Genomic DNA, 115,343 nt, shown 5'->3' with positions numbered 1-115,343 from the left:
GCGTGCAGTACCCCACCATTTTTCTCGCGGATAGTATATTCATTTAAGGCGCAGTTACTGTCGATATGAAGCTGCCCTTTCCACCCAGGAGATATTAAGCTCGATAGTTTGGTAAAAATATCCTTAATTTCTTCTGGAGCCAAATGGAGCTCATCGTGATGTGACATTTTATAAATACATTCTCTGGCCTCTTCCTGATGGGTAGAACAGAAAAATTCTTTAACTCCGGCCCATAAATTCGTCTCAGGAAGATTTGTATTGTGCTGGGTATTAATCATCCTTTCGGTATTTACATTAGCGGTATTAAAACTATTTTCAATATTGAGAGACATATAACCACCTTGATCACATAAACGACTCATTAAACTCATTAAACTCATTAAACTCATTAAACTCATAACGAAGCGAGCCAGTAATCAGGTTAACACCCTATCATTTTTTCTTGGCTGTACTGTGAATAACTTACTTTATTACAGCTCACCGAAGCTACCTAGGATAACGCCATTTTAGCCTTTCGCCGCTATTTGCATCTGACATTCCAACATGGCGCACTCAATCGCCTTAGCCAGTTTTTGTAAGCCTTGATCGACTTTATCGCTATAAGGCAGTCCGTAATTTAATCGCAAACAATTTCGATATTTCCCCGACGCAGAGAACATTGAGCCAATGACAAACTGCACTTTGGCTTCGCTGAGTTCGAGGCTTAAACGCACGGAGTCAAAATGTTCAGGGAGCTCAATCCACATCATGAATCCCCCCTGCGGGCGGCTAACGCATATGCCACAGGGAAAGTACTCTCTCACTCGACAGGTAAATTTCTCGAGATTCTGCTGATAATATTTGCGCATGCGGCGCAGATGAGTTTGATACCCCCCGGACTTGATAAACTCCGCAATGGCTAACTGCGGATGGGAAGCTGATGCGCCGGTTCCGGTGTATTTCATGTAGACCACGCGATCAAAATAGCGCCCTGGTGCAATCCAACCAACGCGAAGCCCCGGAGCAACCGTTTTAGAGAAGGAGCTGCACAGCAATACGCGGCCATCGGTATCCAGTGATTTAATGGTGATCGGGCGAGGATACTCAAAGGCTAAATCGCCATACACATCGTCTTCAATAATGGCGATATCGTAGCATTGCGCCAGCGACAATAATTCCCGCTTGCGTTGCTCAGGCATGATAAATCCCAGCGGATTATTGCAGTTAGGCACCAACATCACTGCTTTAATCGGCCACTGCTCAAGCGCCAATTTTAAGGCTTCAACGCTAATACCGGTGCTTGAGTCCGTCGGAATTTCGATCACTTTTATTTTGGAACCACGCAGCTTTTGCATGATCCCATGAAACGCAGGTGATTCCACCGCCACGATATCGCCCTCCTGACACGCCGCGCGTATTGCCACGATCAGCGCCTCATGACAACCATGGGTGATGATGATATCAGCAGGGTTTAAATGACACCCCGAATCAATGGCCAAGCGCGCAACCTGTTCCCGCAGGGCCTGAGAACCGTACACCGGATCGTAATTCAAGACGCGGCTGTCTTGCGCCTGCATAAGTCGAGTCATCGCTTTCCATAACGGAGCCATTGTGGGCTGGCACATATCCGGCGAACCGCTGCCGAAAGGAATGGCATCGTTATCGGGTTCTTCATTAAGGCGATCGAGAACACATCCCCACTGCGTTATTTCAACCGGACGTTGGGCGGGTCGGCTGATCGCCGGCGCGGGCGGCGTGTGTTTGCGGAGGGTAACATAATATCCCGACCGTGGCTGCGGCGTGATGAGCTGTCTATCTTCAAGCAAATGATATGCCTGTTGCACGGTGCTGATGCTGACGGCATGTTCCTCACTCAGCGTGCGAACCGAGGGCAAGCGCTCTCCGCTTTGATACAGCCCAGCTTCAATTCGATGTGCTAATAAATCGGCGAGATGCTGATAGCGCGTCATGGTTGCCCTTCTCTATCATTGCTTAAGATCGTTATTCGCTAAAATTTCAGGCGAAAACCAGTACAGTTGGCCACGATTTTGACCATTCAGATCGCATAATGCGCAATCTGTATGTTAAATAAAAGTTATTTTTGTATCTGTGATGTGTGCTGGCTTCGCGCAATGATATTGGTATCGAAACCGCGAGGAGTAGCATGATGGGATATGACGAAAACCAAGCCAAAAAACCGTTTTTACAGTCGCCGTTTTATCTGTTTTTCATGGGGCTGTACCAACATTGGCAAACGTGGCGTATGCGGAGAAAAGCGTATAACGATTTACATCGTATGAGTGCGCAGCAGCTGAAAGATATTGGCCTATCCTGCGCGGATATTGACCATATAACCCGCCAGAGAAAATAGTTATCAAAAAAGCCTCTCCGGTGGGTGGAGAGGCTCTTATCAAGGTTCTATGGAACGCAGCCCAATTTAGCGCAAATAGCTAGCGACGAGCTTTAGTTTTAGGCGCGGTCGCTGACTTGCGCGGCAACGTTTTCAGCAATTCGTCAGGCGTTACCGATGCCACGACGCTGCCAGCCAGCGGCATTTTCAGAATGTGGTTTTTGATTTTTCCAATCACGTGCATTTCGCACGGTTTGCAATCGAACTTCAGCGTTAGCACTTCATCCTGATGCACCAGCTGCATCGGTGACGCTCGCCCTTTCACACCCTGCACGCCTTTGGCCTGTTTAGGGCATAGGTTGAAGGCAAAGCGCAGGCAGTGCTTGGTGATCATCACCGGAACATCGCCTTTCTCTTCGTGCGCCTCGTAGGCCGCATCAATCAACTGCACGCCATAGCGCTGATAGAACTCACGCGCTTTATGGTTATATACGTTAGCTAAAAACGTCAGGTGTGTTTCGGGGTAAACCGGCGCTGGCACTGAAACCGCTTTACGGCTGCCACGCTGATAGGCATGCAAACGCGCTTCGGTCAGCATGTCTATGGTGTCGCGGCGCAGCTGATTGAGTAAGCCATTAGGCACGAAATACGCCGCTGGCAGGTTAATCTCAATGCCCTCAGAGAAATAGATACTCTGCCCTAGTTTAGCCAGACCATCGTGCAAATTATTGAAGGCTTTCTCCGGCTGTTTGGCAATCTCAAAGCAGCCTTCCAGCGTTTGGGTAACGCTAACGCCGTCTGCCGTAGTGGCCGTTAACATCAGCTGATTTTCATTTCCGCTCAGGCGTAGTTTGACGCCAATTCGACGCTCGCTTGAGGTTTTCAGCAACGCCTGCTGCCAGTTATGATCCAGATTGCGATTTAACGGATGATGCGGACGCACATTTTTCAGCGCATCCAGCATTTCGTTTGGCCATACCCGGAAGCTATTGGCGGCAATCTTTTCCACTTTACTGGCGCGGAAGCCGACAATATCACGCTTAATCAATACGTTCAGACCATCGCCATTGGTCAATGGCTCCGTTACGCTCACATCGACGTGATCTTTCCCGACCTTTAGCACTTCGCCAATAGGCAAACCCACAAATTTCGGTGAATCGAATGCGCCGATGTCCATTTGACGCTGGTTAACAAAATAGTCGGTGCTGCCGCGATGGAAGGTTTTATCAGGCGACGGGACAAAAAAGTGCTCGGTGCGCCCCATTGACTCCGGAGCCAGCTCTGGCCTTGCCGTCATAATCGCATCAAGGTGCTGGCGATAGTAAGCCGTGATGTTTTTCACATAGCTCATATCCTTATAGCGCCCTTCAATTTTGAATGAGCGCACGCCGGCATCAATTAATGCGATCAGGTTTTGGCTTTGATCGTTGTCTTTCATCGACAGAAGATGTTTTTCGTAAGCGACAACGCGGCCCTGATCGTCTTTAAGCGTATAAGGCAAGCGGCATGCCTGCGAGCAATCGCCCCGGTTCGCACTGCGGCCGGTTTGGGCATGCGAGATATAGCACTGGCCGGAATAAGCCACGCATAGCGCACCGTGAATAAAAAATTCAACCGTGGCGTCAATGTTATCGCTGATGGCTTTAATTTGATTCAGGTTGAGCTCGCGGGCTAAAACGATTTGCGAAAAGCCGACGTCAGATAAAAACTTGGCTTTTTCAACGCTACGAATATCGGTTTGAGTGCTGGCATGTAGCTCAATCGGCGGGATATCCAATTCGAGAATACCCAAATCCTGAACGATAAGGGCATCCACGCCGGCTTCATAAAGCTGATGGATCAAACGTTCCGCCGGTTTCAGTTCATCGTCATGCAGAATGGTGTTTAGCGTAACAAAAACCTTTGCCGCATACCGATGGGCAAACCCCACCAATTCAGCGATGTCGCTAAGCGAGTTGCCTGCATTATGGCGTGCGCCAAAGTCAGGGCCGCCGATATAAACAGCATCTGCGCCGTGTAGAATTGCCTCGCGAGCAATAGCAACATCGCGTGCGGGACTTAATAATTCAATTTTGTTTTTATGAGTAATTTTAGGCAAAACATCGCTTCGTAGCATGAATAAACCGTCTTAGTGAAAAGGCGAAAACGTGGCTATTGTAGTCGGGAATTCGCACATCACAAGAAATCCCCGCTCACAATGTGTGATTTATTCAGCTTAAACGCCGCGAACCGCCAACCAAACGGTATGAAAACCACATTCAGGATCTTCAACGCGGTGCTCTACCACGCTGAAATCGTGCTGATGAAGCAGGCTTATATACTCTGTTGGACTAAGGCTGGCATGAAAAAGTGGTTTTCCACAAAATTCCCCTATCGCCTCTCCGTGATCTGGCCCGCTGGTGAACATCAGTGCGGCTCTATCGGCGGCATGTGCGAGAAATACGGCAAACATCTTGCGCTGGTCAGCCTGAGACAAATGGAAAAAACTATCCCAGGCGATGATCCCGTCAAAGCGCGTACCTAAATCTAATTCGCGCATGTCGTTAACCAACCAGCGTTGCTGTGGAAAACGTGCTCGACAGCGCGCTATTTGCGCTGAAGCGCCATCGATGCCCGTGACATTGAATCCCTGCCGAATAAAGTAACCCGCAATCGGCTCTCCGGTGCCACAGCCAATATCCAGAATATGACCATTGGCCGGAAGCAAAGCGAGAAACCGTTCTAGCCAAGGAATTTCACTGCACGGCAAATCCCCCTGAGAACCATTACGCTGGGAGTCCCAGAACGCGGAATTTTGCTGGTATAACGGAATAATGTTGTCTGCAGGAGACGTCATAACGGCCCTTACCGATGATCTTTGCCCATCGCGAAGTCATGTGTTGTGAACAAAATCTTAAGCGAACACACAATCTAAAATCAAAAATTAACTAAGCATTGCTGAAATAAGGCTAAGCAACTGCTTTACATAAAGCGTTAATACTTATTACTATCCGATTACATTATTACGTTAATTATATCTTTATCGAATTAAGAGTTCGTGGTGCGGCATAAGCTTAATGCAAGAGAAATAACCAAACGTAATAAGTCATAACCCAATATCTAGCGTTATTTAAATTTTCATATATTCAATATGCGGGTTGCTATTGCCTAAATTTTGGATAAGAACCACAAGGAATAATATATGCCCGTATTAACGCCTGATGAAAATAAATACCAAACCAATTCGGCGGTATTTCCAGCCAAAATAATGGCCACTGAGCGCGAGGCGATAGAAGCCGCCAAGCTGGTAGCAAAGTTTGCCGCAGAAGAGGTTCAGCACCGCGATCAGCACCGCGTATTACCGCACGCGGCGCTCGATTTGTTCACGCATAGCGGCCTTGGTAGCATCACTGTTCCGAAGAAATTTGGTGGGCCTCAGCTCTCCTTTACCACCGTTGCCGAGGTATTTCGTCTTATTTCTGCCGTTGATCCGGCGCTTGGTCAAATACCACAAAATCACTTTGGCATTTTGCAACTATTAAGTATTACGGCCTCAGAAGAACAATTAAAACGGTTGTATGGTTCTGTCCTCGCGGGGTGGCGAATTGGCAATGGCGGCCCTGAACGTGGTACGAAAGATACTTTAGACATGCGCACGCGTCTGACCAAAACCACTGCGGGTTTAGTTTTAAACGGTGAGAAATTTTATTCTACCGGTGCATTGTTTGCTCATTGGGTGGCGATTAAAGCTATCGATGATAACCAACAACCGGTAATCACTTTTATTCCTCAACACACGGAAGGTCTGCACATCGTCGATGATTGGTCAGGTATGGGACAGCGCACTACCGCCAGCGGAACGATTAAGCTGCACAACGTGTTAGTTGCCCCAGAGAACGTGATCGCCCTCGCCCCTATTTCACAGCAGCCCAATATCCAAGGCGCCGTTTCTCAACTTATTCAGGCGGCTATCGACGCGGGTATCGCCCATGGTGCCTTAGAAGAAGCCAAATCATTTGTGCGCGAACGCTCACGCCCTTGGATTGATGCCAACGTAGAACGTAACAGCGACGACCTTTATATCATTGCCGACGTTGGCCGCTTAACTATCGAACTGAATGCCGCCAACGCCCTGTTGAAACGAGCCGCGAGTATCTTGGATCAAACGCAATCCGCGCCAATAACGGCAGAAAGCGCCGCTTTTGCCTCGATTGCGGTGGCAGAAGCCAAAGTCTTGACCACGGATATTGCCCTCGCGGCCAGTGAAAAACTGTTTGAGTGGGCGGGCAGTCGCTCGACGCTGGCCGAATTTGGTTTAGATCGTCACTGGCGTAACGCGCGCACCCATACGCTGCACGATCCGGTGCGCTGGAAGTTTCACGCCATTGGTCAGTATCGCCTCAACGGCATCTTCCCTGCCCGCCACTCTTGGATTTAATTCGACCATAGGATGATTTTGCTATGACAACACACGTGCTGCCGCAAACGCCTGCGACCAGATTAGAAACTACAGACCAAATATTGGCACTCACACAACGCTTAGCCGAGTCATTTGCCCTCGAATCGGCGCTGCGTGACCGGGAGCGACGCCTTCCAGATAGTGAACTGCATACGCTGTTCAGCAGTGGTTTAGGCGGTATTACCGTGCCCGCTCAATTCGGCGGCGCCGATGTGTCCTGTGCCACACTGGCACAGGTGGTAAGCCGTTTGGCTCAGGCCGACGGCTCTATTGGTCAAGTGCCGCAAAATCATTTTTATGCCTTGGAAGTTTTGCGTATCAATGGCACTGCGGCACAGCAGCAACGGCTCTATCAAGAAGTCTTAGACGGCGTGCATCTGGGTAATGCCTTGGCTGAGTTTGGCACACCGAATGCCCATACGCGTCGTACTCATCTGCATCGCAGCGGCGGTAAATTGCTACTTTCTGGGCGCAAATTTTATGCCACCGGCGCAATTTATGCGCAGCGTATTCCGGTTCTGGCCCTGGGAGAAGACGGCAACGAAGTGCTGATTTTCTTACCTAGAGAGACTGAAGGGCTGACCATTATTGATGACTGGTCAGGTTTCGGTCAGCGCACCACCGGCAGCGGAACGGTGTTGCTCAATAATTGTGAGGTTTATATTGAAGACGTGGTGCCTTTCCACACCGCATTTGAGCGTCCAACCACCGTTGGTCCATTTGCACAGCTGCTGCATGCCGCCATCGATCAAGGCATCGCTCGCGCAGCGTATGAAGATATGCTGGCGTTTGTGCGTGAACATGGGCGCCCGTGGATTGACTCGGGGGTGAGTGCCGCCACTGACGACCCTTTAACGCTGGAGCGCATCGGACGTATCTCCGCTCGTCTGAGCGCGGGTGATGCGCTGTTGGAAATCGCTGGTTTATCGGTTGATACCGCCCAACATAACCCAACGGCGGATAGCGTGGCGCAGGCCTCCATCGATGTTGCACAGGCGCGTGCTTATACCACTGAGGCGGCGCTGGCGGCCAGTAACCTTCTCTTTGAGCTAGGCGGGAGCCGTTCCACGCTGCGCGAATATAACCTCGATCGCCATTGGCGTAATGCGCGTACCCATACCCTGCACGATCCAGTGCGCTGGAAATACCATGCGGTTGGGAATTTCTATCTCAATGGGCAACGCCCACCGCGCCGAGGGACAATCTGATGAGCCAGCCGAAAAAACAGATCTTGATGAATGCCTTCAACATGAACTGCGTTGGGCATATTCATCACGGTATGTGGACGCATCCCGAGGATCGCTCTACTGATTTTAATAGCCTGAGCTATTGGCTCGATTTGGCGAAACTGCTCGAACGCGGTTTGTTTGACGGCCTGTTTATTGCCGATATCGTGGGCGTTTACGACGTATACCAGCAGGGTATTGGTTTAACGGCGCGGGAGTCGATACAACTGCCGGTGAATGATCCCATGCTGTTGGTGCCCGCCATGGCGAGCGTTACGCAACATTTGGGATTTGGTGTCACCGCCAATCTTAGCTACGAACAGCCCTATTTATTCGCACGCCGTATGTCCACGCTTGACCATCTGACCCAAGGACGCGCCGGATGGAATATTGTGACCGGTTATCTCGACAGCGCTGCGCGGGCGATGGGGCAAACTCAGCAGATCCCGCATGACCGCCGCTACGACATGGCTGATGAATACCTTGACGTGCTTTACCAGCTTTGGGAAGGCAGTTGGCAAGAGGATGCGTTGCTGGCCGATCGTCAAAACCGAGTCTATGCAAACAGCGATAAAATTCACTGTATTCAACATCATGGTGAATTCTTCGACGTTGAAGGTTATCACCTCACCTCGCCATCACCGCAGCGCACCCCGCTGCTTTATCAAGCGGGAAGTTCCAAACGCGGTATTCAATTCGCGGCTCGCCATGCGGAATGCACCTTTGTAAATGGCGCTACGCCGCAGGCGATGAAAGCTCAGGTCAATACGCTGCGCCATGCCGCTATTGCGGCGGGCCGTCGCGCAGATTCACTAAAAGTGTTTATGGGCGTGGGCGTTATCGTGGCTAAAACCGAGGCTGAAGCGAAAGAAAAGCATCAGGAATACCTGCGCTATGCCAGCCCTGAAGCCGGATTGGCGCATTTTTCCAGCTCAACCGGTATCGATTTGGCTTCGTTTGATTTGGATGAACCTATCGTGGCAGGAAACGTTGAGGCTATCGAGTCGGTGACCAAGGCTTTCAGCGGCTGGACTAAACGTCGCCTGCTTGAACAACATGCGCTAGGGGCGCGATATCCCGTGATTATTGGCTCGCCGTCACAGGTCGCGGATGCATTGCAGGTGTGGATTGATGAGGCCGACGTGGATGGTTTTAACCTCACGCGCATCGTTAATCCGGGCAGCTACCGCGACTTCATCGATTTAGTGGTGCCCGAGCTGCAATCACGCGGCGTCTACAAAACCAAGTATGCCGAAGGCGCGCTGCGCCACAAACTTTTTGGCCAAGGTGCGCAGCTTAATTCATTGCACCCAGCCGCGAAACGACGTTATCAACCGCAGCCTTTGCAAGCTTTTGCAGGTTAAAACAAGCAGCTTAATTTTGGTATTTACAGGGGTGGGATCATGAAGTTAGCGCACGTAAAACTCGGGACATTTGCCGTTACGCTGTTGTTGAGTGTTCAGAGCGTATTTGCCGCCGCGCAGTTCGAAGGGCCGTTAAAACTAGGCACCACGGCTGCATTCGCACCGCCGCTTGAAGTGGCCGTTGCCGAAGCCAAAAAACAGGGCTTAAACGTTGAGCTGATCGAGTTCAGTGATTGGATCGCGCCTAACGTCAGCTTAGAAAATGGTGATATCGACGTTAATCTCTTCCAGCACAAGCCTTTCTTGGAAAATGCTAATCAGCAAGGGGGTTTGCATCTCGTGCCGTACGCGCCCGCGATTATTAATAACGTTGGCCTGTATTCAAAAAAATACAGCAAGATTTCCGATCTTCCGGTGGGTGCTAAAGTCGCTATCGCTAACGATCCAATAAACGCCGGACGCGGGTTATTGCTGTTACAGAAAGCGGGATTGATTACGCTGAAACCCGGCGTGGATTATAAAGCGACTCAAGATGACATCATCAGTAATCCCAAGAAAATTCAGATTATAGAAATCGAAGCCGTGCAGCTGTCTCGTTCATTCGACGACGTGGACTTAGCTCAGGGCTATCCTAGCTATTTGCGTCAGGCCAATACCGTGGCTCCGGAAAGCGCCCTGCTGTTTGACGGCATTGACCATCCACAGTACATCATTCAATTCGTGATCCGCGATGGGCATCAGGCCGACCCGAGACTGCGCAAGTTCGTTGATATCTATCAGCATTCTCCGGTTGTGCGCGCCAAGCTGGACGCATTTTACGGCAAGCTGTATCAGCCAGGCTGGAGCGCATAACGATGATGAATCTTTCGATGCTTCGCCTATCGGCGCTTCAACTCTCGATGTTCAACACCGCGATGCTGGCAGAAAGTCTGCGTGAGCCTGCTGTGCTCGAACAGCAGGAAATTCGTGAGACCGAAAACACGCCTGAGGTTCCCTACAATCATATTGTTTTAGCGGATCTGAATAAAACCTATGCCAACGGCGTGAATGCGCTTAAAGACATTAACCTGACTATCCAGCGCGGTGAAATATTCGGCATTATCGGCCGCAGCGGAGCAGGAAAATCGTCCCTGATTCGCACGCTGAATCGCTTAGAAAATCCGTCATCGGGAACCGTAGCGGTGAACGGTGTCAATATTGGCGCATTAAATGAAGATCAGCTGGTTGCCTTTCGACGCCGTACCGGCATGATTTTCCAGCACTTCAATTTACTTTCAGCTAAGACCGTACGTGAAAATATCGAGCTGCCGCTCAAGGTCGCGGGCGTGAGCGTAGCGGCAAGAAAATTAAAGGTCGATAGCCTGCTGAAGTTGGTCGGTTTGGAAGCGCGGCATAATGCTTACCCCGCGCAGCTTTCTGGAGGCCAAAAGCAGCGCGTGGGTATCGCCCGAGCCTTAGTGCATGACCCCGAAATTTTGCTGTGCGATGAAGCCACTTCGGCGCTCGATCCTGAAACGACCCATTCCATTCTGGCCTTGCTTAAAAGCATCAACCAAACGTTAAAACTCACGATTGTACTGATTACCCACGAGATGGAAGTGATCCGTGAAATCTGCGACCGCGTGGTTGTGCTCGAACACGGTGACACGGTGAAATGATTGAGTCTGGCGATGTTTGGCAGGTTTTTGGTGAGCCGCAGCATGAAGTCACGCAAACTTTGCTTACGCCGAGGAGACAGAATCTGCCGGAGGATCTCCAAGCTCAATTGCATCCGCACCCTAAATCCGCACGTGACGCGCTGTTATTGCGGCTCAGCTACAGCGGATTTGAAGCCAGTCGCCCAAACCTAAGCGCGTTGGTGAAGGCCTTAGGCCATGATGTGCAGATTATCAGCAGCTCTCTGGATGTTATCCAACAGCGTACCGTCGGCAGCGTTTTGCTGACTGCTATCCCGCAATTTGGGGCTACGGCATTGATTAACAAAGCGCAAAAAGTGGCTACCCGCGTGGAGGCATTAGGCTATGTCTATTCAGCTTGATCGTTTATGGCAAGGATTTATCGATACGCTATTGATGGTGGGCGTTTCATCACTGTTGGCGCTGCTGATTGGCCTTCCTCTTGCTGTTATTTTGGTGGTGTGCAGCCGTAACGGACTCTATGAAGCACCGCGTATACAACAGGTGTTAGGCTGGTTTGTGAATCTATTTCGCTCCGTGCCTTTCTTAATTCTGATGGTGGCGCTAATCCCGTTCACTCGTTTGATTGTGGGAACAACCTACGGCGTGTGGGCCGCCGTGGTGCCATTGACCGTGGCCGCAACGCCCTTCTTTGCGCGTATCGCAGAAGTGAGCCTGCGGGAAGTTGATCATGGTTTAGTGGAGGCTGCACAGGCGATGGGTTGCAAACGACTGCACATCATTTGGCACGTCTTGCTGCCTGAGGCATTGCCGGGCATTGTCAGTGGTTTCACCATCACTTTGGTGACCATGATCAACGCTTCCGCCATGGCCGGTGCCATCGGCGCCGGTGGGCTGGGTGATTTAGCCTATCGTTACGGTTATCAGCGCTTTGATACGCAGGTGATGTTCACGGTGATTGTGGCGCTAGTTGCATTGGTCACCGTATTGCAGTTTAGCGGTGACAAACTGTCGAAGCGGTTAAACCATCGTTAGATGGTTTGAAATAAGAAAAGCGCGGTAATAACTTTTTTATACGAGTTATCATCGCGCTGCTTAATGACCTATTTTAAATTTGATAATCAATAACCGTAGGATCATCAAACTGCATCACCTGCGTTTTTATTTGCGCAGGGGTCAACGACGGATTGCACAGCTCGATGAGCTGCCAAACATAATCACGCTGTATCTGCCCTTTCCTTACCCCAATCCACGCCGTATTAGGTGCAAAAAGAGCGCTGGCATCAAGCGTTGTCAACGGATGATTTTCGTTCTGCTGGCACGCCTGTTCAGCAAGAATGCCAACGCCAAAACCCAGCTCGACGTAGGTTTTCACCACGTCTGAATCCTGTGCGCTCAGTACGATATCGGGCGTTAACCCCGCAGAGCTAAACGCCTGATCGATACGTGAGCGCCCGGTAATACCTTGTCGATAGGTAATTAAGGGAAATTGGCTTACATTTTCCAGCGTAATCGGCAAGTCAACCAACGGATGCGTTCGCGGAACTAACAGTGCGTGTTGCCAGTTAAACCATGGAAAAGCGGCAATGGCAGGCGACTGCGTTAAACACTCGCTGGCAATGCCAATATCCGCATCGCCGTTATGTAGCATGGTGCGAATTTCCTGCGGCGAGCCTTGATTGAGCACTAAGCGTACCTGCGGGAACCGCTGGCGAAAACTTTTTAATACCGGCGGTAGACTGTAACGCGCTTGGGTGTGCGTGGTGGCGATGACGAGAACGCCAGACGATTGCTGGGTGAAATCCTCTGCAATGCGCCGAATATTGCTGGCTTCATCCAACGTTCGTTCAACCACCGTCAGTAGCGCCTTCCCTGGTTCTGTAAGCCCTAGAATACGCTTGCCGTGGCGCACGAAAATCTCCAGCCCCAGTTCATCTTCTAACTCACGAATATGGCGACTTACTCCCGATTGGGAGGTATAGAGCATGCTAGCGACTTCGGTGAGATTGAAGTTGCAACGCGCCGACTCGCGGATGATCTTCAGTTGTTGGAAGTTCATGATTGGTCTTTAAACGAGAAAACATCCGCCAGTTTTAAAGCGTTTTGCTGAACAGGCCAAATAATCAAAAATGGCCTGATATAGCTGATTGAGCTAAGTAAGCTAAACGTGAACCAAACAGTCATGTTTCCCGTTTCTCTTTTGTTCGTTTTTGTCGCGACTTCGCAAAAAACGAAAAAAATGCTCATTAAGTGAAATTATTTAAACTTCATTTAGGCTTGGCTGCCGACATTCCACGCATGGAGACAAATTATTAACCTTTCGGTTTTTCATGTTAAGCGCAAAACCGCACCACCATTGACTTTCATCGGTGAAACCTTGGCTTCATGCAGAAAACTAAACAGTTATTTCCTTTGCTAAAATTTAACATCAAGAACAATAAACCCACACAATGACAACAAAACTATTCTTATTGAGTGACACCGTCACATAAAAAGAACTTAATTCCGGTCACATTTCTAAAATTTAGGCCAACTTAATCGTCGAATTATCGTTTGGATCAACAACAGGGTTTATTCTCTACCCTAAAAGATGTTAAAATTGACCAATATCAATATTGCTTGGGCATTACCTATGATTCCGGAAAAGCGCGTCATTCGTCGTATCCAGTCTGGCGGTTGTGCGATCCATTGTCAGGATTGCAGCATTAGTCAGCTGTGCATTCCTTTTACGCTTAATGAGCACGAGCTGGATCAGCTCGACAACATCATTGAGCGTAAAAAGCCGATTCAGAAAGGCCAGGCGTTGTTTAAAGCCGGTGACGAGCTGAAATCGCTGTATGCTATTCGCTCCGGAACCATCAAGAGCTACACCATTACCGAACAAGGTGATGAACAGATTACTGCATTCCATCTTGCGGGCGATCTGGTTGGTTTTGATGCTATCGGTACCCAACAACACCCTAGTTTTGCTCAGGCACTTGAAACCTCTATGGTGTGTGAGATCCCATTCGAAACGCTGGACGATCTCTCCGGTAAAATGCCAAGCCTGCGTCAGCAGATGATGCGTTTAATGAGCGGCGAAATTAAAGGCGATCAGGACATGATCCTGTTGCTGTCGAAGAAAAATGCCGAAGAACGTTTGGCTGCTTTCATCTATAACCTCTCTCGCCGCTTTGCCCAGCGTGGTTTTTCTCCACGTGAGTTCCGTTTGACCATGACGCGTGGCGACATTGGTAACTATCTGGGTCTGACCGTTGAAACCATCAGCCGTCTGCTAGGCCGTTTCCAGAAAAGTGAAATTTTAAGCGTTAAAGGCAAATACATCACCATTCAAGACGTAGACGCCCTTTCGCTGTTGGCAGGTAATCCTCGCTCAACCACCGAGTAATCCTCAGAACGTCAAGCCGGATCATTATTCTAAAAGCATTTTTTCTGATTAGTTGATCCGGTTCTCTTCCTTCCCCTACTTTGTTTGTCCATCATGGTTTACTCTTAACAAGTAAGGCCTATTGTATGGTTTTGTCCCTTGGACGATAAAACAGTGCCCTGCGCACATTTTTTGGGTTAGCGAGGAGGCGGTATGGCGAAGTATCAGAATCTTCTGGTGGCTATTGACCCCAATCAGGATGATCAACCGGCGTTACGTCGTGCTGTTTATCTGGTCCAACGAAACGGTGGACGCATTACCGCGTTCCTGTCTATCTATGATTTCTCCTACGAAATGACAACGCTGTTGTCGCCAAATGAGCGCACCTCTATGCGTCAGGGCGTAATCAGTCAGCGTTCGGCGTGGATCAAAGAGCAGTGCCGCTACTATTTAGAAGCCGGCGTGCCGATTGATATCAAGGTGGTTTGGCATAACCGCCCTTTTGAAGCGATTATTCAAGAAGTCATCAGCGGTAAATACGATTTGCTGCTCAAGATGGCGCATCAGCACGATCGCTTGGAATCCGTTATTTTCACCCCGACCGATTGGCATTTATTGCGTAAATGCCCTTGCCCTGTATGGATGGTCAAAGATCAGCCATGGCCACAGCACGGTACGGCGCTGGTGGCGGTGAATCTATCGAGCGAAGAGCCCTACCACGACCCGCTAAACATCAAATTAGTGAAGGAGTCGATCGAACTGGCGGAACATGTGGACCATACCTCTCTGCACCTGGTTGGAGCCTATCCGGTTACGCCAATTAATATCGCCATCGAACTGCCTGACTTTGATCCAAGTATCTATAACGATGCGATTCGCGGACAGCATCTGCTGGCGATGAAGGAGTTAAGGCAGAAGTTTGGCATGAAAGAAGAATGTACGCATGTCGAAAAAGGCTTGCCTGAAGAAGTGATTCCTGACGTTGCCGAACATCTGAACGCCGGTGTTGTGGTGCTTGGTACGCTGGGGCGAACCGGTATCTCCGCGGCATTCATCGGTAATACAGCAGAACATGTGATCGATCATCTGAAATGTGACCTGCTAGCCATTAAGCCTGATGGCTTCCAGTCGCCGGTGGAGTTAGATGACGACGATGAACATGATGATGAGTAGCTAGACGATATATAAATAGATGTAAAAAGGGCCGCAATTTGAACTGCGGCCCTTTTGTTTATCACCAGAGGGTGTTTACAGCGCGCGTAAAATGGCTTCTACGCTGGCTTTCGCATCACCAAACAGCATTTGGGTATTGTCTTTGAAGAACAATGGGTTCTGAACGCCAGCATAGCCGGTGTTCATTGAGCGTTTGAACACGATAACATTCTGCGCTTTCCACACTTCCAACACCGGCATACCGGCGATTGGGCTGCGTGGATCTTCCATTGCCGCTGGGTTTACGGTGTCGTTCGCGCCAATAACCAGAACGGTATCGGTATCTGCAAAGTCATCGTTGATTTCGTCCATTTCTAGCACGATGTCATACGGGACTTTTGCTTCTGCCAGCAATACGTTCATGTGTCCAGGCAAACGACCGGCAACCGGATGAATACCAAAGCGAACTTTCACGCCCATGGCGCGCAGCTTCGCGGTGATTTCTGCCACCGGATACTGCGCCTGAGCCACGGCCATGCCGTAGCCTGGGGTGATAATGACAGAAGAAGAACCTTTCAACTGCTCAGCCACTTCTTCAGCCGTGGTTTCACGGTACTCGCCCATTTCCTGATCTTCACCCGTTGAAGAGCCATCGGTACCAAAACCACCGGCTATAACGCTGAAGAACGAGCGGTTCATCGCCTTACACATAATGTAAGACAGAATAGCACCGGAAGAACCCACTAACGCACCGGTCACGATCAGCAAATCGTTGCTGAGCATGAAGCCCGCAGCCGCTGCGGCCCAACCGGAATAGGAGTTCAGCATAGAAACCACAACCGGCATGTCTGCACCGCCAATTGAGGCCACCAAATGCCAACCAAACGCCAGCGCAATGATGGTCATCAGCAGCACGCACATGACCTGAACGCTGGTGCTACCGGTATTAACGAACCATACCATCAGCAGGAAAGAGACAACCAGCGCAGCCAAGTTCAGCTTGTGACGGCTTGGCAACATTAGTGGCTTCGATGAAATGGTGCCACGCAGTTTACCAAATGCGACGATGGAACCGGTGAAGGTGACCGCACCGATGAAGATACCAAGGAACACTTCGGTCAGATGGATATTTTCCATCACGTGTTCCATCGAACCCGGCTGGTGTTCGATAAAGCTGTTGAAGCCAACCAGTACGGCCGCCAAACCAACGAAGCTGTGCAATACGGCAACCAGCTCTGGCATTTCGGTCATTTCGACTTTCTTCGCCAGATAGATACCAATGGCACCACCGATCACCATGGCAACGATGATCCAGCCAACGTTGCTGGAGTCGGGGCCAAAGATAGTTGCGATCAACGCAATGGCCATCCCGACCACGCCGAAGATGTTGCCCTGCTTGGACGTTTCGTGTTTAGACAGACCCGCCAGACTAAAAATAAACAGGATTGCGGCAACAATGTATGCTGCAGTAACTAATCCTCCAGACATGTGTTACCCCTTAGTTCTTGCGGAACATTTTCAGCATGCGCTGAGTCACGGTGAATCCACCAAAAATGTTAATGCTGGCAATCAGCACGGCGATAAAGGCAAAGAATGTGATCCAGCCGCCGTGGCCAATTTGCAACACCGCCCCCACCACGATAATCCCTGAAATCGCGTTGGTGACCGACATCAATGGCGTATGCAGTGCGTGACTGACATTCCACACAACGTAATAACCGACCACGCATGAAAGCGCGAAAACGGTGAAGTGCGAAAGAAACTCTTTTGGTGCGACATTCGCCAGCCACCCAAACAAGATAATGACGATGGCAAGAATGATATATTTTTTGAATGGTGAGGCCGGTTTCTCTGGCTCTTTGGCCGCCACAGGTTCAGCCGCTTTCGCTTTTGGCTGAGCAGAAACCTGAATTGGCGGTGCTGGCCATGTCACTTCACCCGTTTTGACGACGGTAACACCGCGAATAACGGTATCGTCAAAATCAACGTTAAGCGTGCCGTCTTTCTCTTTGCACAGCAGTTTTAATAGGTTTACCAGGTTGGTGGCATAAAGCTGAGAAGACTGCGTAGGTAAACGACTTGGCAGATCGGTGTAGCCAATGATTTTCACGCCGTTTGGCGTTTCGGTTACCGTATCGGCGACGGTCAGTTCGCAGTTACCGCCGGTTTGCGCCGCTAAATCGACAATCACGCTGCCCGGTTTCATCGACTCAACCATTTCTTTGGTGATCAAACGCGGAGCTGGTTTGCCCGGAATAAGCGCCGTGGTGACGATAATATCCACGTCTTTTGCCTGAGCGGCGAACAGTTCCATCTCGGCTTTGATAAACGCTGGAGACATCACTTTCGCGTAACCATCGCCGCTGCCCGCTTCTTCCTCGAAATCTAATTCAAGGAATTCGGCGCCCATGCTTTGTACCTGCTCTTTCACTTCAGGACGGGTGTCGAAGGCGCGAACGATGGCACCTAAGCTTCCTGCGGCGCCGATCGCCGCCAAACCGGCCACGCCTGCGCCGATGACCATCACTTTGGCAGGAGGAACTTTACCTGCGGCGGTGATCTGTCCGGTGAAGAAGCGTCCGAATTCGTGTGCGGCTTCAACAATGGCACGGTAACCCGCGATGTTTGCCATGGAGCTCAGGGCATCGAGGGACTGGGCGCGAGAAATACGCGGCACGGAATCCATCGCCATGACGGTAACCTGACGCTCTGCCAGTTTTTGTAGCAGATCTTGATTTTGTGCAGGCCAAATAAAGCTGATTAAAGTACTGCCCGGATTCATCAGGGCAATTTCTTCATCTTCTGGCGCATTCACTTTTAAAATGACGTCAGATTGCCAAATATCTTCATAACCAACAATTTCGGCTCCAGCCTGCTGGAATGCCGCATCATCGAAGCTCGCTAATTTGCCAGCACCGTTTTCGATCGCCACGGTAAAACCCAATTTTAGTAGCTGCTCTACCGTTTTCGGCGTGGCTGCTACACGGGCTTCATTGGCCAACCGCTCTCTGGGTATACCAATACGCATAATCTTCCCTTTTCACCTGTCAATAAGATTAGCGTCATCCTGAGTAAGCAATGACCGACAGAGCCTTACAGCTCAGTGTTTGCTATACCTTTTTTACACAGAGTAGAAACTCTCGTTACTTTAGGTATACATAGCTACCTATAACCTACTGAAAATAGAACCGATGATCCACTATTCCCATGCGTTTGCAGGCCATATTTAATAAAATTTATCGCTTTATGTTCAGGATTAGTAGAAAGATTGTGAAAGCGAGCCTTAATATCTTGATTTCACGGTCAAAAGAGTGGGTAGATATTAGCCAAACTATTAATATGGGGCCGTTTAATCATGAACTTGAATCTCTCGTTAACACAAACTTAACACTGAGTGCTATTCTGGACGCCGTGCTGATTTATTCAGCGTAATCCAACATGAAGCAAAAATGCGATTTGGTAACCATATCACTGAGTACGCATAAATTACTGAGGCATGACAACTTATTACATGTAATAATCTGCCCCATTATTTTTTACATACATTATCACTACGATAAGTTGAGCATCAGCAGAAACAACTGTTAAAAGATGAAACGGTTCTGCCTGCAATACTCGTCAATGCAAAAAGGCGTAAAGGATTTTTTATGAAGCTGAAAACCACCATTATTGCATCAGCGTTATTGTCTCTTACTGCGCTGTCTGTTCAGGCTGCACAGGAACTCACACCAGAGAAAGCCTCCGAACTGAAGCCATTTGAACGAGTAACCATCAGCGGACGCTTTAATGCGATCAACGATGCGGCAAGCGCGGTTTCTCGTCGTGCTGATAGCATGGGCGCTGATTATTTCTATATCCAAGATATCAATAACAGTAATAACGGCGGTAACTGGCGCGTAACGGCAGATGTGTATAAGAAAGATGCTGAGACCGTAAAAGAAACCACGAGCTACCGCGTATTCAACGGCGTAAAAGAACTGCCTAAGACAGAAGCTTACCTGCTGCAGCCTTATGACACCGTGACCGTAAGCGGTTTCTTCCGCAGCCAGCCAGATGTGACCGATGCCATTAGCCGTGCAGCGGCCAAGAAAGGCGCCGACTCTTACTTTATCGTTCGTCAGATTGACGCCAACAGCGGCGGCAACCAATACATCACGGCCTACATTTATAAAGCCGATGCGCCGAAGCGTCAGGTACAGAGCCCAGATGCCATCCCTGCCGATTCTGAAGCAGGTAAAGCTGCATTGGCAGCCGGTGGCGCTGCAGCTGCCAACGTAGAGATCCCAGGTGTGGCTTCATCAGGCACGCCAAGCACTGGCGTAGGTCGTTTCTTCGAAACGCAGTCCTCTACCGGTAAGCGCTATACCGTGACGTTGCCAGACGGTACGCAAATTCAGGAAGTGAATAACACCACCGCTGCTCAAATGGTTCCATTTGATTCTGTGACCTTTACTGGTCACTTCAACAGCATGACCGATGTGTCCTCTGAAGTGGCTAAGCGCGCTGCGAAGAAAGGGGCGAAGTACTACCACATTACGCGTCAGTGGCAGAACAAAAGCGGCGGTAACCTCACCATTAGTGCTGATCTGTTCAAATAATAAATCTTTCATATGTCGTTCAAAGGGCAGCCATTGGCTGCCCTTTCTTATTGGCGCAATTATTCACGCGATCGCAACGAAACGTATCTGCGAAAAACATTAGCTAACAATTGCATACTTTTTTGCATAAAACGCATATTCATCCATTGCACCCCCCCCCCTCAACTCGTACAATTTGCGCCACTTTTACGGTTTAATGTTTTGCGTATTTGAACGCATAACCGTATTTAAACTAATCATATGTTATCAAACAGTTAATTACACTGGTTTCAGGACTTCGCATTGGATAAAAAACTCGGACTTACCGCCCTAACGGCTCTGGTACTCAGCTCTATGCTGGGGGCTGGCGTTTTTAGTCTGCCGCAAAATATGGCTGCCGTAGCCAGTCCCGCAGCATTGCTGATCGGTTGGACGATTACCGGCGTTGGCATTTTGTTCCTCGCCTTCGCCATGCTGCTACTGACCAGACTTAGACCAGACTTAGACGGCGGTATTTTTACCTACGCCAAAGAAGGGTTCGGTGAGCTCATCGGTTTTTGCTCGGCGTGGGGATATTGGCTATGCGCGGTTATTGCCAACGTATCGTATCTGGTGATTGTATTTGCCGCCCTGAGTTTCTTTACTGATTCGGCGGGTCATACCGTCTTTGGCGACGGTAATACATGGCAGGCTATTGTTGGCGAGTCTATTTTGCTATGGGTGGTTCACTTCCTTATCCTGCGCGGCGTGAAAACAGCAGCGGGTATTAACCTTGCCGCCACGCTGGCTAAACTGTTGCCGTTGGGCCTGTTTGTGGTTTTAGCTGCGATGGCATTCAAGCTTGATACCTTCAAGATTGATTTTACCGGGATGAAGTTGGGCGTTCCTGTTTGGGAACAGGTAAAAGACACGATGCTCTACACGTTATGGGTATTCATCGGGGTTGAAGGCGCAGTGGTCGTTTCTGCACGCGCTAAGCATAAGAAAGATGTTGGCTTAGCCACCATGCTGGCCGTGATTTCTGCGTTGGTGGTTTACCTGCTCATTACCCTGCTTTCACTGGGTGTAATGCCTCGCGCTGAACTGGCCGAAATTCGCAATCCATCGATGGCCGGTTTGATGGTGAACATGATGGGATCAGTCGGTGAAATTATTATTGCCGCGGGGCTGATTGTATCGGTGTGCGGTGCCTATTTGAGTTGGACGATTATGGCTGCGGAAGTGCCTTTCTTGGCTTCTCAGCATGGGGCGTTCCCTAAGATTTTCGGTAAACAAAATAGCAAGGAAGCGCCGGCCTCATCACTTTGGCTGACTAATGGTGCTGTTCAAGTTACGCTGATTATCATCTGGTTGACGGGCGCGAACTATAATAACTTGCTGACTATCGCCTCAGAGATGATTTTGGTGCCTTATTTCTTAGTCGGTGCATTCCTGTTGAAAGTCGGGCGTCAGAAACAAGATAAACGAATTATGTTTGCTGCCTACGGTGCCTGTGCTTATGGTCTATGGCTGATTTATGCTTCCGGCATTGCTCACCTGCTGATGTCTGTGATGCTGTATGCCCCCGGTCTATTGGTCTTTATGTTTGCCCGCCGTGGTTTAGAGAGCAAGAAAGATCTGTGTGGAATGGAGCGCATGGGTATCTTCCTGCTATTACTTGCAACCTTCCCGGCCGCTTGGTTTATGTTTGGCTAATCGGTCTGTCGCAAAAACGCAAAAAGGTGGCTCAGGCCACCTTTTTTAATTTGGGGAAATCTCGTTATTGTTCGCTCATTTTGCCGTAATATTTTCCGCAATAACAACGTGTAAGCGCTCGTCATCTTGAGTCATGCTAACGGCATTACGACACTCGGCTTTAATCACTTTTAGCTGTTCATCTTCAAGCGCATAAGGCAGTTGGATATCGAGTTCCTGCAGCCCTTGGCTTTTCACCAGCTCAATGAGACGAACAATATTGGTTTCATCGCTAACCTGCGTAGAAAGCACCTGCATCGCGAGCTGTCGGATCTGCACATTAAGGTTTTCGATCGATTTGAATTCTGAACAGCGATTTTGGGAGCGCGTTACCATACCAAATAACGGCATCACGCCGTAGATTGCGTCGAAAAAGCTCCAGTGTTTGTCACAGGAGGCTGACAGAAACCGAGTATAATCAAAACAGAGCGTTTCTCTATCACCGACGGTCGAATGAATACCGGACATTCCCTTAGCCTCCCCTCTATAAGACAGCGACACATACGCACAAAGAATAATTTAATTTTTAAAAATGCAGACGAAATCAGTCATATTTATATGTTAACGACCAAACCATAATGGCATTTTCTGAAATAGAAAACCATATGCAAAATGAAACTTAATATAATAAATATAAATATCATCATCGTCGTTTCATTATTTTATCCTCTCATTAAAAATTTAACTTAATTGTTAATTTGATTTTACATTATTAACACTTGATATATTACCTTCATAGTACCAGTGAGCGCGCCAGTGAAACTGCGGATGTTATGGGTAACGTCGAAAGCCTTTCTCTGCGTGACATCAGGCGCTGTCTGGCTTGACTCGAGTTCAGCTTACCCACATTGAGTTTCAATTTTTATAACGTTAAGTAACTACTCGCTATATAAAATAAATTTTGCGCGCGGTGATTCCATTCAACCCAATAAAACATTTATTTTAATTCACCCAACTTATATTTAATTAGCACTATACTTTCCCGTCAGAGTATTTTTTTAAAGTGAATATCACTAGATTCAAGACATAATAAGTTTGTTCTATAAATTCGAAATCCTGATATGCAGTATTTTCTTTTTTTACAGGAGCATTAGATAGAAAAGCGAACGGCGATGGACAACGCGGGAGCCAGCAGCGGAGAGCGCGAAAAGCTATCGGCGTCTTGCGCGGTTTATAGTGGAATTTTTAACGATTAAAAACAGCGCCATGAGTTTTCCAGATACGTTTCTCTATGTGCTAACAACTGCAACAAGTGGCATAATCTGTGGCAACATTTGCATTATGCCCAAGCCAATAAACATAGGGACCGAATACATGACCAATGCCTACTCCTCCCCCGTCTTAATCACTGGAGGTGCCCGCAGAATCGGGCTGGCATTAGCGCATGCATTGTTGTCACAGGGAACGTCTGTGATTGTGGCCTATCGCAGCGAATATCCAGCGCTAGAAGGATTGCGCAACGCGGGTGCGGTGTGCATTCAAGGTGATTTCACCCAAACTGACGAAATCTATCGTTTTGCCGAACAGGTAAAAGCTCACACACCGACGCTGCGCGCGGTTATTCATAACGCCAGTGCATGGCTAGCCGAGTCACCAGAGACCGCGCCCGAGCAAACGTTAGCCGCCATGCTGCAAATTCATGTCTACACCCCCTATCTTCTTAATCAGCTGTTAGAGCCATTGCTGATTGGGCAAGGCGAAGCCGGCGCCGATATTATCCATATCACAGACTATGTGGTGGAACGCGGCAGTGCCAAGCATATCGCGTATGCAGCGAGTAAAGCGGCATTAGACAATATGACCCGCTCTTTTGCGGCTAAATTAGCGCCAGAAGTGAAAGTGAATTCGATTGCTCCTGCGCTAATCATGTTCAACTCATTGGATGATGATGAGTACCGTCAAAAAGCGCTCGACAAATCATTGATGAAAATAGCGCCGGGCGAGCATGAAATAGTGAATACCATTGAGTTTCTGTTGAACAGCAGGTTCGTGACTGGACGTACTATTAGCGTGGATGGTGGGCGTCCACTGCGTTAATTTGCAAGACTCATATAAAATCGTTTTATCACGCGAAGGCACAGAAATCGTTATGAACAACATTGTATTTGTTGAAGATGATCAAGAGGTTGGGCAACTTATTGCGGCATACCTTGGCAAGCACGACCTTGATGTCACCATCGAGCCACGCGGTGATACGGCAATGGAAACGATTACTCGCCTTAATCCTGATTTGGTTTTGCTGGATATCATGTTACCCGGTAAAGATGGTATGACGCTGTGCCGCGATTTGCGCCCTGTGTACAAAGGCCCCATCGTACTTCTCACCTCACTCGATAGCGATATGAATCACATCTTGTCGCTCGAGATGGGGGCCAATGACTATATTTTGAAAACGACGCCACCGGCTGTATTGCTGGCGCGATTACGTTTGCATTTACGCCAGCACCAGCCACAGCCGGTGGAAAGCGAAGCTGCACCGGTGAATACTCGCAACGGTATTCATTTTGGGCAGTTGCGTATTGACCCAGTAAATCGTCAGGTCACGTTGAAAGATAAGAACATTAACCTTTCGACCTCCGATTTCGACCTGCTGTGGGAACTGGCCACCCATGCAGGAACCATTATGGATCGCGACGCCCTGCTGCTCACCCTGCGTGGTGTGAGCTATGACGGCATGGATCGCAGCATCGACGTGGCGATTTCTCGCCTGCGTCGTAAACTGGATGACAACGCAATCGCCCCGTTTCGTATTAAAACCGTGCGCAATAAAGGCTATCTGTTTGCGCCGAATGCGTGGGAATAATTTTCAATGAGAAAGCTTTTTGTTCAGTTTTACCTGTTGTTGTTTGTCTGTTTTCTGGTTATGGCCATGTTGGTTGGATTGGTTTACAAAGTCACCGCCGAGCGCGCCGGACGTCAATCAATGGATGACCTGATGAAAAGCTCGCTCTATCTCATCCGCAGCGAATTACGAGAAATACCCCCGCGTGATTGGAATAAAACCATCAACAAGCTCGATTGGAATCTCTCGTTTAAATTCCATATTGAACCATTGGGTAAACGTCAGCTCCCTTCCGATTTAGAAAAAAAATTGAGAAACGGCGAAATTGTGGCTTTGGATAGCGAATATTCATTTATTCAACGTATCCCGCGTAGCCACTACGTTTTAGCCGTCGGCCCGATTCCATACCTTTTCTATCTGCATGAAATGCGCCTGCTGGATTTGGCTTTACTGCTGTTCATCGGACTGTCTTTAGCCCTGCCAGTTTTTCTCTGGATGCGCCCACATTGGCAGGATTTACTGAAATTAGAGAATGCGGCTCAGCGTTTAGGTGAAGGCCATCTCGAAGAGCGAACGCATTTTGAACCTACGTCGAGCCTGCATCGGCTGGGAGTGGCTTTCAACCAAATGGCCGACAATATCAACACGCTCATTATCAGCAAAAAGCAGCTGATAGATGGCATTGCCCATGAGCTGCGTACGCCGTTGGTTCGTCTGCGCTACCGCTTAGCGATGAGTGAAAATCTGTCTGAATCAGAACAAACCGCGTTGAATCGTGATATTGCGCAGCTCGAAGGGCTTATAGACGAACTGCTGACCTATGCTCGACTTGACCGTCCTCAGGTCGAAACCAATTTAGAAGCCATTGATCTGCCTCAGTGGTTAGCAGAACGCATCACAGACTTTCAAATGATTCATCCGGAACATGAAATTACGCTCGATATTCCTCACGTCGGCGACTTCGGCGCGGTCGATCTGCGGCTAATGGAGCGTGTATTAGATAATTTAGTCAATAATGCCCTACGCTACAGCCAGAAAAAACTGCGCATTGGACTCTGGCTGGATGGTGATGTCGCTTGTTTGCAGGTTGACGATGATGGTCCTGGGATTCCGCCAGAAGAACGCGAAAGAGTCTTTGAGCCATTTGTTCGCTTAGACCCAAGCCGCGATCGGGCAACCGGTGGCTGTGGGCTTGGACTCGCGATTGTGTACAGCATTGCTCAAGCTTACCAAGGCACTATCTCAGTAAACGGTAGCTCTCTGGGTGGTGCTTCCATGCTATTTACTTGGCCACGCCGTCAGGTTGATACCTTGCCGGTTATCAATACATCCAGCGATAACCATTTATAATTTTATTGCCTTTATAACCGCGTTTGACGGGTATAGATGGCATTTGGAGCCTACGATGACAAACGCCTATCAGCATCTTCGCGACACATTTACTCGCCTATCTCGCTTTTCACATCTTTCGGCCATTACCGGTTGGGATATGCAAACACAAATGCCTGCCGGCGGAAGTCAGGCACGAGCTGAAGCGTTAGCCGAATTAAGCGTTTTGATGCACCAAACGTTAACCGCTCCTCAGGTTGCTGACTGGATCGAGCAGGCAAAAAGTGAAGACTTAAATGCAGAACAGCAGGCGAATCTCGCAGAAATCGCACGTCGCTATCAGCAGGCTGTCATCTTGCCGGAAAAATTTGTCTCGGCGAAATCATTAGCCGGTATGCAATGTGAGCACGCATGGCGTACTCAGCGTCCTAATAACGACTGGGATGGATTCGTAAAAAACTTCGCCCCTGTCGTGGAATTAAGCCGAGAAGAGGCACAAATACGCGCTGAAAAAACCAATGTCAGCCGCTACGATGCCTTGCTCGATCTGTATGAACCCGGCATGACCAGTGCTCGACTGGATACGATCTTTTCTGACGTAAAAAGCTGGCTGCCCGATTTATTAAAAAATATCGTCGAAAAACAGAAAACAGAATCAACACGCGCCGCGCAGGGGCCCTTTGCTATTGATAAACAGCGCGCTCTGGGCTTAGAAATCATGCAGGTACTCGGTTTTGATTTTAATCACGGTCGATTAGACGTGAGCGCGCATCCATTCTGTGGCGGCGTGCCTGAGGATGTTCGTATAACTACGCGTTACACAGAAGATGATTTTCTCAGCGCGTTACTGGGCATCGTGCATGAAACCGGCCACGCCCGATATGAGCAAAACTTGCCAAAACAGTGGGCCGGTCAACCGATTGGCGAAGCTCGCTCAACGGCAATCCATGAGTCACAAAGCTTATTTTTTGAAATGCAGCTGGCGCGTAGCGAGCCTTTCCTCGCGTTTTTACGTCCTTATGTGCAAAAAACGTTCGGCGATCAACCCGCTTTTGAACAAGGTAATTTCCTGCGCATGAATCAGCGTGTTGAGGCCGGTTTTATACGTATTGATGCCGATGAAGTTAGCTACCCCGCCCATGTCATTTTACGTTATGAAATTGAGCGTGCACTGATTGAGGGCGAGATTGAGGTGCAGCATATTCCAGAACTGTGGAATGAAAAAATGCAATCTTACCTCGGCTTAAATACCCAAGGTAATTTCCGCGATGGCTGCATGCAGGATATTCATTGGACCGACGGCGCCTTTGGGTATTTCCCAACCTACACCTTAGGTGCGATGTATGCGGCACAGCTGTTCGCCTCTGCTCGAAATGCACTACCAGACCTCGACCAACAGATCTTGCGCGGCGATCTTTCTGCGCTTTCTGGTTGGTTACGCCAAAATATCTGGCAGCATGGCTCGCGCTTCGATACCGATACGTTGATTCAAAATGCCAGCGGGGAAACGCTCAACCCTAGCTTCTTCCGCCGTCATTTAGAGCAGCGCTATTTAGGCTAATCTCTCACGCCCCTCGTTTGTGAGGGGCTATTCGTTTTGCTAGGCGACCCGTGTTTTCATATTCTGCTTTATTCAATAGCTGCACTGAAGTCTCATGGTATTTAAATAACGCATACAATGTATGTTGTAACTAAATTGATGTGCAATTAAACCGGAGACTTGCTCCGGCTGGGGTTTATGCTTTAATCGCTTCGAACATCATGATATCGCTGGTAAACGAGCCATCGGGCTGTACTTCAAAGTGTTGTTTCACCTCTTCTGATGCACTTTCCTGTACCATCCGAATGGCCGTAACCAGTGGTTCAGGCGTGCGCATGCGGCTAATCCAACTGCCAAACTCGAGGTGCAAACGGTCAGACGTTACGGTTTGGATTTGTAGCCCAGCTTCGGTGAAAAATGTTAACCACTCCCCCGGCGTATAGTCACGCACGTGCGACGTATCGCGCAGTATTTCTACCGTTTGCAGATGAACATCTAAAAGAGGATGACCAGGCGAAACAACATCCATAAAGATCGCCCTTCCCCCTGGTTTTAGTACGCGCTTCACCTCGCGCAGTGCCTTACTAACGTCATACCAGTGATGCGCCGAGTAGCGGCTAATAACCACATCAAAGGATTCATTCTCGAACGGCAGCGATTCAGCAACGCCCTGCGCGGTACTCAGGTTAGTCAGCCCTTTATCACTTGCCGCCTGTTTTACCACCGCGAGCATTTTTTCGGAGAGATCGTAAGCCACAACGTCGTTAACCAGAGCCGCCACCGCAAAACTTGCATGGCCGGCCCCACAACCGAGATCGAGCACGCTAGCAAACTCGTCACCATCGAGTAAATGAGCGAGACGTTTCAAATCGTTGCCCTGAGCATGTACCGCACTGCTGAGATAAGCGTTCGCCTGTTCGGCAAATTGACGATCGACGGCATTATGGTGACTTTGCTTATTGGTCATGCACTCTCCGGCTATTCACTTGTATAGAAGATGTTTTTTTCACTATAGTTAGGCATCTAGAGCGATTCAATAGCGAGCTATTGAAATATTTTCATCCTGAGTACAAAGCGTTACATGCCGAAACCAATCACTCACAGCCTTTATAGCCGCTATCCTCTAAGATAAATCATCTATTGAATTTGAGAATAATTCAGCCGTACGCGCCATTACAATAATAGGTTTCAGCGGCCGTGAAGGGTTCGGAGATGGCATATGTTTCGACGCTATGGTTTTGAACTTCTTCTAATATCGCTGATCCTGTGCGGAATTATCACTGCATACTTCTATTTGTAGCGGGCCGTGCATGAAAAAAACTGAATTTCACATCTGCTTCGCAAATATTTCTCGCCGTAATCAATCATTTGGTTAAACTACTGGGTAAATGGATGACTGCAATTAGGTTCCGCTCTATGCGATTACTACGTACTGTTACGTTATGCGTTCCGGTTTTATATTGTGCCATTACCGCCCAGCCTGCTGTCGCTGATGATGAGGTTTTAACACCCGCGCAGCAAATTCAACTCTTTTATGGCAAAGATAACCGCGTCAAAATTACCAATGTGACCCACTCCCCTTGGGATGCTATAGGGCAAATCGAAACCGAGAGCGGGAATTTATGCACCGCCACGCTGATTACGTCACGTCTGGTTTTGACTGCGGGACATTGCTTATTAGCGCCGCCAGGAAAAGTTGATCCAGCGATTGCGCTGCGTTTCTCTTCTCACAATCAAAAATGGCGCTACGAAATTACCCAGTTGCGCACGCTGGTTGATCCTAAATTAGGTAAACGGCTTAAAGCCGACGGCGAAGGATGGATTGTTCCCTCTTCTGCTGCTCAGCAAGATTATGGTTTAGTTGAAATCGAAAGCGACCAGTTACCGGCGATTGAACCGTTACCATTATGGCAAGGCACCAGCAAACAGCTCACGGCGGCGTTGAAAACCAACAAGCGCTTAGTGACGCAGGCCGGATATCCGCAGGATCATCTGGATGATTTATATAGCCATGAGAACTGCTTGGTGACGGGCTGGGCGCAAACAGGCGTGCTGAGCCATCAGTGTGATACGCTGCCTGGCGACAGCGGTTCTCCGCTGCTGATGTCAACGGATACAGGTTGGCGACTGATAGCGATTCAAAGCTCGGCGCCTGCCGCTGAGAATCGTGATTTGGCTGACAATCGAGCAGTGGCCGTCACCGCTTTCAGTGACGGCCTAAAACGCCTGATGCAGCAAAACGCTAAGCCAGAATCTGATCGATAGCCTGCATAATGCGCTTTTCTGAAATTGGGTACGGTGTACCCAATTGCTGCGCAAAATAGCTCACCCGTAGTTCTTCAATCATCCAGCGAATCTCTTTCACTTCGGGCTCGTTGGCTCGCTGCGTCGGTAGCTTGTTGAGCATCTGCTTCCATGCCTGCTGCACCTGCTCCACTTTCAACATTTGCGCACGATCCCGATGTGGGTCAATGGCCAGTTTCTCTAAGCGTCGTTCAATCGCATGCAGATAGCGCTCTACATCAGGTAAACGCGCCGCCCCTGTCGCAGTGACAAAGCCACGATAGATGAGGTTGCCCACCTGATTTTTAATATCAGACAGCGCCAACGCCAGCGATATATCAACTCGCCCCTTCAGGCGTTTATTGATGCCGTTCGCCGTTGTCAGGATTTGCTCGACCTGCCGCGCAATAGAAACCACTTCATCGTTGAGTTCCGCACGTACCTGCTCATGAAGTTGGGTAAACCCTTCTTCACTCCATGCAGGCCCGCCATGTTTGGCAATCAACGAGTCAATTCCGCAGGCGATACAGTCATCAATCAAGTCTAAAACTTTGCCATAAGGGTTAAAGTACAGTCCTAGCTTGGCTTTATTCGGCAGTTTTTCATGCAAATACTTAATTGGAGAAGGAATATTCAGCAGTAATAAGCGGCGTGAACCCTGCCACATTGCCTGCTGTTGCTCCTGCTCGGTTTCAAAAAGACGAATAGCGACGCTGTCTTTTTCATCCACCAACGCGGGGAACGCCTTCATGGCGTAACCGCCACGCTTTTGCTCATAGCTCTGTGGAAGAGAACCAAAACTCCATACGTGCAAGCCTTGTTGCTCGAGGCCATCGTCCGCGACCTCCGACAGCGTCTGCTGTACTTGCCCTTTAAGCTCGGTTTTCAACGCCTCCAGCGATTTACCTTCCGCTAACGTTTTCTTTTTGTCATCAATAACGCGGAACGTCATACGCAGATGATCGGGAACCTGATCGAGCTGCCACTCTTCACGTGACACTGTCACACCGGTCATGCGGCGCAGTTCTCGTTCCATCGACTCTAGCAACGGCATTTCAAGCGGTGTCGCCCTGCCCAAGAAGGCTTCTGCATAGTTCGGCGCTGGCACGAAATTACGGCGGATCGGTTTTGGCAATGATTTAATCAGCGCAATAATCAGCTCACGGCGAATACCCGGAATTTGCCAATCAAAACCAGACTCTTCAATTTGGTTCAGGATCGCCAGCGGAATATGTACCGTGACCCCATCAGCGTCAGTGCCGGGCTCAAACTGATAGGAAAGGCGCAGTTTGAATGAACCTTGATGCCAAAAATTAGGATAATCAAGCGCGCTGACGCCTTGCGCACCGTCCTTAATCAGCATCGATTTTTCAAAATTAAGCAGTTCAGGCTCTTCGCGGCTGGCTTTTTTCCACCAGCTATCAAAATGACGAGCAGAAACCACATCATGGCCAATGCGTTGGTCGTAGAAACTAAACAATGTCTCGTCGTCGACTAAAATGTCGCGTCGACGTGACTTGTGTTCAAGCTCTTCAACCTCTGAGCGCAGGCGCTGATTCGCTAGGAAGAAGGCATGGCGCGTTTGCCAATCACCTTCCACCAGCGCATGACGAATGAACAGTTCACGGCTGATCTGCGGGTCGATACTGCCATAGTTCACCTTACGCGCCGCCACAATTGGCAGGCCATATAGCGTGACTTTTTCCGTTGCCATCACCGCACCTTGGGCTTTCTCCCAATGCGGTTCGCTATAGCTTTTCTTGATCAGATGCTGTGCTAACGGTTCGATCCATTCAGGATCGATACGTGCCGCGATACGCCCCCACAAACGGGAGGTTTCCACCAGCTCTGCCACCATGGTCCATTTTGGTGGTTTCTTGAATAATGCCGAGCCAGGGAAAATCGCGAATCGGGCATTACGCGCCCCGGTGAACTCCTGTTTATCCGCATCTTTTTGTCCGATGTGCGAGAGTAAACCGCTGAGCAACGAACAATGAATGCCGCGAAAATCACCCGGTACCGAGTTAATCGGTATACGCAGCTCTTTAACAACTTGCCGGAGTTGGGTGTAAATATCCTGCCATTCACGCACGCGCAGATAGTTAAGGTAGTCGGTTTTACACTGGCGACGGAATTGGTTCGCAGAGAGCTCTTTTTGTTGCTCTTTCAGGTGATCCCATAGATTCACCAGCGACATAAAATCACTCTCTTTGTCAGCAAAGCGACGATGTTTTTCATCAGAAGCCTGCTTCTTCTCACTTGGGCGCTCACGCGGATCTTGAATCGACAGCCCAGCGGTGATGATCATCACTTCTCGTACCGCGCCATGCTTCTGTGATTCCAGCACCATACGCGCTAAGCGGGGATCGATAGGCAACTGAGCCAGTTGGCGACCCATTGGCGTCAGCTGCTGGTGCCCCTGTTCTGAGGTGGTTACCGCGCCAAGCTCTTCCAGCAGACGTACGCCGTCAAGAATATTGCGTTTATCTGGCGCTTCCACAAACGGGAAGGCCGCGATATCGCCGAGTCCCAGCGACGTCATTTGCAGAATAACCGAAGCTAGGTTGGTGCGAAGAATTTCTGGATCGGTAAATTCTGGCCGTGAAAGGAAATCTTGTTCGCTGTAGAGCCGAATACAGATACCTTCAGAAACACGTCCACAGCGGCCTTTTCGCTGATTGGCCGAGGCTTGAGAAATAGGTTCAATCGGCAAGCGCTGAACCTTGGTTCTAAAACTGTATCGGCTAATACGCGCCGTTCCCGGATCGATAACATATTTTATCCCAGGAACGGTTAGCGACGTTTCCGCCACGTTGGTAGCCAGCACGATGCGTCGCCCGTGATGGCTTTGGAAGACGCGGTTTTGTTCACTGGCAGACAAGCGCGCATATAACGGCAAAATCTCGGTATGCGGCAGATTTAGCTTGGTCAGTGCATCAGCCGTATCGCGAATTTCACGTTCACCGCTCATAAAGATCAGAATGTCACCGGGGCTCTCACGTCCCAGCTCATCCACGGCATCAAAAATGGCCTGAAGCTGGTCACGGTCGACATCATCGGCATCATCAACCACCGGACGATAACGCACCTCTACCGGATAGGTTCGGCCTGAAACTTCAATAATCGGCGCGTTGTTAAAATGACGAGAGAAACGCTGGGGATCAATCGTCGCCGATGTAATGATCACTTTCAGATCGGGACGTTTAGGCAACAGCTGACGTAGATAGCCGAGAATGAAATCGATATTCAGGCTGCGTTCATGCGCCTCATCGATAATCAGCGTGTCATATTGCATCAGCATGCGGTCTTGCTGAATTTCAGCCAGCAAAATACCGTCTGTCATCAGCTTAACCAGCGTGGTATCACTCACCTGATCGTTAAAACGAACTTTATAACCAACGGCACCGCCGAGCGAGGTATCCAGCTCATGGGCGATACGATCGCCGACCGAGCGTGCAGCCAGACGACGCGGCTGGGTATGGCCAATCAGCCCTTTAATTCCGCGCCCTAATTCCAAGCAAATTTTCGGTAGCTGGGTGGTTTTCCCCGAACCGGTTTCACCCGCCACGATGACCACTTGGTGGTCGCGGATAGCCGCCAGAATGTCATCTTTTTTCTGGCTAACCGGTAAACTTTCTGGGTAAGTAATTTTAGGACAGGCAGCACGGCGCGCTTCAACGCGTTGCATGGCGTTGGCAAGATCGATAGCCAAGGTATCGGCAATCGCCTGTTGGCTTTCGGTTTTTTTGACCTTTTTGGCGCCCTGTATGCGGAGCATCAGACGCTGTTTATCGCGCAGCATCAGTTCATCAAGCTGCGAGGCGATGGCGCTTAGCGGGGATGTCACAATCAATATTCCTTGAAACGGATGGCGAACAACAGGTGAAAATGTAAAACCATCGTTATTTGTTGTTTTTAATAACGTCATTCTAATGACGGATTCTGTCTGTAATTGTACCACAGGCCTGCGTTTGTCAGCAGCCTGAGGCAAGCATTCTCTCGTCACCGCATACGTCCCCTATTTATGTGAATGTTAGCCTCGCATAAATACATTCAATAAAACTGAACAAAGGGCTCGAATTATTGCGCTATCACTGGTGGGATTTTATGAATAAAGTGTCTTCTATGCGATGGACACAACGTCCTGATATCAACAAATAGTCTGAAATAGCCTAAGAGATTAGGTCACAAGGAAATCACCATGAGCAACGTATTGGTTCTTAAATCTAGCATTCTGGCAAACTACTCTCAGTCTAACGTTCTGGCTGATTACTTTGTTGACCAATGGCGTCAGCAGCACAGCGATGACAACATTCAGGTGCGTGACCTTGCCGCAGACCCAATTCCGGTGCTGGATGGTGAATTAGTCGGTGCGCTGCGCCCTTCAGACGCGCCATTGACGCCACGTCAGCAGGATGCGTTGGAATTATCCAATACGCTGATTGAAGAGCTGCAAGCATCAGACGTCATCGTGATTGCAGCGCCAATGTATAACTTCAACATTTCCACTCAGTTGAAAAACTACTTTGACCTAGTAGCGCGTGCCGGTGTGACCTTCCGCTACACCGAAGCAGGTCCAGAAGGCTTGCTGAAAGGCAAAAAAGTGTATGTTCTGACCAGCCGTGGCGGTATCCACAAAGATACCAATACCGATTTGGTCACCCCTTACCTGCGCGTGTTCTTAGGCTTTATTGGTTTAACCGACGTTGAATTCGTGTTTGAAGAAGGGATCGCTTACGGTCCAGATATGGCAACCAAAGCGCAGCAAGATGCTAAGGCACTGATTAATCAGCTGGCCACAGCTTAAGTATTATCTGTATTGCTTATCCTCTGATGCCTGTGTCTGGATAACGTCGTAAGCAAGAAACAAAAAACGCGCTCTGTTTAAGCAGAAGCGCGTTTTTTTGTGGTTTTTTTTGTGGTTATTGTTTCTATCGCTAAAACTAGGGTTTTCTCAGCCACTGTCCGTTGATACCACGCACATATTCACCAGAAGCGGCGCGTTCCACCAGCTTTTGCCCTGCCATTTTTGCGACGTCTTCACGGCTAATATGGTTATTGTTTGCCACTTCCTGATATTTCTCGGCGCGCCCGGTATTGATTTGTTGCACCAGCGCCAACGTTTCCTTGTCTTGTTTAATAGCCACAATGTAGCCACTCAAGGTTTCACCCACGCGGCCTTGCTGTTTGGCTTGATCGAGGGTGAGCGCAAAAACGGCGCTGCTAAACAGTAAACCGGCACCCAATAGAGCGATTAACGACTTTCTCATCGGATTCTCCTTAGAACAGCCCCGATTGGGTTTTTAATAAATTCTCGACGTCTTTATCCACTTTGATATGAATTTCGTGTTCAATTTTGACGTTCATATTGATGGTAATCGGCTCTTTTGGCGCGGCTACCTCAATGCGGGGAATGCATCCCGTCAATGGTACACAGACTGCCGTTGCCAGTAGCCAAACCTTAAGGTTGCTCATGCTCACTCCTCGCAGGGGTTGAGAGGCTTTGCTCCAACCACTCCTGTAAATTATCGCCAAAACGTAAACTCCGCCAAAGCTCGAAAATATTTTCTTCATGATGATAGTTAAGCACGACCTCACGGTGTGCGCTTTGCTGAGGATTCACACCACGGATCGTCGCCGCCATGGTGAGCACCCCTAAATTACTTAAATTCACTTCGGCTCGCGAACGGCTTATCTCCATATAACGCAGCCACTCAATCGCCGCCCCCGCAGCCATGTTGTTGGCAGCCATTGCATCAGCCATATCAGGGTCGAGACGCAGCGTCAGCATAGACGCGTTGTCAATCCAGCCGTTACGAATGAGCCATTGAGAATCTTTCAGATATAACGGCAGTTCACCGTCTACCCAGCCCGACATCGCAAACTGCTTTGGTTTTAGCGCGGTAAACAGCACGCTGAGATCGATATCTTTCAGTCTCAAGACCGTTGATGCCGGTTGCGGGAGACGCAGTGCATCAAAGCCAATATGGCCTTTCAGCATATCGACACCGACGTTTGACAGCACCAACGGGGCGCGATCGCTATAGGGATAGTAGCCCTGTAGGTCAGCCGAAATATTACTCATCTCAAACAGGTTAGACAGGTGTTTAATCCGCAGGCTAATCGGCTGCTTAGCACCTAACTGCCACACATCATTTTTCAGACGATAGGCCATGATGAAATCTAAGCCACTCATCTCCCCATCTTTCAGCCACATACCGGCGTTTTTCACCACCATGTGCCCGCCCGCTTCGAAGCCCTGTTCTCGCGCTGCCGAGAATGCGGCCTGTGCATAAAAATCACCGTCACGCAGCGTGATATTCAGATCAGGCGATAGCAGCGGTTGGAATACTGCCGTAGGTTGTTTTGCCCACCAGGCTTCGCCGCGCAGTCGTTCCCCGTCCCAGCGGCCGTTTAGCTTGATGGGGCCAATACGTTCGGCGTGAAGATCGCCTTTTAATAAGAACTGATCCGGTGCAGTTCCCGCAGCAGCAAGGTTTAAAATGGCATGCGGGAGATAACCGCCGTTTTCCAACTCCACCTTATTGGTATCAAGAATAAAAGCACCGGTAAATTTCGGCTGTTTTTCATCCCTAACCCAAACGATCGGCTGGCCGATGGTTAAACGCGGTTTGACCACCGTCATCATGCCATAGTGGATTTTATCAAATCCGGTCGAAAGCTGATTAAGGCGGATAGTATCCCCTAGCCATTCACCACGGCCACCCACATCCCATTTCGCCGCCAGCGGGGGTAAATCACCGTTACCCCAATATTGCCACTGCCACTGTCCTTTATCAGGCAAGAATTGCTGCGCCTGGCCATCGAGGTGCAATTTGAAATTACCCCAGTAGCTGTCTTTTACTTTCATGATGGCCTGTAAACGACCGGTAACACCTTCCGCGTTGAGCTTAATGCCTGCCAGCGGCCAACGCGCTTCTTGCAGCGTAGTTTGATCGTCTAAACGCCCCCATGCCCGCAGTAGCGATCCACTATCTAGCGTCAGCAACGGATTTAGCACGCTGCCGGTTAGTAGACCGGGGATCGAGGCCGTTAAAGACAGGTTTTGACTGTTAACAAGACCGGTCACGCGGAATGCCATACTGCTATCGATCACGCTAAGCTTGCCTGGGCCGAGATTGACAACCACGTTACCCTTCCCGTGGTTGCCCTGCGTGAGCACGTTCATCCGCGCTTCAATCTGTGTTTGCTGGTAATTTTTATCCCAGTTGGTCAGGGTGAGATCGATACCGCCCTGCAACGGTTGCTGCGCATAAGGCCAACGCCACTGACCTTGATTAACGTGGATTTCATGGCGGCTCACCGTCCACGGCAAATCGGCCAACGGCGTTTTATCACCCTTAGCAACAATCTTCAAATTGCCTTGTTTGTTCTTCCATTCAGAAATCAACAGCAGAGGCTGGTCAACAAACGGCGTTTTGAGCTGGGCCTGCATGTTGCCGCTGCGCGGTAGTGAAGCTACATCCAGCGGTATTTGCAACTCACCATCCAACTCTATTGGCTGATCTGTTTGAGGAACCTTTAGCGATAGTTTTTTAACCGTGAGTTTTTGTGTGTCATCGAGACGTGCATCAAGGCTAAGGCGGTCGCTACGGTAGCGTACCGTCTGCCCATCGGCGTTATTGACCACGCTGATGGCTCCGGCATAGTCCTGCCATGGGCTCACGATGAGATGGTTTATCGCCACGTCAAACAGCGGTAAAGAGCGCTGAATTTTATCCAGCTCAAGCGGTGCAGAGGGAGTATCAGATGAAGGGAGCTTTTCCAAACACTGGGTATTTACGTCAAGCGTGTCTGCCAGCATTTGCCAGCGACCTTGCTGATAGCGTAAGCGTGCCGCAGACAGATCGCCCAAACGACAATCCTCCGCCAGATAGCTCAGCCCCGGCAGATGCAATGCACCGTTCGACCAATACGGACGAGCGCTAAACTCAACGCGCGTTCCGGCAGGAAGCCACTGTTTAATTACCCACGGCAGCCAATGCGCCACCGTTAACCAGAGAAACGTTAATGCCAATAATATGGCGATCAGCGCTGCAAATAACCTTTTGAGCCACTTGACCATAATTCGCCTTGCTTTTTAATAATCTGCCGCAACATATCATAATAATGGATACATCTGAACGAATCGGGCAAAATCCTAGATAAATCTAGTCGTTGTGTTGAATTTTAGTTCAGCGAAAGTGCACGTTTAGGCCATCAGCTTATTTGTCATACTAAATGTCGTTCGCTTTGTCTGTTTTGTTCATTTTTGCTATCATGATCACACTTTTCTGGTGGAGAAACCCCTATGAAGCTCGCGATTTACAGTACTAAACAGTATGACCGCAAATATCTTGAACTAGTAAATAAAGAATTCGGTTTCGAGCTGGAGTTTTTTGACTTTCTGTTAAGCCCTAAAACGGCAAAAGTGGCACAGGGCTGCGAAGCCGTGTGTATTTTTGTCAACGACGATGCGAGCCGCGAAGTGCTGACCGAACTGGCTGCGCTAGGCGTTAAAATTATCGCGCTGCGCTGCGCTGGCTTTAATAACGTTGATCTTGGCGCAGCCAAAGAGCTTGGCTTAGAGGTGGTACGCGTACCGGCCTATTCACCGGAAGCGGTCGCAGAACACGCCGTCGGGTTGATGATGAGCCTTAACCGCCGCATTCATCGCGCCTATCAACGTACCCGCGACGCCAACTTCTCGCTGGAAGGATTGATTGGCTTTAATATGCATAACCGCACCGCGGGCGTGATTGGCACCGGTAAAATCGGCGTGGCTACCATGCGTATCCTGAAAGGCTTCGGCATGAAACTGCTGGCCTATGACCCATACCCAAACCCACAGGCGTTAGAATTAGGCGCAGAGTATGTGGATTTGAAAACGCTGTATGAGAAATCTGACGTTATCACCCTGCACTGCCCGTTAACGCCAGAAAACCATCATCTTTTGGATGCGTCTGCGTTTAGCCAGATGAAAAACGGTGTGATGATCATCAACACCAGTCGCGGCGGCCTGATCGATTCAGATGCGGCGATTGAGGCGTTGAAGCAGCAGAAAATTGGTTCGCTGGGAATGGACGTTTATGAAAACGAACGCGATCTGTTCTTTGAAGATAAATCTAATGACGTGATTCAAGATGACGTATTCCGTCGCCTGTCGGCCTGTCACAACGTGTTGTTTACCGGCCATCAGGCCTTCTTGACCGAAGAGGCGCTGACCAGTATTTCTGAAACCACGCTGAATAACATTCGCACGCTGGCCAACGGTGAGCACTGTGAAAATCAGATCACCGCATAGGTTTTGATTGCCGCGCTACCAAAACAAAACCCCAGTGCAAACTGGGGTTTTCTGTTTAAGGTTGTCTATTGAAAGCTTCGCACTAACAGTGCGATAAAACCCTCGTCGAATTTAGGCGATATGCTCCACCAGCAGTGCCTGACGATAATGAGCTAAACGCTGATTAAACAGCTCTCGCTGCTTGGTCGACATGTTGCCACACACTTTGCTGGCATCCATCTCACGTCCTTGAGACTCCATTAATGCAATGCTGCTGGCTAAAAAATCCATATTATTTTCGCCAAAATTGTTTCCATCACTCGTTGAAACACGCTGTGCGGTAGTCTTTACCATCTGGCACACTCCTCTTTCTGATTATGAAAAAAGGCTAATATGCTGCGTTGACTTAGTATCCCCCACTCAGGCGCTAGAGACTGAACACTGCGTGCTTGTTTGTTAATCTAGACCGTGCGGGAGATCACATTATTGCGCTCCATGATATAAATCATGTTGCCGTGATAACCCGTCTCTTTACGTAACGTGAAACCACATTTTTCAGCTAAGCGAACCGAACGAACATTTTCTTCATCGATGATGCAACACACCGGCGTTTTTAGCACTTCATCCGCCCAAGCAAGAACGCATTTTGCAGCTTCTAACGCGTAACCTTTGCCATGAAAAGAAGGAATAAACGTCCATCCCATTTCGGGATAGCGTAGGCTAGGTTCAATTTCACGATGATTTTCAGCGAGGCCAATATTGCCGATGTATTGCTGTGTGCTCTTATCAAAAACGGCCCAGTAGCCATAATTGAAAAGTGCCCAGTTACCTGTATAGCGTAACAGACGCTGCCAAACTTGCTCGGGAGTTTGTGGCGAACCACCAATAAATTTCACAATTTCAGGATCTGACCACATGGCGCAAAGGTCGGGAAAATCCTCTAGCCGGTGGGTCCGTAAAACCAGTCGATCGGTCATTAAGACCGGCGTATCCAGCACCATAACATCCTCTGTATGTTTATCTTTCAATATCTTATTTATGGGATATTTTCTTTTTTTACTTCTGATGATTTATAAACCGAAAGAAACGTGGCAGGCAAACAAAAAACCTATCACCAAAGCGCTTTTGTGAAGTCAAAGAAAAAACTTCTTTTAGTCAGTGATGTATCACACGGGGAAACGATGAGTTAAGAGATACTTACTTTTAAATTAGTATGATTTTTCCTCCTTGGGGTATTGATATAAAACAACGAACCAAAAAAAAATTCTGCCAGAATGATTTTCTTTTTTTTTGGGTCAATGTCATGTCAGGAACAGATAAAACACCGTCAGGGATATCACGTCGACATTTTGTTAAAGCGACCTCAGCCTTGGCTGCAACGCCACTGTTTTTTAATCGTAGCGCCACCGCTTCGCAACTTAAGACCAGCCCCAACCTAGTTCTTTCAGCACCGGAAGAGCGTGTGGTTCCTACATGCAGTACTTTTGACTGCGGCGGTAAATGCGATATTCGTGCGCATGTTGCAGACGGTGTAGTAACACGTATCACCACACGTCCCGATAACGAACTGGATGAAGAAATGCCGATCATGCGAGCCTGTGTTCGCGGACGCGGTTATCGTAAATTCGTCTATCATCCTGACCGCCTGAAATACCCGATGAAGCGCGTAGGTAAACGCGGTGAAGGCAAATTCGAGCGTATCAGTTGGGATGAAGCAACAACGCTGATTGCAGACAATCTTAAACGCATCACGGAGAAGTACGGCCCATCCTCACGCTACGTGCATGTTGGCACCGCGGTCAGCGGTGGCACCTTTAGCGGCGATGCTATGGTGCGCCGCCTGTTAAACCTGACCGGTGGACACCTCCAGTATTATCATTCCGTCAGTATGGGCAACACCGCAGCCGCCACGCCTTATACTTATGGCGTCGCCGCCAGCGGCAGCAGCCTAGATACGCTCACCGACACCAAGCTGGTTATTCTCTGGGGTCATAACACCACAGAAACTATATTTGGCCACAGCAACCACTATTTTCAGCAGATGAAGCAAAACGGGACGCGATTCGTCGTGGTCGATCCTCGTTACTCGGATACCGCTTCCTCTCTTGCCGATGAGTGGATCCCGCTACGTCCGTCCACGGATAACGCGATGATGGACGCGATGATGTACGTCATCGTCACTGAAAATCTGCACGACCAAGCCTTTATTAATCGCTATACCCTTGGTTTTGATGAAAGCTCAATGCCTGAAGGCATTCCTGAGAACGAATCGTTGGTTGCGTATTTGACTGGCGCAAAAGACGGCGTTAAGAAGACCCCTGAATGGGCCGAGCGCATCACTCACGTCCCAGCGCAAACTATTCGCCAGTTGGCACGAGATTATGCGTCCACTAAACCTGCTGTTCTTATCCAAGGCTGGGGCCCACAAAGGCACAACTGCGGCGAACGCACTGCTCGAGGCTCAACGCTGCTGGCGACGCTGACCGGCAACGTCGGTGTGAAAGGCGGATGGGCGGCAGGCTACGGCGGCATCGGTAACCGGAAATTCACGACAGGCCCGGAGATGCCGGACAATCCAGTGAAAGAGAAAATCTCCGTCATGAACTGGGTTCAGGCCGCCGACGACGCTAGCAAAGTCACTCAGCAGGATGGTCTAACCGGGGCCGATAAGCTCAACAGCAATATTCGTATTTTGTTCTCACATGCCGGTAACTATCTGGCAAATCAAAACCCGGACATCAACAAAACCATTGGCGTTTTGCAGGATGAATCGAAAATTGAATTCATCGTGGCGACCGATCTGTATCTCACGCCAAGTGCAAAATACGCCGACCTGCTGCTGCCGGAAACCAGCTTTATGGAACGCTGGAACATCGGCGAAACCTGGGGAACCGGCAACTATCTGGTGCTTTCAGAAAAGCTGATCGAGCCTCTGTTCGAGGCCCGGACCGACTATAACTGGCTACGTGAAGTCGCTGCTAAGCTAGGCGTTGAGGAAAAATTCAGCCTTGGCCGCGATGAAAAGCAGTGGATTGAACAAATCTGGGAGGCGACTCGGATGTCAATGCCAGATGAAAATCTGCCGACCTTTGCGGCCCTGCAGACACAGCGTCGTCATCTATTTAAGAGTAAGCCATACGTTGCTTTTGAAGACAATATTCGTGATCCGGATAATCATCCTTTCGCAACGCCGTCGGGCAAAATTGAGATTTTCTCTAAACGTCTTTACGACATGCACCACCCGGAAATCCCTGCGCTTTCCCACTACGTTCCCGCACACGAAGGTCCTGAAGATGCGCTGGCGGAGAAATATCCTCTGCAATTGATCACCTGGAAAGGTAAAAACCGTGCTAACTCCACGCAATATGCCAACCCATGGCTGCAGGAAGTGCAGACCCAGAGACTGTGGATTAACCCGCTGGATGCTGAAAAACGTGGCATCGTCCAAGGCGACACGGTGAAGATTCACAACGATCGAGGCATCAGTCTGGTACCGGCTGAAGTCACCCCCCGCATTATGCCGGGTGTGGTCGCCATGCAGGCCGGGGCTTGGTGGCAGCCGGATGCCAACGGTATAGACCATGGAGGCTGCGCCAACGTGCTGAGTTCATCACGTATCACAGCGCTGGCAAAAGGAAATTCACATCAGACTATGCTGGTTGAGGTAGCAAAAGCATGAGCAAATTTATAGAGCTGGCTCCGGTGAGCACCAAACAACTCGGTTTCTTTATTGATTCTTCCCGCTGCTCCGGCTGCAAAGCGTGTCAGGTGGCATGCAAGGATAAAAATAATCTGGAAGTGGGTCGCCGGTTTCGTCGCGTTTATGAAGTAAAAGGCGGCGGATTCACGCCAACCGGTAACGGCGGGATGCTGAATAACGTTTACGCCTATACCCTCTCCATCTCCTGCAACCATTGCAGCGATCCGATTTGCACCAAAAACTGCCCAACTACAGCGATGCACAAGCGTCCCGGTGACGGCATCGTGCTGGTCGATACCAACAAATGCGTCGGCTGTGGCTACTGCGCCTGGTCCTGCCCTTATGGCGCACCGCAGATGAATACACAGACGGGTCAAATGTCGAAATGTGATTTCTGTGTCGATCTGCAGACAAAAGGCGAAAAGCCAATGTGTGTGGCAACCTGCCCATTAGGGGCAATCAAATTTGGGCCAATTGACGAACTTCGCGCGCAGTATGGCAATATTTGCGACGTTCAGGGGCTGCCAGACTCGTCCATTACACATCCGAATTTGGTGATCAAACCGCATCAGGGTGCAGAACAGGGAGGTAAATGATTGTGCAAGAATGGCCACTGATTTTCTTTACGTTACTGGTACAGGGTTCCGTTGGTACGACCGTACTGCTGTCGTTAATCCTGCTGTTTGCTGGTCACTCATTAGACCAAGCCCAACGCCGTCGTTTCCTGCTGGCACCGCTGATTATCGCCGTTGCGGCTGGTGGATGTGGATTGATTGCTTCCACCCTTCACCTTGGCTATCCGCTCAACGCTTTTAACGCGCTGCGTCACTTCAGCAGCTCATGGCTAAGCCGGGAAATTATTTTTGCCAGCCTCTATCTGGCAGCCGTAGGTATCGCTGCGGTGCTGGCGCTATTTCTGCGGAAAGTGTGCCTGCCACTGCTGCTGGTCGGGTCCGTGTTGGGCTTAATCGACGTTTACTGCATGGGGGCGATCTATATCCATACCACCATCGCAACGTGGACCCATTTAAACACTTGGTTCATGTTCTTCGGGGCCGTGTTGAGTATTGGCTCGGCGGTGGGTATCTGGCTGTCTACCAAGCTGAACGATAAGTTTCGTCAGCGTGTCACCGCGGCTGCACTGGCGGTTATGACCGTCAGCATCTTGGTGCGACTGCTGGAGCAGATGAGTTATTTCAGCTATCTATCTCAGGCTAAGATCAACCAGATTGTGACCTTCCCTCACCAGCCACTGGTTATCTTTGACCAACTACGCACCTTGTATTTCGCTTCGTGGGTGCTGCTGTTAGTGGGTATTGCGCTGATGGGCATGTCGATTTACGCCTGCAAACGCCGCTCTATGGTGGTGCTGGGAGGCTGTGCGGTAATTGTTGCCGAAGTCCTACTGCGCGTCGTGTTTTTCACGCTGAGCTGATGGATTTTCTTTCCCTCAAAAAAGCCCGTCCTTCCGTGGGGCGGGCTTGTTTAAGAAACCGACTTCGCCATAGCGAGTGTCAAGCCTGTCAGGATGCCTGTCCGCTTGGGGCAATCCGTCTCAATAACGGGTCGGCAGGCATTGATGCAGATAGCTGTATCGGTTGTGCGAGATGTCTTTTCGTTTGTCCTGCCTCCGCGATTGAGAATCTGGCTCCTCCACAGCGCGCTTATCGGGACAGCGCTCTGGTCGCCCCTTTAAGTCTTATTCCCCCCACAACTGAAGAACTACGACTCTGGCACAGCCAGCATCACATCCGCTCGGTAGAAATTCATCCCGATGAACACCATGGCTGGCTGGTATCCATTGCTGAACTCAACCGGCATCTGGATCTCGTTGGTGAAACGATGTGGACTCTGGCCCCGCCACCGCAAAACAACATCAATGCCGGACGCCGCCGCTGGCTGCAAATTAATCGGGTAACGGCTGGCACTAAGGCTGTCTCACCCGTTGCCGCTTCACCCACGGCAACGCTGGCTATCATCATGGACACCAACAGCTGCTACCTTTGCGGCGCATGCGCTAAAATCTGCCCACAGCAGGCAATTACGCTATCAGAACAAGAACTGACGCTCGACCCGCACCGCTGCAACGGCTGTAAAGCCTGTGAAAACGTCTGTTTTCCAAAGGCAATAGAAGTTAAACTCTCTGCCACTGCCCTCCCAAGAAATTATGCCGTTTTCAAAGCAACGTGCTCCTCATGCCAACAGACATTCGCCAGCTGGCGAGAGGATGTTGACAGATGTCATATCTGCAAGCGTCATACGTACGGTATGCGGGAAGCCTAAAATAATTTCGATTGCGGGGCACGAGACCTAACCAGTGCGAATTAGAAGTTTTTAACGGTTCAATAGTTTAGAAAACGAACTTGATGTGCGTTTTCGCAAGAATAAGTAGGCCTTTACAATGAAATTTAAAACACTATCTCTGGCATTAAGTTCAGTTTTACTTGCCGCATGTACGACTCAGGCACCACAGCCGTTGCAGCAAAGCGATCTTTTACATCGCCATTTTGTCTTACAAAGCGTAGATGGAAAAGTCATCACCGGTGCAAAAACGCGTATGGAACCCGGAATTGAGTTTGGCGAAAAAATGCATGTTTCTGGGGCGATGTGTAACCGCTTTATGGGCCAAGGTGAGCTGAACAATAATACATTGAAGGTGGCGAATTTAGCCTCAACCCGTATGGCGTGTATCGATCCCGCTCGTGCAGAGTTAGATCCCATTATTAGCGATGTATTGAGTAAAGGTGCGGATATTTCTTTAGTGAAGGGGCAACTGGTCATGAAAAATGCCAAGCATACGCTGGTGTACCAGCAGCGAGATTGGATGTAACTTCGCGAATAGGCCCTGCCGGCTGAAATCATAGCCGGCATCAGCATTTGTCGATCTCAACGATTGATAGCGAAAGCGTAAATCAAGATTAGTTGGCGGGACAGGCACCACGCATCAATGCGGATTCGCCGCAGCGTTTGCCATCCGGTAATTGGCACATGCCGACCGAACTACCATCGAGTTGACTAGAAAGAGCCAGAGTCCCCCCCGCCAACGCGCAATTTTCAGCCGCCGCATTTGACATCCCGATACGCTGATGAACGTTGGCACTGGTTGCCTGCTGCTCAGGCTCACTGCTACATCCCGACAGCAAAAGACCTATCGCAAGGGCTAAACTTAACTTTGCTATCATTTCTACTCACTCCTCTCGCCTAGTTTTATTCCAAGATTTTAATATGTCGATCAATGTTGGCTATTGCTTGGGGCTCATTTTTACACAGGTTCACCGTATGTCAGCTTAATTTATCAACTGAATCTCTACAGAAAGCTAATAGCACGAAAATATGGCCTTTAAGGCTGTTTTTCTCGTAGGCTGGTTAAGATAAAATTGCTGGCTGCATCAAGCTGGGCGTACGGTGAAATAATTATTCGTTTTTACGCTTAATCGTTCTGCAAAACAATAAAATTACAGCGAGAGGAACAAATGATTACTGATTTATTGCTACGCGTCGTATTAGCAGGATTTCTTGGCGGCCTGATTGGCATTGAACGCCAGCTGCGAGCCAAAGAGGCCGGATTGCGTACGCACGTATTGGTCGGTATTGGCAGCGCCATGTTTATGATTGTCTCTAAGTACGGTTTTAATGACATTCTGATGGAATCACATGTTGGATTAGACCCAAGTCGTATTGCGGCTCAGGTGGTCAGCGGAATGGGCTTCCTTGGCGCAGGCACCATCATGATCCAAAAACAGGTCGTGCGAGGACTAACCACTGCCGCAGGGCTGTGGGTTACCGCCGCCATCGGCTTAGTCATCGGGAGCGGCATGTATGAGATTGGCATCTACGGCACATTAATGACGTTGATTGTGCTCGAAGTTTTCCGTCAGTTGAGTAATCGCCTGATCGGTCATCATCACTCCATCATTATTCAACTGGTACCTGCCAGCGTGTCCGGCATTTTATTAGCGTTACAACAAATGCGGCTCAAACCGGGCTATTTAACCGTTAACCAGCACGATGCTGATACTGAACTGTGCGAAATGTCGCTCGATGTTACTTTGCGGCCAAAGCAGGATATCAGCGAGATTTATCAAAAACTACAGCAGGTCGATGGTGTGCATTTTATTGATATTCGCTAGCCGCCTATCTCGCCACTTCACGTTATTTCGTTCTCCAATAAGCGTTTTTTAATCACCTTATTGGAGAACGTGACAGAATGTAAATTAATATTAATCCTGCCCTCCTTTCCCCTATTTTTTGTCTTCTCGCATCCATCTCTATGCCATGAAACTGACAAGCTCGCTAATTATGTTTTGCTATCATCATGCCATGATGAGACGTGGCTCGATTGTCATTGCTGCGTCCGGTGCAATATATCTTAGAGATTTCAAGAGCAGCCTGCGCTTGCCATTTGAATGACCGACGGTATTACGTTGTGAGCAACAAAAGGTACATTTAATGATCACCACTGATGGTAATAACGCAGTGGCTTCAGTGGCTTTTCGAGCCAGTGAAGTTATTGCTATATACCCTATTACGCCAAGCTCAACCATGGCGGAACAAGCAGATTCTTGGTCAGGCGATGGACGCCGCAATATCTGGGGCGACATCCCACGCGTCGTTGAAATGCAGTCTGAAGGCGGCGCAATAGCCACCGTTCATGGGGCATTGCAAACGGGCGCTTTGGCGACATCGTTTACCTCATCGCAGGGATTGCTGCTGATGATCCCCAATCTCTACAAAGTGGCGGGACAGCTTATTCCATTCGTCCTGCACGTGGCAGCGCGAACCGTTGCAACACACGCATTATCTATCTTTGGTGACCATTCAGACGTCATGGCGGTTCGCCAAACCGGCTGTGCCATGCTGTGCGCCAATAGCGTACAGGAAGCCCAAGACTTCGCGCTGATTTCCCATATAGCAACGCTCAACAGCCGTGTGCCTTTTATTCATTTCTTTGATGGTTTCCGTACCTCTCACGAGATTAATAAAATCGTTCCGCTTTCGGACGACACCATTAAGTCATTGATGCCGCAAGACGCCATCGATGCACACCGCGCACGGGCTTTAACGCCGGATCATCCGGTGATCCGCGGAACTTCAGCTAACCCGGATACCTATTTCCAATCACGCGAAGCAACCAATCCTTATTACCAAGAAACCTATCAGCACGTCGCCAATGCCATGCAGGCATTCGGTGAGGTGACCGGTCGTCACTATCAGCCATTTGAATATTACGGTCACCCCGAAGCTGAGCGCGTCGTGATCCTGATGGGCTCCGCCATTGGCACCTGTGAAGAAGTGGTTGATACCCTTCTAGGCCGAGATGAAAAAGTCGGTGTGCTGAAAGTGCGCTTGTTCCGCCCGTTCTCTGCCGAACATCTGCTGAAAGTGCTGCCAAACACCGCAACACGCATTGCGGTATTGGATCGAACCAAAGAACCAGGCGCATTGGCTGAGCCACTCTATCTAGATGTGATGACGGCCTTGGCTGAATCATTTAGCCGCGGCGAGCGTGAGACATTGCCTCGCGTTATCGGCGGGCGCTACGGGCTCTCCTCCAAGGAGTTTGGCCCAGACTGCGCGTTAGCCGTATTTAACGAGCTGAAACTCGATAACCCACGTCCGCGCTTTACCGTTGGCATATTTGATGATGTGACCGGACTATCACTGCCGCTGAGCGACGAACTTCTACCACAACGCACGCGTTTGGAAGCGCTCTTCTATGGTTTAGGCAGCGACGGCACGGTCTCCGCCACCAAGAACAACATCAAGATCATTGGTAACAGTACCCCACTTTACGCGCAGGGCTATTTTGTTTACGACTCCAAAAAAGCCGGTGGCTTGACGGTTTCTCATCTGCGCGTGAGCGATAACCCGATCAACTCAGCCTACCTGATTAGCCAAGCTGATTTCATTGGCTGCCATCAGTGGCAGTTCATTGAAAAATATCAGATGGTTGAACGTCTGAAACCGGGCGGCGTTTTCCTAATCAATACGCCTTACAGCGCCGATGAAATTTGGCATAACCTGCCTAAAGACGTGCAAGCATTGCTGCATCAGCGTCAGGCCAAGGTATACATCATCAATGCGGCGAAAATTGCCCGTGAATGTAAACTCGGAGCCCGCATCAATACCGTTATGCAGATGGCATTTTTCCATCTCACCAACGTGTTACCGAGCGACGACGCGCTTAAACTGCTGCAAGACGCCATCACACGCAGCTACAGCAGCAAAGGGAATGAAATCGTTGAGCGTAACTGGCAGGCACTGGCGGTTTCGCGCACCGCATTAACGGCAATTCCGCTACAGCCAATCGATGACACCAGCGCAATGCGCCCACCGGTAGTCTCCGATGAAGCACCTGATTTTGTGAAAACCGTTACCGCCGCTATGCTGGCTGGCTTGGGCGATGCTTTGCCAGTATCAGCCTTCCCGCCTGATGGTACTTGGCCAACGGGCACCACTCGCTGGGAAAAACGCAACATCGCCGAAGAGATCCCGATTTGGGAAGCGCCGCTGTGTACCCAATGTAACCACTGCGTTGCAGCCTGTCCGCATTCAGCGATTCGTGCCAAAGTCGTCGCTCCTGATGAGATGGAAAATGCGCCTGACTCGCTGAATTCGCTGGACGTCAAAGCACGCGACATGCGTGGGCAAAAATACGTGTTGCAGGTCGCGCCTGAAGACTGTACCGGCTGTAATCTGTGCGTCGAAGTCTGCCCTGCGAAAGATCGCCAGAATCCTGAGATTAAAGCGATCAACATGAAGCCGCGCTTAGAGCATTTGGCCGAAGAGAAAGCGAACTTTGACTTCTTCTTAGAACTGCCAGAAATCGAACGCAGCAAAATCGAACGTATTGATATCCGTACTTCACAGCTGATTTCACCGCTGTTCGAGTACTCCGGTGCGTGTTCCGGCTGTGGTGAAACGCCTTACATTAAGCTGCTAACTCAGCTGTATGGCGATCGCCTGCTGATTGCTAACGCAACGGGCTGTTCATCGATTTATGGCGGTAATCTGCCTACCACGCCATACACCACTAACGCGGATGGCCGCGGCCCTGCATGGGCAAACTCGCTGTTTGAAGACAATGCTGAATTTGGTCTTGGCTTCCGTTTAACTATCGATCAGCATCGCCAGCGCGTTAACCGACTGTTAGACAGCTTAGCTGAGCAGTTGCCATCAGAGTTGCTCAATGAGCTACATCAGCCCGATCTGCCGATCGAAGAACGCCGTATTCAGGTTGAAAAACTGCGCGCCGAATTGCAAAAAATCGACTCCGTTGACGCTCGTCAGTTAATCACCGACGCCGATTATCTGGTTGATAAATCGGTTTGGCTTATCGGTGGTGATGGCTGGGCCTACGATATTGGCTTTGGTGGGCTCGATCATGTGTTAAGCCTGACTGAAAACATCAACGTTTTAGTGCTGGATACGCAATGCTATTCCAACACCGGCGGCCAGCAGTCCAAGGCTACGCCGTTGGGCGCGGTGACGAAGTTTGGTGAACACGGCAAACGTAAAGCACGCAAAGATTTGGGCGTCAGTATGATGATGTATGGTCATGTCTACGTAGCACAAATTTCTTTGGGTGCGCAGCTTAACCAAACGGTGAAAGCCATTCAGGAGGCTGAGGCTTATCCGGGGCCATCCCTGATCATTGCATACAGCCCTTGCGAAGAACACGGCTACGATCTCGCCTACAGCCATGAGCAAATGAAGCAGCTCACCGCCACCGGCTTCTGGCCGCTGTATCGCTTTGATCCGCGCCGCAGTGAGGAAGGCAAGCTGCCGTTAGCGTTGGACTCTCGCCCGCCGTCCATCGATCTAGCCGACACCTTGCTCAAGGAACAGCGTTTCCGCCGTTTGAATACGCAAGAGCCCGAAGTCGCTCAGCAGTTGTACCGCGATGCCGCTGCCGACCTGAAAAAACGCTTTGAGTTCTTAAGCCAAATGGCCGGTAAACCTATTTCGGATAGCGACGAATAAGCATTCGTTGGCTAATAAATACCAAAGCGATGTCATTTTGGCATCGCTTTTTTATTACCATCATGAAGATGAATTAATAAACCACAGCCGAGTTTCCTAATATTCCTATTTATTATTTCACGGCTGAAAGGTTTCAGTCTGAAATAATTAATTATCTGTTTTGATTATCAATAGCTGCACGTCACATGACATTGGTGTGTCATTTTGATAGCGCAAATAAACAAATCCCAAATCTATTGCGATTGAAAATTGATTCAGCGCATCTTCGCTAGGTTATTGCTGTTCTTTTGAGCGATACGCATAGGGTAAATGTGATACGTTGCACAATTGGCTAATTCCTTAGCCTTCAATAAGTCATTTTCCCTAATCTTTGCATGCTATGTGCATCACCGGAACAAAACTAATAATTTTAACCGGACGTGGGTGAGGTCGTTATGAATCGATTTGTTATTGCTGATGCTAAAAACTGCATCGGTTGCCGGGCCTGTGAGGTTGCCTGTGTCATGGCACATAATCACGGCGAACATGTGCTAACCCCTGCACAATTCCAACCAAGAATTCACGTGCTCAAACTTGAGCACAAACACACGGCGGTATTATGCCGTCACTGTGAAGATGCGCCTTGTGCCAACGTGTGTCCTAACCACGCGATCGAAAAGCGCGACAACAGTATTCAAGTTATTCAAGAGAAGTGCATTGGCTGTAAAACCTGCGTCGTGGCCTGTCCCTTTGGCGCCATGGAAGTGATTACCCAGCCCGCGCCCACAGAAACATTACCCGACGGCGTTATCGCTAACGCCCACAAATGTGATCTGTGCGCAGGCGTCGCCGATGCCCCCTCCTGTGTCGCCAGTTGTCCAAGCAATGCATTAAAGCTGATCGATGATGAAACGCTGAATAATCTGCGTCGCCAGCGCCAGCTACGCGCCATGATGAACGATGACTCAGGATTACTCTTTGACGGCAGCGCCAGTAAAGCACTCCAATCAGCAGCGCCTATCGTGATGCCGAATCGCTCAGCAAAACCCAGCAAAGTACCGCAGATGCTGAACACTCCTGCACGTCATGATCCGGTGAAGAAGCCGATTGCGATACGCAAGGCAACGTTCGTTGAGATCTACCCCACCTTCAGTGAAGAAGAAGCCAGCGGGCAAGCCAGTCGTTGTCTGTCATGCGGAAGTCATAGTGTATGTGAATGGACATGCCCATTGCACAACCGGATACCGCACTGGGTAAAACTGGTTAAAGAAGGCCGTATTTTGGAAGCCGTTGAGCTTTCGCATCAAACAAACTGTCTGCCAGAAGTCACTGGACGAGTTTGTCCACAGGATCGGCTGTGCGAAGGCTCTTGCACGCTGGGTAAAGAGTTCGGAGCAGTCACCGTGGGCAACATCGAACGTTTCATCTCAGACAAAGCGTTTGAAATGGGATGGACGCCCGACCTTTCATACGTAAAACCGGTGGATAAGCGTGTTGCGATTATCGGTGCAGGCCCTGCGGGTTTAGGCTGCGCGGATATTCTGGCACGCAACGGGATTAAAGCCGTCGTTTATGACCGCCATCCTGAAATCGGCGGGCTGCTGACCTTCGGCATACCTTCGTTCAAATTGGATAAATCTATTTTGGCGCACCGCCGTGAGATTTTTACGGCCATGGGAATTGAGTTCCATTTAAATACCGAGATTGGCCGCGACATTACACTCAATGAATTACTCGAGAGCTACGATGCGGTGTTTGTCGGTGCTGGCACCTACCAATCAATGAAAGCCGGTTTGGAAAATGAAGACGCAGCAGGCGTATACGATGCCCTACCTTTCTTGATTGCAAATACTAAACAGGTTATGGGATTACCTGAACTCCCAGAAGAGCCCTACATCAATATGGCAAACAAGCGCGTTGTGGTGCTGGGCGGCGGAGATACGGCAATGGACTGCGTGCGCACCTCCATTCGCCACGGGGCAGAAACGGTAACCTGCGCCTATCGCCGTGATGAAGCCAATATGCCTGGTTCGAAAAAAGAGGTTAAAAATGCCCGTGAAGAAGGCGTTGAATTTGAATTTAACGTCCAACCGCTGAGCATTGAAATCGATGATGATGGAAGCGTCACCGGTATTCGCATGCTAAGAACCGTTATGGGTGAGCCTGATGCCGCAGGACGTCGTCGACCTAAGCCGGTCCCTGGTTCCGAGTTCGTCATGCCTGCCGATGCCGTGGTGATCGCCTTTGGTTTTAATCCACATAAAATGCCTTGGCTCGAAGCAGAAAACGTAAAACTGGACCAATGGGGCCGAATTATCGCCAGCGTCGAGACCGCTATTCCTTATCAAACCAGCAATAAAAAAATATTTGCCGGCGGTGACGCGGTGCGCGGTGCTGACCTAGTTGTAACAGCCATTGCCGAAGGTCGGCATGCCGCTGACGGTATAATGACGTATCTAAACGTTCCTGTTCAGCGCCCTATTATCACGCCAGAAAATGCGGCTTAATTTTACATTTCAATACTAAATAAAAGCAGACTTCGGTCTGCTTTTTTATTGTCAAAATAAAAATAAATTGTGACCAAGAATACAAAAATAAGAAGTAAGTTATTTGCAATCAAGAATAAATTCACATTGAATTAACTAAAAATTATCTCTTAATTAATTAGCACTAAAACATTCATTAAATCAATCAAGGTAACTAATGACATTTTCATTATTACTTTCATCTATCTTATTACAAATTACACTTTCAGATAAATGGAACTTAATCGTTAGCATCTAATGGCTGTAATGATTTATTAAAACCTATGATTAAGTGTTTATTATTCACACGAAAAATAACAAGGATTTTATCATGAAAAGAAAAGTATTGGCGATGGTTATTCCCGCTCTGTTGGCAGCAGGCGCAGCTCACTCAGCAGAAGTTTATAATAAAGACGGCAATAAATTAGACTTGTACGGCAAAGTTGATGGTTTGCACTATTTCTCTGATGACTCAAGCAAAGATGGCGACCAGTCATATGTGCGTGTTGGCTTCAAGGGCGAAACTCAGATTACAGACCAACTGACCGGCTACGGCCAGTGGGAATATAACGTTCAGGCTAATAATACGGAAGGCAACGGCAGCGACGGCAACTTCACTCGTTTGGGTTTTGCTGGCCTGAAGTTCGGTGACTACGGTTCATTCGATTATGGCCGTAACTATGGCGTGCTGTACGACGTTGAAGGCTGGACCGATATGCTGCCAGAGTTCGGGGGCGACTCTTATACTCAGGCTGATAACTTCATGACGGGTCGTGCAAACGGCGTTGCAACCTATCGTAACAACGGTTTCTTCGGTTTAGCCGATGGCCTGAACGTTGCTGTACAGTACCAAGGTAAAAACGACGGTACTAACAATGACAATGAAAAACTGAGCAACAACTCGCGTGATGTTCAGCACCAAAACGGCGACGGTTACGGTTTATCAACAACCTATGATTTCGGTATGGGTATTAGCGCTGGCGCAAGCTACGCTTCTTCCGATCGTACTGACCAGCAAAGTAACTTATCCACCGCTCGCGGCGACAAAGCTGATGCATGGACTGTCGGTCTTAAATACGATGCTAACAACGTCTATTTAGCAACTATGTATGCTGAAACTAACAACATGACGCCATATGGCGATGGCGACACCAATCAGGTTGCAAACAAAACTCAAGACTTTGAAGTCACCGCACAATACCAGTTTGATTTTGGTCTGCGTCCTGAAGTTTCCTACCTGCAGTCAAAAGGTAAAGATCTGTACACCGCCAACACGCAATCAGCAGCAAACAGCATTGGCGACAAAGATCTGGTGAAATACGTATCTGTGGGTACAACGTATTACTTCAACAAAAACATGTCTACCTATGTTGATTATAAAATCAACCTGCTGGACAACGACGATAGCTTCTACAAAGACAACGGTATTTCTACCGATGACGTCGTCGCTGTTGGTTTAGTTTACCAGTTCTAACCTATTTCCTACGTTCGACTAAAAGCCACCTTCGGGTGGCTTTTTTATTTTCGCTGCGTTACCTAAACAAATACTCAATGGGTTTTAGATTTAAAAATACAATAGACTTATATATTTCATAAATGAAACGAATACATACACAAGGCTACACTTAATGGATTTTATTCATAGTCGATAAGCGCGAAAATAAACGCATCAAATACGGAAATTCTTAATACAGCAATGGATGCCTTGTAAATATATTGTAACTACGAAAATAAGGTATTATATGAAAAAGCTCATTTTATCTGTGGTATTCGCTACAGTAACAGCCAGTACCGCCTTCGCCGCAGACATGCAGATCCCATGGGCTGATAACAGCGGCGGTACAGAAAGCACGCACATTGCAGCCCAAAACCAAGATTTAAACTACCAGCATCAGAACATTACAAAAACAATGGAAGGCACCTGGGCCGATAATAGCGGAAGTATTGCTCAAGATGAGCAGTCTCTGACTAGCCATAAACCCGCCGTGGTTGCAGATCCCTCATTGATGCCACATCAAGGCTGATTTTATGCCGCAGCTTATATCCTATATTTGCTGCGGATTATCTTTTTGTACACCGTTATATCCCCCTACTAACATTCTAACTAAAAACGATTATCCTTTTTAAAACACCTCGTTCTTACATCCAAGATAAAGTTTTCATCAATGAGAATTTAAATATAACAATTGAATGAGTTCATTTGATTGTATATATTTAATGGTATATATCTAGATGAGAAAACAAAATGTACGAAGATAACCAAAAGAAGCTTTATGTTATTCTTAATCGAAACCATGAAGTCAGCACATTGATGAATGCGGCCTGCCATCTTAGTTCCGGTATCACGAATTGCACCGATGAAAATATTTTTGATGAATATCAAAATGCCAGCAGCAGATTAAAAGCTAATTTGAGCCATTATCCAGTGGTTGTCTTACAGGCTAAAAATAGCAGTCAACTCGCCACGGCAACTCAAAAGGCTAACGAAGCAGGAATTACTTATAATTTCTTCACCAGCACCATGCTTTCCCACTCCGCTGAACAGCAGATTTCAGACACGCTTAATACTGAACTTGATAAGTTAGACTTTATTGCGATTGCATTGTTTGGTGATACTGAAGCACTAAAACCTATTACCAAGAAGTTTTCAGTTTATAAATAGCATCACCAAAAAATAAAGGCCTGCAAATTAGCAGACCTTTATTTTTTAATTATCGATTACTTTTTAACGACGGCCTGTACTTCGACCTCAACATCTAATCCCATAACAAGATCACAGCTTATTGCCGATCTAGCAGGGAAACCGTGCTTGAAATAGGTAGCGTAAACTTGATTAAATTCTGCAAAATGTTTCATATCTGATAGCCAGACTGTCACTTTTACCACTGAATCTAAATCTGAGCCACATTCGCTTAATGTTTTCACGATGCTTTGCATGATATTTTCAGTTTGTTCAGCAACACTACCGTAAACCGGTTTGCCTTCTGCAGACATCGATACCTGTCCAGATAAAAACAGAAAATCCCCAGCTTGTACGGCTTTAGCGAACGGAAAAGGCAATTCACTGGCAAAGCGATGAATATTTGTCGTCATTGTTTTCACCTATAGGCAAGTTAGAAATTAAACTGTTATCGTCCCATGAAGATAAAGCACCGCTTGCCCACTGATAATAACGCGTGGCTTTCCGTTGGTGTGGGTATGCAATTGGCAACGTAACTGCCCTTTTCTTTTTCCGCCTTGCTGAGCTGTCAGTACGCTCTTACCCATTTTCCGAGCCCAAATCGGAGCCAAACACGTATGCGCAGAGCCGGTGACAGGATCTTCATTGACACCAACGTTGGGCCCAAACCAACGCGAAACAAAATCAAACTGACTTCCCTGCGCCGTAACGACTACGCCGCGCACGGGATAGTTAGCGAGCTGAGAAAAGTTTGGTTCAAGGGTTTCAATATCGTCTGGCGAATCCACCAGCACAATGTAGTCATCTGCTTTGTAAACTTCACGAATAGGCACGGATAGATTGAGTGCCTGAGCAAGCCCATCAGGAATATCAACCTGAATAGGATCCTTAGCAGGAAAATCCATTGCTAAAAAATCGCCGTCGCGGGTCACGCTCAGCACACCGCTGCGCGTTGAAAAATTCAATACACGGCTTTTTTCATCGAACTGGTTGAATAAGACCCAAGCCGTCGCTAGCGTCGCGTGGCCACAGAGATCAACCTCAACCAACGGGGTAAACCAGCGAAGCTCTATAATTTCATCTTTACGCACATAAAACGCAGTTTCAGACAAATTATTTTCAGTCGCAATCTGCTGCAACGTGTTGTCATCCAGCCATTCTTCTAGCGGACATACGGCTGCAGGATTACCCCCAAACGCACGAGCAGTGAAAGCATCTACCTGAAAGATTTCAATTTGCATTATTTTTTCCTCGATGATGTCTGAGTCTTGGCGACAGTTTGGCTCTGTCTGATTTCTTCCAGATAGTTATAAATTGTATAGCGAGTCACGCCCAGCGCCTTTGCGGCCTTCTCTACTCCACCTTTCACGATAAATATGCCGCGATCCTGCATTTGGCGAACAGCCTCAAGCTTGGCCTTCTTATTCATGACACCGTTTTTAGTGCCACTATGCTGCATTGCACCCTGAATAATTTCCGTCATCAGATATTCCATGTCGGGCGGTTCCGACACCTGATTTTCAGGCTGCATGCCAGTCGCTAAAAGCTGAGCTAAACACGCCTGAGCCGCTTCAATACCGCTAATGTCAGAATTAACACACAAACTGGCAAATGGATGTCCCTGGGCGTCACGGTAAACCACAGTTGCACTGCGCAGCTTTTTGCCAGAACGAGTCAACGTATCATAACCCCCCACCACAGAAGGCTCATCGTTTGAAACATCCTGGATCTCCTGCATCACGGCAGAAAAGCCCCTGTCATTTTGCGGCCCAGCCAAAACAGAGCTGCCAATTTGACGCCCAGAAACATGTCCATTCGCAATTGCCAGTATTGAGTTCTGAGGATTCGTCAGATCATGCAATACGACTTCGGTATTGCGCCCAACAACGCACCCCAGCATTTGCAACGCACTGCGTAATACTTTAACAACTAGTGTACGTTCACTGATGATGACAGGATCAGTGACATCAGAAATACAAGCATTGTTAACCGAAGTCTTCATAGAGGCTAATACCAGATAGCGCCGAGACGCATACAGAGAATGATGAATACAATATCAACGAAAAATCATATTTTCAACATTATGTTGAAATAAGCCCTAAGGCCACCGCTCAGGCCTTGTGGCGCGTAAGTTCGGATAAATCTAGTTCGTTGCGCTGAAAGCAGGATGAAACTCAACGTCGCCAGCAGGAACCCGTCCTTTAAATGCCAAGGCCTGAAAATATTCAGCCGGAACCCCAGGCAAGACCAATGAATCGTCGGCAACAAATCCAAAGCGGCCATAGAACGCTGGATCGCCGAGTACAACACACCCTGCGGCATCGAGGAATTTTAACTCACTCAGAATTTGCTCAACCAGCGCAGAGCCAATCCCTCTCCCCTGATAATCTGGGACAACGGAAACCGGAGCGAGACCATACCAACCTGAATCACCGCTGCTAATGATGACAGGCGAGATAGAAGCATGCCCCACAATGCGTTGAGCATCCAACGCCACCAGCGAAAGCGTGAGTGCCCCAGCATTTCTGAGTGCGTTAACAATCAAATGTTCGTTATGATCGGTATGTTCCGCGTTTAAAAATGCACTGGCAGTGACTGATTCTATGGTATCGATATCCTGCGGCGTTTCATGACGAAGCGTTATGGTCATTGGTGTGTTTCTCTGTGTGAGTTATATAAAAAACACTTAAATTATACATTTTATCTATTTTTACGTCAGTAATTGGATGTCACCAAACAACGATCGCTCTCTCCATTTTGTTATTCAGTAAGCTTATGTAGCCGAGCACTGCTCTTATTACCCCACAGTAACTAATCCATTTAACAATAATTATCGTGATAACAAATTCACCACAAGAATTAATTTATGAGTGATCAATGATTTCACCACTTAAATTAGATAACTAAATATTAATTTATTTACTACTTTCTAATCGATTGCTAAGCAATAAATCTATACACTCATTGTGTGGATATTTATAGTTAGTAATAAAACATATCCATTGCAAATGAATTCGATATTAATTAAGGACGGATTAATGAAAAAAGTTTTAGCATTATTGATCGTAGCAATCCTTGGAACCGCTTCTGCATCAGCAATTGCGTGCCCAAAAGGCGAACATCCGTATGGTGGTTCAGGTTCTCATCATAAAGGCGGGTATTGCGCGTAACATACATAAGCCCTCTTGCGGGAGGGTTTTGGAGTAGCATAATGAAAAAATTATATAAGTTTATTTCCTTACTCATGTTTTTTCCGCTTTCCTCATTTGCCAATTCAAATTTATCTATAGATGGAAATTCGCTATACAAGGGATATCAGCTATATGAGAGAGGATTCGATTATCTTAACAACGCAGATTACCAGAAGGCCTTAATGTATATGACATACGTCGCTGGTGTCGCAGGGACTTTGTCAACAATTGAAGTGATATGCAATAAAAACATCACAATAGGCCAAGAAGCAGATATTGTCGGAATTTACCTTAGAGAACATCCAAAAGAGAGGACTGATTTATCTCCTGCTCAGCTAACTATGGTGGCTCTAGTAAGCGAGATTCCATGTCCAAAAAAATAAAAAATGCAAATTTAGTATAAGAGCCTCACAGCATCCGGTGAATTTAGGATTAAATACATTTAGGGTATTTTTCCTTGCAAGGAATTAATTGCATTTTTGACACAAAATCCAACGCTGCCGCAAGGGCCTACCCCATTAAAGCCCCAAGACATCTGTCAGTACCAGCAACATCAGCGTTGGATTTTTTACATCTAACAAAAGCCTAGTAGTGAATTTTTATTGTTTTCATATTAGTTGATTGAGCATGGCATATATTGTTAAAAATTTATTTTATCTTTTATAAGCTGATAACCTTCAAATCTCAGCTTAGAGCAAAGTAAGTCTTTTCTCATACTGAGTGACATCGAGTACTTTTCACGAGCATCAGGATCCATAACAGCGCTGTTTTCATTTAAAAATCGATATCTCTCAGCTAGGTCATGGTAGGCCCCAGCAAGCCCATTGTATTTCTTTGGATCTTCATTTATCAAAAAGCTTAAAGTCTCTAAACAACGGGCTCCCGTTGTCACACCAAATTGATTTTTTACCATACCGTCATTTTTCACATCAGTGTCATTAACCATAATTGCAGCATCGTCTAGCGAAATATCTTTAGGCTCTTGTACGATACAAGCGCTGAGTGTAAACAACGTTAGCAATATAACTAAAACCCTATAAATCATATTAATATGACAACCATGCTATTGCTAGTAGCCCAATTATACATTTTTGTGTAGGCATTTTTTTGTTAATTATCCGCGATGTACCGAAAACAAATGAAGCAGTGCAGCATTTACTTAGGCAGATCGATGTTAGTTCACCGATAGTGGACATTGATTGCAGCACCCGCAGACAGAGATAGCATTCCAACACGGCGAATAACACAGCTCTGGGGTTTAAAAATGATGCTCAGACCAACCATACACAAGCAAAACCCGCACGCTTCCATTTCTGCTATCAGTGCTTTGTGGAACAAAGCAGTAAAACTCGCTGGAATTCGTCGCCGTAATCCGTACCATACAGGCCACGAAGTAGAACTGGCGATAACCGCGTAGGTTGGATGCTTCGGGCTTTGCTTATCAAGCCTGAGCCTGCCAGACCAGAAAATGACTATTGCGCGTTGGGAGCCTAGCCCTGCGAGCCTCATAACACCGGATACATATTCAATGTCAGAAGAACAAACCATCAACAAAAAAGAACAATACAATCTCAATGTATTGGACTAGAAAACCTAACACTCTGAATATCATGTATTTTCATTTTAAAACAACCAGTTATAAAACCATCCTATCTACCGTAAGCTACCTCTAACTACATACTTAATGCCCTTTTTCGTGCCCCTTTTTCTAAATATGCCCCTTTTTATGCCCCTTTTTTATTTTGATGCTCGGGCATAAAAACCCAAGATTTTTACGGACTAATCATATTTGCTATCTCGGGTTGAATCCGTACAATCCGCGCCTGACAATATCCATTTGAATCACTTAAACGCATTAGCGATCCACTGGTATTGTCACTGCGCCGGAGTCTTGCATACGCTCCGGCGCAAAACAGATTACTCTTCTGCGATTTGTTCTTGTTCCATTTCTGCTTGTATTGTTTTTATGAAAGTTTAAGTGTGTCAGCAGGTGTATCAATAAGTGAAGCTACCAATAATTTAAGTTGTTCAACTTCCCCCTCTAGCTTATAAATCCTTTTTTTATTTTCTTCATCCCTCGCTCTCAACGCCTTGATTGCGGCTAAGCCATCTAACATCATTGGTGTTGGGTCTAGACATAGGTGATCCGCAACTTGAGACACATAGTCTTTGTCGATCTTCTTAATTTGCTGTGAAATTACGCCACGGCGATAACGTTGCGATTCATCATTTTTAAACGCAAAGATTTTAAATTCCATGCGGTTAACGTTATCTAGCGCACCTTCAATACTGAGATTGCCCCGAATATCTTTCATATTTTCATCAGATACTGGGGCTACTGTCACCTTTTGCCATCCAGTCCAAACGGGAGTGGAGCCATCACCACGGCATCTAATATAGGTAGCGGCATTTGTTTTATCAGTAACTATCTGTGTGCAATATTGCCCAGTGGCAGCTGTATTTACTCCGAATGTAAGCAGGTTTCCATAACCAACATTTGGGCCATTCATTGCCCCGTGCGTTGTACCTCCAGAAATAAACGTATCAAAACTAGTTAGAGAGTGATTGTTAAAGTTCTGATTTACCATATTTTTTGGTGTTACGTTTCCAGCCAGTAGATCACCTGTCACACTCGGCAGTCTATTTAATACAGCTCCGTCATTACTACTGCGTGGTGACTGATATAAAAATGGCCGTTCATTTGCACCAATCGGTATTGCAATGGTTAATGATCCAGAGGAATCATTCTCAGCCCTCGCGCGGTTTTGAATCTGAAACCCAGTTTGACCACTAACTCCAACAATCTTAGAGTTATTGCCAAGTTCGAAACCTGCCGCTCCAGTTGTCGCTATTTCTTTCCATGCCCTCCATGTTCCATCAAGTGAGCACCTGAAAAACATACGACCGTTAGTCGAATAGGATGTTGCTATTTGGCTCTTAAACTTATCGGATGCAGTAGGATGCATTCCTAAGTTAATTAGGCCAACCGCTTGGCCGCCAATACCCCACGCAGAACTAAGGTCGTTATAGTCTGCAAGCGCCGAATACATCCCATTAGGCTCTCTAACGCTATTACCACTTGCATTTGAACCGCCAATGACTGGTGAATGAGTTGCCCCAACCCCGTAATCACCTCTAATAAGCGCTTCTTTTAAACCGAGGTATTCACGAACACCTGCCGCATCAGTTTTCGCCAACATATCTTTAGCAAACTTTGTCAGAACAGCAGTCGCAACCGAATTCTTTCCCGTCAGTGTAATAATCTGGTCGGCGGCGGTATTGAGTGCCGAAATCGCCGTGAGCAAGGCGTTTTTATCCTGTTTGCCATCCGTTGCCACGGTAGCGCGGTCGGCCTCAGATTTAGCTTTATCCGCCGAGCCAGACGCGGCCTTGGCGCTGTTACCTGCGTTGGTTTCTGATGTTTTCGCAGCACCTTGAGACGATAAAGCCTCTGTCGCACTCGCCTGTGCAGCCTTTTTGCTGCCATCGGCGTTGGTTTCAGATAACTTTGCGGCCTGCGCACTGGCTGCAGCGGCCTCAATCCCCTTTGCCGTATTGGTCTCTGAGGTTTTCGCAGCTTTCTCACTAGCGAGTGCAGCAGCGGCGCTTTTCTCGGCGTTCGTCTCTGATGTCTTGGCATTGGTTTCAGATAACTTGGCGGCCTTGGCGCTAGCATCAGCAGCGGCTTTATCTTTTTCTACCTGAGCTGCTTGCTGTGAAACCAGCTCCACCATCGCCTCAAACTGCTGGATAGCGGCGGGCGGTAGGTCCCCTTCGGTTGGCAGTCCCAGATAATAATTCAACGTGCCGGGAACCGATTCACTGTGAACGTAAATCTCGCCCACATAGTTCGGCGGATACCCTTCCACGCACAGCGTAACGCTGTATTTGCCCAGCTCCACATCCATGCTGTAGCTGCCGTTCTCTTCGGGCTGTAGGCTGCCCACGGTTTTAGTGATAACAGTGGCAGTGGTGTGCAGAGCTTTTAATTCGATGATGCAATCTGGAATGGGTTTCCCCATTGCGTCTTTAATTACACCGGAAATTTTTACGGACATGGTGCCTCCATAAGCAAAAATCCGCCGAAGCGGATTAAAGAGTTTGGTTGAGAGGGGCTTTAAACGTTGTGATACAACGTGGCGTCCAATATGGGACAGGGTAAGGGCTGATTCGAAATGTTGGGCGTCGTTCCCCCGGTGTTCAACCGGTTGTATTGATTGCGCGCCGAGCGTCCTGAGCCCACGTTGCGACCATTTATCGTGGCCCCACGAATGGGTATCGTCCATGTTCCGTTATTTATCGCATCATAGCCGTAGCGCCCGAGCGGTATCATGGGCTTATTCACTCCCGTATCCACGGTAGACGTGCCGATATTTTTGGTGGTCACTTTAGAAAAGGGAATGTGTGCGCTGGTATACACCAGCCTTCTCGATTTATTCCAAATAGCCAAGCCATATTTAGGCAGGGTTAGGTTCGCTATTTCTCCAAATGTCGTGAGATAAAGTGTGGTGGCAGCCGTTGAGGAAATCGTTTTATCGGCGTGATTCATCTCCACTACGGCTGATGGATTACTCCACCACCCAAACACCACATCCCCTGCCCCCGCCATGTCGGCAATACTAATGACAGCATTGGCACCGATAGTGCGTATGGCGCTTTCCCTGACATAGCCCAGCTTGGTGCCGTCGGTGATGGCCTGCGGCGACGTGCCGTTAAAGAACGCAATGCCATAGGCATCGGTATTTTTGGGAAACCCCGTTATCTGGTAGACGCTTATCGACAGCGGGGCTTGCTGGTAGCCGCGAATATTGAGCTTATGGTTAAAGTGAATAATCAGGTTACTGCCACTGCGGGAAAACCCCGTCACGCTGATAAAGTCCACCCCAAAGTACGGGGAAGGCGCATCCAAGGCCGCCGTAGAGACGTTGTATATCACCACGATTTCCGAGGAGGCTGGGACATCACCTAAGACATTAAACGTCATCGAGCTGGCGTTACTGTAATCCACATTAAACTCCAGCTTGGTGACAAATGACATTAGGCCACTTGCCACATTCGACAGGTCAAACATTTTCCCCGTGCTGCGATTTCTGACCTCCAATCCGTAGCCCATACATTCTCCTAATTATTAAATCACAGCGTGATATTGAGATACCCCAGCTTGACGGCAGGCTGTGATTTTTCATCGTTAATCTGAATAAGCGAGCTGTTCATTTTGAGCCCCACGTTACTGTTCGCATCGGCGCGAATAGACAGCTCCCCAGTCGGTGTCACGATAAATCGCCCGTTGATATTGAGTGATTTCATAAAGGCTTCATCCATAATGATTTGCCCGTTCTGTATCACAAACGGTAAATCTACGCTGCCATCGTTCGGGTTCATCACCGCAAAACGGTCTGCCAGAATAAGTACCTGACTAAATCCCCCCTCCGCCGTGGCCTGAATACCGCCAATCGCTTTCTTACCGTCTTTCGTGGTCTGCACCTGCATCGTCCACATCGCAGACACGTCCCCCTCAAGGTTGGACTGCGCCTTGCTGATGGTTTGCACGGCAGCTTCATTGTCCTCGACCTTCACGTTAACGTTGTCGATGCGCTGAGAAAGGGCCTCCCCCTCTTTGGCGACGGTTTGCTTGAGCTCTTGCAGCTGTGCGGTGGACTCACCGACCGAAGACTCAAGCACCTCAAGTTTCTGGTCAACTTTGGCCTCGGTATCCGCCAGCGCCTTTTCAAACTCGTCTTTGACCAGGTTATTATCGATGCCTTTCAGGAAGTCCTGCGTCATTTGGTCGGCGGTGATTTGATCTTTGAGAATATCCAGCACCCCTTCCGCATCGCTGTTGACCTGACCAATGGCCTCAACGAAGGCGGATTTCCCCACCGTATTCACGCTGCGCACATAGAAAAAGTAATCAGTGCCTAGCTGCATCAGACGGTCTTTCACCCAATAACTGGCTATACCGAGTTGCTGCGCCAACGACTCCACCCGCCGTATATCGGTGATGCGTTTTTCTGAGAACCAGAAATCAAAGCGCGTGCCTGACTGGTAGTAACTTTGACGAGGGGTCACCGTGATTTGAAAATAGCCCGGCGTCAGCTCAATAAAAGCCGGTGCCTCCGGCGCATTAATCATAAAGGTCACCGTCGACGGATCACCGCGTTGCCCCATGTTATTGAGCGCCCGCACCGTCAGCGTGTACTCGCCCAGCGGCAGGTCGGTAAAGCGATACTCCCCATCAGACGTGGTTTCGGTACCCACAACCCGGTCACCGAGATTAAGCTTCAGCTCGAAACGCACTCCGCTCACCACCCGAGGGGTATCCCAACGCGCGACGGCTTGATATTGGCTCTCGTCAGGGGTGACCTCCACCGTCAAGTGCTCTACGGCGGGCGGAATGGTGCTGTTCCCGGTGCCGGGCTTCGGATCGAATGACGCCCCGTTATCCACAATCGCTTCTTTCTCAGGAACGTGCTGCAAGGCCACCACCTCATAGGTGCCGGATGGCTTATCCTCTTTAATCGATAAACAGCGAAAATAGCGCGGACGCAGTGACGGCAGCGTGAGAGACCAGACTGAGAGTGGTTTGATACCTACGGGCAGCGTTTTCAGCACCACCACATCAGGGCTGGGCTGTGAGCGCACCTCCACCTTCACCGGCTGACCATCCCCCGCAATGAGGTTGATGACTGTTTTACCCGAGGGAAGCGTCACGGCCCGATCTAGCGTGACCTGTTGGTTTTTGGCATCAATGGATAAGATGCGACCGCCAATCATGCTGGCGGCATAGTCATTGTCTGCCACCTCAAAGATATCCCCCGGCAAGTGGCGCAACCCTTCGGCTGCCACTTTAAATCCGACCGTTTGGATTTCGTATTTCTCGGTGGTTAAAATCCACAGACCAAGGCGGTGCGCTTGCCCACGGCTGGTACAACAAAACGCATCGACCTCCAGTTGATTCAAAGACTGTTCTGCAATGGCCACATCATCGGAGACATATTCAAAATCCTCCTGCCAGCCGTTATCGGGGTTTATCCAACGCACCAACACCGCATTATGCCGCGACTTTTTAGGGCTAAAGGTGTAGGTGAAATCCCCATTGACCACGTTCGCGTTGGTATAGGTCCACACCTTATCGGCGGGTCGGTCTTGCACAAAGGTTAATCGCGTCCCATTCCATACCGGCATGCAGCGCATAATGGAGCAAAAATCATTGATAACATCATAAGCCGACCGTTTCGTGGTGATATATCCGTTGCATGTCATGCGCGGCTCTGTCCCGCCATAGCCATTGGGAACAGACGTATCGGCATACTGCGCCAAGGTATACAGCGCCCATTTATCCACATCGGACAGACCGATACGCCGCCCAAGTCCGTAGCGTGGATGGGTGAGCATATCGTACAAGCACCACGCCGGATTATCGGTATAAGCAGGCTTAAATGCGCCGTCCCAAATCCCGGTATAGGTGCGGGTTGCGGGGTCATAGTTGCTGGGCACCTGAACAATGCGCCCACGGATATGGTAGTTACGCGCGGGCAACTCACTCCCAAACTGCTCGCTGTCAAACGTTAAGCCCACCACGGCGGTATTGGGGTAACGCTGCTTCACATCGATAATTTCGGTATAGCTTGCCCACAGGGTTTTATTTTGCAGTCGGTCACTGGTGCTATCCGCCGTGGCACGCACCATACGGACGTTGAAGGGCCGTGGGGGAAGATTGTCGATAACCAACGCATTCAAATATTGCCCGCTGGTTTTGCCGCTAATCGTCACGTTACGCTCGGTCACCCACACGCCATCACGCTGAATTTGGATCTGCATGGCGACACTACTGGCAACCCGATCACCGTTATCTCGCGCCTCCACCAACGCCGCCACGCCAAATGTAAAGCGCAGGCGGTCGATATTGGTGGCCGTGATAGTCCGGGTGAGCGGTGCACCGTGCTTGATTTCGGTGTTCACCGGGACTTCAACGCCCGAGCCCTCAAACCCACTGAGCGCGGGCTGTTCATTCTCACCGGCAACCCACTGTAGGTTCATGCCATTCACGTTGCTATTCCCCTGCGCATCAACGGCGGGGGTCATTTTTAGTAATACGCTCTGCAGGCCGTTCACAGGCCCTTCAATGGGGCCTTCCCCGAGGCAGTCAATAATCGATATTTTCTGCTTACTGATGAGATTATCCGGCTGCTCATACGGTGTATGTTGACTACCACCACCTTTACCCATGGGGACTCCTTAAACAAAAAAAACCCCCATCAGGAGGTCGTAGTGATTCAAATTCAGGGATTTAAATAGAGTGATTCAAGTTCGGTTAAGACAGCTGTTGCCCCACCTTACCAAGGTCAACGTCACTTTCCCCGTCACCATCCCAAATGCTCGTGGACTGCGAAATCACCCGCGAACCGGTTAAGATTTCCCCATAGGGAACGGGAATGATGTTGCCCTGCGAAACCGCATTCTCCAGATTGGAAAAATAGCTGTTGCCGGTGCCATTATCGGTTTGGCTCGACTTGGGGGTTTTGGGCGTCGGAGTCAACATCGTCGCCACCCCGCCCAACATCATGCCAATACCGGCAGACACTAACACTGAGCTCACTCCGGTCCATGAGGTCAGTAAGCCGACCGTGGTCAGCGCTGCACCGGCGATAAACTGGAATACCCCGCCTTTTGCTGCCCCCGCAAGCTTTGGCACGATATGCACCACCGCGCCATTGGGTAAGGGGTCATTCATACGCTGGGCAAGCTCAACGGGCGCGACATCATGCTGGGCAATGCGCACCTGATACCAACCGTTTTGCAGGTGGGCTCGTAGGCCGTGTATTTGGGTTAGCAGGGCATGTAAGCCTTCGGCGGCGCTGCTTACGTGTAAGGAGATGCGGCGGCCAAATCGTTGCAAATCGCCGTGAAGGACGAAGGTTGCCAATCCCGGTGTCGCCAAATGCTGTGGGTGCGTCGTTGCCATGAGCCGTTGTACTCCTCGCGTTTGCTCAGTTGATTGGGAAGGTGGTGCAGGATGCGCTGGTCGCCCAGATAAATGGCGGCATGGTTTGCTACCGAGCAGCCGTAGCAAACCAGGATAATATCGCCGGGCTGCGCGTCTCCCTTAACCGGATAAAGCCCCGTCTCACGCATATTGTCGAGATAGAGGTTTTCACCGTGGCGCCACCAATCATCGGCGCGGGTAAAATCGGGCATCTCAATCCCCACCAGATGGTAGGCATCACGAAACAGGCTGTAGCAATCCATCACGCCATGCTCAAAATGACGCCCGAGAAGCGGCGGCACGCAGCGATAGCGGGTAATTATGCCATCGTGCACCAGCCACCAAGGGAGCGCACTGGCGACCTGTCTGGCGCGGTCTCCCTCGCTGAGATAGGGCATCCCATCGGGATGGCTGTGCACCACCGCAAGCACTTCACCGACACGTTGTGCCTGCAAATAATCATCGGTGGCAATATCAAAGGTGTCTGGCCTGGCACTGCGATTAATACACGGGACATACTGCGGCCCGTCAGCGCTGGCGATAACCAAGCCGCATGACTCGGCAGGCGCACAACGCAAACTGTGCGCCAAAATAGCGTTTTCAAGCATGAAGGACTCCGATTTAACGGCCAAGTTTGCCAATGGAGAGGAAGCCGCCAAACGAACCGATATTGTTACGCAGCTCGCACGAACGCCGACATTTACCGCATTTATCCTTGCCGGGGTTAGCGGTGGGCTGGTCGAACTCATCCGCCACGGCGGGGCCGGTATAGCCGCACTCCGCTGAGCGGTACGCCCATGAGCAAATATCCGCCAGCATGGTACGGGACGGAAACTGCGCCCCATCGGTTTCGGTGGGGATAGACAACGTAAAGGTGGCGGTTTCAGATGTCAGCTCAGAGAGTTGTTCAATCTCATAGCGTGAAATCACTTCCTCGCTTGGGTTGGCCTGCGGGTTGCCGTCGATAAAGTTCACCGCATCCAAAAAGCACAAGTACACCTGACGCCGAACGACCTTTACGCCCACCAAGCCATCGTAATCCTCAGCCATACCGGTTATGAGACCAAAGAGGTTAGAGACTTTGATGGAAGGACGGCTGGCGGGGCCTTTGCCGTTAAACTCAAATCCGTTACCGAGCACCGAATACGGAGAATAAACACGCCCTTGCCACACCACCGGCTCGCCCTTTTCGTTCAGGCCGTCGTGAAAGAAAAAGCGCTGACCGCCGAGCGCGGTTAAATCCAGCTCCCACAGGTCGAGATTCGGCCCCTGCTCAATTTCGGTGGTCTGGTTAAGCGTACCTTGGGGAATATCTTGCATAGCATCTCCTAAGCGACCACTTCATCAAACTTACAGCTCACGTCGATATAGCGGTTATTCACCACGTGAGACCATTCACGACAGACAATTTTTAACCTGACGTGACGGTGCGGCGAGCGCCAATAAAACGCCTTCACCGCGCCATGCCGCCGAAAGAAAGACTCGATGGCGGGCAATTCCCCTGGGGCAATACGAAAGGTCGGCGTGTAGCTCTCCAGCAGCGCATTGATCCCCGCTGCCCGACGCTGTTCGTAGCCGTCGCCAAAGTTAACCGTGGTCACGTTGGGCTTGGTGCTCACCCCCATGCCGGGGCGAGGCGAAAAGTGAAAGGTTTCCATTTAACCTCCAGAAAAGAAAAAACCCGCCATAAGCGGGTTCAGCGAAACAATGTAAGGGCTAAATTTTATAGCCCGCTTCCGTACAGGTTGGAAACAGTATTGAATCATCAGTGACCATGCCCTGCGCCCAGTTAATATGTCCATTGGTATCCCTTTTGACTCCCATAATGATTGGCATCTTTCCTCCGTAGCCACCATAGGAGTTTTTGGAGTTAACGTTAGCGCAATATATATCCCCACCTAGATCACTCAACCAATAATACTTGGCGCTATCAGGATCTTTTAGTTGGTCATTAATCACGTCCATAATGATTTTTTTCTCCGGCGGCGTCAGGTCACGTGCCAGCGTGGGCAGAGTAGTCCCGAGCAGTGTGCAGCACAGCACCCCGAGCATAATGCGTTTCATCGTCTTCTCCCTTCATGTCATTTTGAGACATACTGACACAAACAGCGAAAACGTGTTAAGTCCTGGCACGCACAAACTGATCGAGCTCGCCGCCGTCGCGCATCGAATCCTGCAACCGAGACTCCACCGTTCCCAGCACCCAGCGCCGTAAATCATCCGTAACCCCGACCGAATCATCGCCCTCACTGGCAGGCCCGCCCTGCTCTTTATAAACCGATATCGGGATATGCACATGCAGCTCGCGTGCGGGGCTGGGGGCGGATGTTTGTGCGGGTGCAGACGACGCCGTATTGCGTGGCGTAATACTACCCACCAAGCCGCCATCGGCATAACCTGCCCCGTAGGTCAGCTCGTTGAGAAAGCTCAACATGCCGGGCTTTTTCACCACGTCCTGTGGCACCACCCATTCGCCCCGGTGAACGACGCCCGCCACATCATGCTTGCCGCCCGGTCCCGTATAGCCCCCGTCCGCCCAGCCGAACAGATCTTGCACTCCCATCGCCGTGGAGCCTGACTTAATAGCGTTAAAGAAGGCCATTTTTGCGATCATCATCCCCAGATCCGTCAGGATAGAAGAAGCCATCGACTTAAAGTCGCCCTTGCCTTTCACCACGAAGCTGGCAAAGGCGTCGCCCATGGTACTCATGGTGTTGGTGGCGGCGTCACGCGCCAGCGCAAAGGAGTTACCGGCAGCCTCCGCCCAGTCAGACAGACCCTTTTCCATTCCGGCAAAGCCATCAGCCTCTATTGCCGCCTTCTTATCGGCACCGCTTTGGACGATGGCAATTTGCTCCTCCTCTGCTACTCGATACCTCTCCACATTAATTTTGTAAGCTAAATCAGTTTTATCAGCATATAACTTATCCAATACCTCTCTACGCTTACGAAAATCCTCCTGAATGCGTTGGGTTTCGACCATTTGATCATAGGCTGCCGCGCTCATGGTGAGCTGAGCGGCTTTATTGTCGTACTCCTGCTGCAGCTTGCGCGTGGACTCGGCCACATCGCGCATCTGCTCTTGCACCTGCAGCGCAACCTTGCGTTGTTCGTTGGCTTTCTCAAGGCTGACGTTGATCGCGAGCTGCGCGCGAAGCTGCGCCTCCGACACTAAGACGCTGCGTTGACCGGCGGTCAAGATACGCTTTTCTTTCAGCTCCGCGATTTCCTGATTAAACGCCAACAGCTTCTTTTCTGCTGCGTTTAATTCGTCTGTCTGCGTGGCCTGCTGCCGCAATACCGCTTCCTGTGAGCGCAGTTCTTGCAGGCGGCGCGTGGCCTCATCGTCTTTATAAGCACTGGCGCGAGTTTGGGTGTGCTCTTTAAACTGCTTATTGAGCCCCTTCATCGCCTGCGCGTAGTTTTGGGCGTCGATTTCACCGGCTTTAAGTTTCCGGTTGAGCTCATCGGTCAGTCTGGTGCGTTCCTTGGCAGGGTCAGCGCCTGACTTTATCAGCCCCGAGATTTCATTTTCGAGCTTGAGCCGTTGGGTGATGGCTTCTCGCTCTTTTTGCAGCTGCGCAAAACGCGCTTCGGCGGCGGCCTTGGCTTCTTCGGCGGGTTTATTGCTGACCTCCATCTTGACGCCTGCGGCAGCGGCTTGCGCCTGTGCGGTGGCAATGTGCGCCTGACCCATTACGTTAAACGCATCGGAGACCGTTTTCTTGAGGGACTTCCATGCCCCTTCAAGGCCGCTAATCTGGCTTTCTTGCTCGGTCACTTTTTGGTTAACGTCATCCATCGCCGCTTTTTGTAACAGCGCGGTGGCTTCGCTGGTTTTACCCTGACGGGTGAGCGTCACAATCTGTGAAATCAGACTACCGTTAAGCAAAATCCCCTGCTCGGTGAGCTTCTCCATCGCCTGTAACGGGTCGCCTTTGAGACTCGACAACATACCGACCAAATCGTCCGAGCTTTGACCGACCTCCTCCATACGACTGCCGAGTGCGGAGACCTGCTCAAGCATACTGCCACCGAAGCCCGCACCGACCGCCGCCGTCACCGACTTAATCGCCCCTTCGGTATTGCCCAGACTGTAGGTCAGCGACTGGATATCTTTGACGGCAATGGCGGATTGATTGCCGCTTTTTTGTAAGGCAGCGGTATAGCCTTTGGTGGCGGCCTCTGCCTTTTCATAGCTGCCATAAAGGGCTTTTGCGCTGGCTATTGCTATCATCACACCGATGCCAATTGGCCCACCCATCGCCGCCATGGCGGTTCGCATCAGTCCCGCGCTGGTTGCCGCCATCCGTTGCCCCACGGACAGCTCTTGACTCGCGGCAGCAAGGTCTCGCGTGGCGCTGGTTAACGTGCGCTTGCCGTTAGACTCGGCAACATCCGACTCCAGTACCGTTTTCGCGGCGGCGGCAATCTTTTGTTTTGCGGCAGCTTCCGCCAGATTCGCTTCGGTAATGGCGCGGGCGTTTTTAGCATGCTCCTCCTGGTAATTCACCGTCACGCCAAACTGCTTATTCACCTCCACCTGTTTGGCATAATACTCATCGAGGGAAAATGCCTGCTCACGCTGTGCCTTTGCCGCCTCGATGGTCTTTTGTGCCACGGCAAACTGGGATTGTGCCTGCTCACGGGCGGCACGCGCATTGGCAATAATGGACTGCGCCCCGTTAACCTGTGAGGTCGCCAGCGCTATCATCGCTTCACGCTGCTGGTGAATACCCTGTGTTCCCTGAGAAACGGCAGAGGTCAGCCCCGTACCCAGCGCCGGAATTAACGCGCTGGTCAGCGTGCTGCTGGCGACATTCCCGCCCGCCGCTAAATTGGACAGCGCATAGCGTAGTTGCCCAAAGCCCTTAATGTTGGTGTTAACGTTGTTATTGACGCGCCCAAAGTCCGCATCGACGCCCCGAACCCCTGCCCCCAAATCCACAAACGACTGCTTGGTTTTTCGGTTTTCGGTTTGGGCTTTTTGATTAAACTGCTGCGCACTGGTATCGGCGGTTTTCATCGCGTCAACAAATTGCGCCTTGAAGCTGGCGGCATTGAGATGCAACGCAACCGCTAATGAAGCAACATCAGCCATGGCCTATTATCCGTAAACATTCTGCAAAATCGTCCGTTTCAGCCGGGTATGCAGAAGGAGCGTGATGAGGGAGCGCCGAGGCAGACACCGCCTGCTCGGCACGCATTTTCAGGTATGCCTGCCAGTGCAGCAACATATCGGCAGGCAGTACGGCGATTTTACGTGGGTCAGACTCACCGAGGCGGTCAGCCAATGAAAAGATTGACCATAGCCACGGCGAGTCGGTTAGTTTTTTTCCGCCTCCTCAAGCGTGCCATAGCTGTGACGCTGTACCGTGGTCAGCGCTTGCATAATGTCGGCCTGAGAATGCACCTGTAAAATCGCCTCCGGCGTCGGTAAGTCCACGTTGTCTGGACGGCTGCCATCGGCATTCACTAACGCACGAATAATTAGCGCCACGCCCGCCTTGGCTAACTGCGCCGAGTTTCCGCCCTGCGCACGCTCATCATCAATTTGCGCACTGTAATCAAGCATATCTTGCGCCGACAAGCGGCGAATGTGGACGGGTTGCCCCAGTAGCATCAGGGAAATCGTTGCGTTGTTAGGTTGAAGTAACAGATTTTTGTACGTCATTATGAACTACTCTCCGGCGTTGAGGATTTCTTAGACCATTTCACGCTGTTTTGCTTCGCGTAAACTTCCACCTGCAGCACCTTCCCCTTGGGGGAGTCGACCGCCTGCATACTGTGGCCGTTCAGTGCCAGCTCTTGGGTGGCAATACGTTTGTTCGGGAACTCGATAAACAGCAGCACCGTTTGTTTGGCATCCGCCGCGTCAATAAACGCCTCCTGAATGTCATCATCTGGCGCATCAAGAAAGACAAAGGTTTTATCCTCGCCTTCGGCCATGTCCTGCATATATTTGGGCTCGGTATCGATAAGGCGCGTGACCTCGATATAGGTCCCTTTACTGCCCGTCGCACCTAGCGTAGTGATGTTTTGCAGCAGGTCAGCATTATCGATAGTTGACCCCAGTGGGCCATACAGCACGCGCGTACCGGCAGGCAGCGTGGCAAACGAGGACGGACTTTTAATCTGTTCATCAGGCATGATTTTTCTCTCTATAAAAAAGCCGCACGGCGGCGGCATCGGATTAACGATTTTCTAAGGCGTAACGTATTTCTATCGCCAAGACCTTAAGCACCTGCTGTTTGTTGTAATCCAGTGCAGGACGAATAAACGGCTTAGCCACCTGTTTGACGGTGCCGAACTCCTGCGCCAACGCTTTCATATGATGTTGCTTGCTCGGTCCCACCTTGAGGGTGACCACCGTGGCATAGCGATCGTCTTTTATCTGACTGGTGCTGCGGATTTTAATGCTGTCGCGCATGTGTTCATCATGGCTATTTTCGTCATAGCCCGCATGCTGTTTCATATCGGCCTCAACCACGGCCAACGCCGCCCGCCCCGCGTCGCGCAACACTTTGATTCCTACCTTTTGCTCCATCTCAGACAGCAGGCGATCGAAGTCCTTCCCGGAAGGGAATTGCATCGTGATATCCATGGGCTACTCCGAAAACGTGATGAGATAATCGCGGGCGCGACGGTAGAGCGTGGAGCCATCGTTAAGAGGTATCGCACTATCTTGCAGACCAGCGCGTTCGATGTATTGCACCGGATAGCCCTCCAAATTGCCGTGAACGAGACTGTGCCAGTCGCGCCAAATGGCCTTATCGAGCGCAGCCAGCTGCGAAAAATTATCGACCACATACAGGGTTATCTGAAATCGCCCTTCAACCACCCCGCTACGCACAAGCCCAGTGTTGAGTTCTGGATCGGAAATACGTTGAAAGGTGACCCCGGTCGTTGCGCTTTTAGGCAGTAGCAGCGGATACGCGATCAACCCGGTAATACGCTCTAATGCGGTTTTAATGGCCAGTTCTATCATGACGCACGTCAGCCTCCGTCTTAAGCACTAGCCGGTCAGGTGACGTTCTGTCGGTGGTGCGCACGGTAAAAATCTGACCACCCAATACCACTTGCCAATCCTGCGCCACATCCGCACGCGGTCGCAGGGTAAAATGATAAGTTTCGATAACTTGCTGTTGGTCAGCGGTGCGGATCTTGCGGTTTGACATGGCCTTCGCATTCGCCCATACGGTAGCAACATCAATGGGTTCACTCGGTAATGGTTCACCCAAAGGACCACGGTGCTGCTCCACGCGACGCAGCGTGATCCGGTGCGTCAACTCACTGGCTGACAGTGTTTTCATCTTCGATAAACTCCACGGGTAAGGGATGGCTGAACGAGTACGCAATGACAAAATTCTAAATAATGGTGGGCCGACGCAGATCATAAATCAGCATCGTGACATCGTTTGGCAGTTCGCCTCGACTTAGATCAGCCGTATCCCGTCCATCCGGATCGCGATACAAACGCCCAACTAACCTCAACGTGGCCTCTTGGGCCAAACACAATGCCTCGCCGTCAATGAGCTCCCCGTTTTTATCCACGATATCGTCTCGACTACCTTGGCAATAGCGGATAATGGCCGCACTGGCGGCACGTATTTTGCCTACTAAATCATCGTCGCTCTCATCCCCATCAATACGGCAATGCGCCTTAACCTCGTCAAGGCCCACTAATTCAATCATCGGTTATCCCTCCCATCACGGCCCCGTTTCGCGGCGAGCGTCCACCCTTTCGCGTCAATATCGCCGGGTTTATCTCGTGTATATTCATCGCAATGCCATAAAGAGCCGCCCCAAGTGACCGTATCCCCCGGGTGATAATCCTTCTCTGCACGGAATACACCACGATAAATCATGACCGGCATATCAAACGATTTTGTCTCACAACTACCACTGGCACGCTTAACCGTGAGTGTAAAACCGCGCTCTTCTGCGCGATTGATCTCCACTCCCGCCACACCATCCACGACGCACTCCCAGCCGCGCATGCCGTGAGTTTTTTCGAATGCCCGCCAGAGTCCACCAAGGTGGGTTGCATAAGTCCCGCGCGGATAGTTTTTCGCCTCATCGATAAACGGAAGAATTTCGAGCGCCAGCGCATCACGACCGTCTTCGCCATCTTTACCCGGCAGGGCAGCGGGTAGGACGGCAACGGCTTCACTCACCGCGTCGGCAACGGCCTGTTTGAGCACCAAGGGATCGTAATCTTTGCCATCTTTGGGCATCGGTAGGGTATTGAGCGCGCTGGACACCATCTCCTCAAGCAAAGGTTTAATCTCCTCCAGCGTCACGCTTTTACCCGCCTCAGGTGGAGGAAGCTGAGCTATAGCTGCGTCAATTAACCCCTGGATATCAGGAAGCTCGGGCACCGATGGCGGCGGTATGTTTGCTACAGCTTCAACAACCAACGCCTCAACCTCGGCTTTCAGCGCGTCCGACATCGGCAACAAAGCGGATGCAGGTAGAGGCTCAAGATTTTTTTGAACCTGTGAAATAATCTCCTCAATGCTCGGTGTGTCGGGTAAGGCAATCTGCGCAGCGGCGGCTTTCGCCAGTGCAGAAATATCAGGCTCAGGCGGTATATCAATATCCGCAACCGCCTTATGCAGCGTTAAGTGCACCTCCTCAACCTCTTTTTTTAGCGCAGTGAATTTACTCTCCATATCCTCACGGAATACCGAGAGCGCGGTGCTAAATTCTTCACTGATGGCTTTTAGTATAGCGATTTCACGTTCTGTCATTTTGCGATAATCCCCCTCACCATCGCCTTCACCGCCATCAGCTCTATATCAGAGATAGCCTTGGTTTCAGGCTCAATAGGCGGCGTAGGAGGCTGACTGGTTGGACTTTCAAACGGGTGGTCTGATGCATCACGGCGCGCTAGCGCCTCAAGACTAAAGTTCTGCTGCTGTAAATACAGCGAATCGCCCCCTAATACAGGTGGTAGATTCTCTTTTCTACGCGCTTCATTTGGCGTTAGGATGGTGTTCTTCACCCCCTCACCGAGGGTTTTCATTCGACGCTCGCTGTCCATTCGCAGCAGCGAACTGATATCCAGCTCAACACCTCTTTTCCCGTCAAGCTCAAAGGCGTCATCCAGAAGAACTTCTATCGATTCGATCAGGACCTGCAGGCACTGCGAGTAATACTGCTGTTCGAGGGATTCGATGTTGTCGTAGGACGGCATTTCACCCACGCCCACTTTATAAGCGGGAACATGAAACGTAGAGCACACCATTTCAGCGGAAAGTTTTTGTTGCTCTACGGTTTGTGCATCAACGGCTTTCATCATGACGGACTGATAAGATGCACCACCGGAAATCAATCCCGTTTTACCCGCATTGGCACCCGTGTAACCCGCATCCCACTCCGCTTTTATTCTACGGGCGTCGGCATCTTTAATATTGCCCGGCACCGTAATAACACCGCTGGGCTTTCCGCCATTTTTAAAGAAAAAGGCCGAACTGGTTAAGATGCTCTCGCCCTGCATCGCCGCCATGCCACAGGCATAAATCGGTGATACCCCAATTAAAGGGTGAAACAGACAGTTAAAACGGTCGTGGATGATTTCACGCGCGGGAACCGTCACCTGAGCAGGCAGCCCGCTGATATTATCGGGATTGATTTGATAGAAAACAGAACCATCATCAGCCACCAGAGGTGTCACTTTATCGGGGTCAAGAATACGCAATTCAAGAATATGCCCCCGGGAGTCCTTCACCTTCAAGACATAGGTATTGCCATGACACAGCTTGGCGTTGATCCACGCCTCCAAAAACTGAATACGGTTCTGGAATGCATTAGGTTTATTAAAAAGCTTATCTATCTTGGTATCCTGCGTGTCTTTCCATACGCCATCAGAGCCTTTTGCTTTCAGCTTTGGCGACATTTTTGAGATGTCGCTGGCGATTAACGAAATGCACGAAAAGACAGCATAGTAAGCCTTCACTGAGGCGTTACTGACCTCTACCCCCTGCTGCCAAGCGCCCGGAAATGGCTCTTTCGGCGACGAGAATAGGGTCATCCAGCCATGGGACGAGGGCGACTGTAACGCTTTCTCTTTTCGTCTAAAGGGATTCCACATCAGCCAGCCTCCGCGTTAACGTTCTTCTTTTTCTGACCACCAGGGCGTCGGGCGGAGATGTACTCAGCCTTTCCCAGTAGCACCAGCACCTTCGCGCACGGATCATCAACGTTTTTCACATCACCCGGCGCGGCGTCATGGGTGCGCTGACGGTATCTGATCTTTGCCATAAAAATGGCGGGGTGCTCCCCGCCCTCCCGATTGGTTAGCTGGTCGCGATTGAGCCGTAGTTAACGCCTGAAATGACGGCTACAGCGGCGGTACGGCGGCGTTTCCAGTTGATCCAGCGTTCGGCACGAATAGCGACGCTGTTAGTCTGGAACATGGAAACCATTTCAGTCCCTGTTGGTGTCACGCTGTCACCGGTAGGATCGCTTTCCATCTCTAGTGACGCTTCACGTGACATATCCACCGCCACGCCGCCATCATCAGCCAGATAAATATCCGGCGCATTCAGCAGGGTCAGATTAGTACCCGCATACTGAGACACAATGGCGGGTAAACCTTGGAATGTGCCACCCAACAGCGTCATCTCTGGGTACATTTTCTGACCTAGCGCATTCTTTTTCATTGAAAGCGCCAGCGCGTTTGTACTGGACATGATCCAAACCCCACCCGTTGGCTGCAGGTTTGCCGCCACAAACTGACCAAAGGCCGCCTCGGCATCTGCGTCCGGGTCGCCGGTGGAAGGAATACCGTCAATACCGTTAGTGATGGACGCCGGTGATACGTTGGCGACTTCAGCTTTAGCGGGGTTGATGAAATCAGTATCCAAGCGTGCAATGACCGCTTCAGCCAATGCGTTTCGTACCAGCGCATCTGCGGCTGGGTTGGAGAAGCGGATCAGTTCGTCAGTGAGCACCGCGATGGCGGCTACCTTAGAGAACCCGAAGGTGATCGACTCAAAATCAAATTTGGTCAGTGGCTTGGCTTTCCCTTGACCGACCCAGTTAGCCGAGCCGCCCGAGGTCTGCGCTGGGATACGGATATTGAACGGCACCTGACGTAGAGACGGAATGCTGCCCTGCCCAAAGCGACCGATGATGGTCTGCGGGCGCAAAAACTCAACGAAGTCATTGGCATATTCTTGGTATTCAACCAAGCTACCCGCCCAAGCAGGATCTGTTGTCGTCCCTGCCCCCACCGCAGCCTTCAATACATGATGAAGCTTTGAATCAAGCGGATACTGTTTCTTTGCAATTTCCAAGGCTTCTGAACGACTTCCATTAGCGGCAGCAAGTGCCTTTGCAAAGCGCGCAAATGCAATACCCTTTTCAAGCTTCGGCTCAACTTTAATAATGGCTGGCGCACGGTTATCCACAACGGAAACCTCACCTCCCGCCGCTTTAGCGACAGGCTTCGCTGTCGAAGCCATGTTATTTTCCATATCACGAAGTCGCTTTAAGTGCTCATCCACAGATTTCACTTCAGCGGAAACATTGTCGTATTGCTCGGTTTCCTCAAGGTCGAGGGTGCGACCTTCATCAGCGGCTTTGCTCATGATGTCATTGAGTGAGCCCGCCAGCGCAGCACGCTTATTTTCAAAACTCTTGATCTGCTCTGCGATATTCATACTTTTTCCTTTAATTTCGATAGTTTTTTTTGCTGTAGCGCCAGCTGATGGGTTTGGGGTGACCCTCGTTTTCCCTGTGCCTGTCGCGGCGAGAAACTGACGGTCAAACGATTTAACGGTCTGGATAGAACACTCGGCGTTGGCCGGAATGGTGACCGCCGAGACCTCAAGCAAATCCCAAGACAGGACGCGAATACCTCCCTCGTCCAAAAAGGAATACTCAATGGGACGAAAGCCAATCGATAAACCACGCACCAAGCCGGCCTTAATTGACGCCCATGCTTCTTCGAGTCGGGCGACAAGCTGAGAGGGCATATCGGGAGTGGGTTTGACGAGTTTTGCGGTTATCTGCAAGCCCTCTTTCACCCGTTTAGGTGTACAGGTGCCAATGGGCTGACGGCGATCGTGCTGCCAAAGAAACGGTGTATCACTGCGGAACGTTGCCCCTTCTGGCTCAAGAATGTCACCATCCCGATCGGGTGATGGCGTAGAGGCGATACCGGTAATAACCCTTTCATCCTCGTTTACCGATTTCACCGTCATGAGGGTACAGGCGCGATTAAGCGTCATTTAACTGCCTCCTGATATGAAAAAACCCGCCATAAGCGGGTCGTTAATCATTCTGTCTATCATATGAAAAGTACCTGATAATCTTTTACTTTCGCCTCGGGATTTAAGGCCATCAGCGATACAGCATTAAATAACGCCATGAGTGGGTCTATCTTTCCCTTGCCGCTGGCCTGCTTAGTAATCAGTATGGCGTTCCCTTTGGGCTCAACGCGCGCGTTACCCACGCACCACGCCATCATCGGTTGGCCACCGTGAATAAGCACACCCTCAGCCAATTTACGCTCTGTGGTTTTAATCGCCCCGCCGAGTCGCCACCCCTGACTGACACCGACAACGGATTCAGCGGGTATTTCCACCTCGGTAAGCGCATCAAGTATTGACCCCACGCCTGACGGGTCAATGCCCACCTTATCTAAGAGATCGGCCTCATGAATACGGCCAACATAATCGGCCAGTTGCTCAGTGTCCTGTCCCACGATATCCACAATCGTCAGATCCCCCTCTCGCTGAAAATCCAATAATCGTGAGGCTTCACTTTTGCGCCGCGTCAACACGATTTTATGCGCCCATGCGTGACACCAGCACAGCCATTCTCGGGTCTCTTTATCCCGACCCATCGCGCAAAAGCCAAGTAAGTCATCAAGGCCACCGCCATCAATGCCCACCGTAATGACTTCTGCCCGAAGGAGAATGTCCTCAAAGCTCACCTTCTGTATTTGCTGCTCCCAAAAATCGACCCCAGCCCAACGATCGCTACGCAAATTTAAGCCGATCTCAATATTGAGGTGCTTGGCTAAGAATTGTTGTAGCGTGCCATCTGTCTTGGTCTGGTTTTTACGTAGTTGGTCTTCAAGCCACTCCGCGTTCACCGATCGCCCCATATTGGGGTTGGTAATGTAGAAATTTTCAGGCAAAAGGTATTTTTTGCTCTCCACCATCACATCGGGAAACTCGTAGAGAATGCCCAGCGTTTTACGATCTGGTATTTTTCCATCACGAACATCACGCCAATACTGCAGTTTTTCTTTGAAAACCCCCGCTGGCGGCTCATCGCTTTGGGTGGTGAGGAAAATAACCCATCCCTCATCACGCGATACCTGACCACCAAGAGCTTCCATAAACATGGCTTCGGCATTTTGTCGCTTACCGAACAGCCAGAGTTCATCTACCAGAATGCGACCCGCTTTTTTACCCGAAACCGTATCGGTATCGGCGGCAACCACCTTCAGCGTGTTGCGGGTATTGCGGTGGGTGATGGTTCTAATGTGATCCTGAATTTGAAACATATCGGATAATTCATCGTCGGCGCGGATCATCCCAGCAGCGGGTTTAAAACTGTTATCGGCAACTTCTTTCGTGGGCGCCAGAATGAGATGCTCTTCATCTTCACGCCAACACAGGATCACCGCGGTCAGCATAATTCCAGCAGCGATGGTCGATTTGGTGTTCTTTTTGCTGATAAGCAGACCATATTCCCGTATGAGCTGCTTTCCCGTCTCAGCTTCATATCCGCCAAAAATAGCCCTGACGAAATCGAACACCCATTGTTCGGAGCACTCGCCAAATGTCGGTTTGCCCGGCAAATCCGAAACCCGAAGTTCTTTAAATATACCTAGCGCGTATTCAGCCTGATCGGAAAATATCGGAGGAGGAATAATCGATGCTTTTTCAACGAGACGCTTTCCCCAGTCATGGCAGGCAGTAGTCCATTCAGTCATAGGTCACACCTTGTTGTTTACAGCAAGTTTATGTGGCAGCACCCCTGCAACAGCATAATACGTATCCTTTTTTTAGCCCGCGCCTTGCTTGGACTACCCAGTGTTTTATTCACCCTCAGGCTCAATCGGTGAAAGAGGTATATGAAAATACGGCATAAGTGCCACGGCAGCTTGGAGTCGTAGTTCAATAGGCTAATATTTATCATTCATGATGCCCATTAGCACATCAATTGGATCTAAACTTTTAGTCATCGTTGATATCCCTAGTGTTTAGTGAGTTGAGGCGCTGGCAACGCTGAAAACTTATTGGCGATTGTCTTAGCCTTCTCGTTCTTGAGTTCTTTTTTACCCATCTGATCAGGTTTTCGAACCGTAAACTGCGCGAGCTTAAAGGCAGCATCGAGCGCCAGCTTGGGATCGACATCAATGTTTCTTTCCAGAATTTGCGCCATCGCCTTAATGGGATCAGGAATGCCTTCTGGTGTCATCTCAAGACGTGATGCTGAGGACTTATGGGGTGGGACTTTTGATGTAACTTTTGGTGTAACTTTTTTAGCCGTAGAAGTTACAGAATTATTGACCCGCTCTAGGTATCTTTTTACATCAATATCCTTTGCAAGTTGACACCCTTTTACTCGCGCGGTTTTCTCACTGTAGCCCGCATAAATAGCGGCTTCGGTTGACGAAAGCCCTTTTTTAATTGCGCTAGCAAACTTCTTTTTTTTGGTTGTCAACATCGCATCATTTTCAACCTCTTTTTTAGGTGTGTAACTTTTCCCATAAGGGGATTTTTTCTGTGCGTGAGAGAAGGCGAGGTGTCCAGACCGAGAGGGGATGTTGTTTGTTAATACCCCCCCACCCTATAGCCTCTAACAAGGGGGGCTAATGGCGCTGGGTGCTCACGGCACGAGGGTTGAAAATGCCCTATGAAGCCATGACCTCAGATGATTGTAAAACCTTGGGTAATCGCTTCAGGCGTCGGCAGTTTGAGCGCCATCTCATCAGGCTGACCCATTGCCGCTTCACGCGCCGACTTCCCCTCATGGCAATCAGTGCAGAGTGACCAAAGATTTGTCTCGTCATTACTGCCACCAAATTGAAGTGCGATGCGATGGTCAAGCTGGCTACCGTAGAGGTCAACCACGCGCTGACACATGCAGCAGTGACCACCATCGCGTTTATATATCCTGCGCTTCATGCCAACTCTCGCGCTCCCACTAATACGACGAGCCTCGCCTGATACAGGTTTTAGGCGGCATGTATCGATAGCCTTAAGTCGAGGCTTCAACGTTGTTAATCTTGCCATGTAGCCTCCAAGCCTTGCGCCGCTCCAAGCGAGGCATATTGTCGTGTGGAATTTCAACGGACTGGCCGTCTGCATGGTCAACGAGTGAGTAACACGGATAGACCACCGAACCGCCATGGGCATCACCTACTGCATAGTCTGCTGCCTTGCTGCTATCCCATCTTGCCAGCACGCGTGCGAGATGTTGTTGAGGGACGCTGTAGCACACACCGTGGATCAGCCTAGGGATGGTGATGAAGTCCGCTTTGGTTTTATCAGAGACAATCAGCTTAGTGGCTATCTCCATCTGATACTGTGGTGGTCTGCCAGTGCCCAGATAAAAGCTGATGAGGTTATCAGGGAAACGTACCAACCATTCACCCACCTGCTCAGTAAAACCACCGACAGGCTGCGCATCATCCTCCAACACTACCACCCGGCAAGGTTGCTCTGCGGCCCACTCAAGCGCACGGCGATGCATTTCATTTGCTCCAACACCAATCTCGTCTGTTAAAATATGATGTGCGCCAAGAGACGAATAAAGTCGTTGAGCCATTTTTCGGCGAGAGTGATGCCCAACTACCACAAACTTAATATCTGTCTGCATCATTATGGGTAAACACCTTATTACGGGCTCGTCGTGCAGCTTCAGCAGCCTCTTCAAGATCATCGTAGAAGCCTACGCAGTGCGCCTTTCCGTTATTGCTGTAGTACGCGTGCCATTTTCCAACCTGAGGATTCCATCTAACCCCGCGCTTTCCAGATGAATTCCTTGTGATAGCGGGACCCTCTCGGTTTTCGCTGTTTTGCTTTGGAGTTACGAGCCTGAGATGAGAGGGATTGACGCAAAGAGTGTTATGACACTTATGGTCAACGAGCATGCCAGGCGGAATATCACCATGTTTCAGAAACCAAGAAAGGCGGTGAGAAGACCAAAAAACACGACCTGCAGGCGTTCTCGAACCCGCTATTTTCCCGTAAATCTGAGGTTTGATATGTCTTCCGCCACCCGGTTTAATGGTTGCGCCGAGCCAAACCCAGCACTCATCGGCACCACGCTTATCAAGCTTTTCCCAGAACCTTTCTTCAATGGGTCTTTTTTTAGGCACAGGAAACCCTTCCACGAAGAGGAATAAAGAAATTTAATAGAGGTTACTTATGGCGCCAGAAAGCTACTTCTTTCCCTAGTCCATCGGTCTTAAAAACGGTATGCACGCGTGGCCCGGTAACGACACGTTCGCCAAACGACTTAGCGACAATACCGAACGCGCCCATATCAACGGATGTAGGCGGTGCTTTCTCAATACCCCAGAACCTTTGGCTTTCGATGCGGTAGTGCAGGCGAATAATGCGATGAGCATACTCCATAACATCTTTACGGCATCCACCAAGGAGGCCAGCATTAAGCAGCGTGTCAGCCTTATGCTTATCGAAGAATGAATGGTACGTCTGCCCATGGTGATTCTTCTTCATCCATGGTTCCGAATATGTCTTAGCCTCGGAACCAACGTAAATCTTACCGGGATCCATCTCATCCCATGGCTCACTTAACATCTCGACATCGGTACCGTCGGTACACCAGACAAGATGATACTCAGGGTGCGCACGGAGAAATTGATAGATGTGGAGCCAGCGAGCAAAGTATGGACTCATACGCAGAGCAGGAACCTCGAATAGGCCAGCGCCAGTTGGCGATTCTTTCAACTCGTCAGCAAGGACAATCGGCAGCGCGCCGGATATAGAATCGGCCCACGCCTGTAACAGTTGCGGATCCGCTTTCATACTGACAACACGCTGAGGGTCTGGCTGGCTCGTCAGTAACGTGGTGAGAACTAGATTCGGATTTCGAGAGTAAGATGCAAAACCGGTGTATCCGGTATCACGGCGGCCGTTATAAATGCCGACGTTGCGTTTCACCAACGCCTCACGCTCAGGCCGAGGGACTGAACGATTAACTTGCTCATGTTCATCGAGCGAATAAATCAGCTTTTCCGAGCCGACTACATCAGCAAAGGCCCATGTGGTTAATCCTGCGTTATGAATGCGCAACGCCAAATCAGGATGCTCATACATACCACGGCCATAGATAGGATCGAAACCGCCAACCTTCTCGATGGCGCAGCGATGGTAATACAGCATCACGCCGCGCTGACCGGTATAAGCAACGTGCATATTGTCGCGATACAGCTCGGCCATATCGTTCAATTTCTTCGACCCTGCCAAATCTTTAAACTGATAAGCCAGATGAGGCTCAGGTGACTCGATGTAAGGGATATGCCAGTTATCAGCTATGGGCCATGCATCATCGTCCCATAAAAATAGATGTTCACACCCGGCATCCATCAGCGCTTCAAGGCTTCGATTCTTGGATGCCACAATACCGAGGGATTTTTCGTGCCGTATAAGCTTCACACCATCAGGAACTAGGGCGGCAGGTGTTGAGCCATCATCAATAATAACCACCAGCGCACCAGGAGGTAAATACTTGTGATGTTGTTCCAATGCCCGACAAAGAACATCGGCGCGGTTATGAGTGGTGATGACTATCCCAACAAGGGCGGTATTGCATGTTGAGGGGACATACCGCACACCTTCAATCAAGACGTCCATCCGCTACCCTTTGACAAGTTATGTCGAGTAAGAAAGTCATTTACCGTATCACGCAGCTCATTAATCTGAGGTAAGGTCAGTGGCTTATCGGAATGGATGGCAATTTGAAATTCATTTGATGCATTGGGATTGTTTAAATCAATCCGCGGCTGATTTTCAGAATGCTCATTGCTGAGATTGAATATTGCATTAACGATTGGTAGCTCATTTGGAGCTGTTTCTATTTTTGTTGAAACTTGCCCCTCAAGCAGCAAACCACCCACTGCAATGCCATATCCGAAGAAACGATCACCGCGATATAATTTTGCGAGCTGATATTTCATGTGCGTTTCCTTTTAGACGTGAGCCTGTCGCACGGCAACGCCGCCGAGAGTAACCACAACACACGGCATTACCCAAGCTCACTACTGAAAGACTCTCTTCATGGTGCGCGTGCGAGGCGCAATAAAAAAGGCCGCCTGAGCGACCTTGATGGTGTTTGGAAATTTACTTAGCGCCGAGCGCTGACAAATGACGGTATAGATTCACCGAGCTGTGTGGCGTCGTGAAACTCGCCATCTAATTCAGGAATTTTAATCATCCTTCCTCCTGTTTCCACTTCATAATGGAAAGGTACAGAAACCTCTTTCCCATCTATCAGGACCAGCATGGTTTCACGAGAAGCGTTCATTAGGATACGGCGAATATAATCTTTAAATGCGCTTAGCTTTGATTCATCGCTCAGTAAGCTAACCTTCTGCCGGAAGTGCCAATCTCTACCGTTTGGCAAAATGAAGTCCCACTGTATTTCGTTCAAGCCATTTTCAATCACCTGAACGCTTTGCGTTGAGAAGAGGTTTCGATCATCTTCTCCTAAAGGGGCCATAGCGAGAACTTCATTCTCGTGAGTGAATAGCTGAGCTTTCATAACAACCTCGTCTAAGTTACTCGTCATGTTATCAGTGACAGGCGGTGACGATGCCGCTTTTCAGGAGCTACCCTATCCACTGATAATTCAATTAGGTGTGGTGGCCGGCGCTGTTCTCCGGCATTCAGTCCTTTAGGATTGCCGCAAGTTATATCTGCGTTTAATGGCCTCTTGGGAACCCCGCAGCCTGCGCATTCACCACAATTCGACATTATCACAAGCACCCAGTGAATGCCTGCTGTAATGCCCTAGAGCGGTCAGCGATAACCACTGCCCTATCTCAAGCTCAACCCCGAAAGGCTCTTGGTTTTTTATTGCGCGGAGAAAGCGCGGTGAAATGCAGATGTAAAAAGCCCCGCGAATGCGAGGCTATCAACACAAGATGAAGTCTCGTAAAAACTAATACTAAATAGAATTGCTATAAAAAGTCGCTGGCGGTTTTATCAATCCAACAATAAAACATTAATGATGAACGAGTCTTATTTTAAAATTTCGACTCCATCAATATGCCAGTATGTAGAATAATAAACCCAGTCAATACAAACAGACTTATTTAAAACATAAGACATATTCAGTATTTTAATTATATTCGCGTCAGTAGCTTCATAACTGCCAACGTTTGATCCACTTATTCTGTTCCCTTCCTTATCCACCAGGGTATATCTATAGTCACCCGCGTAGGCGCGTATTTCGGATACATACGCACCACATGCGCGATCAGTAGATCTGTCCGGACTGACAGTGCTGGCAGCAAATGAAGCCAATGGAGAAAGAGCAATACAGGCAATTAAAATTTTAGCGATTTTCATATCTGACATACCTCTGTTTACTGGATATTTAAGGGCGGGTGGAATAAAAGATTCATTTTATGATTTACCACGTAAAACCATCAGTTTTAACTTGCGGGAGTTATATTAAAAGCTTTTCGAGTTTGACAATAGAAAAGTGGCAACTTTTCTTAGGTTAACTGTCAACAAGTTTTTATCATTGATTTGTATACACAGTAATGCTACTCAATGGCCGGAATAAGTAAGGATTCAAGCCTAATCACATTATCTGAATTATCGTTACGAGACTTATCACTAAAAAAACCAAAGCAGGCACCTACCGTGGGCATGGCACGAAGAACCCACGTAAACCGGTGTATCACGCCATCTGATTGCGAGCCGAAAGCAGAGTTATTCGCATGAGTATCTCTGGCAATATAGCCAGAATTAGGATATACCTCATTTTGCCATTGATAAAAACGGGTTGCACTTTCAATATTCTCCGGGAGAATACGATTTAAAGCTAAATATTCATGAGCCTCTTCCTGAACAGTACGATTTGCAGGACTTATCCGGGCCTCAGGGTTATCCCTTGCATAAGCATCCAGGGATTCCATGCCAGGATAAAAACCTGCATCAGCACGAATACGGTAAAGATAAACCGGTTGATCTGGTGACTGCATGGATAACTGAAGTGCCCGGGCAGTACTCCAGGTGATATCTGAACTTGTGGCAATAAATGCTGAGTCGCGTTCCGAACCTTCAACCTGAATGCATGATCTACCCCCTATATGAGCAAAAACATTTTCATTATTACCCCAACTGGTAAACCCATTTACAAAAATATCGCTGGGTGGTCGGGTATCAAATCTGTATACAAATTTAGGCGGGGCGGCCATTGCAGCTGACTGAATAAGCATTACCGACGCAACAAGAGCCCCCAGCAAAAGCTTTATCGATTTGTACATTATTTCTTCCTCTAAGATGAGTGGATAAAAATCACAACTAATATTTCGTCTGTCCTCCGATTTAAGATTTCAGGGAACACACTGTGTCTTTATGTAATCCTGAAGGTATTTTATTTTTGCCTGGTCGCTGATAATTCCGCCCCGGATACCGAGAACGTTTCGTCCAGCAGCAGGAGAGAGTTCGACGGTGGCATCATGGCCCATGCGGGCGGGGCGGGCGGTTTGGGTTGCGGCGGACATTGGACACTTGCCTCTGACGAGCACCCGGCCACCAGCATCAAGCCTACGGCGTAGAGCGTCAGTTTCAGATTGCGCATCGGCTAACTCCTTTGTGTACTTGGCATCCAGAGCAGCAACGTCGCGCTGCCGGATTGTCATATCAGTGATGGTGGCATTAGCCGTCTTCAGCTCATTAACTTTGTCGTCACGCTGTTTTTTATATTCAGTTGCGTTTGAGTGATAGCAATCGGTTAGAAATGCTAGGGCGGCGATGATAATGATGAATACAGGCGTTAGGTTAATCTTGCTCATTCATCCAATCCCCAACAAGTCAGCGCACTTTCCTGATCACGCCGCTCAATTTGTCCGAAGCAATTGTTAGAACGAATACGGCAATCTTTACCGCCGTCGAATATCCAACGTTTGATTTCATCGCAAGCCCCCTTCGTATCACCAGCATTCAACTTCTTATAGAACGTTGAAGGGAAGCATTTACCGGGGCCGATGTTATACGGACAGAAAGAAGCGATACCCGCGATGGCTGGCTCTGATAATGGCACTGTCACATTATGCTTAACCCAAGCGATGGCTTTATCACGTTCTACGGCGTCATAACGTTTGCACTGGCTGTATGAAAGTTTCAACCCTCGGGTGACTGGTTTCCCTTCAATGCGCGTCAAACCACGGCATATTGTCCAAATGCCACGCCCATCTTGATACGCAATAGTTCGAACGCCCTCTTTCTCATCCAGAAACTGATCAAGGATTTTATCTGCTGTGGCCCCGGTGAGGATTAATGCTAGAACCGTAGCGCTGAGTTTGGTTTTAGTCCCCATCAATCCCGCTCCAGCATGTCTAGCTCCTCATCCAACGGAGCAGCAGCCATAACCTGGCGGCTTTGAATCCACTCACGCAATAAGCGCTCACGACGGCAGCGGAAATAAATCCCTGAGATAAGGCCCGCTAGAGTGCAAAAAATGCCTACAATAATGCCGACAACCATCCACTCATTGGGTGAGAAGTAATTAATCAGGCTGAATAGCCATGACGAAAGCCCACCGGCGAGCAAGGTGTTATCGGCAGCACGTGTGTACATTCTTTTCATCCTTCACCTCCACCAGCGAGGCGGGGTTATATAGTGGATAGCGCCCAGCCGTAACCACTCTCAGCTAGAAAGTGTTTAATGTGTGGATGGTTGTTGGCTGAGCGCTAGATATGAAAAAGGCCACCCGGAGGTAGCCTTTAGATAGTTGGGTAATATTTACAACGCGGTTATTTCTAGCCGCTTGCCGAGCACTTTTAACGCAGCCTCAATCGTATCAATTTTAGTGGTGTGTCCCAACGTAACGATACGGCTTACATCCTGCGGTCGAGTGCCTAAACGACGAGCTAGTTCTGCCTGCGTAGTGCCGGTTGCGATCATGGTATTAAGCAGCAACACCTTAGCAGCTACGCTAGCAGACACATCAACAAAGTCATCACCATCGGCGCTTGGCATAGGAACGGGGCGCTGATCTTCAAAGTAGAAATCAAACGCCGTTACCAGTGCATCTTGCGCTAATGATAGCGCCTCTTCTTTTGTTTCACCGCCCGTTAATGCCTCAGGGATGTCGGGGAATGAGATACACCACCCGGTTTCGTCATGCTCAAATTTTATTGGGTATCGCATATTTGGCTAAGTGAATCTCCGCGAGTAACCAGCCCCGAAGGGCTGGTTTGTTATTTCAGGCCAAGTTGCTTAAGAATTACTTTCCTAAGCGGCTCCGGTATTTCTTTCGCTGGATGCCTTGGCATTATCGTCTGCTTGCCGTTCAAGTAAATTTTCAAGTGGTTGGTACCGTTTGAAAACTGTGCCCCTTGTGCCGCAAGCCAACGCTGGAACTCGCGTTGTTTCACTTCCTCCTCCTGTTTGTTTAACTTGAAATCATTATAAACATTTTTGTTTATACAAGCAAGGGGAAATATACACTTTTTTGTTTATCTTATTCAGATGTAAGCGCTAATGCTTCACTTTCAGTCTGAGCATTGCCACTAACCGTAGTGGCCACGCCCATGCCTTTGGGATTGCGTCGCTTCATCGCCGCTAATAACCGGCATATGCTTGGCAGGCATAATGCTTTACCGGCACATCTTCTTCCTCGTTAACCCTAACCAGCGTGTGTGCAGTTCGACCTGCTTCTGGCTCCATCTAGTGGACTCGGGGCCGCATCATGACTGTGGCATATAGATAGAGAGCACGGGTTAACCGCGTTGGTATTTCAATTCATCACCCTCCAGATACGCAAAAACCCGCACAGCGGCGGGTTTCTTTAAGTATGGTTGCTTATGCTCACTGCCATCCGGCGCAGCTTTGCGAAGCGTACCTAATTATTGCTACTTTTTGGCTAAAATCAAGCAATTTTATTTTTCTGGTTCATTATCAGCTGCCAATGATGATGGTGCTTTCTCATTTTATCCACCAGCCCAACCAGTTCAGATGGGTTCATGCGCTGTAACTCCGTGTAGTGAATGATGATATTACCAGCTCTCTCCATTAGCTCACCAAACGAAGCAACGCTGATAATATATTCTCCATCGTCCAATCTTCTCGCTGATGTCACTCGACCATTTTTAATGCTTAACCGCCACTCACCATCCTGATCGATTGCAGATAGGTTAAATATTGATTGTGGCTGGGTCTGGATCCTGTCCCGTTCGAGCAGCTCGCCTTCTAAAGCAAGTTTGTGGACATACTCTATTGCTAGAGGAATTTGATGCGGTGTTAGTTCGTCAATATGTCCAACGTCAAAGCGCTGGTGGATTAGCGTATAGGCTTCTGGATACATTAGCCCCTTTTTGCCCACCAGCATGTTAATGGCGTCACGGAGTGGCGTGCGATCATTGGTTGTTGTCTGGGGTTTTGATTCTTGCGCTTTTACGACATTAACCAAAGCATCATATGCGCGGATAACTTTCAGGGAGAATGCGGCGCTGATCCACATAGCATAAGAATAGACCAGCTCTTTACAAACGTAGGTTCCACCTTTGCAACCACGCTTGGTCTCAATCGGGGAAAATAGCGAGATTCCGCTATTTTTTGAAAAGGGCGGATTTCCGCCTTTTGTAATTTCCGTGATTAATTCTTTGGTTTGCAGAGCCTCTAGCCAGTATTTTGGGCGATGGCGCTGCTCACTACCAGATGCTTTATGCAGATCGTTAACTGAGTAACGGCCTTCGCTATCTTGATGAATTGATATTCCAGAAATGGATATTGATGCTGTCATGATATGACCCCTGTTAATTTAGAAGTCACCACCTTTTGCTGCGAAACTCGGGGTGGTGAGATGTACGGAGTTCGCAGTACCGGTTAACAGAAAACCCGGCGAGCCTTTCGGCTCCCCCGCACACCCCACCATAATTTTGATGTGAGCGTGCTCATCGCATAAAAAAACCGCTAACGCGGCTATGCGTCTGTTAAGTCGGCGGGCTGCGAAACCCGACAGCGGATTTTGCCGCTGCATGAGAAATGTAACGCCCCTGAAATATTCCGTCAACCATAAAACCGCTCTTGGTTAAGGCTAAGCGCCTCATTCATGGGACGGTAAAGCATGTATTCCGCAGTGCTTAACCACATATCAACCCGATTGCGGCAAGTGGCATAACACCATTCTGGGTGTTGTTCTTGTACATCCTCGGCCATCGCTCGCTTACTTTTTTTATGGGTATATCGTTCATGCAGAATGTCAATTAGTGCAGGGAAATCGATTAGCGTACTAGCGACGACACGATCCATTTTGGCAGCATCTTTATCGGTGCATCCGAATAAGTTACCGCCTTTATTAGCCAGAATGTCATTGAGAAAGTTTTCTAATTCAGCCTTATCGCAGCCACTTTTTTTGAGTGATTGTAGTAATTTTGTTATCGCCGTCTTTGTTATTTTAGTCCCACCGCACAGGCGTGAGAGAACGCCGGGGGCTATTCCGCCCTTTCTCACGTAGGACCACCCTCCCCACATCCGTAGCCTTCCCTGAATCCAGATAGATTCGAGCGTACGTAATCGCGCTTCTTTAGTGTTAACCAAACCGATGCTATCTGGATAAATCATTTCAAATTTTCCTCGAGTATTTTAATGCCAAGGGCTAAGTGAACTTGAAGCAGCAAATCCAGCTCAGAGCCAAAATTTTTCTCAAACGACTTTTGCCCGGCATGAATAGCCGTACCATTGCCGCCGTGACGATGGTGTATTGGACATAAAGGGATTGCGTCGTAGTTACTGGCACGCTGGCCCATGCCACAACCTGAAAGAACGTGATGTATTTCAGCAGGTGAATTTTCATAGCCAAGATTATTACAGACAATACAACCCAAATCGGCTACGCGGGATAAGTGTAAACGCTCGGCCTTTTTCATTGCCCCACCTCCGACAAGCGCTTATCGAGTAATTCCAGTGGGTCATACGAGGGCACTACGTCACACTCACGGCCAGTGCTTTCGTAAGCCTTTGTGCCGAGAAGTTTATGAAGCAAGTCAGTAGGTAATTTGGATTGGAGGTTATTGCGCAAGCACCACATGAAAATATCAGCCTCGCTGAGCTGCCGATCATCTGGCTGGCCCATTTGCTCACTGATAGTCTTGAGCATGAAAGCAATACGATTCTGCCGGGCTATCTCTGCGAACTGGCGCGGGGTTTCTTGGATGTTGAGTTTGTTTTTGCAGGAGCGGCATACACAGACAGAGCCGTTATCGCCAACGGGGAATGGTTCGTAGAATTTCGCTTCACATCCTACCCACTGGCATTTGCCTAACCAGAGAACGTAGTGATCAAGCGATGTAGTTCCACCACAAAGACCAAATGCACGATCATTATCATATAAGCCTTGGAAGTGGGGATTTAGTGCTTCGATTTGATTAACAGCTGGTACGATGCCAGAGCTTAAGTGTTCTTGAGCCGAGTTAAGCTCAATAATGGCGTAACGCATACCATCACGGAATTTGATTTTTCTGCCTGCCTGGAACGTGACAAGCCCAAGCCGTGGCTGAGTGTTTGCGGTGAGAATTGCTATCATGCTATCACCCCGCAGGATGATAGATATGAGAAAGCACCAACCTCTATAGCGGTCAGTGCAGTAGTGCGGTGTTTCGTTGTTTGCGCCATTCTAATAGTCCAGTTTGGCGCGATAACTTAGCTGTCAGGGGTTCAGCCTGAGATGATTATTATAAATCATTTTTTGTGATCGTATAGCCTGCTCGTTGCATATATTCCAAAAAAGCTTCAGGTGAGAGGATTAGATGATCGTCAGGAACTTGAACCACAAAGACCGGAACTCCAGAAATAAAACGTATCATGATCAATCCATCAATTGGAAAGCTGCAAATCAATTCATCTAAATTCATATAGTTGTACTCGATAGATTTATAGACCCTTGCGGGAATCACATCCGTGTCACCTATGCGCGCATTGGCCACTATGAAGGTTAAGATGACTACTACCAAGGAGTTAGAGTAAACAATATGACGACTTCGACCATTTCATCGATTAACGTAGTTATTGAGGTGTGTTTGTTTAATGTTTATTTATTTTCAATGGGTTAGATTTTTAGACATAAAAAAACCCGCACAGGCGGGCATCGATTCTTGCAAGCTTTATGTGGCTCTAAATATGGAGCATCGTCCACACTTCGCCAGTTATTCACCAGTCATTCGCTGCCATATCGCCGAAACATATTGAGCTTGGTGAACAGCATCAGCTAATGCGTTATGCCGTTCGCCATCAAATGGCATATCACGCTTCGGATCAAAGCCAATCGCTCTACCCATCTTAACCACCGTACGAACATCTAGATCGTTATACCAATTCCATGGTGCCTTGATACCGGCCAGTTCGTAGCTATTACGCAAAATAACGTTATCGAAAGCAGCGCCGTTACCCCACACGCTTAGGTATTTTGGCGATTCGCAGTAGTCATACACAAAGTCACAAAGCATACCCAAGGCCAGTTTAATATCGACGTTATCCGATGAGGTGATCGCCTCCTGAGCCTCTCGGCTTTGCTCAATCCACCAAAGTATGGTGCTTGCATCAGGCTGACAACCCAACAGCATGGCACTCTCGAGCTTTATGCCAATATAAAACTGCTCGCCCAAGGCGCCAGTTTCGGGCTCGAAAAATACAGCGCCAATAGCCACAATCGGCGCTGTTGGTTTGTTACCCATTGTTTCGAGGTCAATCATTAAGTGATTCATTATTTATTCCTTAATTTTTAGAATCCTGCTCTAACTCTTTACGCTTGGACTCACTGAGCCAGCAATCAAAGCACACTATAGTTTTCGGATCAGTTATTGTGCGGCCAAGGCCAACATTCGCACCACACTTATAGCATTTGACCTCTTTCAACACGCCCATATCAGCACCCACCCTTGGCCAACTGCCGCATAGCGCCACTTACCGCCTTCTTTAGCGCCTCAACTCGACGAATCTCACTACGCAAACGGCGCAACTCAAGATTCAGGTATTCCGGCGTTGGAACGATAAGCTCCATCATGTGCGACGGGATAGCGGGCTTATTTAGCATAGAGGGCACAGTTTCTTTTGCTTTGGCGATGTCTTTTGCAGCATCACCAGCAGGAATAGTTTTTGGAATATTTTGTGGCTCGTTTTGTGGTTGCACCGCTTCACCCTCTTTGACCAGATGGTAGTAATTTTTTCCGTTGCGTTCCACCAGCGTAATACGACCAGCTTTTTTATCATTCGCCAACATAGGGCCAATCATGCGCCCTTCGATTTTAGTCCGTTGGCCCAGCTCGGCGGCAGTCATATCACCGTGCTCAGTAAGCAGTTCTCGGAGCAGGCCTACAGTCGGTTTTGTTGCACTGCTCGGCATCTTTGTTGCCTTAATTTCTGGTTTAGGTGGATTTTGATGCGCTTTTACCGTGTTTTGTTGCTGCTTAGCTGGATTCCGTTGCACCCGCTTTCCCCCTAATTCTGCATACAGGCCATTCACGCAAATCAGCTCGTTGTGCTCTACGGCATTAGAAAGAAATGCGGCCATGTCTTTTGGAGTCACCCCAAGTAACGCAGCCAGATCCCCGCAGCTTGATGCACCGTATTGCTCGATTTGTGATACTACCGTTTTCAGTGTTAATGCCATTTTTTACCTTCCCTCAGAAATATTTAATCTTGGCGCCGCACGCCGCATTTTTGTCTAAAGCCCAGTTAACCGTATCTTGATCACCTGATTCTGCTATGAGCTGAGATATGGCCGTTTGGGCGCGGTTGTAGAGTCTTTTCTCAATCAGCTCGGCTATCTTTTGCTTTTTCGCCTCTACGTTCGGAACCACAGTCAGTTTTACTGGGGATGTGTATTTTTTTACTGGCGATTTTGTTTTGCCAAATTCTCTTGCCTCAGGGATCGAGTAGCGATATCTCGTTCTGCACCCAGTTTTAATTAGACAGCCCAAGCTATTTAGAAAATCTAATTCCCTTCTCACTGATGTGTTTGACAGACCGAGCGTCTTGGCAATATCGCTAAATTTTGACTTTGGATTATTTTCCAGAAAAACAATAACTTCTCTAATTCCAGACATTTTTTAAGTCCTAAACCCTTTGGGTTTTCCTGAGTAATCTTGGTTTTGTAGGTCGATATTCACTTTCGCTGGCTCGGCGATCTTTTGCGGCTTGCCGTTGCGCCGCCATGCCCTCGCCTGGTCGAAATATCCCTCGAAGTTCTCTTGGCTGAATATCGTCTTGGGGCGCAAGTAGAAACTCATGTTGTCCTGCCCAGCCCACTCGTTGGCTATGTAATCGACCACAAGCATGAGATCGTCAGCAACGTATTCGCCCTGTAGCACGCCGGAAATAAAACCTCGCGTCGTTGCCCCATCCCGAAATTCTGAGTTGGTCACTCGGTTGAAGTGATTTAACACCCGCAAAACTGGATCAGATTCGTCGTCGTGTGGTTCGTCGGGCAGCTCGTCTGCCTGACAATAAATTTGTAAGTCTCTATCTGTGTCTAGATCTGTATAGAGAAAGGATTCGGCGACTTCGCCGTTTCCATGATTCCGCACTTCCGCCGTTTCCATTCCGCACTTTCGCCGAATGGATTCCGCATCTTCGCCGTTTCCGTTGTTATCGGATTCCGCGACTTCGCCGTTTCCATTCCGCACTTCCGCCGTTTCCAGTGCTGGCGGGAATATTTTGCTGATTAGCGCATCGCCATTAATTCTGTAGTGCTTCGTTGGAGTGCCGTTAACTTTACGAATATCGACCTGCACAATATTCGGTAAATATCTCTGCGTTATCTTCTTAATGAGTCGGCGAACCTGTTCCTCACTCAGCCCGCCTGCTTCTTCGCCTAATTCTTCGTGGCTCTTATAGAACCATCCTCCTGGTTGGGTTGCATAACCCGACCAGAAGACAAGTTGATTCAATATTGCTGCCAATGGGAAGAATTGCTGATCACCTGAGAAAAAGGCTAAGTAAGGCCTAGGGATCGTAATACTGTTCCTTTGCCCTGATAACGATTGAACGACCTCAAAAATACGACTCACGCCCTTACCTCTGTGAACTTCTTAGAAAACAATCGCAATGGCATTTGGCTTTCCGTATCTTTACCGCTACGCAGATAAACCACATAGCCACCAACCAACCTCTGAACAATTACAGTTGCGCCACGATGATCTTTAAATCGCTGGCCTTTCTTGACCTCGATATAGCCCCTTGATGGGGTTTCCCCTTTAAAGTTACGCCGCAAAGCGCACCGCAGGCGCTCTTGTAAGTTGCTCATAACCACCTCGCCGAGATAGATGTCACGGTTCTACATACCACTTGGGCATATTTGGCAATCTAGCCTGTCGGATTTCACGCTTAATACTTGGCGCCGGTGCGGCCTTGTTGTGCTTGGCGTGAAACTTTGCCTTATCCAATAGCACAGAAAAGCTCGCATTCTTATTGCTCCTCCCGTATTGAATTGCATAATCAGCCGCCGCAATAGCCGCTGACGCGGATACCTTTCCCGCCAACAATGATTCAACTATCGACTTGTGCATGTATTGCTCGCTCTGCAACATAGCTACACCTCAATGGAAAACTCGGGGCTGATTAGTAAGCGATTCATTGACCTGATATGCGCTAAGTACCGTCTCACTGAATGCATCAACGTAGGCTTTGGCTTCTGAGTTCGTGAACTCAACTGCTCGCGCTCTAAGCCGATATTCGTGTGTTGCAATCCTTAATAGCTTGGCCTTACGCTGCCAAGGCAACACTTCCAAGATGGCTGGCAGCAACTCTCGGACCTTCTGGCGCGCAGCTGGTGTGTAGCTATCAAGCCAACGGAATAATTTCTGTTGGTTAACATGGAATGCTGTCGGTGCATTCATTTGCATGAACAGCTCAGTACCGCCAAGGCCAAAATATGCACCGGCCACCAGCCCACCAACGTATTCACGATTAGTTTCAACAGCCCATGCCCGCAATGTTTCTCGGATAGATTCGTGTTTGATTTCCATAATTCAGTCCTTAGTTTTCCTTGGTGGTATTCTGGTGTTCTTCAGGGATGCCATCTGTTGGTCTGATAAAAATTGTTGGGCGTAGTTCGTGGGGAGTAACTTCATAATTGGTTGCAGCGGCAACCTCTACTGCCGTCTCAGGACCAAACTTTGATTTCCCTTTGATGACACTGCTGATTGATGATTGTGAGCAACCGACAATGTCAGCAAATTGCTGCTGAGTAATTCGATTACTTTTTAAGTACGTTTTAAGATCCATTGAACACCTCTATTTTTGTTTACCTCAAAGATATTACTTATATTCATATTTACGATCAAGATCTATATCAGTTTTTAAATATTAGTTTTATTCATAAAATGAACGTATGAGAAAAAAACGCGAAGAGATCGCATCCCCTGAAGACACTCAACGATTACGTGATGCTTGGGATGCGAAAAAGAAGGAGCTAAAACTCACTCAGGAGCTCGCCGCTGACTTGATGGGGTTTGAGACTCAGTCTAGTGTGAGCCACTACCTAAGCGGGAAGGCACCATTAAATACTGACGCTGCATTGAAGTTTGCTGCACTACTACGTGTCAAACCAGAGGATCTGCGCCCTGACTTGGCTGACTTGATGAACTATGTCAGGTCATCAGGTACGTACGATAATGGCTTTGACGGTCAAGGCTGGCGCCTTGTCACCTCTGAACAAGCTGAGCTTCTAAATCTGTTTGAGATATTACCCGAGGCAGAAAAGAAAAAGCACTTAACGCAGTTGCGAGGCCTTAATGAAATGTATAAAGAGGCCTTTGAAAACATACTAGCCGCACAAAAAAGGCAGCGATAAACTCCTTTATCCACGCATACCAATCCCCCTCCCTCAAACCCGCATTAGGCGGGTTTTTCTGCTGTTCGTTTTCCGCCCAAGCAAAAATCCAAACTATTTATCAATAAAAATCATTTAGTTAATGCGAAAATTAATTTTTAATGAATTTACACCTTGTGTTGGAATATGAATATAAATAATATTTATCACATCGACGCACAACACTGCGCGATAACTTAGCAAGGTTCTGACGGCGTGAAAGAACGCAAAAGCCAGCATCGTTTAGCCCTTGGGTTAACCAATGCTGGGTAAGGTGATAAGAGAATTAAGACGGAGATAAACAAAATGGCTGAATTACGAGGAAAGCCGCTAGTGCTACAAGTCGAAGATCAGCAAGTTAATGACCTAATTGGATTACTTATCCCTGAAGTCTTTGAAGGCCTCGATGATTTTTTCGACTGCTTTCGAGCGGTGTTCAGTGAGGTCAGCCTCATTGACTCTCCTAAGGCATCTGGAGCAGATGATATGTTCGTCGCCAGAATAATCATCCCTCTCGAAACGACGGCTGCCGCAATGCGGGCATTTAAATCTCAGATCCATAGTTAATTCCTTGCTTGGTTTGAACTCCCGCAAGGATACCACTACCGCCTGAGGTGGTTAAGACAGTACAGGCACACAACCGCATGGGTATTTAGATTTAGGGGCATTTCTGAGTATCCAGCCGGTTGTGGTAAGGAAATAAACCACAATACGCCAATACCAGTGAAGTACTTAGGCGGTATCGGATCCTTTAACCGATGCATTAGCGAAAACTGATACCGCCATTTTTTTAAATCGAAATTTATTACGGCATTTTGCCGTGGGATTTCTGCAACCAAAATTCAGGAGTTAAGAAATGAAATTAAATCCAATACAGCACCGCATGATGATTAATCGCGGGCTAGCGTACGTTGCGTTCAAATGCCAAAAAGCTGGGCATAAATGGGCTTCTGCTATGTCTGCAATGCGCTGCGCGTTCTCTGATTTAACCACGCCTCGCCTAGTTAAAGCCTCTGGACTTGAGCGTTCCGAATGCTGGTCCTCTTTCAGCATTGACGATGCCGATATGAATTTCCGCATGTATGGCGATGAAACAATTATTGATGGCGATAAGAAGCAAGCCACCAGCGTTATTAACCTCGAATTCGGATGTTCGGTAATCAACAACCATTAATTTTGTTGGCTTTGTCCAAAAGCCAATTGATATGCGTCTTGGGTTATCTAATCAACGTCGTCGGACACGTTTGCCTAGGGCGCATTTCAATTACTAAGGAGATAAAAAGCATGACCATATATTTTAATTTCTTGAGCGCTAAAAAAAGCTCTGACGCAAAAGATACCGTTATTTTAGTTGATGTTGAAACGGCTAAAGAATGCCCTTTCGCTATTTCTTTTTTAGCTAAGCAAAATGGCATCGACCTGTCTAATTATTTCAAACCAGTTACTACTGATACACCTATTGTTGATGATCTGCCGGAAGAAAATGAATTCAGTACAACATGGTGTGAAAAGTACGAACTCGCTGACGATAAAAAAACATGGCGATTGATTGCAGCGCCGGAACCAGCACCAGAAACAAATCTGACGGATCAAAATGATTCTAGTGAAGTCTTAACAATCGTTTCAGCTATGCCTCAGTTAGAATCACGCATCGCCTCTATCTTCTTACACGGCGTGGAAGAGTTGCGCCTTACCCGCGAACAAGTAAGCCAAGTGATCGCCCTGAAGATGGATACCGATAATAAATTTTTCCAAGATATTATCTTGGCGGTACACAGCGAGCCTTATGTTAAAGGCGCGAACATGACGCAGCTCGGGGCGCTGATTAACGGAATTAAAGAAGCCTTCCCACAAACGGATAAGCCAGCCGAACTGGGAATGATCTGTAATTTCGTGAAGCAATGGTGTTCATGTGCTGTTGCATGCTCTGTAGATGGTCACAGTAATGATGAAGCGCTAGCAAATATCGTTTCCATATATCGCGATAAGAAAAACACCCCGGCGCCAGCTATTAAAACTGAAAAAGCAGACTCACCATTTAAAGACGCGAGTTGCGGCATACCAACCATTTTTTATGCCATGGAATTGGATGCTGCATTATCCCTGATGGGTAAAAACCCGGCTGACGCAAAAGCTGCAGATGTTGGCGTAGCTAAAGTTTTGATAGAGAAAAATGATCCGAAGTGGCGCTCAATTGTATCGGCTTTCCGCACAATCGTGGGCATAACCGAGGTTGAACGAGAAACCCGCCACGCAATCATTCAGGAATTACTCAAAAACCTAAAAGTCATTGATGATAAAACCGCCCTGCTGGACTTCATCAAAACCCGCTTAGCCGATCATCCTCAATGCGAAGAATTAGCAGGCTATACGTCCTCAATTGAGGGGGAAAAACCGGAAGTGACCGGAGGCGAAGTGGTAAACATGGGCGGCGGGAAGTTTGACATTAGCCAAATTCTTGAAAATAGCTCACCAGCTACGAATGCTGAGGCTTTGCGGGAAAATGAAGATCTGTCAATCAACGCAACCCTATCCCCACGCGCCGAAAAGATCAAAGCAGCGCTACAAAGCGCAATCAATGGCGAGACTAATTTAGATTCAGCCGAAGGGATCGCCGCTACGCTGCAAAAATCCAATGTTACCGCCGCTTACCTGCTTGAATGGCTACCCAATGAAATTGAGCTAGCCGAGCTAGGTGGTGAGGTTGATAACGAGTCTATTGGCAGTCTCATGATGGATTTGTTCGATGTGGCACCTAAATTTATTACCGATTCATCTGAGCGCGTCCAATTCTTCACTAACCAGATCGCTGAATACAAAAAAGAATGGGAAGAACATGAAGCCGAATGCGATAGAGAGGGAAAATCAGCGAAGCCACTAAAGCCAACCGTTGAAGATCTGCAGGCCGAGATTCAAGCACTGAAAGCCCACCAGCAATTATTTAGTAATTTTGTTAGCGCGGGTGTGAAATTCCTTCTGGCTTGCAAGGGGGATAAATGATGCTTACTCCTACCCCACTGGCGCCTAGTGCGCCAGAAACTGAGTGCCACTGCTATTGGTGCGGTAAATCGAAAGAAGCCGCAGCGATGATCGGGAAGCTGATCAAAGTCGGTCAGCACCAACAATATCAAAAGTTCTGTGATGATCATTGCCACGCCGAATGGAAATTATACTGCGCGCCAAAAGTGCAAGTTTCACGCACACCAGCACGTCGCTATTCATCATGGGAGCTTCGTTAATGATGCACAGTAACAGCAAAGAGCGCGGCAACAAGTTTTATCTCGTCTGTACCCGAGAAACAGTTGGCACAAATGCTTCATTTCACTGCTTGAATGGCTGCGGATACAGTTCTGATATTGATAAGGCTCACGTGTACACACGAGAAGAAGCACAGAGAGCGTGGGAGTTGGGACGTGAAATCGATCTGCCAATCTCCGCAGATCATGTTGATGCTCTATCTGTATTTCATGTCGATTGCCAACGCGTTTCAGTGAGCACGGTCATCCAGCCAAAATGCCTCAAATACGTAGGTTTTGTTAAAGGCCGTTGGGACGGCAATGACCTTTATTGGCTCAGTAATGGATCCCTACCGACGACAGATTTCAGCAAAGCATCAACGTTTGAATCGCCGAGCGATAGTGAAGGAATTGTTTGGCTGCCGTTTGATATTGCAGATGCTGTTAAGCGTCGGACATTCAACATCAACCTGCTCGACCGCCGCCGAATGATTCAGGGCGCCGGATTAAAAACACCAGATCACATCAAAAGACAACGCAGAAAAAAAGCATCAGGCAAAGTCAGATGGAATTGCCCAACGTGCGGAAAAATTAGCTGGCAATACAACCCATACGATTTTGACGGTTGTCATGATTATTTATGCGAAGGATATCGGGAGCAGAGCAATGACTAAGTTAACAACTGAGCGTTTAGAAACTATCGCCACATGGCGTGAAACGTACGGGAATGGTGCAAATGTCATGATTCCTGCTGAAGAAGCACAGTTGATGGCTAGACAGCTTCTGGCATACGAGCAAGCAGCCAAGAATCCGGTTGCTTTCACAGAGGCTTGTGAAATATCAAATATGAACGCTACAGGCTTATATATGCGTGGGTTCCCTGATTCTAAGCAGGGTAGAAATATTCCAATCTACGCAGCACCGGTATTACCTAAACAGCCTGAATTAATTGGCATGAAAGTTTCGATTGATACTGGCTCCGATAATATTGGCCATCGCCTATTCGGTGAAATCGTCGGCACAAGCGATAGCAACGGCGTTCCGGTGTTATGCATTGAAGTTGCCGAGAATAACGCTGATGTCACCCTTGCGGATGAGGGAAAGACTGCCAAAATCGTCAAAGCAGCCGAGAAGCTTGTTCGTTGTAAAGGCCGCTATCACTCCGAACAGAATTACCGCTCCCTAGCTGCATTGTTTGGCGTGACTGTTCCTGACTTGCCGCCCTTACCTAGCGACGAGGTGTCCGTACAACCTGTAATACAGCGTGAGTTGCGTTCGTTTGTTACTGACTCAGACATTGCAGCGTTACACCGCTTTGCTGAGTGCTGTGACGACCCAGAATCAGGCGGTCACGATCTGGAAAAAGAACAGGTGCATCGGCTTGAAAAAGTTGGAGCGTTACAGCGCTCAGGTCGAATTAGCTATATCACTGATTTTGGTGATTATCTGATTTCAGCAACTGCACCTGTCAATGCCCAACCTGTAAGCGAGCCTTACAAGTTGGCTAAGTCTCCAGAAGCATGCGCTTGGATAAGTGATGGTGAAGGTCTGTGGCTTGGTGATTGCGGTTTAACTTGGACATTCTTTGATGATGGCCCAAATGAAAATGGCCTGAAATATTGTCCATCATGCGGGAAAAAAGTTTCTTTTATCGCAGCACCTGCACAGGATAGCGAATAATGGCTAAATCATCTGAGGAATTGCCAGTTATCGCAGTTTGGTTTTCGTGCGGTGCAGCAAGTGCAGTTGCTGCAAAGTTGACACTTGAAAAATACGGGAAAACTCACAAAATTCGGATTCTCAACAATCCAGTCGTAGAAGAAGATGAGGATAATCTTAGGTTTCTTAATGATGTAGAGAAATGGCTCGGTGTACAGATAGAAATAGTGAAAAACCCAATGTTCCCTGAATGCTCTGCTTTTGAGGTGTGGGAGCTAAAGCAATATATGTCTGGTACTGCTGGCGCCCCATGCACTACGCAACTCAAGAAGCTGGCGCGCAAGTACTGGGAAAAAGCAAACAAGAGTGATCACATTGTTCTTGGATTTACAGCAGATGAAGCGCATCGCGTAGATAATTTCAGACAAAATGAGCCACACAATCTATTACCGGTTCTTGTAGATGCTGGGTTAACAAAGGGTGACTGCTTCAAAATTCTGATGGAGGCTGGCATTGTACTCCCTCGCATCTACATGCTCGGTTATCCAAATGCCAACTGTATTGGATGTGTGAAGGCGACCAGTCCAACATACTGGAATCACGTAAGAAAAGTTCACCCAAAAATTTTCCAGCAGCGCGCAGAGCAATCGCGGCGAATAGGCGCTCGTCTAGTTCGCTACAAGGGTGTCCGTATGTTTCTTGATGAACTGCCAGAAGATGCAATCGGGCGACCGATGAAAAACATGGATTTCGAGTGCGGCATATTCTGCGCACCTGCACAGGAGAGCTAATAATGGCGGCCTATTACAACGAAATAGACCCATACGCTGCTCAGTGGCTAAGAAACCTTATTGCAGCTGGCCATATTGCAGCCGGTGATGTTGATGAACGCTCTATTGAGGATGTAACTCCAGATGACATACGAAACTACACACAGTGCCACTTCTTTGCTGGAATCGGAGTCTGGTCTTACGCTCTGCGCCGAGCTGGGTGGTCAGATGACAAGCCAGTATGGACAGGTTCATGCCCATGCCAACCTTTCAGCGCGGCAGGCAAAGGCGGCGGGTTTGATGACGAGCGGCACCTATGGCCACATTTCCACTATCTCATCGAACAGTGCCGCCCTCGGGTCGTGTTTGGTGAGCAAGTTGCAAGCAAAGACGGCCTTGGCTGGTTCGACCTTGTACAAGCTGACTTGGAAGGAGCGAACTACGCCGCAACAGCTGTCGATATCTGCGCTGCGGGCGTCGGTGCTCCGCATATCAGACAGCGCCTTTTCTGGGTTGCCCACTCCGAACGCGAGCAACGTCAAAAACGCGTATCAGGATCCATTGAAAGCTATAGCCAGAATGATGGCGGGCAGGCAGTCGAATCTGCAAGATTTTGCCTGCCTAGCGGGGTGGAATACTCCAACAGCAACGGATGGGAAAGGGGGGTATCAGGGAGGGAGGATTCGCAACGGGAAGCTGCCAACGGATCGGCTGGATGTGACAGCACAGTTATCCGGTTGGACAACTCCGAGTGCATCGGACGGAACCAGGGGCGGGAGGGGGATCACTCCGGCGATGACGGGCAGCAGTCTGACCCAGCAATCAAAAATGATTGGCCCCATCAGGTTAACGGCTTCTGGCAAGATGCTGACTGGCTCTTCTGCCATGATGGAAAGTGGAGGCCAGTTAAACCCGGACTTAAGCCGTTGGCTAATGGCATTACCGCAAGAGTGGGACGATTGCGCGCCTACGGAAATGCCATCTGCGCGGAAGTCGCAGAAACGTTTGTAGGGGCTTATATGGCAGCATAGGAGCAGAAATAGATGGCGTACATATTTCTAATCGTTGTCGTTAGCAGCCAAAGCATGAGCATGCAGATAGAACCAATGCAGGATATGGCTCAATGCCAAGCGGCCTTAAAAGCTATCGATATTGCTCAAACAGAAACATCCAAAACATGGACCGAAACAATACCCAGCATTAATAACGCTCGGTGTGTTGAAGTGAAATCATGATCGTTGGATCTGATTCTTGAAAATCAATTTACAGATAAGTGATTCGATATAGTTCGTGGGGTGCCTATGGCGCAGGTTGTCTTTATCGAGGAATGGATGGTAGAGGATGGTCTCAGATCTAAAACCGGTTTAGACGACCGTCAGATTGAGAAATATAGGCAAGGATGCTGGATTGAAGGGATTCACTTTAAGCGTGTATCGCCAAGTGGTGAAAAAACGAAGCGCGGGATCATTTGGTACAACTATCCAATGATAAACCAGGTTATTAGCGAGGCATAAATGGCAACATTACCCACAGGAGTAGAGATCAGAGGCAATAGCATCTGCATCTGGTTTATCTACCGCGGTAAGCGTTGCCGTGAAATTCTTAAAGGCTGGGCAAATACGGCCACAAACATCAAAAAGGCCGGAAACCTCCGGTCTATGATTGTCAGTGAAATAAATCTGGGTGAGTTCGATTACAAACACCGATTCCCTGAATCGAAAACTGCAAAAAAACTCGACTCAACGATCGTGATAAAAACCTTTGGCGAACTGGCTGACGGATGGATTAAAAGCAGAGAAGTGGAGCTTACAGCCAACACGCTAAAAAAAACGGCTTCTCAACTCAAAACGCTAAAAAAAATTATCGGTGAATCCACCCCGATCGAATCAATCACCAATAACGATATTTTAAATTATCGGTCTGAGTTACTTCATGGCGGCACTTTTTATAAAGAGTCACGAAGGACTAATAATGTTGGGCGAAGCGTGAGAACCGTAGACAACTATGTTTCATTGCTAGGCTCCCTACTCCGTTTTGCTAATCGCTCTCGATACATCACGAGCAAGCCATACGAAAATGTGAAAAAGCTGCAAAAAAGTCGAGTGAAACCCGATCCGCTTCTCAAGCAAGAATTCGAACAACTAAAAAATGCGCTAAGTGGCCAGATGAAAAATTTATGGCAGTTTGCTATCTACTCGGGGATCCGTCACGGGGAATTGGCGGCGCTTGCTTGGGAGGATATTGATCTTGAGGCTGGTACGGTTCGTATTTGCCGCAACTTGAATGTGCTAGGTATGTTTGGCCCACCAAAAACCTCTGCAGGTAATCGCACAATCACTCTTTTAAAGCCGGCTATCGAGGCATTGAAGGCACAAAGAGAATTAACAGCATTGCATCCAAAGGTTGATGTAACGTTCCATCATCGAGAATACGGTAAGACTGAAACTCAAAAATTGCATTTTGTTTTCATGCCAAGAGCGACGCTTCATGGGCAGAAGCCATGCTATTCGCTTACAACCATCGGAGCTATGTGGAACAAAGCTGTAAAACTCGCTGGAATTCGTCGCCGTAATCCGTACCATACACGCCACACTTACGCATGTTGGTTATTGTCTGCCGGTGCAAACCCATCATTTATCGCATCTCAGATGGGTCATGAAAATGCACAGATGGTTTATGAAATCTACGGTACGTGGATTGAAGATATGAATAACGAGCAGATCAACATGCTAAACGCTAAACTCGCACTATAGAATGCCATGCCCCTGTGGTGCCCCTTTTCGAATTGAGTATACAGTTAAATGCCAGAGAATCAGTCAGTTACAAAGAAAGAACAATACAATCTCAACAAGCTACAAAAACGCCTGCGCCGCAATGTGGGTGAAGCCATCGTCGATTACAACATGATCGAAGAAGGCGACCGTATTATGGTTTGCTTATCCGGTGGTAAAGACAGCTACACCATGCTGGAAATCCTGCGTAACCTGCAACAAAGCGCCCCTATCAATTTCAGCTTGATCGCTGTGAATCTTGATCAGAAACAGCCCGGTTTCCCCGAAGATATCCTGCCTGCGTATTTAGACAGCATCGGCGTGGAATATAAAATCGTAGAAGAAAATACCTATGGAATAGTGAAAGAAAAAATTCCAGAAGGTAAAACCACCTGCTCACTTTGCTCTCGCTTACGTCGAGGGATCCTATACCGCACCGCGACCGAACTGGGCGCTACCAAGATTGCGTTAGGCCATCATCGTGATGACATGCTGCAAACGCTGTTCTTAAACATGTTTTACGGCGGCAAGCTGAAAGGTATGCCACCTAAATTGATGAGCGATGACGGTAAACACATTGTTATTCGCCCGCTGGCTTACTGCCGCGAGAAAGATATTGAACGTTTCGCTGAGGCGCGTGCTTTCCCAATCATTCCTTGCAACCTGTGTGGCTCACAGCCGAACCTACAGCGTCAGGTCATCAAAGATATGCTGCGTGATTGGGATCGTCGTCACCCTGGCCGCATCGAAACCATGTTTAGCGCGATGCAGAACGTAGTACCTTCGCATCTTGCTGATATTAATCTGTTTGATTTTAAAGGTATTCAGCACGGCGGCGAAGTTGTCGACGGCGGTGATTTGGCGTTTGACCGCGAAGAACTGCCGCTAATCCCCGTTGGATTAGCCGATGATGAAGATGCACCAAACTTTGACAACGCGGTACGTTTGGACGTCGTTGAAGTGAAATAAAGACTTTTTGATAAAGTGAACGCCGCTTATGTGGCGTTTTTTTATGCTTAAAATTCAAAACCGCGCGTAATAAGAGCTAAATTAACGTTGTTTGTCTCTTTTTCTCGGGCAACTGTGTTTATATACAGTTACTCCGTGCAGGCAAAAAAAATGCCGACTAAAAGTCGGCATGTTACGAATTAAATGTGCTATGCAATAATTCAAAAAATTAGGAAGTAAGACAATATGGAGCGCAACGCCCATCGCTTGGCGTTGCATTCACCTGCGAAATGAAGTTTGCCCTACCTCTAAAGGATAAATGTTGATATGGCTCAATATCGCGGGCTGTTTTGGTCATTCATGCCGATTTCTTTGATTTGCCACAAAAATTCCGCCGAGAGTATTTACAACCATTTACTGCGTTTTAACCAGACCACAACGAAAACACACAATAAAACTAGCAAAAAGCAGAACGTGGCAAACGCAACCGGCGAAGTATTACCGGGAATACCGCCTAAGTTCACCCCAAACAACCCGGTTAAAAACGTGGTGGGGAGGAAAAGCATGGCCAGCAACGACATAGTATAGGTGCGACGGTTCATCGCATCCGCCATCAGGTTCGAAATTTCATCGGCCAAAATTGCGGTACGCGCAATGCTGCCGTCTAAATCATCCAAGCCACGGCCAAGACGATCTGAAATATCCTGCATACGACGCCGGTCGTCATCGGTCATCCACGGCAAACGTTCGCTGGCCAAGCGGGCAAAAACGTCACGCTGTGGGGCCATATAGCGACGTAGCACAATCAGCTGCTTACGGATCAGCGCGAGTTGTCCACGCTCAGGAACCTGTTGATCGAGCAGGTTGTCTTCAAGATCGATAATTTTGTCATGCAGATCTTCAATGAATTCGCTGGCATGGTCAGTTAACGCATCGGCGACCTGTACTAACAAATCACCGCTGCTCACCGGGCCGGTGCCGTTTTGCAGATCGGTCAGCACTTCGTCAATGGCATACACTTTACGATGGCGGGTCGACACCACCAGTTTGCCCGTCATATACAGGCGAATTACCACCAATTGATCGGGGCGCGAATCATTATTAAAGTTAATGCTACGCAGCGTAATCATGGTGCCATCGCCCAAGCGAGTCACCCGTGGACGCATGCTTTCACCAGCCAGACACTCGCGAACGGAGTCAGGTAACAGCACAGAGTTTGTCAGCCAGCGCTGGGTTTCTTGGCGAGCATAGTCCAAATGCAGCCAGCAAGGATGTTCGCAGGTCGCCTGCGTGAGATCCGTAACAGGAACGCTGCCGCCTTTGCCGTCGAGCTGCAAAGCATAAACAGCATCCTGAATTTTTAACTGTTCACCCGAAATGACATTAGTATCTGTCACGGCATCCTCTTTCAGTAGCAAAAAAACTATATCTAATACTAGCCTTAACGTTTTGAAATTTAAACCTTCAGAGAAATTTCGCTCAACATATCACGCAAATAAATACGCCCTTCAGTTTGGCTAAAGGGCGTAGCGATAATTATCATTCTTTAGGCAGGGTCAATCACCGCTGTCGTTAGCCGAGACGTGCAACATAGGCGATTTTGCTGATCAAAAATGTCAATCTGCCATACCTGATGGCGTCGGCCAACGTGCACTGCTTTGCACACGCCACGAACTCGACCTTCACGCACCGAGCGAATATGGTTGGCATTAATTTCAAGCCCAACTACCTGCTGCTTGCCTTCACTGCACAGATAGCCAGCCAGCGAGCCTAGCGTTTCGGCCAATACCACGGAAGCCCCGCCATGCAGCAGACCGAAAGGCTGCGTCGTACGGCGATCGACCGGCATCGTTCCTTCGAGTTCATCATCACCCATGCGGGTAATTTGGATATCAAGATGGCCGACCATACAATCCGCACCGGTTTGATTAAGCTGCTCAAGCGTTGCTGCACGTTTCCAAATCATCGAACAATCTCCAAAAGTGCCTGTAAAGGATGGCGTAATCCATTTCCCTCAATGCGTTTAACCTGGCTGCGGCAAGAATATCCCGGAGCAAGACAGCGCTGACGCGGCAAGCGTTGCAGTGCCTGATGCCACGATAGCTCATAAATGCCCAGCGAGTTAGCCAGATTCTTACTTTCATGGCCGTAAGTTCCCGCCATTCCACAGCATCCAACGCTAACATTTTCCAAAGTCGCGCCATAACGGGCAAATATTTTCTGCCACTGCTGTGTGCTGGCGGGCAAGGCCGTCGTTTCAGTGCAATGACCGAACAAATACCACGACTCACCCGTTTGTGGCGGTGTTTCCTGCGGCTGAGGCAGCGCTTTTTGCAGCCACTCATGAACCAGCTGCACGCTGAAATCTCCGCGCTGCTCACCTAAAATCTCACGATACTCATCGCGATAGCACAGCACCAAAGCAGGATCGACACCCACCATTGGCATGCCCAAGCGCGCAACGCGATTGAGGAAATCTGCCGTTTTTTGTGCGGTTTTTGCAAAACGAGTCAGGAAGCCTTTGATATGCTGCGCCTTGCCATTCGGCGAAAACGGTAGCAGAACGGGCTGAAATCCGAAGCGTTCAACCAAGCGGACAAAATCGGCCACCACTTGAGCGTCATAGTATGTAGTGAAGGGATCTTGCACGATCAACACATGGCGCTGACGATCTTGCTCACCCAGTTTTTCGAGCTGTTCCAAGTTGGTTTGATAGGCACTGTGCCCTGCTAGCGACTGCTTAAGCGTCGGCGTCGACAGCAAAGGCAAGTCCACCATGCCAACACGTTTTTCACTCATACTACGTAGCCACGGCTGGCTGAAGAAAAAGTTAAATACTTTCGGTGCCTTCGCCATCAGCGGTGTGTAGCTTTCAACACCGGCGACCAAATAATCGCGTACAGGCCGCAGATAACGCGTGTGGTACAGCTGTAAAAACTTGGCTCGAAAGCCGGGAACATCAATTTTGATCGGACATTGGGTTGAACAGGCTTTACAGGCCAAACAGCCTGACATGGCATCTTTGACCTCGTGCGAGAAATCGTATTCGCCTTTTTTGGCGTGCCAAGAATTACGCGTTTTTTCGATCATTCCGCGTACTGTAGAGCGCTCACCCAATTTTTGCTCAAGCGTTAACGGGTCTACTCCCTGCTCGGAAAGCAGCCGTAGCCATTCACGCACCAGCGTTGCTCGGCCTTTAGGGGAATGAATTCTATCGCCGGTGATTTTCATCGACGGGCACATGGGGCTACGCACATCAAAGTTAAAGCACAGGCCATTGCCGTTGCACTCCATCGCACCACGATATTCTGTTCGTACCTGAAGCGGAATGCGTCTGTCGTAGGTTCCACGCTTTTGGGCATCGACCTGCATCATTGGCTCATCGCAGTTGAGTGGAGAACAAATTTTCCCCGGATTCAGGCGGTTGTCAGGATCAAATGCGGCTTTAATACGACGCAGTTCGGTAAACAACGCGTCGCCAAAGAACTCAGGGCTGTATTGAGCACGAAAACCTTTACCATGCTCACCCCACAGCAAGCCGCCGTACTTGGCCGTGAGCTCAACGACCTTATCGGATAGCGTTTTCATCAGCATTTCTTGCTGAGGATCGCACATATCTAAGGCTGGTCGAACATGCAGAACGCCCGCATCCACGTGACCAAACATGCCATAGGTTAAATTGTGGCTATCGAGCAACGCGCGAAACTCAGCAATATAATCGGCCAGATGCTGTGGTGGCACGCAGGTGTCTTCCACGAAAGGGATCGGCTTGGCCTGCCCCTTCGCATTTCCCAGTAATCCCACCGCCTTTTTCCGCATCGCGTAGATACGCTCAATACCCGCAAGATCCTCGCAAACTTGATAGCCAATCACCCCGGCCTGCTGTGCCGCCATCAGCTCGTCCATGCGTTGGCATAATGATGCAACACGCGCATCAATCAACATGAGATCGTCACCGGCAAACTCAACGATATTGAGTCCCAGCATCTCTTTATTGGGAACATCTAAAATCATTTCGCTAACGGAGTGCCAAACAATATCTTCACGCGCCAGATTCAAAACCCGTGAATCCACGGTTTCTACCGACAGCGCTTTCGCCTCAACCATATAGGGAGCGTTACGCAGCGCAGAATCGAAGGAGTCATATTTAATATTCACCAAACGCCGCACTTTCGGGATCGGGGTAATATCGAGTTTGGCCTCGGTCACAAACGCCAAGGTTCCTTCAGAGCCTGTGATAATGCGTGTCAGGTCAAACGTTTGCATATCATCGCTAAACACGTGACGCAAATCGTAGCCCGTTAGAAAGCGGTTTAACACGGGGAATTTATCGATAATCAGCGCGCGGTTTTCTCGGCAGGAGTCCACCACTACGCGATAGATTCTTCCTCCTTGCGAGCCACTTTGTGCAAGTTTTTCCGCCAGCTCAACCGGAACGGGGGCTGTATCGAGAAGCTCACCGCCTAGCAACACGGTTCGCAGCCCCAATACATGGTCAGAGGTTTTGCCATACACCAGTGAACCCTGCCCTGAAGCATCGGTGTTTATCATTCCGCCGAGTGTGGCACGATTACTGGTAGAAAGTTCGGGGGCAAAAAAGTAGCCGAAAGGCTTTAAATATTGATTAAGCTGATCTTTGATAACCCCAGCCTCAACCCTTACCCACCCTTCTTGCGGATTAATCTCCAATATACGGTTCATGTGGCGGGACATATCCACCACAATGCTACGGTTTAGCGATTGTCCGTTCGTTCCCGTACCGCCGCCGCGCGGGGTAAACACCAGCGAACGATAGCGTTCTTCTCCTGCTACGCGAGCAATCAATGCCACATCCGGCGTGGAGCGCGGAAACAACACCGCATCGGGCAACAGTTGATAAATACTGTTATCGGTGGACATGGTTAGGCGCGCCGCATAGCTGGTGTCCATGTCGCCGGTAAAACCGTTATTTTTCAGCGTTTGCAAGAAATCTAGCACCAGCTGAACGAGTCCTGGTGCCTGCGAAATTTGTGGGATCATCCGTCTCAACCCTGTCATGGTTGCTTATCAAATAAGGCTTATCAAAGCTTGCTCACATCAAAACTGTCTGCACCTATGCGCAGTTCCTGAATCTGAAAGGCAGATCCACCCTTTTTTATTATTCATGCGCTTCGCTGAATGGCTTAAGTACGAAGCGTGAGCCTTAGAAGCTATCACAAAAAAAGCGTGGATGCCGATGTCAGTAGCAACAAAATTTACCCTTTGATAACAATGCGATTGCAACTATGCAAAACATATCACTGGCTAAGCGGGAGCTTAGTCGAACATTCGACTGAACGCCTGCGCCTTCTCACTTTGCATATAAAATCGGAATCTCAGTTTTCTTAATGTTTCTTTAAGGTTCGAAATGGATAATGCAACTCTGATTATCTCATTAGGTGCATTTTATGTCTTATTTCCCTAAAACCTCTGTGGAATTTTGTGCTCAGCTTTTTGCAGCAGTCACTACGGTGGCGTTTATCGTCCATTATTTCACCAGCAACTAAATGACAACTCAGGGAGTCTCTCGCTCATCGCATTAATCTGCAGTGAGGTATAGGCTTATTAGATTGAATATCCACGCTTAAATAACATCCACCTGCTATGCTTTCTTACATAGTGACGCTAGGGTTTTTACCCATGATGGGTCATCATAGGCATAGGGAACTCAATGTTCTATTTTAGGATGGATTTCAAATGTATAAACCGCAGCACAAATACGATCTCCCCCGCATTATGTTCGGGGTTTTGTTTGTATCGTTAATGATTGTCGCCTGCCTTTGGGTGGTACGACCATTTATTCTTGGATTTGCATGGGCCAGCATGATTGTTATCGCAACTTGGCCAGTGCTCATTAAATTGCAGAATATATTTTGGGGCAAACGCTGGATTGCAGTGTTGCTCATGACATTATTATTACTGCTACTCTTCATTATTCCTATTGCACTCGTGATAGGCAGCCTTATCGATAATAGCGGCCCTGTTCTTGAGTGGGCATCGTCCGCGAAAAACTGGTCTATTCCCGATCTGCTTTGGCTAAAAAGCATTCCTGCCGTTGGGCACAAACTGTATAACAGCTGGCATTCAATGCTAGCCGGTGGCGGCAGCATTATTATCGCCAAAATACAGCCTTACATTGGCCAAACCATCACGTGGTTTGTTGCGCAGGCCGCGCATGTCGGTTCATTCGTATTGCATTGTTCACTTATGCTGCTATTTAGCGCACTGCTCTATAGCCGCGGCGAAGATGTCGCCTTAGGTATTCGCCACTTTGCGGTTCGTCTAGGTTCAGAACGTGGCGATGCGGCGGTGGTGCTTGCAGCTCAAGCTATCCGCGCCGTTGCGCTCGGGGTGGTGGTTACCGCCCTTGTTCAATCGGTTCTCGGCGGTATTGGCTTGGCGATTAGCGGGATTGGCTACGCCACGCTGCTCACGGTGCTCATGTTCATTTGCTGCTTGGCGCAGCTTGGACCGTTGTTAGTACTGATCCCCGCCATCATCTGGCTATATTGGAGCGGTGATACCACATGGGGGACGGTGCTATTAGTCTGGAGCTGTGTGGTAGGTACGCTGGACAACTTCCTGCGTCCTGCACTTATTCGCATGGGTGCAGATTTGCCAATGATCCTCATTTTGTCTGGCGTTATCGGCGGCCTGTTGGCTTTCGGTATGATAGGACTATTTATCGGTCCGGTGGTGCTTGCCGTTTCTTATCGCTTGGTCTCTGCATGGGTACATGAAGCACCGGAGCCGGTAAAAGACGCCGAACAGGTGGCACGTGAATTAGACCAATTGTAACAACAGTTAATAGCAGA

General features: G+C 48.9%; 117 protein-coding genes and 1 pseudogene (1 of these 118 only partly in view). 46 read left to right on the top strand and 72 right to left on the bottom strand.

The features are described 5' to 3' along the window. Both AB3Y96_RS11575 and AB3Y96_RS11570 read right to left on the bottom strand, forming a co-directional pair. Positions 1-332, bottom strand: partial view of a type III secretion system effector gene (locus tag AB3Y96_RS11575; protein WP_367299253.1) — the beginning only. The gene continues 961 nt to the left of window position 1, outside the view; only the first 332 of its 1,293 coding nucleotides appear in the window; its start codon is at positions 330-332; the stop codon falls past the left edge of the window. Positions 333-506: 174 nt separating this feature from the next. After that, the gene (locus AB3Y96_RS11570; RefSeq protein ID WP_367299252.1) at positions 507-1,949 is read right to left on the bottom strand and encodes a PLP-dependent aminotransferase family protein; all 1,443 of its coding nucleotides are present in this window, start codon (positions 1,947-1,949) and stop codon (positions 507-509) included. 194 nt (positions 1,950-2,143) lie between these two features. Between AB3Y96_RS11570 and AB3Y96_RS11565 the strand changes: the two genes are divergently transcribed. Further along, positions 2,144-2,350 (top strand): DUF1127 domain-containing protein, encoded by a 207-nt coding sequence (locus AB3Y96_RS11565; protein WP_081329644.1) that lies wholly within the window; start codon positions 2,144-2,146, stop codon positions 2,348-2,350. Positions 2,351-2,429: 79 nt separating this feature from the next. Here the strand turns inward: AB3Y96_RS11565 and AB3Y96_RS11560 are convergent, their stop codons facing one another. Both AB3Y96_RS11560 and AB3Y96_RS11555 read right to left on the bottom strand, forming a co-directional pair. Further along, positions 2,430-4,445: a U32 family peptidase gene (locus tag AB3Y96_RS11560; protein ID WP_367299251.1), complete on the bottom strand. Its 2,016-nt coding sequence runs from the start codon at positions 4,443-4,445 to the stop codon at positions 2,430-2,432. 99 nt (positions 4,446-4,544) lie between these two features. Further along, the gene (locus tag AB3Y96_RS11555; protein WP_367299250.1) at positions 4,545-5,165 is read right to left on the bottom strand and encodes a class I SAM-dependent methyltransferase; all 621 of its coding nucleotides are present in this window, start codon (positions 5,163-5,165) and stop codon (positions 4,545-4,547) included. 411 nt (positions 5,166-5,576) lie between these two features. Between AB3Y96_RS11555 and AB3Y96_RS11550 the strand changes: the two genes are divergently transcribed. Genes AB3Y96_RS11550 through AB3Y96_RS11520 form a run of 7 tightly spaced genes read left to right on the top strand, consistent with a single transcriptional unit; the run spans position 5,577 to position 12,029 of the window. Then, a complete protein-coding gene (locus tag AB3Y96_RS11550; RefSeq protein WP_367300312.1) occupies positions 5,577-6,746 on the top strand; it encodes an SfnB family sulfur acquisition oxidoreductase in 1,170 nt (389 codons plus the stop codon). A 23-nt stretch (positions 6,747-6,769) separates the two neighbouring features. Further along, positions 6,770-7,975, top strand: a complete 1,206-nt coding sequence (locus AB3Y96_RS11545) for an SfnB family sulfur acquisition oxidoreductase (protein ID WP_367299249.1) — start codon at positions 6,770-6,772, stop codon at positions 7,973-7,975. Beyond that, positions 7,975-9,357: an LLM class flavin-dependent oxidoreductase gene (locus tag AB3Y96_RS11540; protein WP_367299248.1), complete on the top strand. Its 1,383-nt coding sequence runs from the start codon at positions 7,975-7,977 to the stop codon at positions 9,355-9,357. Before AB3Y96_RS11545 ends, AB3Y96_RS11540 begins: the two co-directional genes overlap by 1 nt. Positions 9,358-9,396: 39 nt before the next feature. Further along, positions 9,397-10,209, top strand: a complete 813-nt coding sequence (locus tag AB3Y96_RS11535) for a MetQ/NlpA family ABC transporter substrate-binding protein (protein ID WP_072310394.1) — start codon at positions 9,397-9,399, stop codon at positions 10,207-10,209. A gap of 2 nt (positions 10,210-10,211) precedes the next feature. Further along, a complete protein-coding gene (locus tag AB3Y96_RS11530) occupies positions 10,212-11,015 on the top strand; it encodes a methionine ABC transporter ATP-binding protein (RefSeq protein ID WP_367299247.1) in 804 nt (267 codons plus the stop codon). After that, positions 11,012-11,395, top strand: a complete 384-nt coding sequence (locus tag AB3Y96_RS11525) for an NIL domain-containing protein (protein WP_367299246.1) — start codon at positions 11,012-11,014, stop codon at positions 11,393-11,395. Before AB3Y96_RS11530 ends, AB3Y96_RS11525 begins: the two co-directional genes overlap by 4 nt. Then, positions 11,379-12,029: a methionine ABC transporter permease gene (locus tag AB3Y96_RS11520; protein ID WP_040044957.1), complete on the top strand. Its 651-nt coding sequence runs from the start codon at positions 11,379-11,381 to the stop codon at positions 12,027-12,029. Before AB3Y96_RS11525 ends, AB3Y96_RS11520 begins: the two co-directional genes overlap by 17 nt. Positions 12,030-12,102: 73 nt before the next feature. Here AB3Y96_RS11520 and cbl read toward each other — a convergent pair whose 3' ends face one another. Then, on the bottom strand, positions 12,103-13,053 hold the full coding sequence (gene cbl / locus AB3Y96_RS11515) for an HTH-type transcriptional regulator Cbl (protein WP_367299245.1): 951 nt from the start codon (positions 13,051-13,053) through the stop codon (positions 12,103-12,105). Between the two features lie 573 nt (positions 13,054-13,626). Here cbl and AB3Y96_RS11510 point away from each other — a divergent pair. Both AB3Y96_RS11510 and uspE read left to right on the top strand, forming a co-directional pair. Then, positions 13,627-14,382 carry an FNR family transcription factor gene (locus AB3Y96_RS11510; RefSeq protein ID WP_040045164.1) on the top strand — a complete coding sequence of 252 codons (756 nt, stop codon included), beginning with the start codon at positions 13,627-13,629 and terminating at the stop codon, positions 14,380-14,382. A 192-nt stretch (positions 14,383-14,574) separates the two neighbouring features. Further along, the gene (uspE, locus tag AB3Y96_RS11505) at positions 14,575-15,534 is read left to right on the top strand and encodes a universal stress protein UspE (protein WP_367299244.1); all 960 of its coding nucleotides are present in this window, start codon (positions 14,575-14,577) and stop codon (positions 15,532-15,534) included. 75 nt (positions 15,535-15,609) lie between these two features. On the opposite strand, the gene pntB is transcribed toward uspE, so the two are convergent. Continuing rightward, complete coding sequence (gene pntB, locus AB3Y96_RS11500; protein WP_025801339.1) at positions 15,610-17,001, bottom strand: Re/Si-specific NAD(P)(+) transhydrogenase subunit beta; 1,392 nt, start codon at positions 16,999-17,001, stop codon at positions 15,610-15,612. Positions 17,002-17,011: 10 nt separating this feature from the next. Further along, positions 17,012-18,541 (bottom strand): Re/Si-specific NAD(P)(+) transhydrogenase subunit alpha, encoded by a 1,530-nt coding sequence (gene pntA / locus AB3Y96_RS11495; RefSeq protein WP_367299243.1) that lies wholly within the window; start codon positions 18,539-18,541, stop codon positions 17,012-17,014. A 619-nt stretch (positions 18,542-19,160) separates the two neighbouring features. On the opposite strand from pntA, the gene ydgH reads away from it, so the two are divergent. Both ydgH and AB3Y96_RS11485 read left to right on the top strand, forming a co-directional pair. Further along, the gene (ydgH, locus tag AB3Y96_RS11490) at positions 19,161-20,111 is read left to right on the top strand and encodes a DUF1471 family protein YdgH (protein ID WP_072310388.1); all 951 of its coding nucleotides are present in this window, start codon (positions 19,161-19,163) and stop codon (positions 20,109-20,111) included. Positions 20,112-20,393: 282 nt separating this feature from the next. Next, positions 20,394-21,785, top strand: a complete 1,392-nt coding sequence (locus AB3Y96_RS11485) for an amino acid permease (protein ID WP_072310387.1) — start codon at positions 20,394-20,396, stop codon at positions 21,783-21,785. A 75-nt stretch (positions 21,786-21,860) separates the two neighbouring features. Here AB3Y96_RS11485 and AB3Y96_RS11480 read toward each other — a convergent pair whose 3' ends face one another. Continuing rightward, positions 21,861-22,292, bottom strand: a complete 432-nt coding sequence (locus AB3Y96_RS11480; RefSeq protein WP_072310386.1) for a hypothetical protein — start codon at positions 22,290-22,292, stop codon at positions 21,861-21,863. A gap of 846 nt (positions 22,293-23,138) precedes the next feature. Here AB3Y96_RS11480 and folM point away from each other — a divergent pair. Genes folM through AB3Y96_RS11460 form a run of 4 tightly spaced genes read left to right on the top strand, consistent with a single transcriptional unit; the run spans position 23,139 to position 27,496 of the window. Further along, positions 23,139-23,861 carry a dihydromonapterin reductase gene (gene folM, locus AB3Y96_RS11475; RefSeq protein WP_072310385.1) on the top strand — a complete coding sequence of 241 codons (723 nt, stop codon included), beginning with the start codon at positions 23,139-23,141 and terminating at the stop codon, positions 23,859-23,861. 52 nt (positions 23,862-23,913) lie between these two features. After that, entirely contained in the window at positions 23,914-24,627 is a 714-nt protein-coding gene (gene rstA / locus AB3Y96_RS11470) for a two-component system response regulator RstA (RefSeq protein ID WP_367299242.1), read from the top strand. A 6-nt stretch (positions 24,628-24,633) separates the two neighbouring features. Then, positions 24,634-25,956 (top strand): two-component system sensor histidine kinase RstB, encoded by a 1,323-nt coding sequence (gene rstB, locus AB3Y96_RS11465; RefSeq protein WP_072310384.1) that lies wholly within the window; start codon positions 24,634-24,636, stop codon positions 25,954-25,956. A 55-nt stretch (positions 25,957-26,011) separates the two neighbouring features. After that, positions 26,012-27,496 (top strand): carboxypeptidase M32, encoded by a 1,485-nt coding sequence (locus AB3Y96_RS11460; RefSeq protein WP_367299241.1) that lies wholly within the window; start codon positions 26,012-26,014, stop codon positions 27,494-27,496. A gap of 175 nt (positions 27,497-27,671) precedes the next feature. Here AB3Y96_RS11460 and AB3Y96_RS11455 read toward each other — a convergent pair whose 3' ends face one another. Next, on the bottom strand, positions 27,672-28,442 hold the full coding sequence (locus tag AB3Y96_RS11455; protein WP_072310382.1) for a class I SAM-dependent methyltransferase: 771 nt from the start codon (positions 28,440-28,442) through the stop codon (positions 27,672-27,674). A 425-nt stretch (positions 28,443-28,867) separates the two neighbouring features. Between AB3Y96_RS11455 and AB3Y96_RS11450 the strand changes: the two genes are divergently transcribed. Continuing rightward, on the top strand, positions 28,868-29,740 hold the full coding sequence (locus tag AB3Y96_RS11450; protein ID WP_072310381.1) for a serine protease: 873 nt from the start codon (positions 28,868-28,870) through the stop codon (positions 29,738-29,740). Here AB3Y96_RS11450 and hrpA read toward each other — a convergent pair. Then, complete coding sequence (hrpA, locus tag AB3Y96_RS11445; RefSeq protein WP_367299240.1) at positions 29,718-33,605, bottom strand: ATP-dependent RNA helicase HrpA; 3,888 nt, start codon at positions 33,603-33,605, stop codon at positions 29,718-29,720. The two genes, AB3Y96_RS11450 and hrpA, sit on opposite strands and share 23 nt — an antisense overlap. A 354-nt stretch (positions 33,606-33,959) precedes the next feature. Between hrpA and AB3Y96_RS11440 the strand changes: the two genes are divergently transcribed. Next, positions 33,960-34,565, top strand: coding sequence for an FMN-dependent NADH-azoreductase (locus AB3Y96_RS11440; RefSeq protein WP_072310379.1), 606 nt, complete (start codon positions 33,960-33,962; stop codon positions 34,563-34,565). 136 nt (positions 34,566-34,701) lie between these two features. On the opposite strand, the gene AB3Y96_RS11435 is transcribed toward AB3Y96_RS11440, so the two are convergent. Genes AB3Y96_RS11435 through AB3Y96_RS11425 form a run of 3 tightly spaced genes read right to left on the bottom strand, consistent with a single transcriptional unit; the run spans position 34,702 to position 37,844 of the window. Further along, positions 34,702-35,028, bottom strand: coding sequence for a YdbL family protein (locus AB3Y96_RS11435; protein WP_025801326.1), 327 nt, complete (start codon positions 35,026-35,028; stop codon positions 34,702-34,704). Between the two features lie 10 nt (positions 35,029-35,038). Further along, positions 35,039-35,233 (bottom strand): YnbE family lipoprotein, encoded by a 195-nt coding sequence (locus AB3Y96_RS11430; RefSeq protein WP_025801325.1) that lies wholly within the window; start codon positions 35,231-35,233, stop codon positions 35,039-35,041. After that, the gene (locus tag AB3Y96_RS11425; protein WP_367299239.1) at positions 35,220-37,844 is read right to left on the bottom strand and encodes a YdbH family protein; all 2,625 of its coding nucleotides are present in this window, start codon (positions 37,842-37,844) and stop codon (positions 35,220-35,222) included. Before AB3Y96_RS11425 ends, AB3Y96_RS11430 begins: the two co-directional genes overlap by 14 nt. A gap of 225 nt (positions 37,845-38,069) precedes the next feature. Between AB3Y96_RS11425 and AB3Y96_RS11420 the strand changes: the two genes are divergently transcribed. Beyond that, the gene (locus tag AB3Y96_RS11420; RefSeq protein ID WP_367299238.1) at positions 38,070-39,062 is read left to right on the top strand and encodes a 2-hydroxyacid dehydrogenase; all 993 of its coding nucleotides are present in this window, start codon (positions 38,070-38,072) and stop codon (positions 39,060-39,062) included. A gap of 111 nt (positions 39,063-39,173) precedes the next feature. Here AB3Y96_RS11420 and AB3Y96_RS11415 read toward each other — a convergent pair whose 3' ends face one another. Continuing rightward, complete coding sequence (locus AB3Y96_RS11415; protein ID WP_072310376.1) at positions 39,174-39,395, bottom strand: glycogen synthesis protein; 222 nt, start codon at positions 39,393-39,395, stop codon at positions 39,174-39,176. 107 nt (positions 39,396-39,502) lie between these two features. After that, the gene (locus tag AB3Y96_RS11410; protein ID WP_367299237.1) at positions 39,503-40,042 is read right to left on the bottom strand and encodes a GNAT family N-acetyltransferase; all 540 of its coding nucleotides are present in this window, start codon (positions 40,040-40,042) and stop codon (positions 39,503-39,505) included. Between the two features lie 302 nt (positions 40,043-40,344). Here AB3Y96_RS11410 and AB3Y96_RS11405 point away from each other — a divergent pair, with 302 nt between their 5' ends. From AB3Y96_RS11405 to AB3Y96_RS11385, 5 genes are all read left to right on the top strand, one after another. After that, complete coding sequence (locus tag AB3Y96_RS11405) at positions 40,345-42,720, top strand: DMSO/selenate family reductase complex A subunit (RefSeq protein WP_367299236.1); 2,376 nt, start codon at positions 40,345-40,347, stop codon at positions 42,718-42,720. Further along, positions 42,717-43,337 (top strand): DMSO/selenate family reductase complex B subunit, encoded by a 621-nt coding sequence (locus tag AB3Y96_RS11400; RefSeq protein WP_367299235.1) that lies wholly within the window; start codon positions 42,717-42,719, stop codon positions 43,335-43,337. The genes AB3Y96_RS11405 and AB3Y96_RS11400 overlap by 4 nt, the downstream gene beginning before the upstream one ends. After that, positions 43,334-44,176, top strand: a complete 843-nt coding sequence (locus AB3Y96_RS11395) for a dimethyl sulfoxide reductase anchor subunit family protein (protein WP_367299234.1) — start codon at positions 43,334-43,336, stop codon at positions 44,174-44,176. The genes AB3Y96_RS11400 and AB3Y96_RS11395 overlap by 4 nt, the downstream gene beginning before the upstream one ends. After that, complete coding sequence (locus AB3Y96_RS11390; protein ID WP_367299233.1) at positions 44,176-45,024, top strand: 4Fe-4S binding protein; 849 nt, start codon at positions 44,176-44,178, stop codon at positions 45,022-45,024. Before AB3Y96_RS11395 ends, AB3Y96_RS11390 begins: the two co-directional genes overlap by 1 nt. A 118-nt stretch (positions 45,025-45,142) precedes the next feature. Further along, positions 45,143-45,571: an META domain-containing protein gene (locus tag AB3Y96_RS11385; protein WP_367299232.1), complete on the top strand. Its 429-nt coding sequence runs from the start codon at positions 45,143-45,145 to the stop codon at positions 45,569-45,571. Between the two features lie 88 nt (positions 45,572-45,659). Here AB3Y96_RS11385 and AB3Y96_RS11380 read toward each other — a convergent pair whose 3' ends face one another. After that, positions 45,660-45,923, bottom strand: coding sequence for a DUF333 domain-containing protein (locus AB3Y96_RS11380; RefSeq protein WP_072310371.1), 264 nt, complete (start codon positions 45,921-45,923; stop codon positions 45,660-45,662). 291 nt (positions 45,924-46,214) lie between these two features. Here AB3Y96_RS11380 and AB3Y96_RS11375 point away from each other — a divergent pair, with 291 nt between their 5' ends. The 6 genes from AB3Y96_RS11375 (at position 46,215) to AB3Y96_RS11350 (ending at position 55,890) form a co-directional block, all read left to right on the top strand. After that, positions 46,215-46,871, top strand: coding sequence for an MgtC/SapB family protein (locus AB3Y96_RS11375; RefSeq protein WP_072310370.1), 657 nt, complete (start codon positions 46,215-46,217; stop codon positions 46,869-46,871). Between the two features lie 319 nt (positions 46,872-47,190). Further along, positions 47,191-50,724, top strand: a complete 3,534-nt coding sequence (gene nifJ, locus AB3Y96_RS11370; protein ID WP_367299231.1) for a pyruvate:ferredoxin (flavodoxin) oxidoreductase — start codon at positions 47,191-47,193, stop codon at positions 50,722-50,724. A gap of 434 nt (positions 50,725-51,158) precedes the next feature. Further along, the gene (aegA, locus tag AB3Y96_RS11365; RefSeq protein ID WP_367299230.1) at positions 51,159-53,210 is read left to right on the top strand and encodes a formate-dependent uric acid utilization protein AegA; all 2,052 of its coding nucleotides are present in this window, start codon (positions 51,159-51,161) and stop codon (positions 53,208-53,210) included. 349 nt (positions 53,211-53,559) lie between these two features. Then, positions 53,560-54,702, top strand: coding sequence for a porin OmpC (ompC, locus tag AB3Y96_RS11360; protein WP_072310367.1), 1,143 nt, complete (start codon positions 53,560-53,562; stop codon positions 54,700-54,702). A 268-nt stretch (positions 54,703-54,970) separates the two neighbouring features. Further along, positions 54,971-55,252 carry a hypothetical protein gene (locus AB3Y96_RS11355; protein WP_072310366.1) on the top strand — a complete coding sequence of 94 codons (282 nt, stop codon included), beginning with the start codon at positions 54,971-54,973 and terminating at the stop codon, positions 55,250-55,252. Positions 55,253-55,473: 221 nt separating this feature from the next. After that, positions 55,474-55,890: a DUF2000 family protein gene (locus tag AB3Y96_RS11350; RefSeq protein WP_367299229.1), complete on the top strand. Its 417-nt coding sequence runs from the start codon at positions 55,474-55,476 to the stop codon at positions 55,888-55,890. A 56-nt stretch (positions 55,891-55,946) separates the two neighbouring features. Here AB3Y96_RS11350 and AB3Y96_RS11345 read toward each other — a convergent pair whose 3' ends face one another. The 4 genes from AB3Y96_RS11345 to AB3Y96_RS11330 form a co-directional block, all read right to left on the bottom strand. Next, on the bottom strand, positions 55,947-56,321 hold the full coding sequence (locus AB3Y96_RS11345; RefSeq protein ID WP_072310364.1) for a RidA family protein: 375 nt from the start codon (positions 56,319-56,321) through the stop codon (positions 55,947-55,949). A 27-nt stretch (positions 56,322-56,348) separates the two neighbouring features. Further along, on the bottom strand, positions 56,349-57,149 hold the full coding sequence (locus tag AB3Y96_RS11340; RefSeq protein ID WP_367299228.1) for a PhzF family phenazine biosynthesis protein: 801 nt from the start codon (positions 57,147-57,149) through the stop codon (positions 56,349-56,351). Next, the gene (locus AB3Y96_RS11335; protein WP_072310362.1) at positions 57,149-57,910 is read right to left on the bottom strand and encodes a transcriptional regulator; all 762 of its coding nucleotides are present in this window, start codon (positions 57,908-57,910) and stop codon (positions 57,149-57,151) included. Before AB3Y96_RS11335 ends, AB3Y96_RS11340 begins: the two co-directional genes overlap by 1 nt. 141 nt (positions 57,911-58,051) lie before the next feature. Beyond that, entirely contained in the window at positions 58,052-58,558 is a 507-nt protein-coding gene (locus AB3Y96_RS11330) for a GNAT family N-acetyltransferase (RefSeq protein WP_367299227.1), read from the bottom strand. Positions 58,559-58,946: 388 nt separating this feature from the next. On the opposite strand from AB3Y96_RS11330, the gene AB3Y96_RS11325 reads away from it, so the two are divergent. Then, a complete protein-coding gene (locus tag AB3Y96_RS11325) occupies positions 58,947-59,078 on the top strand; it encodes a hypothetical protein (RefSeq protein ID WP_282100183.1) in 132 nt (43 codons plus the stop codon). Positions 59,079-59,119: 41 nt separating this feature from the next. Next, positions 59,120-59,482, top strand: coding sequence for a Rap1a/Tai family immunity protein (locus AB3Y96_RS11320; protein ID WP_367299226.1), 363 nt, complete (start codon positions 59,120-59,122; stop codon positions 59,480-59,482). Positions 59,483-59,739: 257 nt separating this feature from the next. Here the strand turns inward: AB3Y96_RS11320 and AB3Y96_RS11315 are convergent, their stop codons facing one another. The 49 genes from AB3Y96_RS11315 to AB3Y96_RS11075 all read right to left on the bottom strand — a co-directional run bounded on the left by AB3Y96_RS11315 (position 59,740) and on the right by AB3Y96_RS11075 (position 98,540). Beyond that, a complete protein-coding gene (locus AB3Y96_RS11315) occupies positions 59,740-60,120 on the bottom strand; it encodes a hypothetical protein (RefSeq protein ID WP_367299225.1) in 381 nt (126 codons plus the stop codon). Positions 60,121-61,063: 943 nt separating this feature from the next. Next, complete coding sequence (locus AB3Y96_RS11310) at positions 61,064-63,157, bottom strand: prophage tail fiber N-terminal domain-containing protein (protein WP_367299224.1); 2,094 nt, start codon at positions 63,155-63,157, stop codon at positions 61,064-61,066. Positions 63,158-63,216: 59 nt separating this feature from the next. After that, entirely contained in the window at positions 63,217-64,212 is a 996-nt protein-coding gene (locus AB3Y96_RS11305; protein WP_367299223.1) for a hypothetical protein, read from the bottom strand. Positions 64,213-64,232: 20 nt separating this feature from the next. After that, positions 64,233-67,328, bottom strand: coding sequence for a phage tail protein (locus AB3Y96_RS11300; protein ID WP_367299222.1), 3,096 nt, complete (start codon positions 67,326-67,328; stop codon positions 64,233-64,235). A gap of 85 nt (positions 67,329-67,413) precedes the next feature. Then, positions 67,414-68,064 carry a tail assembly protein gene (locus AB3Y96_RS11295; protein ID WP_367299221.1) on the bottom strand — a complete coding sequence of 217 codons (651 nt, stop codon included), beginning with the start codon at positions 68,062-68,064 and terminating at the stop codon, positions 67,414-67,416. Continuing rightward, positions 67,962-68,693, bottom strand: coding sequence for a C40 family peptidase (locus tag AB3Y96_RS11290; protein ID WP_367300311.1), 732 nt, complete (start codon positions 68,691-68,693; stop codon positions 67,962-67,964). The genes AB3Y96_RS11295 and AB3Y96_RS11290 overlap by 103 nt, the downstream gene beginning before the upstream one ends. A 13-nt stretch (positions 68,694-68,706) precedes the next feature. Continuing rightward, positions 68,707-69,405 (bottom strand): phage minor tail protein L, encoded by a 699-nt coding sequence (locus tag AB3Y96_RS11285; RefSeq protein WP_367299220.1) that lies wholly within the window; start codon positions 69,403-69,405, stop codon positions 68,707-68,709. Positions 69,406-69,413: 8 nt separating this feature from the next. After that, positions 69,414-69,743, bottom strand: coding sequence for a phage tail protein (locus AB3Y96_RS11280; RefSeq protein ID WP_367299219.1), 330 nt, complete (start codon positions 69,741-69,743; stop codon positions 69,414-69,416). A 58-nt stretch (positions 69,744-69,801) separates the two neighbouring features. Then, complete coding sequence (locus AB3Y96_RS11275) at positions 69,802-70,149, bottom strand: hypothetical protein (protein WP_367299218.1); 348 nt, start codon at positions 70,147-70,149, stop codon at positions 69,802-69,804. A gap of 55 nt (positions 70,150-70,204) precedes the next feature. Next, positions 70,205-73,186, bottom strand: coding sequence for a phage tail tape measure C-terminal domain-containing protein (locus tag AB3Y96_RS11270; RefSeq protein WP_367299217.1), 2,982 nt, complete (start codon positions 73,184-73,186; stop codon positions 70,205-70,207). Beyond that, positions 73,179-73,379: a hypothetical protein gene (locus AB3Y96_RS11265; RefSeq protein WP_282815298.1), complete on the bottom strand. Its 201-nt coding sequence runs from the start codon at positions 73,377-73,379 to the stop codon at positions 73,179-73,181. Before AB3Y96_RS11265 ends, AB3Y96_RS11270 begins: the two co-directional genes overlap by 8 nt. Before the next feature lie 32 nt (positions 73,380-73,411). After that, entirely contained in the window at positions 73,412-73,759 is a 348-nt protein-coding gene (locus tag AB3Y96_RS11260) for a phage tail protein (protein ID WP_367299216.1), read from the bottom strand. Further along, positions 73,759-74,235, bottom strand: coding sequence for a phage tail protein (locus AB3Y96_RS11255; RefSeq protein WP_367299215.1), 477 nt, complete (start codon positions 74,233-74,235; stop codon positions 73,759-73,761). Before AB3Y96_RS11255 ends, AB3Y96_RS11260 begins: the two co-directional genes overlap by 1 nt. Positions 74,236-74,278: 43 nt before the next feature. After that, positions 74,279-74,689 carry an HK97-gp10 family putative phage morphogenesis protein gene (locus tag AB3Y96_RS11250; RefSeq protein ID WP_367299214.1) on the bottom strand — a complete coding sequence of 137 codons (411 nt, stop codon included), beginning with the start codon at positions 74,687-74,689 and terminating at the stop codon, positions 74,279-74,281. A gap of 3 nt (positions 74,690-74,692) precedes the next feature. Then, the gene (locus tag AB3Y96_RS11245) at positions 74,693-75,073 is read right to left on the bottom strand and encodes a hypothetical protein (RefSeq protein WP_279078514.1); all 381 of its coding nucleotides are present in this window, start codon (positions 75,071-75,073) and stop codon (positions 74,693-74,695) included. Continuing rightward, entirely contained in the window at positions 75,054-75,398 is a 345-nt protein-coding gene (locus AB3Y96_RS11240) for a phage head closure protein (RefSeq protein WP_279078516.1), read from the bottom strand. The genes AB3Y96_RS11245 and AB3Y96_RS11240 overlap by 20 nt, the downstream gene beginning before the upstream one ends. Positions 75,399-75,453: 55 nt before the next feature. Next, on the bottom strand, positions 75,454-75,780 hold the full coding sequence (locus AB3Y96_RS11235) for a head-tail connector protein (protein ID WP_279078518.1): 327 nt from the start codon (positions 75,778-75,780) through the stop codon (positions 75,454-75,456). Further along, entirely contained in the window at positions 75,777-76,838 is a 1,062-nt protein-coding gene (locus AB3Y96_RS11230; RefSeq protein ID WP_367299213.1) for a phage gp6-like head-tail connector protein, read from the bottom strand. The genes AB3Y96_RS11235 and AB3Y96_RS11230 overlap by 4 nt, the downstream gene beginning before the upstream one ends. Then, the gene (locus tag AB3Y96_RS11225) at positions 76,835-78,181 is read right to left on the bottom strand and encodes a phage portal protein (RefSeq protein ID WP_367299212.1); all 1,347 of its coding nucleotides are present in this window, start codon (positions 78,179-78,181) and stop codon (positions 76,835-76,837) included. Before AB3Y96_RS11225 ends, AB3Y96_RS11230 begins: the two co-directional genes overlap by 4 nt. After that, positions 78,181-78,351 carry a hypothetical protein gene (locus AB3Y96_RS11220; protein ID WP_367299211.1) on the bottom strand — a complete coding sequence of 57 codons (171 nt, stop codon included), beginning with the start codon at positions 78,349-78,351 and terminating at the stop codon, positions 78,181-78,183. Before AB3Y96_RS11220 ends, AB3Y96_RS11225 begins: the two co-directional genes overlap by 1 nt. Before the next feature lie 35 nt (positions 78,352-78,386). Further along, entirely contained in the window at positions 78,387-80,324 is a 1,938-nt protein-coding gene (locus tag AB3Y96_RS11215; protein ID WP_367299210.1) for a phage major capsid protein, read from the bottom strand. A 59-nt stretch (positions 80,325-80,383) separates the two neighbouring features. Beyond that, a complete protein-coding gene (locus tag AB3Y96_RS11210; RefSeq protein WP_279078529.1) occupies positions 80,384-82,042 on the bottom strand; it encodes a terminase large subunit in 1,659 nt (552 codons plus the stop codon). Between the two features lie 263 nt (positions 82,043-82,305). After that, a complete protein-coding gene (locus tag AB3Y96_RS11205) occupies positions 82,306-82,779 on the bottom strand; it encodes a terminase small subunit (RefSeq protein WP_279078531.1) in 474 nt (157 codons plus the stop codon). 203 nt (positions 82,780-82,982) lie between these two features. Beyond that, on the bottom strand, positions 82,983-83,348 hold the full coding sequence (locus AB3Y96_RS11200) for an HNH endonuclease (RefSeq protein WP_367299209.1): 366 nt from the start codon (positions 83,346-83,348) through the stop codon (positions 82,983-82,985). Then, positions 83,314-83,937, bottom strand: coding sequence for a hypothetical protein (locus AB3Y96_RS11195; RefSeq protein WP_367299208.1), 624 nt, complete (start codon positions 83,935-83,937; stop codon positions 83,314-83,316). The genes AB3Y96_RS11200 and AB3Y96_RS11195 overlap by 35 nt, the downstream gene beginning before the upstream one ends. Beyond that, positions 83,918-84,436 carry an HNH endonuclease gene (locus AB3Y96_RS11190; RefSeq protein WP_367299207.1) on the bottom strand — a complete coding sequence of 173 codons (519 nt, stop codon included), beginning with the start codon at positions 84,434-84,436 and terminating at the stop codon, positions 83,918-83,920. Before AB3Y96_RS11190 ends, AB3Y96_RS11195 begins: the two co-directional genes overlap by 20 nt. Positions 84,437-84,479: 43 nt before the next feature. After that, entirely contained in the window at positions 84,480-85,937 is a 1,458-nt protein-coding gene (locus tag AB3Y96_RS11185; RefSeq protein WP_367299206.1) for a glycosyltransferase family 2 protein, read from the bottom strand. Further along, complete coding sequence (locus AB3Y96_RS11180) at positions 85,925-86,260, bottom strand: hypothetical protein (protein WP_367299205.1); 336 nt, start codon at positions 86,258-86,260, stop codon at positions 85,925-85,927. Before AB3Y96_RS11180 ends, AB3Y96_RS11185 begins: the two co-directional genes overlap by 13 nt. 167 nt (positions 86,261-86,427) lie before the next feature. After that, the gene (locus tag AB3Y96_RS11175) at positions 86,428-86,844 is read right to left on the bottom strand and encodes a hypothetical protein (RefSeq protein WP_367299204.1); all 417 of its coding nucleotides are present in this window, start codon (positions 86,842-86,844) and stop codon (positions 86,428-86,430) included. A 479-nt stretch (positions 86,845-87,323) separates the two neighbouring features. Beyond that, positions 87,324-87,653: a hypothetical protein gene (locus tag AB3Y96_RS11170; RefSeq protein WP_367299203.1), complete on the bottom strand. Its 330-nt coding sequence runs from the start codon at positions 87,651-87,653 to the stop codon at positions 87,324-87,326. Positions 87,654-87,853: 200 nt separating this feature from the next. Next, positions 87,854-88,579, bottom strand: a complete 726-nt coding sequence (locus AB3Y96_RS11165; protein ID WP_367299202.1) for a hypothetical protein — start codon at positions 88,577-88,579, stop codon at positions 87,854-87,856. Between the two features lie 69 nt (positions 88,580-88,648). Beyond that, entirely contained in the window at positions 88,649-89,110 is a 462-nt protein-coding gene (locus AB3Y96_RS11160) for a lysis protein (protein ID WP_072307709.1), read from the bottom strand. Further along, positions 89,107-89,637, bottom strand: a complete 531-nt coding sequence (locus tag AB3Y96_RS11155; protein WP_367299201.1) for a lysozyme — start codon at positions 89,635-89,637, stop codon at positions 89,107-89,109. Before AB3Y96_RS11155 ends, AB3Y96_RS11160 begins: the two co-directional genes overlap by 4 nt. Then, positions 89,634-89,894, bottom strand: a complete 261-nt coding sequence (locus AB3Y96_RS11150) for a phage holin (protein WP_367299200.1) — start codon at positions 89,892-89,894, stop codon at positions 89,634-89,636. The genes AB3Y96_RS11155 and AB3Y96_RS11150 overlap by 4 nt, the downstream gene beginning before the upstream one ends. A 165-nt stretch (positions 89,895-90,059) precedes the next feature. After that, positions 90,060-90,467, bottom strand: a complete 408-nt coding sequence (locus AB3Y96_RS11145) for a type II toxin-antitoxin system HicB family antitoxin (RefSeq protein ID WP_367299199.1) — start codon at positions 90,465-90,467, stop codon at positions 90,060-90,062. A gap of 50 nt (positions 90,468-90,517) precedes the next feature. Beyond that, on the bottom strand, positions 90,518-90,694 hold the full coding sequence (locus AB3Y96_RS11140) for a type II toxin-antitoxin system HicA family toxin (protein WP_367299198.1): 177 nt from the start codon (positions 90,692-90,694) through the stop codon (positions 90,518-90,520). A gap of 494 nt (positions 90,695-91,188) precedes the next feature. Further along, positions 91,189-92,061 (bottom strand): KilA-N domain-containing protein, encoded by an 873-nt coding sequence (locus AB3Y96_RS11135; protein WP_367299197.1) that lies wholly within the window; start codon positions 92,059-92,061, stop codon positions 91,189-91,191. An 18-nt stretch (positions 92,062-92,079) separates the two neighbouring features. Next, complete coding sequence (locus AB3Y96_RS11130) at positions 92,080-92,193, bottom strand: ash family protein (RefSeq protein WP_367300310.1); 114 nt, start codon at positions 92,191-92,193, stop codon at positions 92,080-92,082. 134 nt (positions 92,194-92,327) lie between these two features. After that, positions 92,328-92,882 (bottom strand): DUF1133 family protein, encoded by a 555-nt coding sequence (locus AB3Y96_RS11125; RefSeq protein ID WP_367299196.1) that lies wholly within the window; start codon positions 92,880-92,882, stop codon positions 92,328-92,330. After that, a complete protein-coding gene (locus AB3Y96_RS11120) occupies positions 92,879-93,187 on the bottom strand; it encodes a Ref family recombination enhancement nuclease (protein ID WP_367299195.1) in 309 nt (102 codons plus the stop codon). Before AB3Y96_RS11120 ends, AB3Y96_RS11125 begins: the two co-directional genes overlap by 4 nt. Then, complete coding sequence (locus AB3Y96_RS11115; protein ID WP_367299194.1) at positions 93,184-93,843, bottom strand: hypothetical protein; 660 nt, start codon at positions 93,841-93,843, stop codon at positions 93,184-93,186. Before AB3Y96_RS11115 ends, AB3Y96_RS11120 begins: the two co-directional genes overlap by 4 nt. 148 nt (positions 93,844-93,991) lie before the next feature. Then, positions 93,992-94,171 carry a hypothetical protein gene (locus tag AB3Y96_RS11110; RefSeq protein WP_367299193.1) on the bottom strand — a complete coding sequence of 60 codons (180 nt, stop codon included), beginning with the start codon at positions 94,169-94,171 and terminating at the stop codon, positions 93,992-93,994. Positions 94,172-94,462: 291 nt separating this feature from the next. Continuing rightward, entirely contained in the window at positions 94,463-95,020 is a 558-nt protein-coding gene (locus tag AB3Y96_RS11105; RefSeq protein WP_367299192.1) for a 3'-5' exonuclease, read from the bottom strand. 161 nt (positions 95,021-95,181) lie between these two features. Continuing rightward, a complete protein-coding gene (locus tag AB3Y96_RS11100) occupies positions 95,182-95,925 on the bottom strand; it encodes a hypothetical protein (protein ID WP_367299191.1) in 744 nt (247 codons plus the stop codon). Between the two features lie 13 nt (positions 95,926-95,938). Continuing rightward, positions 95,939-96,361: a hypothetical protein gene (locus tag AB3Y96_RS11095; protein ID WP_367299190.1), complete on the bottom strand. Its 423-nt coding sequence runs from the start codon at positions 96,359-96,361 to the stop codon at positions 95,939-95,941. Positions 96,362-96,364: 3 nt separating this feature from the next. Then, the gene (locus AB3Y96_RS11090; protein ID WP_367299189.1) at positions 96,365-97,324 is read right to left on the bottom strand and encodes a conserved phage C-terminal domain-containing protein; all 960 of its coding nucleotides are present in this window, start codon (positions 97,322-97,324) and stop codon (positions 96,365-96,367) included. After that, positions 97,321-97,560, bottom strand: a complete 240-nt coding sequence (locus AB3Y96_RS11085; protein ID WP_367299188.1) for a DUF4222 domain-containing protein — start codon at positions 97,558-97,560, stop codon at positions 97,321-97,323. The genes AB3Y96_RS11090 and AB3Y96_RS11085 overlap by 4 nt, the downstream gene beginning before the upstream one ends. Before the next feature lie 292 nt (positions 97,561-97,852). Beyond that, entirely contained in the window at positions 97,853-98,281 is a 429-nt protein-coding gene (locus AB3Y96_RS11080) for a toxin YdaT family protein (RefSeq protein WP_367299187.1), read from the bottom strand. 10 nt (positions 98,282-98,291) lie between these two features. Continuing rightward, entirely contained in the window at positions 98,292-98,540 is a 249-nt protein-coding gene (locus AB3Y96_RS11075; protein WP_367299186.1) for a transcriptional regulator, read from the bottom strand. A 106-nt stretch (positions 98,541-98,646) separates the two neighbouring features. On the opposite strand from AB3Y96_RS11075, the gene AB3Y96_RS11070 reads away from it, so the two are divergent. The 13 genes and pseudogenes from AB3Y96_RS11070 to ttcA all read left to right on the top strand — a co-directional run bounded on the left by AB3Y96_RS11070 (position 98,647) and on the right by ttcA (position 108,531). Next, positions 98,647-99,108: a helix-turn-helix domain-containing protein gene (locus AB3Y96_RS11070; protein ID WP_367299185.1), complete on the top strand. Its 462-nt coding sequence runs from the start codon at positions 98,647-98,649 to the stop codon at positions 99,106-99,108. A gap of 324 nt (positions 99,109-99,432) precedes the next feature. Beyond that, on the top strand, positions 99,433-99,693 hold the full coding sequence (locus AB3Y96_RS11065; RefSeq protein WP_367299184.1) for a hypothetical protein: 261 nt from the start codon (positions 99,433-99,435) through the stop codon (positions 99,691-99,693). Between the two features lie 289 nt (positions 99,694-99,982). Continuing rightward, positions 99,983-100,300: a hypothetical protein gene (locus AB3Y96_RS11060; protein WP_367299183.1), complete on the top strand. Its 318-nt coding sequence runs from the start codon at positions 99,983-99,985 to the stop codon at positions 100,298-100,300. A gap of 110 nt (positions 100,301-100,410) precedes the next feature. Next, positions 100,411-102,126, top strand: coding sequence for a RecE family exodeoxyribonuclease (locus tag AB3Y96_RS11055; protein ID WP_367299182.1), 1,716 nt, complete (start codon positions 100,411-100,413; stop codon positions 102,124-102,126). Next, a complete protein-coding gene (locus AB3Y96_RS11050) occupies positions 102,123-102,365 on the top strand; it encodes a hypothetical protein (RefSeq protein ID WP_046359909.1) in 243 nt (80 codons plus the stop codon). The genes AB3Y96_RS11055 and AB3Y96_RS11050 overlap by 4 nt, the downstream gene beginning before the upstream one ends. Beyond that, positions 102,365-103,036 carry a hypothetical protein gene (locus AB3Y96_RS11045; RefSeq protein WP_367299181.1) on the top strand — a complete coding sequence of 224 codons (672 nt, stop codon included), beginning with the start codon at positions 102,365-102,367 and terminating at the stop codon, positions 103,034-103,036. The genes AB3Y96_RS11050 and AB3Y96_RS11045 overlap by 1 nt, the downstream gene beginning before the upstream one ends. 448 nt (positions 103,037-103,484) lie before the next feature. Beyond that, positions 103,485-104,042 (top strand): annotated as a pseudogene (locus AB3Y96_RS11040) (hypothetical protein); the annotation flags it as partial. Further along, positions 104,042-104,812: a hypothetical protein gene (locus AB3Y96_RS11035; protein WP_367299180.1), complete on the top strand. Its 771-nt coding sequence runs from the start codon at positions 104,042-104,044 to the stop codon at positions 104,810-104,812. The pseudogene AB3Y96_RS11040 and the gene AB3Y96_RS11035, both read left to right, overlap by 1 nt. A 2-nt stretch (positions 104,813-104,814) precedes the next feature. Beyond that, entirely contained in the window at positions 104,815-105,822 is a 1,008-nt protein-coding gene (locus tag AB3Y96_RS11030; RefSeq protein ID WP_367299179.1) for a DNA cytosine methyltransferase, read from the top strand. A gap of 12 nt (positions 105,823-105,834) precedes the next feature. Next, on the top strand, positions 105,835-106,026 hold the full coding sequence (locus AB3Y96_RS11025) for a hypothetical protein (RefSeq protein WP_367299178.1): 192 nt from the start codon (positions 105,835-105,837) through the stop codon (positions 106,024-106,026). A 66-nt stretch (positions 106,027-106,092) separates the two neighbouring features. Continuing rightward, positions 106,093-106,305 carry an excisionase family protein gene (gene xisR / locus AB3Y96_RS11020; protein WP_234555412.1) on the top strand — a complete coding sequence of 71 codons (213 nt, stop codon included), beginning with the start codon at positions 106,093-106,095 and terminating at the stop codon, positions 106,303-106,305. Next, on the top strand, positions 106,306-107,544 hold the full coding sequence (locus AB3Y96_RS11015; protein ID WP_367299177.1) for an Arm DNA-binding domain-containing protein: 1,239 nt from the start codon (positions 106,306-106,308) through the stop codon (positions 107,542-107,544). It begins immediately after the preceding gene. A 48-nt stretch (positions 107,545-107,592) separates the two neighbouring features. Further along, positions 107,593-108,531 (top strand): tRNA 2-thiocytidine(32) synthetase TtcA, encoded by a 939-nt coding sequence (gene ttcA / locus AB3Y96_RS11010; protein WP_367299176.1) that lies wholly within the window; start codon positions 107,593-107,595, stop codon positions 108,529-108,531. Positions 108,532-108,914: 383 nt separating this feature from the next. Here ttcA and zntB read toward each other — a convergent pair whose 3' ends face one another. The 3 genes from zntB to AB3Y96_RS10995 form a co-directional block, all read right to left on the bottom strand. Then, positions 108,915-109,907, bottom strand: a complete 993-nt coding sequence (gene zntB, locus AB3Y96_RS11005) for a zinc transporter ZntB (RefSeq protein ID WP_072310357.1) — start codon at positions 109,905-109,907, stop codon at positions 108,915-108,917. Between the two features lie 149 nt (positions 109,908-110,056). Further along, positions 110,057-110,476 (bottom strand): 1,4-dihydroxy-2-naphthoyl-CoA hydrolase, encoded by a 420-nt coding sequence (gene menI / locus AB3Y96_RS11000; protein ID WP_072310356.1) that lies wholly within the window; start codon positions 110,474-110,476, stop codon positions 110,057-110,059. Then, entirely contained in the window at positions 110,473-113,529 is a 3,057-nt protein-coding gene (locus tag AB3Y96_RS10995; RefSeq protein ID WP_367299175.1) for an FAD-binding and (Fe-S)-binding domain-containing protein, read from the bottom strand. Before AB3Y96_RS10995 ends, menI begins: the two co-directional genes overlap by 4 nt. A 696-nt stretch (positions 113,530-114,225) precedes the next feature. Here AB3Y96_RS10995 and ydiK point away from each other — a divergent pair. Next, a complete protein-coding gene (gene ydiK, locus AB3Y96_RS10990) occupies positions 114,226-115,326 on the top strand; it encodes an AI-2E family transporter YdiK (RefSeq protein ID WP_072310354.1) in 1,101 nt (366 codons plus the stop codon). Positions 115,327-115,343 lie beyond the last annotated feature (17 nt).

Source organism: Hafnia alvei (genome assembly GCF_964063325.1).
Classification (GTDB): Bacteria; Pseudomonadota; Gammaproteobacteria; order Enterobacterales; family Enterobacteriaceae; genus Hafnia; species Hafnia alvei_B.
The sequence above is the reverse complement of the archived record's forward strand: the minus strand, read 5'-3'. Positions and strand labels throughout refer to the sequence as shown.

Bases quoted from the DNA above. Each gene is read 5' to 3' on its own strand.
- AB3Y96_RS11550 (WP_367300312.1), top strand. From the start codon at position 5,577: ATGGCCACTGAGCGCGAGGCGATAGAAGCCGCCAAGCTGGTAGCAAAG.
- AB3Y96_RS11195 (WP_367299208.1), bottom strand. From the start codon at position 83,937: ATGATGCAGACAGATATTAAGTTTGTGGTAGTTGGGCATCACTCTCGC.
- AB3Y96_RS10995 (WP_367299175.1), bottom strand. From the start codon at position 113,529: ATGATCCCACAAATTTCGCAGGCACCAGGACTCGTTCAGCTGGTGCTA.
- AB3Y96_RS11480 (WP_072310386.1), bottom strand. From the start codon at position 22,292: ATGTCCGGTATTCATTCGACCGTCGGTGATAGAGAAACGCTCTGTTTT.
- AB3Y96_RS11440 (WP_072310379.1), top strand. From the start codon at position 33,960: ATGAGCAACGTATTGGTTCTTAAATCTAGCATTCTGGCAAACTACTCT.
- AB3Y96_RS11540 (WP_367299248.1), top strand. From the start codon at position 7,975: ATGAGCCAGCCGAAAAAACAGATCTTGATGAATGCCTTCAACATGAAC.
- cbl (WP_367299245.1), bottom strand. From the start codon at position 13,053: ATGAACTTCCAACAACTGAAGATCATCCGCGAGTCGGCGCGTTGCAAC.
- AB3Y96_RS11185 (WP_367299206.1), bottom strand. From the start codon at position 85,937: ATGGACGTCTTGATTGAAGGTGTGCGGTATGTCCCCTCAACATGCAAT.
- AB3Y96_RS11110 (WP_367299193.1), bottom strand. From the start codon at position 94,171: ATGAATTTAGATGAATTGATTTGCAGCTTTCCAATTGATGGATTGATC.
- AB3Y96_RS11330 (WP_367299227.1), bottom strand. From the start codon at position 58,558: ATGACCATAACGCTTCGTCATGAAACGCCGCAGGATATCGATACCATA.
- AB3Y96_RS11225 (WP_367299212.1), bottom strand. From the start codon at position 78,181: ATGTGGAATCCCTTTAGACGAAAAGAGAAAGCGTTACAGTCGCCCTCG.
- AB3Y96_RS11215 (WP_367299210.1), bottom strand. From the start codon at position 80,324: ATGACGCTTAATCGCGCCTGTACCCTCATGACGGTGAAATCGGTAAAC.
- AB3Y96_RS11270 (WP_367299217.1), bottom strand. From the start codon at position 73,186: ATGGCTGATGTTGCTTCATTAGCGGTTGCGTTGCATCTCAATGCCGCC.
- aegA (WP_367299230.1), top strand. From the start codon at position 51,159: ATGAATCGATTTGTTATTGCTGATGCTAAAAACTGCATCGGTTGCCGG.
- AB3Y96_RS11420 (WP_367299238.1), top strand. From the start codon at position 38,070: ATGAAGCTCGCGATTTACAGTACTAAACAGTATGACCGCAAATATCTT.
- AB3Y96_RS11150 (WP_367299200.1), bottom strand. From the start codon at position 89,894: ATGTACACACGTGCTGCCGATAACACCTTGCTCGCCGGTGGGCTTTCG.
- AB3Y96_RS11325 (WP_282100183.1), top strand. From the start codon at position 58,947: ATGAAAAAAGTTTTAGCATTATTGATCGTAGCAATCCTTGGAACCGCT.
- AB3Y96_RS11395 (WP_367299234.1), top strand. From the start codon at position 43,334: ATGATTGTGCAAGAATGGCCACTGATTTTCTTTACGTTACTGGTACAG.
- AB3Y96_RS11430 (WP_025801325.1), bottom strand. From the start codon at position 35,233: ATGAGCAACCTTAAGGTTTGGCTACTGGCAACGGCAGTCTGTGTACCA.
- AB3Y96_RS11065 (WP_367299184.1), top strand. From the start codon at position 99,433: ATGGCTGAATTACGAGGAAAGCCGCTAGTGCTACAAGTCGAAGATCAG.
- AB3Y96_RS11340 (WP_367299228.1), bottom strand. From the start codon at position 57,149: ATGCAAATTGAAATCTTTCAGGTAGATGCTTTCACTGCTCGTGCGTTT.
- AB3Y96_RS11260 (WP_367299216.1), bottom strand. From the start codon at position 73,759: ATGACGTACAAAAATCTGTTACTTCAACCTAACAACGCAACGATTTCC.
- AB3Y96_RS11425 (WP_367299239.1), bottom strand. From the start codon at position 37,844: ATGGTCAAGTGGCTCAAAAGGTTATTTGCAGCGCTGATCGCCATATTA.
- AB3Y96_RS11160 (WP_072307709.1), bottom strand. From the start codon at position 89,110: ATGAGCAAGATTAACCTAACGCCTGTATTCATCATTATCATCGCCGCC.
- ydiK (WP_072310354.1), top strand. From the start codon at position 114,226: ATGTATAAACCGCAGCACAAATACGATCTCCCCCGCATTATGTTCGGG.
- pntA (WP_367299243.1), bottom strand. From the start codon at position 18,541: ATGCGTATTGGTATACCCAGAGAGCGGTTGGCCAATGAAGCCCGTGTA.
- AB3Y96_RS11235 (WP_279078518.1), bottom strand. From the start codon at position 75,780: ATGATTGAATTAGTGGGCCTTGACGAGGTTAAGGCGCATTGCCGTATT.
- uspE (WP_367299244.1), top strand. From the start codon at position 14,575: ATGGCGAAGTATCAGAATCTTCTGGTGGCTATTGACCCCAATCAGGAT.
- AB3Y96_RS11125 (WP_367299196.1), bottom strand. From the start codon at position 92,882: ATGATTTATCCAGATAGCATCGGTTTGGTTAACACTAAAGAAGCGCGA.
- AB3Y96_RS11250 (WP_367299214.1), bottom strand. From the start codon at position 74,689: ATGGATATCACGATGCAATTCCCTTCCGGGAAGGACTTCGATCGCCTG.
- AB3Y96_RS11530 (WP_367299247.1), top strand. From the start codon at position 10,212: ATGATGAATCTTTCGATGCTTCGCCTATCGGCGCTTCAACTCTCGATG.
- AB3Y96_RS11320 (WP_367299226.1), top strand. From the start codon at position 59,120: ATGAAAAAATTATATAAGTTTATTTCCTTACTCATGTTTTTTCCGCTT.
- AB3Y96_RS11180 (WP_367299205.1), bottom strand. From the start codon at position 86,260: ATGAAATATCAGCTCGCAAAATTATATCGCGGTGATCGTTTCTTCGGA.
- rstB (WP_072310384.1), top strand. From the start codon at position 24,634: ATGAGAAAGCTTTTTGTTCAGTTTTACCTGTTGTTGTTTGTCTGTTTT.
- AB3Y96_RS11070 (WP_367299185.1), top strand. From the start codon at position 98,647: ATGAGAAAAAAACGCGAAGAGATCGCATCCCCTGAAGACACTCAACGA.
- AB3Y96_RS11280 (WP_367299219.1), bottom strand. From the start codon at position 69,743: ATGGAAACCTTTCACTTTTCGCCTCGCCCCGGCATGGGGGTGAGCACC.
- AB3Y96_RS11165 (WP_367299202.1), bottom strand. From the start codon at position 88,579: ATGTACAAATCGATAAAGCTTTTGCTGGGGGCTCTTGTTGCGTCGGTA.
- AB3Y96_RS11285 (WP_367299220.1), bottom strand. From the start codon at position 69,405: ATGCAAGATATTCCCCAAGGTACGCTTAACCAGACCACCGAAATTGAG.
- ompC (WP_072310367.1), top strand. From the start codon at position 53,560: ATGAAAAGAAAAGTATTGGCGATGGTTATTCCCGCTCTGTTGGCAGCA.
- AB3Y96_RS11145 (WP_367299199.1), bottom strand. From the start codon at position 90,467: ATGCGATACCCAATAAAATTTGAGCATGACGAAACCGGGTGGTGTATC.
- AB3Y96_RS11510 (WP_040045164.1), top strand. From the start codon at position 13,627: ATGATTCCGGAAAAGCGCGTCATTCGTCGTATCCAGTCTGGCGGTTGT.
- AB3Y96_RS11230 (WP_367299213.1), bottom strand. From the start codon at position 76,838: ATGACAGAACGTGAAATCGCTATACTAAAAGCCATCAGTGAAGAATTT.
- AB3Y96_RS11345 (WP_072310364.1), bottom strand. From the start codon at position 56,321: ATGACGACAAATATTCATCGCTTTGCCAGTGAATTGCCTTTTCCGTTC.
- AB3Y96_RS11555 (WP_367299250.1), bottom strand. From the start codon at position 5,165: ATGACGTCTCCTGCAGACAACATTATTCCGTTATACCAGCAAAATTCC.
- AB3Y96_RS11295 (WP_367299221.1), bottom strand. From the start codon at position 68,064: ATGGCAACGACGCACCCACAGCATTTGGCGACACCGGGATTGGCAACC.
- AB3Y96_RS11045 (WP_367299181.1), top strand. From the start codon at position 102,365: ATGATGCACAGTAACAGCAAAGAGCGCGGCAACAAGTTTTATCTCGTC.
- AB3Y96_RS11310 (WP_367299224.1), bottom strand. From the start codon at position 63,157: ATGTCCGTAAAAATTTCCGGTGTAATTAAAGACGCAATGGGGAAACCC.
- AB3Y96_RS11415 (WP_072310376.1), bottom strand. From the start codon at position 39,395: ATGGTAAAGACTACCGCACAGCGTGTTTCAACGAGTGATGGAAACAAT.
- AB3Y96_RS11355 (WP_072310366.1), top strand. From the start codon at position 54,971: ATGAAAAAGCTCATTTTATCTGTGGTATTCGCTACAGTAACAGCCAGT.
- menI (WP_072310356.1), bottom strand. From the start codon at position 110,476: ATGATTTGGAAACGTGCAGCAACGCTTGAGCAGCTTAATCAAACCGGT.
- AB3Y96_RS11570 (WP_367299252.1), bottom strand. From the start codon at position 1,949: ATGACGCGCTATCAGCATCTCGCCGATTTATTAGCACATCGAATTGAA.
- AB3Y96_RS11245 (WP_279078514.1), bottom strand. From the start codon at position 75,073: ATGATAGAACTGGCCATTAAAACCGCATTAGAGCGTATTACCGGGTTG.
- AB3Y96_RS11455 (WP_072310382.1), bottom strand. From the start codon at position 28,442: ATGACCAATAAGCAAAGTCACCATAATGCCGTCGATCGTCAATTTGCC.
- AB3Y96_RS11115 (WP_367299194.1), bottom strand. From the start codon at position 93,843: ATGATAGCAATTCTCACCGCAAACACTCAGCCACGGCTTGGGCTTGTC.
- AB3Y96_RS11460 (WP_367299241.1), top strand. From the start codon at position 26,012: ATGACAAACGCCTATCAGCATCTTCGCGACACATTTACTCGCCTATCT.
- AB3Y96_RS11205 (WP_279078531.1), bottom strand. From the start codon at position 82,779: ATGTTGACAACCAAAAAAAAGAAGTTTGCTAGCGCAATTAAAAAAGGG.
- AB3Y96_RS11565 (WP_081329644.1), top strand. From the start codon at position 2,144: ATGATGGGATATGACGAAAACCAAGCCAAAAAACCGTTTTTACAGTCG.
- AB3Y96_RS11380 (WP_072310371.1), bottom strand. From the start codon at position 45,923: ATGATAGCAAAGTTAAGTTTAGCCCTTGCGATAGGTCTTTTGCTGTCG.
- AB3Y96_RS11300 (WP_367299222.1), bottom strand. From the start codon at position 67,328: ATGGGTAAAGGTGGTGGTAGTCAACATACACCGTATGAGCAGCCGGAT.
- AB3Y96_RS11335 (WP_072310362.1), bottom strand. From the start codon at position 57,910: ATGAAGACTTCGGTTAACAATGCTTGTATTTCTGATGTCACTGATCCT.
- AB3Y96_RS11100 (WP_367299191.1), bottom strand. From the start codon at position 95,925: ATGGCATTAACACTGAAAACGGTAGTATCACAAATCGAGCAATACGGT.
- AB3Y96_RS11435 (WP_025801326.1), bottom strand. From the start codon at position 35,028: ATGAGAAAGTCGTTAATCGCTCTATTGGGTGCCGGTTTACTGTTTAGC.
- AB3Y96_RS11290 (WP_367300311.1), bottom strand. From the start codon at position 68,693: ATGCTTGAAAACGCTATTTTGGCGCACAGTTTGCGTTGTGCGCCTGCC.
- AB3Y96_RS11400 (WP_367299235.1), top strand. From the start codon at position 42,717: ATGAGCAAATTTATAGAGCTGGCTCCGGTGAGCACCAAACAACTCGGT.
- AB3Y96_RS11035 (WP_367299180.1), top strand. From the start codon at position 104,042: ATGGCTAAATCATCTGAGGAATTGCCAGTTATCGCAGTTTGGTTTTCG.
- folM (WP_072310385.1), top strand. From the start codon at position 23,139: ATGACCAATGCCTACTCCTCCCCCGTCTTAATCACTGGAGGTGCCCGC.
- AB3Y96_RS11025 (WP_367299178.1), top strand. From the start codon at position 105,835: ATGGCGTACATATTTCTAATCGTTGTCGTTAGCAGCCAAAGCATGAGC.
- AB3Y96_RS11350 (WP_367299229.1), top strand. From the start codon at position 55,474: ATGTACGAAGATAACCAAAAGAAGCTTTATGTTATTCTTAATCGAAAC.
- AB3Y96_RS11170 (WP_367299203.1), bottom strand. From the start codon at position 87,653: ATGAAAATCGCTAAAATTTTAATTGCCTGTATTGCTCTTTCTCCATTG.
- AB3Y96_RS11275 (WP_367299218.1), bottom strand. From the start codon at position 70,149: ATGAAACGCATTATGCTCGGGGTGCTGTGCTGCACACTGCTCGGGACT.
- AB3Y96_RS11130 (WP_367300310.1), bottom strand. From the start codon at position 92,193: ATGGTGGGGTGTGCGGGGGAGCCGAAAGGCTCGCCGGGTTTTCTGTTA.
- AB3Y96_RS11015 (WP_367299177.1), top strand. From the start codon at position 106,306: ATGGCAACATTACCCACAGGAGTAGAGATCAGAGGCAATAGCATCTGC.
- AB3Y96_RS11175 (WP_367299204.1), bottom strand. From the start codon at position 86,844: ATGAAAGCTCAGCTATTCACTCACGAGAATGAAGTTCTCGCTATGGCC.
- ydgH (WP_072310388.1), top strand. From the start codon at position 19,161: ATGAAGCTGAAAACCACCATTATTGCATCAGCGTTATTGTCTCTTACT.
- AB3Y96_RS11450 (WP_072310381.1), top strand. From the start codon at position 28,868: ATGACTGCAATTAGGTTCCGCTCTATGCGATTACTACGTACTGTTACG.
- AB3Y96_RS11050 (WP_046359909.1), top strand. From the start codon at position 102,123: ATGATGCTTACTCCTACCCCACTGGCGCCTAGTGCGCCAGAAACTGAG.
- AB3Y96_RS11075 (WP_367299186.1), bottom strand. From the start codon at position 98,540: ATGGATCTTAAAACGTACTTAAAAAGTAATCGAATTACTCAGCAGCAA.
- nifJ (WP_367299231.1), top strand. From the start codon at position 47,191: ATGATCACCACTGATGGTAATAACGCAGTGGCTTCAGTGGCTTTTCGA.
- AB3Y96_RS11200 (WP_367299209.1), bottom strand. From the start codon at position 83,348: ATGGCAAGATTAACAACGTTGAAGCCTCGACTTAAGGCTATCGATACA.
- AB3Y96_RS11375 (WP_072310370.1), top strand. From the start codon at position 46,215: ATGATTACTGATTTATTGCTACGCGTCGTATTAGCAGGATTTCTTGGC.
- AB3Y96_RS11210 (WP_279078529.1), bottom strand. From the start codon at position 82,042: ATGACTGAATGGACTACTGCCTGCCATGACTGGGGAAAGCGTCTCGTT.
- ttcA (WP_367299176.1), top strand. From the start codon at position 107,593: ATGCCAGAGAATCAGTCAGTTACAAAGAAAGAACAATACAATCTCAAC.
- AB3Y96_RS11405 (WP_367299236.1), top strand. From the start codon at position 40,345: ATGTCAGGAACAGATAAAACACCGTCAGGGATATCACGTCGACATTTT.
- AB3Y96_RS11105 (WP_367299192.1), bottom strand. From the start codon at position 95,020: ATGAATCACTTAATGATTGACCTCGAAACAATGGGTAACAAACCAACA.
- AB3Y96_RS11410 (WP_367299237.1), bottom strand. From the start codon at position 40,042: ATGGTGCTGGATACGCCGGTCTTAATGACCGATCGACTGGTTTTACGG.
- AB3Y96_RS11520 (WP_040044957.1), top strand. From the start codon at position 11,379: ATGTCTATTCAGCTTGATCGTTTATGGCAAGGATTTATCGATACGCTA.
- pntB (WP_025801339.1), bottom strand. From the start codon at position 17,001: ATGTCTGGAGGATTAGTTACTGCAGCATACATTGTTGCCGCAATCCTG.
- AB3Y96_RS11385 (WP_367299232.1), top strand. From the start codon at position 45,143: ATGAAATTTAAAACACTATCTCTGGCATTAAGTTCAGTTTTACTTGCC.
- AB3Y96_RS11255 (WP_367299215.1), bottom strand. From the start codon at position 74,235: ATGCCTGATGAACAGATTAAAAGTCCGTCCTCGTTTGCCACGCTGCCT.
- AB3Y96_RS11060 (WP_367299183.1), top strand. From the start codon at position 99,983: ATGAAATTAAATCCAATACAGCACCGCATGATGATTAATCGCGGGCTA.
- AB3Y96_RS11120 (WP_367299195.1), bottom strand. From the start codon at position 93,187: ATGAAAAAGGCCGAGCGTTTACACTTATCCCGCGTAGCCGATTTGGGT.
- AB3Y96_RS11030 (WP_367299179.1), top strand. From the start codon at position 104,815: ATGGCGGCCTATTACAACGAAATAGACCCATACGCTGCTCAGTGGCTA.
- AB3Y96_RS11305 (WP_367299223.1), bottom strand. From the start codon at position 64,212: ATGGGCTACGGATTGGAGGTCAGAAATCGCAGCACGGGGAAAATGTTT.
- AB3Y96_RS11055 (WP_367299182.1), top strand. From the start codon at position 100,411: ATGACCATATATTTTAATTTCTTGAGCGCTAAAAAAAGCTCTGACGCA.
- AB3Y96_RS11135 (WP_367299197.1), bottom strand. From the start codon at position 92,061: ATGACAGCATCAATATCCATTTCTGGAATATCAATTCATCAAGATAGC.
- xisR (WP_234555412.1), top strand. From the start codon at position 106,093: ATGGCGCAGGTTGTCTTTATCGAGGAATGGATGGTAGAGGATGGTCTC.
- AB3Y96_RS11525 (WP_367299246.1), top strand. From the start codon at position 11,012: ATGATTGAGTCTGGCGATGTTTGGCAGGTTTTTGGTGAGCCGCAGCAT.
- AB3Y96_RS11535 (WP_072310394.1), top strand. From the start codon at position 9,397: ATGAAGTTAGCGCACGTAAAACTCGGGACATTTGCCGTTACGCTGTTG.
- AB3Y96_RS11560 (WP_367299251.1), bottom strand. From the start codon at position 4,445: ATGCTACGAAGCGATGTTTTGCCTAAAATTACTCATAAAAACAAAATT.
- rstA (WP_367299242.1), top strand. From the start codon at position 23,914: ATGAACAACATTGTATTTGTTGAAGATGATCAAGAGGTTGGGCAACTT.
- AB3Y96_RS11085 (WP_367299188.1), bottom strand. From the start codon at position 97,560: ATGAGCAACTTACAAGAGCGCCTGCGGTGCGCTTTGCGGCGTAACTTT.
- AB3Y96_RS11080 (WP_367299187.1), bottom strand. From the start codon at position 98,281: ATGGAAATCAAACACGAATCTATCCGAGAAACATTGCGGGCATGGGCT.
- AB3Y96_RS11390 (WP_367299233.1), top strand. From the start codon at position 44,176: ATGGATTTTCTTTCCCTCAAAAAAGCCCGTCCTTCCGTGGGGCGGGCT.
- AB3Y96_RS11095 (WP_367299190.1), bottom strand. From the start codon at position 96,361: ATGTCTGGAATTAGAGAAGTTATTGTTTTTCTGGAAAATAATCCAAAG.
- AB3Y96_RS11220 (WP_367299211.1), bottom strand. From the start codon at position 78,351: ATGGCAAAGATCAGATACCGTCAGCGCACCCATGACGCCGCGCCGGGT.
- AB3Y96_RS11545 (WP_367299249.1), top strand. From the start codon at position 6,770: ATGACAACACACGTGCTGCCGCAAACGCCTGCGACCAGATTAGAAACT.
- AB3Y96_RS11240 (WP_279078516.1), bottom strand. From the start codon at position 75,398: ATGAAAACACTGTCAGCCAGTGAGTTGACGCACCGGATCACGCTGCGT.